The 115,343-nt window shown below is 72.6% G+C and carries 75 protein-coding genes, 1 tRNA gene and 2 pseudogenes (2 of these 78 only partly in view); 31 read left to right on the top strand and 47 right to left on the bottom strand.

The genetic code is table 11. The annotated features are described in order from the left end of the window. Window positions 1–138: the 5' end (the start) of a papain-like cysteine protease family protein gene (locus ACFV57_RS16325; RefSeq protein ID WP_385231559.1), read on the bottom strand. Its footprint begins 516 nt before the window's first position; 138 of the gene's 654 nt are visible here — the first part of the coding sequence; it begins with the start codon at window positions 136–138; the stop codon falls past the left edge of the window. A gap of 361 nt (window positions 139–499) precedes the next feature. Between ACFV57_RS16325 and ACFV57_RS16320 the strand changes: the two genes are divergently transcribed. Further along, window positions 500–1,420, top strand: coding sequence for a hypothetical protein (locus ACFV57_RS16320; protein WP_385231556.1), 921 nt, complete (start codon window positions 500–502; stop codon window positions 1,418–1,420). A gap of 20 nt (window positions 1,421–1,440) precedes the next feature. Here the strand turns inward: ACFV57_RS16320 and ACFV57_RS16315 are convergent, their stop codons facing one another. The 6 genes from ACFV57_RS16315 to ACFV57_RS16290 all read right to left on the bottom strand — a co-directional run bounded on the left by ACFV57_RS16315 (window position 1,441) and on the right by ACFV57_RS16290 (window position 6,725). Further along, window positions 1,441–1,827: an MTH1187 family thiamine-binding protein gene (locus ACFV57_RS16315; protein WP_385231608.1), complete on the bottom strand. Its 387-nt coding sequence runs from the start codon at window positions 1,825–1,827 to the stop codon at window positions 1,441–1,443. 62 nt (window positions 1,828–1,889) lie between these two features. Continuing rightward, window positions 1,890–3,047, bottom strand: a complete 1,158-nt coding sequence (locus ACFV57_RS16310; protein ID WP_385231553.1) for an MAB_1171c family putative transporter — start codon at window positions 3,045–3,047, stop codon at window positions 1,890–1,892. Then, complete coding sequence (locus ACFV57_RS16305) at window positions 3,032–3,565, bottom strand: hypothetical protein (RefSeq protein ID WP_385231550.1); 534 nt, start codon at window positions 3,563–3,565, stop codon at window positions 3,032–3,034. The genes ACFV57_RS16310 and ACFV57_RS16305 overlap by 16 nt, the downstream gene beginning before the upstream one ends. A 242-nt stretch (window positions 3,566–3,807) precedes the next feature. After that, window positions 3,808–4,218 carry a Rieske 2Fe-2S domain-containing protein gene (locus ACFV57_RS16300; protein WP_385231547.1) on the bottom strand — a complete coding sequence of 137 codons (411 nt, stop codon included), beginning with the start codon at window positions 4,216–4,218 and terminating at the stop codon, window positions 3,808–3,810. A 35-nt stretch (window positions 4,219–4,253) separates the two neighbouring features. Further along, complete coding sequence (locus tag ACFV57_RS16295) at window positions 4,254–5,702, bottom strand: sugar porter family MFS transporter (RefSeq protein ID WP_385231544.1); 1,449 nt, start codon at window positions 5,700–5,702, stop codon at window positions 4,254–4,256. Window positions 5,703–5,708: 6 nt separating this feature from the next. Then, a complete protein-coding gene (locus ACFV57_RS16290; RefSeq protein ID WP_385231541.1) occupies window positions 5,709–6,725 on the bottom strand; it encodes a zinc-dependent alcohol dehydrogenase family protein in 1,017 nt (338 codons plus the stop codon). Window positions 6,726–6,903: 178 nt separating this feature from the next. Between ACFV57_RS16290 and ACFV57_RS16285 the strand changes: the two genes are divergently transcribed. Continuing rightward, complete coding sequence (locus ACFV57_RS16285; RefSeq protein WP_385231538.1) at window positions 6,904–7,911, top strand: LacI family DNA-binding transcriptional regulator; 1,008 nt, start codon at window positions 6,904–6,906, stop codon at window positions 7,909–7,911. A gap of 39 nt (window positions 7,912–7,950) precedes the next feature. Further along, window positions 7,951–8,898 (top strand): carbohydrate kinase, encoded by a 948-nt coding sequence (locus ACFV57_RS16280; RefSeq protein ID WP_385231535.1) that lies wholly within the window; start codon window positions 7,951–7,953, stop codon window positions 8,896–8,898. 258 nt (window positions 8,899–9,156) lie between these two features. On the opposite strand, the gene uvrA is transcribed toward ACFV57_RS16280, so the two are convergent. Both uvrA and ACFV57_RS16270 read right to left on the bottom strand, forming a co-directional pair. After that, window positions 9,157–12,237: an excinuclease ABC subunit UvrA gene (gene uvrA / locus ACFV57_RS16275; RefSeq protein WP_385231532.1), complete on the bottom strand. Its 3,081-nt coding sequence runs from the start codon at window positions 12,235–12,237 to the stop codon at window positions 9,157–9,159. A gap of 520 nt (window positions 12,238–12,757) precedes the next feature. Further along, complete coding sequence (locus tag ACFV57_RS16270; RefSeq protein WP_385231529.1) at window positions 12,758–13,459, bottom strand: TetR/AcrR family transcriptional regulator; 702 nt, start codon at window positions 13,457–13,459, stop codon at window positions 12,758–12,760. Between the two features lie 48 nt (window positions 13,460–13,507). Between ACFV57_RS16270 and ACFV57_RS16265 the strand changes: the two genes are divergently transcribed. The 3 genes from ACFV57_RS16265 (at window position 13,508) to ACFV57_RS16255 (ending at window position 17,018) form a co-directional block, all read left to right on the top strand. Continuing rightward, on the top strand, window positions 13,508–15,391 hold the full coding sequence (locus ACFV57_RS16265) for an FAD-dependent oxidoreductase (protein WP_385231526.1): 1,884 nt from the start codon (window positions 13,508–13,510) through the stop codon (window positions 15,389–15,391). Window positions 15,392–15,581: 190 nt separating this feature from the next. Next, window positions 15,582–16,352 carry a maleylpyruvate isomerase family mycothiol-dependent enzyme gene (locus tag ACFV57_RS16260; protein WP_385231523.1) on the top strand — a complete coding sequence of 257 codons (771 nt, stop codon included), beginning with the start codon at window positions 15,582–15,584 and terminating at the stop codon, window positions 16,350–16,352. Between the two features lie 9 nt (window positions 16,353–16,361). After that, window positions 16,362–17,018 (top strand): MBL fold metallo-hydrolase, encoded by a 657-nt coding sequence (locus tag ACFV57_RS16255; RefSeq protein WP_385231520.1) that lies wholly within the window; start codon window positions 16,362–16,364, stop codon window positions 17,016–17,018. Window positions 17,019–17,109: 91 nt separating this feature from the next. Here the strand turns inward: ACFV57_RS16255 and ACFV57_RS16250 are convergent, their stop codons facing one another. The 5 genes from ACFV57_RS16250 to uvrB form a co-directional block, all read right to left on the bottom strand. After that, a complete protein-coding gene (locus ACFV57_RS16250) occupies window positions 17,110–17,568 on the bottom strand; it encodes a lamin tail domain-containing protein (RefSeq protein ID WP_385231517.1) in 459 nt (152 codons plus the stop codon). A 367-nt stretch (window positions 17,569–17,935) separates the two neighbouring features. Beyond that, entirely contained in the window at window positions 17,936–18,943 is a 1,008-nt protein-coding gene (locus ACFV57_RS16245; RefSeq protein WP_385231514.1) for a TerC family protein, read from the bottom strand. Between the two features lie 247 nt (window positions 18,944–19,190). Further along, window positions 19,191–21,392, bottom strand: coding sequence for a TerD family protein (locus ACFV57_RS16240; RefSeq protein WP_385231511.1), 2,202 nt, complete (start codon window positions 21,390–21,392; stop codon window positions 19,191–19,193). A 56-nt stretch (window positions 21,393–21,448) separates the two neighbouring features. Then, complete coding sequence (locus ACFV57_RS16235) at window positions 21,449–22,027, bottom strand: TerD family protein (RefSeq protein WP_385231508.1); 579 nt, start codon at window positions 22,025–22,027, stop codon at window positions 21,449–21,451. Window positions 22,028–22,693: 666 nt separating this feature from the next. Further along, window positions 22,694–24,823: an excinuclease ABC subunit UvrB gene (uvrB, locus tag ACFV57_RS16230; protein ID WP_385231505.1), complete on the bottom strand. Its 2,130-nt coding sequence runs from the start codon at window positions 24,821–24,823 to the stop codon at window positions 22,694–22,696. Between the two features lie 610 nt (window positions 24,824–25,433). Between uvrB and ACFV57_RS16225 the strand changes: the two genes are divergently transcribed. The 3 genes from ACFV57_RS16225 (at window position 25,434) to ACFV57_RS16215 (ending at window position 27,637) form a co-directional block, all read left to right on the top strand. Beyond that, complete coding sequence (locus tag ACFV57_RS16225) at window positions 25,434–26,330, top strand: glycerophosphodiester phosphodiesterase (protein WP_385231502.1); 897 nt, start codon at window positions 25,434–25,436, stop codon at window positions 26,328–26,330. A gap of 88 nt (window positions 26,331–26,418) precedes the next feature. Continuing rightward, complete coding sequence (locus ACFV57_RS16220; RefSeq protein WP_385231499.1) at window positions 26,419–27,051, top strand: methylated-DNA--[protein]-cysteine S-methyltransferase; 633 nt, start codon at window positions 26,419–26,421, stop codon at window positions 27,049–27,051. A gap of 43 nt (window positions 27,052–27,094) precedes the next feature. After that, window positions 27,095–27,637 (top strand): DUF1697 domain-containing protein, encoded by a 543-nt coding sequence (locus tag ACFV57_RS16215; RefSeq protein WP_385231496.1) that lies wholly within the window; start codon window positions 27,095–27,097, stop codon window positions 27,635–27,637. A gap of 34 nt (window positions 27,638–27,671) precedes the next feature. On the opposite strand, the gene ACFV57_RS16210 is transcribed toward ACFV57_RS16215, so the two are convergent. Both ACFV57_RS16210 and ACFV57_RS16205 read right to left on the bottom strand, forming a co-directional pair. Beyond that, the gene (locus tag ACFV57_RS16210; RefSeq protein WP_385231606.1) at window positions 27,672–28,271 is read right to left on the bottom strand and encodes a DUF1349 domain-containing protein; all 600 of its coding nucleotides are present in this window, start codon (window positions 28,269–28,271) and stop codon (window positions 27,672–27,674) included. Window positions 28,272–28,458: 187 nt separating this feature from the next. Next, window positions 28,459–29,097 (bottom strand): uridine kinase, encoded by a 639-nt coding sequence (locus tag ACFV57_RS16205; protein WP_385231494.1) that lies wholly within the window; start codon window positions 29,095–29,097, stop codon window positions 28,459–28,461. Window positions 29,098–29,626: 529 nt separating this feature from the next. Between ACFV57_RS16205 and ACFV57_RS16200 the strand changes: the two genes are divergently transcribed. After that, on the top strand, window positions 29,627–31,075 hold the full coding sequence (locus tag ACFV57_RS16200) for a hypothetical protein (protein WP_385231491.1): 1,449 nt from the start codon (window positions 29,627–29,629) through the stop codon (window positions 31,073–31,075). On the opposite strand, the gene ACFV57_RS16195 is transcribed toward ACFV57_RS16200, so the two are convergent. From ACFV57_RS16195 to ACFV57_RS16170, 6 genes are all read right to left on the bottom strand, one after another. Then, window positions 31,059–32,675 (bottom strand): tetratricopeptide repeat protein, encoded by a 1,617-nt coding sequence (locus tag ACFV57_RS16195; protein ID WP_385231488.1) that lies wholly within the window; start codon window positions 32,673–32,675, stop codon window positions 31,059–31,061. The genes ACFV57_RS16200 and ACFV57_RS16195 overlap by 17 nt on opposite strands. Then, the gene (locus ACFV57_RS16190) at window positions 32,594–33,454 is read right to left on the bottom strand and encodes a hypothetical protein (RefSeq protein WP_385231485.1); all 861 of its coding nucleotides are present in this window, start codon (window positions 33,452–33,454) and stop codon (window positions 32,594–32,596) included. The genes ACFV57_RS16195 and ACFV57_RS16190 overlap by 82 nt, the downstream gene beginning before the upstream one ends. 61 nt (window positions 33,455–33,515) lie before the next feature. After that, window positions 33,516–33,974 carry a hypothetical protein gene (locus ACFV57_RS16185; RefSeq protein WP_385231483.1) on the bottom strand — a complete coding sequence of 153 codons (459 nt, stop codon included), beginning with the start codon at window positions 33,972–33,974 and terminating at the stop codon, window positions 33,516–33,518. Between the two features lie 166 nt (window positions 33,975–34,140). Next, complete coding sequence (locus ACFV57_RS16180; RefSeq protein ID WP_385231480.1) at window positions 34,141–36,033, bottom strand: helicase-associated domain-containing protein; 1,893 nt, start codon at window positions 36,031–36,033, stop codon at window positions 34,141–34,143. A 14-nt stretch (window positions 36,034–36,047) separates the two neighbouring features. Then, on the bottom strand, window positions 36,048–37,751 hold the full coding sequence (locus ACFV57_RS16175; RefSeq protein ID WP_385231478.1) for an SWIM zinc finger family protein: 1,704 nt from the start codon (window positions 37,749–37,751) through the stop codon (window positions 36,048–36,050). After that, entirely contained in the window at window positions 37,748–40,465 is a 2,718-nt protein-coding gene (locus ACFV57_RS16170; RefSeq protein WP_385231475.1) for a DEAD/DEAH box helicase, read from the bottom strand. The genes ACFV57_RS16175 and ACFV57_RS16170 overlap by 4 nt, the downstream gene beginning before the upstream one ends. Before the next feature lie 774 nt (window positions 40,466–41,239). Between ACFV57_RS16170 and ACFV57_RS16165 the strand changes: the two genes are divergently transcribed. Beyond that, window positions 41,240–42,757, top strand: a complete 1,518-nt coding sequence (locus ACFV57_RS16165; RefSeq protein ID WP_385231472.1) for a UvrD-helicase domain-containing protein — start codon at window positions 41,240–41,242, stop codon at window positions 42,755–42,757. A 293-nt stretch (window positions 42,758–43,050) separates the two neighbouring features. Continuing rightward, window positions 43,051–43,521 carry a DUF6343 family protein gene (locus ACFV57_RS16160; RefSeq protein WP_385231469.1) on the top strand — a complete coding sequence of 157 codons (471 nt, stop codon included), beginning with the start codon at window positions 43,051–43,053 and terminating at the stop codon, window positions 43,519–43,521. Between the two features lie 855 nt (window positions 43,522–44,376). Here the strand turns inward: ACFV57_RS16160 and ACFV57_RS16155 are convergent. The 4 genes from ACFV57_RS16155 to ACFV57_RS16140 form a co-directional block, all read right to left on the bottom strand. Beyond that, window positions 44,377–44,763, bottom strand: a complete 387-nt coding sequence (locus tag ACFV57_RS16155) for a tetratricopeptide repeat protein (RefSeq protein WP_385231466.1) — start codon at window positions 44,761–44,763, stop codon at window positions 44,377–44,379. A 662-nt stretch (window positions 44,764–45,425) separates the two neighbouring features. Continuing rightward, window positions 45,426–46,022: a dephospho-CoA kinase gene (gene coaE / locus ACFV57_RS16150; protein WP_385231463.1), complete on the bottom strand. Its 597-nt coding sequence runs from the start codon at window positions 46,020–46,022 to the stop codon at window positions 45,426–45,428. A 177-nt stretch (window positions 46,023–46,199) separates the two neighbouring features. Then, window positions 46,200–47,147: a proteasome assembly chaperone family protein gene (locus ACFV57_RS16145; RefSeq protein WP_385231460.1), complete on the bottom strand. Its 948-nt coding sequence runs from the start codon at window positions 47,145–47,147 to the stop codon at window positions 46,200–46,202. Window positions 47,148–47,368: 221 nt separating this feature from the next. Further along, window positions 47,369–48,976 (bottom strand): flavin monoamine oxidase family protein, encoded by a 1,608-nt coding sequence (locus ACFV57_RS16140; RefSeq protein WP_385231457.1) that lies wholly within the window; start codon window positions 48,974–48,976, stop codon window positions 47,369–47,371. Window positions 48,977–49,223: 247 nt separating this feature from the next. Between ACFV57_RS16140 and ACFV57_RS16135 the strand changes: the two genes are divergently transcribed. Then, window positions 49,224–50,291, top strand: a complete 1,068-nt coding sequence (locus tag ACFV57_RS16135) for a right-handed parallel beta-helix repeat-containing protein (RefSeq protein ID WP_385231454.1) — start codon at window positions 49,224–49,226, stop codon at window positions 50,289–50,291. A gap of 109 nt (window positions 50,292–50,400) precedes the next feature. On the opposite strand, the gene rpsA is transcribed toward ACFV57_RS16135, so the two are convergent. Then, window positions 50,401–51,918, bottom strand: a complete 1,518-nt coding sequence (gene rpsA / locus ACFV57_RS16130; RefSeq protein ID WP_030672464.1) for a 30S ribosomal protein S1 — start codon at window positions 51,916–51,918, stop codon at window positions 50,401–50,403. A gap of 373 nt (window positions 51,919–52,291) precedes the next feature. On the opposite strand from rpsA, the gene ACFV57_RS16125 reads away from it, so the two are divergent. Beyond that, a complete protein-coding gene (locus ACFV57_RS16125) occupies window positions 52,292–53,140 on the top strand; it encodes a class I SAM-dependent methyltransferase (protein WP_385231451.1) in 849 nt (282 codons plus the stop codon). Between the two features lie 133 nt (window positions 53,141–53,273). After that, on the top strand, window positions 53,274–56,081 hold the full coding sequence (locus tag ACFV57_RS16120) for an ATP-dependent RNA helicase (protein WP_385231448.1): 2,808 nt from the start codon (window positions 53,274–53,276) through the stop codon (window positions 56,079–56,081). Here the strand turns inward: ACFV57_RS16120 and ACFV57_RS16115 are convergent. The 3 genes from ACFV57_RS16115 to ACFV57_RS16105 all read right to left on the bottom strand — a co-directional run bounded on the left by ACFV57_RS16115 (window position 56,068) and on the right by ACFV57_RS16105 (window position 59,333). After that, a complete protein-coding gene (locus ACFV57_RS16115; protein WP_385231445.1) occupies window positions 56,068–57,060 on the bottom strand; it encodes a DUF3068 domain-containing protein in 993 nt (330 codons plus the stop codon). The genes ACFV57_RS16120 and ACFV57_RS16115 overlap by 14 nt on opposite strands. Window positions 57,061–57,079: 19 nt before the next feature. Next, entirely contained in the window at window positions 57,080–57,214 is a 135-nt protein-coding gene (locus tag ACFV57_RS16110) for an SPW_0924 family protein (protein WP_385231442.1), read from the bottom strand. 259 nt (window positions 57,215–57,473) lie between these two features. After that, window positions 57,474–59,333: a lytic transglycosylase gene (locus tag ACFV57_RS16105; protein WP_385231439.1), complete on the bottom strand. Its 1,860-nt coding sequence runs from the start codon at window positions 59,331–59,333 to the stop codon at window positions 57,474–57,476. Window positions 59,334–59,488: 155 nt separating this feature from the next. Between ACFV57_RS16105 and ACFV57_RS16100 the strand changes: the two genes are divergently transcribed. Beyond that, the gene (locus ACFV57_RS16100; RefSeq protein WP_385231436.1) at window positions 59,489–60,355 is read left to right on the top strand and encodes a DUF4184 family protein; all 867 of its coding nucleotides are present in this window, start codon (window positions 59,489–59,491) and stop codon (window positions 60,353–60,355) included. 218 nt (window positions 60,356–60,573) lie between these two features. On the opposite strand, the gene polA is transcribed toward ACFV57_RS16100, so the two are convergent. Next, a complete protein-coding gene (gene polA / locus ACFV57_RS16095) occupies window positions 60,574–63,234 on the bottom strand; it encodes a DNA polymerase I (protein ID WP_385231603.1) in 2,661 nt (886 codons plus the stop codon). A 246-nt stretch (window positions 63,235–63,480) separates the two neighbouring features. Between polA and ACFV57_RS16090 the strand changes: the two genes are divergently transcribed. The 7 genes and pseudogenes from ACFV57_RS16090 to ACFV57_RS16060 all read left to right on the top strand — a co-directional run bounded on the left by ACFV57_RS16090 (window position 63,481) and on the right by ACFV57_RS16060 (window position 73,014). After that, window positions 63,481–65,769: an FdhF/YdeP family oxidoreductase gene (locus tag ACFV57_RS16090; RefSeq protein WP_385231433.1), complete on the top strand. Its 2,289-nt coding sequence runs from the start codon at window positions 63,481–63,483 to the stop codon at window positions 65,767–65,769. Between the two features lie 163 nt (window positions 65,770–65,932). After that, entirely contained in the window at window positions 65,933–66,406 is a 474-nt protein-coding gene (locus tag ACFV57_RS16085) for a PaaI family thioesterase (RefSeq protein WP_385231430.1), read from the top strand. 579 nt (window positions 66,407–66,985) lie between these two features. Next, window positions 66,986–68,218, top strand: coding sequence for a branched-chain amino acid ABC transporter substrate-binding protein (locus ACFV57_RS16080; RefSeq protein ID WP_385231600.1), 1,233 nt, complete (start codon window positions 66,986–66,988; stop codon window positions 68,216–68,218). A gap of 230 nt (window positions 68,219–68,448) precedes the next feature. Further along, window positions 68,449–69,378, top strand: coding sequence for a branched-chain amino acid ABC transporter permease (locus ACFV57_RS16075; protein ID WP_385231427.1), 930 nt, complete (start codon window positions 68,449–68,451; stop codon window positions 69,376–69,378). Between the two features lie 5 nt (window positions 69,379–69,383). Continuing rightward, window positions 69,384–71,240, top strand: coding sequence for a branched-chain amino acid ABC transporter permease (locus ACFV57_RS16070; RefSeq protein ID WP_385231424.1), 1,857 nt, complete (start codon window positions 69,384–69,386; stop codon window positions 71,238–71,240). A 7-nt stretch (window positions 71,241–71,247) separates the two neighbouring features. Beyond that, window positions 71,248–72,144 (top strand): annotated as a pseudogene (locus ACFV57_RS16065) (ABC transporter ATP-binding protein); the annotation flags it as partial. Between the two features lie 141 nt (window positions 72,145–72,285). Continuing rightward, entirely contained in the window at window positions 72,286–73,014 is a 729-nt protein-coding gene (locus ACFV57_RS16060; RefSeq protein WP_385231597.1) for an ABC transporter ATP-binding protein, read from the top strand. Between the two features lie 73 nt (window positions 73,015–73,087). On the opposite strand, the gene ACFV57_RS16055 is transcribed toward ACFV57_RS16060, so the two are convergent. After that, window positions 73,088–73,747, bottom strand: coding sequence for an ANTAR domain-containing response regulator (locus tag ACFV57_RS16055; RefSeq protein ID WP_385231421.1), 660 nt, complete (start codon window positions 73,745–73,747; stop codon window positions 73,088–73,090). A gap of 89 nt (window positions 73,748–73,836) precedes the next feature. On the opposite strand from ACFV57_RS16055, the gene ACFV57_RS16050 reads away from it, so the two are divergent. From ACFV57_RS16050 to ACFV57_RS16040, 3 genes and pseudogenes are all read left to right on the top strand, one after another. Then, window positions 73,837–73,919 (top strand) — tRNA-Leu (locus ACFV57_RS16050). Between the two features lie 85 nt (window positions 73,920–74,004). Continuing rightward, window positions 74,005–74,789 (top strand): annotated as a pseudogene (locus tag ACFV57_RS16045) (hypothetical protein); the annotation flags it as partial. Between the two features lie 55 nt (window positions 74,790–74,844). Continuing rightward, the gene (locus ACFV57_RS16040) at window positions 74,845–75,618 is read left to right on the top strand and encodes a transcriptional regulator (RefSeq protein WP_385231419.1); all 774 of its coding nucleotides are present in this window, start codon (window positions 74,845–74,847) and stop codon (window positions 75,616–75,618) included. Window positions 75,619–75,651: 33 nt separating this feature from the next. Here the strand turns inward: ACFV57_RS16040 and pyk are convergent, their stop codons facing one another. After that, complete coding sequence (gene pyk / locus ACFV57_RS16035) at window positions 75,652–77,088, bottom strand: pyruvate kinase (RefSeq protein WP_385231416.1); 1,437 nt, start codon at window positions 77,086–77,088, stop codon at window positions 75,652–75,654. A gap of 172 nt (window positions 77,089–77,260) precedes the next feature. Next, window positions 77,261–77,965 (bottom strand): SIMPL domain-containing protein, encoded by a 705-nt coding sequence (locus ACFV57_RS16030; RefSeq protein WP_385231413.1) that lies wholly within the window; start codon window positions 77,963–77,965, stop codon window positions 77,261–77,263. A 194-nt stretch (window positions 77,966–78,159) separates the two neighbouring features. Between ACFV57_RS16030 and ACFV57_RS16025 the strand changes: the two genes are divergently transcribed. Beyond that, on the top strand, window positions 78,160–79,965 hold the full coding sequence (locus tag ACFV57_RS16025; protein ID WP_385231410.1) for a bifunctional metallophosphatase/5'-nucleotidase: 1,806 nt from the start codon (window positions 78,160–78,162) through the stop codon (window positions 79,963–79,965). Window positions 79,966–80,025: 60 nt separating this feature from the next. On the opposite strand, the gene ACFV57_RS16020 is transcribed toward ACFV57_RS16025, so the two are convergent. From ACFV57_RS16020 to ACFV57_RS16005, 4 genes are all read right to left on the bottom strand, one after another. Beyond that, the gene (locus ACFV57_RS16020) at window positions 80,026–81,549 is read right to left on the bottom strand and encodes a lysine N(6)-hydroxylase/L-ornithine N(5)-oxygenase family protein (RefSeq protein WP_385231407.1); all 1,524 of its coding nucleotides are present in this window, start codon (window positions 81,547–81,549) and stop codon (window positions 80,026–80,028) included. Further along, entirely contained in the window at window positions 81,546–83,162 is a 1,617-nt protein-coding gene (locus tag ACFV57_RS16015; protein WP_385231404.1) for a pyridoxal-dependent decarboxylase, read from the bottom strand. Before ACFV57_RS16015 ends, ACFV57_RS16020 begins: the two co-directional genes overlap by 4 nt. Window positions 83,163–83,532: 370 nt before the next feature. Then, window positions 83,533–86,076 (bottom strand): aminopeptidase N, encoded by a 2,544-nt coding sequence (gene pepN / locus ACFV57_RS16010; protein WP_385231401.1) that lies wholly within the window; start codon window positions 86,074–86,076, stop codon window positions 83,533–83,535. A gap of 148 nt (window positions 86,077–86,224) precedes the next feature. Next, a complete protein-coding gene (locus ACFV57_RS16005) occupies window positions 86,225–87,100 on the bottom strand; it encodes a helix-turn-helix domain-containing protein (RefSeq protein ID WP_385231398.1) in 876 nt (291 codons plus the stop codon). A 139-nt stretch (window positions 87,101–87,239) separates the two neighbouring features. Between ACFV57_RS16005 and ACFV57_RS16000 the strand changes: the two genes are divergently transcribed. Beyond that, the gene (locus tag ACFV57_RS16000; protein ID WP_385231395.1) at window positions 87,240–89,021 is read left to right on the top strand and encodes a beta-galactosidase family protein; all 1,782 of its coding nucleotides are present in this window, start codon (window positions 87,240–87,242) and stop codon (window positions 89,019–89,021) included. 51 nt (window positions 89,022–89,072) lie between these two features. On the opposite strand, the gene ACFV57_RS15995 is transcribed toward ACFV57_RS16000, so the two are convergent. The 5 genes from ACFV57_RS15995 to ACFV57_RS15975 all read right to left on the bottom strand — a co-directional run bounded on the left by ACFV57_RS15995 (window position 89,073) and on the right by ACFV57_RS15975 (window position 95,932). Then, window positions 89,073–92,234, bottom strand: coding sequence for an endo-alpha-N-acetylgalactosaminidase family protein (locus tag ACFV57_RS15995; protein ID WP_385231392.1), 3,162 nt, complete (start codon window positions 92,232–92,234; stop codon window positions 89,073–89,075). Window positions 92,235–92,555: 321 nt separating this feature from the next. Then, window positions 92,556–93,719: a sensor histidine kinase gene (locus ACFV57_RS15990; protein WP_385231594.1), complete on the bottom strand. Its 1,164-nt coding sequence runs from the start codon at window positions 93,717–93,719 to the stop codon at window positions 92,556–92,558. 5 nt (window positions 93,720–93,724) lie between these two features. Then, window positions 93,725–94,423, bottom strand: a complete 699-nt coding sequence (locus ACFV57_RS15985; protein ID WP_385231389.1) for a response regulator — start codon at window positions 94,421–94,423, stop codon at window positions 93,725–93,727. A 115-nt stretch (window positions 94,424–94,538) separates the two neighbouring features. Beyond that, complete coding sequence (locus ACFV57_RS15980) at window positions 94,539–94,937, bottom strand: hypothetical protein (protein WP_385231386.1); 399 nt, start codon at window positions 94,935–94,937, stop codon at window positions 94,539–94,541. Between the two features lie 185 nt (window positions 94,938–95,122). After that, window positions 95,123–95,932: a S1 family peptidase gene (locus ACFV57_RS15975; protein WP_385231383.1), complete on the bottom strand. Its 810-nt coding sequence runs from the start codon at window positions 95,930–95,932 to the stop codon at window positions 95,123–95,125. A 266-nt stretch (window positions 95,933–96,198) separates the two neighbouring features. Between ACFV57_RS15975 and ACFV57_RS15970 the strand changes: the two genes are divergently transcribed. Continuing rightward, window positions 96,199–97,122 (top strand): hypothetical protein, encoded by a 924-nt coding sequence (locus tag ACFV57_RS15970; protein ID WP_385231380.1) that lies wholly within the window; start codon window positions 96,199–96,201, stop codon window positions 97,120–97,122. A gap of 57 nt (window positions 97,123–97,179) precedes the next feature. Here ACFV57_RS15970 and ACFV57_RS15965 read toward each other — a convergent pair whose 3' ends face one another. From ACFV57_RS15965 to ACFV57_RS15955, 3 genes are read right to left on the bottom strand one after another with little or no spacing between them, the layout of a single operon-like run. Then, window positions 97,180–98,160 (bottom strand): hypothetical protein, encoded by a 981-nt coding sequence (locus ACFV57_RS15965; RefSeq protein ID WP_385231377.1) that lies wholly within the window; start codon window positions 98,158–98,160, stop codon window positions 97,180–97,182. 58 nt (window positions 98,161–98,218) lie between these two features. Continuing rightward, a complete protein-coding gene (locus ACFV57_RS15960; protein WP_385231374.1) occupies window positions 98,219–101,020 on the bottom strand; it encodes a right-handed parallel beta-helix repeat-containing protein in 2,802 nt (933 codons plus the stop codon). Further along, a complete protein-coding gene (locus tag ACFV57_RS15955) occupies window positions 101,017–110,076 on the bottom strand; it encodes a putative T7SS-secreted protein (protein ID WP_385231371.1) in 9,060 nt (3,019 codons plus the stop codon). Before ACFV57_RS15955 ends, ACFV57_RS15960 begins: the two co-directional genes overlap by 4 nt. 234 nt (window positions 110,077–110,310) lie before the next feature. Here ACFV57_RS15955 and ACFV57_RS15950 point away from each other — a divergent pair, with 234 nt between their 5' ends. Further along, window positions 110,311–111,318, top strand: a complete 1,008-nt coding sequence (locus ACFV57_RS15950; protein WP_385231368.1) for a hypothetical protein — start codon at window positions 110,311–110,313, stop codon at window positions 111,316–111,318. Between the two features lie 78 nt (window positions 111,319–111,396). Next, window positions 111,397–111,705 (top strand): hypothetical protein, encoded by a 309-nt coding sequence (locus ACFV57_RS15945; protein WP_360134435.1) that lies wholly within the window; start codon window positions 111,397–111,399, stop codon window positions 111,703–111,705. Between the two features lie 84 nt (window positions 111,706–111,789). On the opposite strand, the gene ACFV57_RS15940 is transcribed toward ACFV57_RS15945, so the two are convergent. Next, on the bottom strand, window positions 111,790–115,343 hold the 3' portion of the coding sequence (locus tag ACFV57_RS15940; protein WP_385231365.1) for an FtsK/SpoIIIE domain-containing protein. Its footprint extends 1,201 nt past the window's final position; only the last 3,554 of its 4,755 coding nucleotides appear in the window; the start codon falls outside the window, past its right edge; it ends in the stop codon at window positions 111,790–111,792.

Genomic DNA, 115,343 nt, shown 5'->3' with positions numbered 1-115,343 from the left:
TGCCCGGGCCGTCGTGCCGGTGGGGGCGGGCGCGGCGGTGGCGGAGGTTGCGGGTACGGCGGTCAGTGCGGCGGCCGACAGTGCCGCGGCGGACAGCCATCTGCGGCGCGAGCCGCGGGTGCGTGGTGCGCGGGTCATGGCGTTCCTCTCCCGAGTGAGGGGGGTGGGGACGGAGGAGCGCATCCGGATGCTGGTCAGGAGCATCGGGTGTTGTCCGGAGCAGGTCAACACGCTTCAATGCGGGGTGACATGGGGGTGTGGACGTCCGGAAGCGGGTGTGAACGGCCCGCGCCCGGCGTACTGCAGCGGACAGGCAGGGGCAGCGCACGGTGTGAAGTCCAGTTGTGAACGTTCACCGCGCGCGCCGAAGGGTTGGACGATGACACAGCACACGGCGCATCAGGCATTTCATACACCTCATGAACACCGGGAAGCACACGAGCAAACTCCGCACCAAGCGCCTCGGGCGCATCCGGGAAACGCCCCGGTTTCCCCGCAATTGGCCGAACTCACGCAGATCCTGCGGACCGGCCCGTTCCACCTGGCCCTGCGGGCCGCCCTGGCCGCGCGCGGCCTCGCCCTGCACCGCGTCCAGCACAAGCTCGCGCAGCGCGGCATCAAGGTCGGAGTGACGAGCCTGAGTTACTGGCAGCAGGGGGCCCGGCGCCCCCAGCGCCCCGAGTCGCTGCGCGCCGTACGGGCCCTGGAGGAGGTCCTCGACCTGCCCGCGCGCTCCCTGCACCGGCTGCTGGTCCCCGAGGGCGGCTCCCGGCCCGAGACGACGGAGCGCCCCGCCGCCCGCTCGTACCGCTCGCTCTTCGACCCCGCCGACGCCCTGCACTCGCTCTTGGCCGAGCTGGAGGCGCCCGCGGACGGAGGGCTGCACACGGTCGGCCACCACGAATGGGTACACATCGGGGCGGGCCGCGAGCTGAGCGAACGCCGCTCCCTCCAGGTGGTGCGCGCCCACCGGGACGGCGTGGACCGCTACATCGCCATACACCAGGGCGACGCGGGCTGCGACCCGTCACGGGTGACCGTCAGGGCCGGGGAGAACTGCCGCCTGGGCCGGGTGCGCTGGAACGCGGCCACCGCGATGGTGGTCGCCGAGCTGCTCTTCGACGTCCGGCTGCGCACCGGCGACACCCACGTCTTCGGCCACAGCTTCGAGGACGGCAGCGGCGGCCAGAGCGCCGAGTACGTACGCGGCTTCCGCTTCGCCGGCGGCCAGTACGTCCTCCAGGTCTGCTTCGACGAGGCGGCACTGCCGGTGCGCTGCCGCCGCTTCACCCAGACCAAGGCGGGCGCGCCGCGCGCGGAGCAGCAGGAGCTGACGCTGAGCGGACAGCACCGGACCGTACACCTGGTGGAGCAGGGCGTACGGCCCGGGATCGTGGGCATCGGGTGGGACTGGGGGTGATGCGGGCGGCGGGGCGCCCGTCAGGACGTGGGCCCCGCCCCGGTCGCCGGGACGCCCGACGCGTCGGCGCCGGTGGCCGCCGTGCTGCCGTCCAGGGCGCCCGCGGCCGCCGCGTTGTCCGCGACGCGGCGCTCCAGCATCGAGATCTTCCCGTCGAGCGGCCGGTCCATGCCCGGCCACACGTCGGCCCGGATGCTGACCTGGACGCGCGGCACCCGGTCGGCGACGGCCTCGGTCGCGCGCTTGACGACGTCCATGACCTCGTCCCAGTCCCCCTCGATCATCGTGTACATGGAGTCCGAGCGGTTCGGCAGCCCGGACTCCCGGATGATCTTGATCGCGTCGGCGACGTACGCCGCGCCGTTCTCCTCCACGCCCATGGGCGTCAGGGCGAAGGCAATGAGCACGGTCTTCCTCTCGTCGTACGGATACGGCGGCCCGTCGGCGGCGGGCCGCGGCGGCGGCACCGTCACCCGCTCCCGACGTGTGCCGCCCGGTAGGCGCGTACCACGGGAGAGCGGTAGGCATCCGCGATCCGCAGCAGGTGGCGGACCTCCTCGCCGAGATCGCCCGCGCCGGGGCCCGCCAGATTGGCCGTCTGCGCCTGCGGCGCCTCCCCGGTACGGCGGGCGTGCAGGGCGGCGGCCAGCCAGCAGGCGGTGACGTGGGCGTCGGCCAGGTGCTCGGGGACGGCCTGCTCGCCCACGTGCCGGCGGACCCCGTCGAGCGTGGCCGGGGTGACGTAGTCGCGGAGCACGATCATCGCGTCGCGGATCTCGATGACCCGCCGGTACAGGCGCAGCTGGAGCGGCAGCACGGCGTTGCGCAGCCGGCTGCCCGGACCGAGGACCACGTCGGGGGTGACCGCCGTCAGCTCGCGCCACAGGACGGCCAGCCCTCGGTAGGAGGTGCGGTCCTGCCACAGCTGCCGGGCCCCGGCCAGTACGGGCAGCGCCACGCCCGCCGCGATGAACAGCGCCTCGACGCCGGTGACCGGGGAGAAGAGCGGACCGAAGACCGGTGAGCGGGTCTGGAGGTAGGCCAGTTTGAGCACCCACAGCAGGGACGCCAGCAGGATGCCGGTGCCGAACAGCCGCAGCCCGTACCGCAGCAGCCGCGGCGCGCCGGTGCGGCCCTGTGCCCAGCAGACGAACCCGCAGGTGGTGTCGGCCGTCAGGTGGAAGGCGAAGAAGACGTACCAGTAGGCGTCCGGCACGCTCGGGGTGTCCGGTGAGGGCGCGATCTGGTTGCGCGCGTGCGGCGGCCCGGCCAGGTCCAGGGCGACGAGCGCCAGCATGACGGCGAGGGCGGCGCCGAACACCAGGACGGTACGGCGCTGCCGCCCGGCGGCCTGGAAGATGAACCACAGCACCGCGGCGGCGTCGACGATGCTGAACAGGTGGGTGCTCAGATCGACCCAGTGCGCGCCCGGCACGAGGTGGGCCAGGACGGCGGTGACCGGTTCCAGGTGCATCGACATGGCCAGCGCGATCATCACGATCGCGAACCACAGGGGCCGCTGCGCCGGGTCCTTCAGGCCCCGTGGAGCCCGGGCGATCACCACCGCCCACAGCGCGACGATGCCGGCGTTCTCCAGCCAGACGAGATCCGCTAGCCAGGTGAGCACGGCGCTCCCGGGTGACGGGCGTCCCGCAGGCCCATGCCGGACTCCAGGCCGCCGAGCATCCCGGACAGCAGGGTCGGCGCGGGCACCCGGCCGGCGCCCTCCAGGATCAGGCTGGCGATCATCTCCGCCTCCTGCTCCTGCCGGTCGGAGTAGCGGGTGCGGCCCAGCGCCTGCCGGATGGACCGGGGGTCCTCGATGTCGATGTGCCGGAAGAGCCGCTGGTCCTCGACGGCCATCCGGTGGTCGCACACCAGGTGACCGATCTCGTGGAGGATGATGTGCTCCTGGTGCAGCGGGCTGGTCTGGGCGTCGTAGAAGACGTAGTCGCCCTCCTCGGTCGCCAGCCACATGCCCGTCGGCATGCCCAGTCCGGTCGGGGTGGGCAGGGTCATCAGCCGCAGCGGACGGTCCCGGTCGGTGGCGAGCCGGGCGCACAGCTCCTGCGCGGAGAACGGCTCGGGCAGCGGTATCGCGTCGATCACGCGCCGGCAGCGGCGGCGCAGTCGCCTCCAGTGCATCGCGGGTGATACTCCATGGCTTGTGGGGACGGGAGGGCAGACGACCCGGTAGCTACGCCCGGTCATGCTGCCGCCGCCAGGATGTGACACGAGGAATCCGGCACGACGACACCCCCTCGCGCGTCATCCGTGCGACGCGTCGTGCGATCGTAGATCTTCACCCCGCCCCCTGTCAGTCCCCCGTCTCCGAGCAGACCGTTTCCGGCCAACTGCGGTGTGTCACAGGTCCAGGCGCCCACGCGTCAGCCCGCGACCAGCTTGCCGCCCTCGGCCTTGACCGGGACCTCCGGCAGTGGTTTGGAGGCCGGTCCCTGGATGACCTTGCCGGTCGTGACGTCGAACCGGCTGCCGTGGCAGGGGCAGTTGCCCTGGTTGCGCTCGATCTTGTCCAGCACGCACCCCGCGTGGGTGCACTTGGCGCTGAAGCACTTGTACCGGCCCTTTTCGGGCTGCGAGACGAGAAGGCGGCTCTCACGGTAGAGCTTGGCGCCGCCGACCGGTACCTCGGCGGCGGCGCCCAGGGCGACGGGTTCGGCGGGCGTCGCGGACGCCTCGCCCGAATCGCCGCCGGAGCAGGCGGCGACGCCGAAGCCCGCCGCGCCGACGAGCGCGGCCCCTCGCAGCACGGTCCGGCGGGCGGGGGGCTGGCTCATGTCGTACTCCCAGGCACTCGGTTACGGGCGCGGCGTCACGGTGCGGCGTCGGCCCCCGACGATACCGGTACCGATCCGTCCGCTTCGGGGTGCCCCGGCCGGCCCCCGGCGCGGTCCTCCGGATGGCCCGACCGGCCCTTGAGCAGGTCCCGTTCGATCTCCTCCAGGCTGCGGCCCTTGGTCTCCGGCAGCAGCTTCCGTACGAAGACGAAGGCGGCGAACGTGGTCACGGCGAAGAACAGGAAGTTGACGCCCGCTCCCCAGGCGCGCAGCAGCGTCGGGAAGACCAGCGAGACGACCATGTTGAACAGCCAGTTGAACATGACGCACAGGCTCACCGCGGCGGCCCGGATGCGCATCGGGAACAGCTCCGGCAGCATCACCCACTGCACCGGCCCCCAGGACATGGCGAAGGACGCGATGTACAGGGCGATGCCGAAGAGGGTCAGGACGGACAGCGCCGCGCCGTATCCGAGGCCGGACAGGTTGGTGGCGGCCAGGACGAGCATGGCCGTGCACATGCCGAGCGCGCCGTACAAGAGCAGCGGTTTGCGTCCCCTGCGGTCGATGAGCCGCATGGCGGGCAGCGTCATCAGCATGTTCAGCAGCCCTATGCCGACGTTGGCGAGGATCGCGCCGTCGGAGCCGAAGCCGATGTCGGTGAGCAGCGTCGGCGCGTAGTAGATGATCGTGTTGATGCCGACGAAGTTCTGGAAGAAGACCAGCAGCATCCCGACGAGGAGGACCGGCCGCAGCCGGGGCGCCGTGAGGTCCTTGAGGGTCAGCGAACGGCTCTCGGCCCGTTCGATGCGCTCGGTCTCCTCGATCTCGGCGAGTTCGGCGTCGGCCGCGCCGCCCGTACCGCGCAGCCGCGTCAGCACGTGCCGCGCCTCGTCGTTACGGCCCTTGCCGACCAGCCAGCGGGGGCTCTCCGGCTGGGTGATGATGCCGAGCGCCAGGACCGCGGCGGGCACCACGCCCAGGCCGATCATCCAGCGCCACGCCTCGGCGCCGGCGAGCAGGTAGTCGGTGACGTACGCGAGGAAGATCCCGACCGTGACCAGCAGCTGCATCAGCGAGGTCAGGCCGCCGCGCAGGTGCTTGGGGGCCAGTTCGGTCAGGTACAGCGGTACGACGACGGAGGCGATGCCCACGCCGGTGCCGATCACGAAGCGGAAGGCGATCAGCGTCCAGGGGGTGGTGGCCAGGGCGGCGCCGAGGGTGCCGAGGATGAAGACGGCGGAGGCGGCGAGGATCAGCCGGCGCCGGCCCCAGGAGTCGGACAGCCGGCCGGACAGGCCCGCGCCGAGCATCGCGCCGACCAGCAGGCCGGAGACGACCATGCCCTCCAGGAGCGGGGTGAGCGCGATGTCGTTCTTGATGAAGAGCATGGCGCCGGAGATGACGCCGGTGTCATAGCCCCACAGGATGCCGCCGAGGGCGCCGAAGACCCAGATCAGGGCGTTCTTGATGCGTGCGGGCACGGCCCGTCACCCCTTTCGCGCGGACTGCGGGCCCTGGGGCGCGAGGTGGATCTTGCGGCCGGTGCCGGCCCGGAAGCGGGCCACCGCCTCGTCGAAGTCCTCCAGTCCGTACACGTCGCTGACCAGCGGATCGAGGTCGAGCCCGGCTTCCAGTACGTCGATGGCGGGCTGGAAGCTGTTGTGCACGGCCATCGAGCCGATGATGTCGATCTCGTGGTGGTAGACGAGGTACGGAGAGAACTTCGCGGAGCGGGCCGGGTCGGTGACACCGAACTGCAGGAACGTACCGCCCTTGCGGACCCGGCCGAGACCGTCCTCGATGGCCGGAACGGCACCGGTGGCGTCGACGACCACCTCGAAGCCGGGCGCGCGGCCGAGCCGGCCGGCGTCGGTGACGGCGGCGTCCAGGCCGAAGCTCTCGGCGAAGGCGAGCCGCTCCTTGTTGAGGTCCACGACGGACACGGAGGCGGCGCCCGCGGTGCGGACCAGCGCGGCCATCATCAGGCCCATCGTGCCGGCGCCGTAGATGAGGTAGTGCTCGCCGGGGCGGCGAGGCAGCCGGTTCAGGCCGTGCACCGCGCAGGACAGCGGCTCGATCAGGCCCGCGGCGGCCTCGGAGAAGGACTCCGGGACGAGGTGGCAGCAGCGTGCGGGGACGGCGACCAGCTCGGCGAAGCCGCCGGCCTGGGTGACGCCGACGGCACGGTAGTCCTCGCAGAGGTTGGCGCGGCCGATGCGGCAGTAGTGGCAGGCGCCGCACGGCAGGTTCGGGTTCACCGCGACGCGGTCGCCGACGGCCGGGACGGTGACGCCCTCGCCCACGGCCACGACCTCGCCGGTCAGCTCGTGCCCGGGGACCAGCGGGTAGCGCACGGCGGGCAGTTCACCGCCGAGGATGTGCATGTCGGTCCCGCACAGTCCGCAGGAGGAGACGCGGACGACGACCTCCGCGGGTGCCGGCCGGGGATCGGGGACTTCCGTCAGGGCGGTTCGGCCCGGCTCGGTGACCACGACAGCGCGCATCGGCGCCTCCTCACGTCTTCGTGCGGTGTTGCGGGTGTTACGGATGGGGCGGCGTGAACGTAACCCGGGGGTAAACGTTTGCGCAAGCGTTTACGTCTAGGCTGTGATGGACTACGTTCCGGCAGCCGGACCTCCTTGCCGGCGAAGACAGGGCGACGGACTCGGGGAGACGGACCGGATGACGACGATGGTCGATGTGGCGCGGCAGGCCGGGGTTTCCGTGGCCACCGTCTCGCACGTGCTCAACGAGACCCGGCCGGTACGCCCCGACACGCGCGCCGCCGTCCTGAAAGCCATCGACGAGCTGGGCTACACCCACAACACGCTGGCCCGCTCCCTGGTCACCTCGCGCACCCGCTCCATAGGCCTCGCGGTGTCCGCGATCAGCAACCCGTACTTCACCGAGATCCTCCAGGGCGTCGAGGCCGGCGCCCTGGAGGCCGGCTACAGCCTGCTGCTCGCCGACCCGCACGACGACCCGCAGCACGAGCAGAAGGTCGTCCGGCTGCTGCACGAGCGCCGGGTGGACGGCATGATCCTCGCGCCGTCGGCCGAACCCGCCGGCATGGTCGACTACCTCACCCGGCGCCAGGTCCCGGCCGTCTTCCTCGACCGGCTCGTCGGCGACACGTACGACCAGGTCTGCGCCGAGAACACCACCCCCGTACGCCAACTCGTCGAGCACCTCGCCGACCTGGGCCACACCCGCATCGGGCTGGTCGCCGGACTGCCCGGACTGAGCACCACCACCGAGCGCGTCCAGGGCTACCGCGAGGGCCTGCGCGCCCGCGGCCTGCCGTTCGCCCCCGAACTGCTGGCGGGCGGCAACTCCGAGGCGGAGGGCGCCCAGGACGCCACCCGGCACCTGCTCGCCGCCCCCGAACCGCCCACCGCGATCATCACCGCCAACAACGCGATGACCATCGGCACCCTGCGCGCCCTGCGCGACCTGGGCCTGGACGTCCCCCGCGACATCGCCCTGGCCTGCTTCGACGACTTCTCCTGGGCCGACCTCTTCGCCCCGCGCCTGACGGCGATCTCCCAGCCCAGCAAGGAGATCGGGGCCACCGCGGTCCGGCTGCTCCTGGAGCGGCTGGAGGACCCGGACCGCCCGCCGCGCACCCTCCGGCTGCCCTGCACCTATGTGCACCGCGACTCCTGCGGCTGCACCGGCGCCGGACGCTGACCCGCCCGCCTCCCCTCCCCCAGAAAGGCCAGGACTCACGTGATCGTCGTCGCCGGCGAGGCCCTGATCGACCTCGTGCCCAGCTCGCAATCGCCGTCCGGGGACGGTCCGTTGCCCGCGCTGCTGCCGCGCCGGGGCGGCGGCCCGTACAACACCGCCCTCGCCCTGGGGCGGCTGGGCTCGCCGGCCGCGTTCTGCTCGCGCGTGTCCACCGACACGTTCGGGGAGGAACTGCTGCGCGGCCTGCGGGCGGACGGCGTGGACGTCTCGCTCGTCCAGCGCGGCACGGAGCCCACCACCCTGGCCGTCGCGGACATCAGCCCGGACGGCTCGGCCGGGTACGGCTTCTACGCCGACGGCACCGCCGACCGGCTGTTCACCCTGCCGGCCGAACTGCCCGCCGGGGCTCGGGCGGTGTCGTTCGGCACCTGCTCGCTGGTCCTGGAGCCGGGTGCGAGCGCGTACGAGGCCCTGATGCGCCGCTGCGCGCAGCGCGGGATCTTCACGGCGCTCGACCCCAACATCCGCGCCGGGCTGATCGCGGACGCGGACGCCTACCGCGCCCGCTTCCGCTCCTGGCTGCCGCACGTCACGCTGCTGAAGCTCTCCGAGGAGGACGCCGACTGGCTGGCCGGCACCCAGGGCACCGCGGCCGCGGTGAAGGACTGGCTGACGGCCGGACCGGCGGCGGTCGTGCTGACGCGCGGCGGCGACGGGCTGTCCGTGCTGACGCCGGGCGGGGACGAGATCGCGGTGCCCGGCGAGCGGGTCGAGGTCGCCGACACGATCGGCGCGGGCGACACGGTCAACGCGGCGCTGCTGCACCGCCTCGACGCGCACGGCGCCCTGTCGCCCGACGCGCTCGCCGCCCTCTCCCCCGGGGCCTGGCACGACATCCTCGCCTTCGCGGCCCGCGCGGCCGCGCTGACCTGCTCGCGGCCCGGCGCGGAGCCGCCGTACGCGACGGAGCTGGTGGGGCCGGAGTGACGGCGCGCTGAGGGGGCGGGGCGGGGCGCGCTGGCGCGAACGGGGGCGGGCCGCACGCGGACGGGGGGCGGGCCGCGCGCGAATAGGGGCGGACCCGCGCAGCACGCCGAACGGGGAGCGGGCCGTGCGGCACGCGAACGAGGGCCCGGCCCGCGGCACGCGAACGGGCCGTCACCCACTCCTGCGAGTGGATGACGGCCCGTTCTGCGGCGGAGACGGCCGTCGGGCCCGGCGCGGCGGGGCCGACGGCCGTGCCCCTCAGCCCTGGCGGGCCCGGGTCGCCTTCTTGGCAGCCGTCTTCTTGACGGCCGTCTTCGCCGTCTTCTTGGCGGCCGCGGGCTTGGCGGCCGTCTTCTTGGCCGTCGCCTTCGTCGCGGACGCCTTCGTGGCCGTCTTCGCGGAGACGGTCTTCTTGGCCGGGGCCTTCGCCGCGGCGACGGTCTTCCTCGCCGCGCGCTTCTTCGCCCCGCCGGCCGTGGCCGGCCCCGCGTCGCTGACCCGGTCGCCCAGGATGTCGCGCAGGAACTTGCCGGTGTGGCTGGCGGGGACCGCCGCGACCTCCTCCGGCGTGCCCTCGGCGACGACGAGCCCGCCGCCGTTGCCGCCCTCGGGGCCCATGTCCACGATCCAGTCCGCGGTCTTGATCACGTCGAGGTTGTGCTCGATGACGATGACCGAGTTGCCCTTGTCGACCAGGCCGGACAGCACCTTGATCAGCTTGCTGATGTCGTCGAAGTGCAGACCGGTGGTCGGCTCGTCGAGGACGTAGACCGTCCGGCCGGTGGAGCGCTTCTGCAGCTCGGAGGCGAGCTTGACGCGCTGCGCCTCGCCGCCGGACAGCGTCGGCGCGGACTGCCCGAGCCGGACGTAGCCCAGGCCCACCTCGTGGAGGGTCTTCAGGTGCCGGGCGATGGCCGGTACGGCCTCGAAGAAGTTCAGCGCCTCCTCGATCGGCATGTCCAGCACCTCGGCGATGGACTTGCCCTTGTAGTGGACCTCCAGGGTCTCCCGGTTGTAGCGCGCGCCGTGGCAGACCTCGCAGGGCACGTACACGTCCGGCAGGAAGTTCATCTCGATCTTGATCGTGCCGTCGCCCGCGCAGTTCTCGCAGCGGCCGCCCTTGACGTTGAAGGAGAAGCGCCCGGGGAGGTAACCGCGGACCTTGGCCTCCATCGTCTCCGCGAACAGCTTGCGGATGTTGTCGAAGACGCCGGTGTACGTCGCGGGGTTGGAGCGCGGCGTACGGCCGATGGGCGACTGGTCGACGTGCACGACCTTGTCCACCAGGTCGTCGCCGGCGACCCGCACATGGCGGCCCGGTACCGACTTGGCGCCGTTCAGCTCGCGCGCCAGGTGGGTGTAGAGGATGTCGTTGACGAGCGTGGACTTGCCGGAGCCGGAGACGCCGGTGACCGCGGTGAGCACGCCGAGCGGGAAGGAGACGGTGATGTCGCGGAGGTTGTTCTCCTTCGCGCCGTGCACCGTCAGCTGCCGCTTCGGGTCGGTGGGCCGCCGCACCTCGGGGGTGACGATGGCCTTGCGGCCGGACAGGTACTGCCCGGTGACCGACTCCTTGTTCGCCAGCAGCTCCTTCATCGGGCCGCTGTGCACGACCTTGCCGCCGTGCTCGCCGGCGCCCGGGCCGATGTCCACGACCCAGTCGGCGACCTTGATCGTGTCCTCGTCGTGCTCGACGACGATGAGCGTGTTGCCCATGTCGCGCAGGCGCACCAGGGTCTCGATGAGGCGGTGGTTGTCGCGCTGGTGCAGGCCGATGGACGGCTCGTCGAGCACGTACAGCACGCCCACCAGGCCGGAGCCGATCTGGGTGGCGAGCCGGATGCGCTGCGCCTCGCCGCCGGAGAGGGTGCCCGCGGCGCGGTTGAGCGAGAGGTAGTCCAGGCCGACGTCGACGAGGAACTTCAGCCGCTCGTTGACCTCCTTGAGGACCCGCTCGGCGATCTTCTTCTCGCGGGCGTCGAGCTTCATCTCGCGCAGGAAGTCGGCGCAGTCGCTGATCGACATGGCCGAGACCTCGGCGATCGAGCGGCCCTTGACCGTGACCGCGAGGACGATCGGCTTGAGCCGGGTGCCCTCACAGGTCGGGCAGGGCACCTCGCGCATGTAGCCCTCGAAGCGCTCGCGGCTGCTGTCGCTCTCCGCCTCCTGGTGGCGCCGCTTGACGAACGGCACGGCGCCCTCGAACGCGGTGGTGTACGAGCGCTCGCGGCCGTAGCGGTTGCGGTAGCGCACGTCGATCTGGGTGCGGTGGCCGTTCAGGACGGCCTTCTTGGCGCGCTGCGGCAGCCCGGCCCAGGGGATGTCCGTACGGAATCCGAGGGCGTCGGCGAGCGCGCCGACCAGCCGGCCGAAGTACTCCTTGGTGTGGCCGTGCGACCAGGGGTGGACGGCGCCCTCGTCGAGGGACTTCTCCTCGTCCGGGATGATCAGGTCCGGGTCGACCTCCATGCGCGTACCGATGCCGGTGCAGTCGGGGCAGGCGCCGAAGGGCGAGTTGAAGGAGAAGGAGCGCGGCTCCAGCTCCTCGAACGACAGGTCGTCGCGCGGGCAGTACAGGTGCTCGGAATACATCCGCTCGCGCTGCGGGTCGTCCTCGTCGAGATCGACGAAGTCGAGGATGACCATGCCGCCGGACAGGCCGAGCGCGGTCTCGACGGAGTCGGTCAGCCGCCGCTTGGCACTGTCCTTGACGGTCAGGCGGTCGACGACCACCTCGATCGTGTGCTTCTCCTGCTTCTTGAGCTTCGGCGGGTCGGAGAGCTGGATCGTCTCCCCGTCGACGCGGGCGCGGCTGTAGCCCTTGGTCTGCAGGTCGGAGAAGAGGTCGACGAACTCGCCCTTGCGCTCGCGCGCGAGCGGGGCCAGCACCTGGAAGCGGCTGCCCTCGGGCAGCTCCAGGACCTTGTCGACGATGGCCTGCGGCGACTGCCGGGCGATCGGGTCGCCGCACTCGGGACAGTGCGGCTTGCCGATACGGGCGAACAGCAGACGGAGGTAGTCGTAGACCTCGGTGATCGTGCCGACCGTGGAGCGCGGGTTGCGCGAGGTCGACTTCTGATCGATCGAGACCGCGGGGGACAGGCCCTCGATGAAGTCCACATCGGGCTTGTCCATCTGCCCGAGGAACTGCCGGGCATAGGAGGAGAGCGACTCGACATAGCGGCGCTGCCCCTCGGCGAAGATCGTGTCGAAGGCGAGCGAGGACTTGCCCGACCCGGAGAGCCCCGTGAAGACGATGAGGGAGTCCCGGGGGAGGTCGAGCGAGACGTTGCGCAGGTTGTGCTCGCGAGCGCCACGGACGATGAGACGGTCGGCCACGCCGGTCGGCACCTTTCTGGAGAGGGGCGGGAGGCCGCGGCTCAGCCGGCGGCCCGTTCGACGAAAGCGGCGGGGCGGCCCGGTCGTCCGGGCGCCGAGCCGGTGGGCACGGAGGCTGAGCGGAGCCCCCGCCCCAGGGTATGGGGGCCGCCGCGGCGATGTCTTATTGATGCCACACACGAGCCTATAGCACGCGCATTCGAATTACGGGGTCTGCCGGAGCGCTTCACCCGAACGTGTAGCCGTTCGGTGTCAACGCGCGGCGGCCCGCCTCTCTTCCTCGCGATCATCGACAGGCCGTATCCCCCTTCACCCACGCCCGTCCGGCGGTCCCGGTTCCCTCCGGCACCGGGGCCGCCGCGGCGGAAATCCGGCATCGGGGCGAAGGTGTCCGAAGTCACGGCCGGGGCGGGCGCTGTTCGAATTTCTGGGGGGTGCCCGGGGGGAGCGGGGAGCGGGGGATGCCGCCGTGGGGCCGGGGGGCGTGCGGTGGCGCGAGGCCGGGGTGGCCGTACGGTGTTCAGGCCCCGGGCGCCGGCGGTCCCGTCCGCACCACCCGTGACAGCACCTCGAACGTGTGCCGCAGCAGCTCCCCCTCTTCCGCGGCGATCTCCTCGACCGGGACGCCCGCGAGCTGCCGCCGGACGACCGTCGCGTACACGGAGCGGTACCCGGCCACGGTCAGCGCCGCGGCCAGCCTCGGCCCGTACGCGTCCGGCCCGGCACCCTCGGCCTCCGCGAACAGTCCGGCGAGCGTGCCCTCGAACTCCTCCAGCGCCTCACGCCCGCGCGCCATCAACGCCGGCGACTCCACCAGCACCCGCCACCAGTAGCCGACCCACTCCCCCACCCCGGCGAGCGGGTGCCGCCGCTCCAGCAGGTCGAGTGCGAGGCCCTGCAGCGCCTCCAGCGGCGAGCACCCCTCGCCCCGCTCCCGTACGGCGCGCGTCACCAGCTCCACGATCTCGGGGACGCGGTCGAGGAAGAGGTCCTCCTTGCGGGGGAAGTAGTTGAAGACCGTCATCGTCGAGACCTCGGCGGCTCGGGCGACCTCGGCGACCGTGACATGGTCGAAACCGCGCTCGACGAACAGCCGGGTCGCTTCGCCGGAGATCCGTTCGCGGGTCCGGATCTTCTTGAGCTCGCGCAGCGAGAGCCCGCCGCCGTCTGCCGCCGTCCGCGGTCCGCCTCGCCGCCCGCTCTTCTCCGCACCGTCAGCCATGACCAAAATTTTAGCCGAGACAAATTTTTAGTTACTACACTTTGCCGCATGGGTACGAAGACGACCGACAGCACGAACCACACGGCCCCCCGCCCGGACGTGGTGATCGCGGGCGCCGGGCCCGTAGGACTGATGCTCGCCTGCGAACTCGCCCTGCGCGGGGTGCGCGTCGTCGTCCTGGAGCGGCTGACCGCACCGGACGAGACGATCAAGGCGGGGGCCATCAACACGCCCAGCGCGGAGGCCTTCTACCGCCGCGGGCTGCTGCCCGCGCTCGCCGAGGTCCAGAAGGAGGCGCTCGGCCGCTTCAGCTCCTTCATGCGGCAGCGGCAGGCGGCCGGGGCCACGTCCTTACGAGCGGCGCCGAAGTTCGCCGGGCACTTCGGGGGCATCATGCTGCCCGCCGAGCTACTGGACACGTCCGACGCCGGCTTCCACGACGCCGGACCGGCCGGTGACGTCGGGCTGGTTCCGCAGCTGGCACTGGAACGGCTGCTCGCCGAGCGCGCCGCCGAACTCGGCGTCCTGGTGCGCCGCGGAGTGGAACTGACCGGCTTCGATGCGGCGGACGACGGCGTGACGGTGCACCTGCGCCCGGTCGCGGGGGCCGACGACGCGGGCACACGCCAAGACGGCCACACGGATGGAGAGGCGGGCGGGGAGACCGGCGGAGAGACACTCCGGGCCGACTGGCTGGTCGGCTGCGACGGCGGTCGCAGTACGGCCCGTCGGCTCGCGGGGTTCCCTTTCCCCGGCACCGCCCCGGAGATCACCGGCCACCAGGCGATGGTGGAGCTGACCGGGTCCGAGAAGCTCGGCGTGGGCTGGAACGAGACCGCGACCGGGATCTACGCCCACGGCCCGGTGCCCGGCCGCATCCTCACCGTCGAGTTCGACGGCCCGCCCGCGGACCGCGACGCCCCCATCACCCTGGAGGAGTTGCAGACCAGCCTGCGCAGGACCTCGGGGACCGACGTCACGATCACCAAGGTGCTCACCGCCACCCGCTTCACCGACAACGCCCGCCAGGTCCCCGACTACCGCTCCGGGCGCGTCCTGCTGGCCGGCGACGCGGCGCACGTGCACTCGCCGTTCGGCGGCCAGGGACTGAACCTGGGCGTCGGGGACGCGATGAACCTGGGCTGGAAGCTGGCCGCGACGATCCACGGCCACGCCCCGGAAGGGCTGCTGGACACCTACACCGCCGAGCGGCACCCGATCGGCGCGTGGGTGCTGGAGTGGACCCGCGCCCAGATCGCGATGATGCGGCCGGAGCCGCACGCCCGCGCGCTGCGCGAGGTGGTCCGCGACCTGATCGGCACCGTCACCGGCACCACCTACTTCGTCAAGAAGATCTCCGGCGTGTGGCAGGGCTACGACCTGCCCGGCGACCACCCGCTGACCGGCCGCAGCGCCCCCGACCTGGAACTGGCCGACGGCGACAGGCTCGCCGCCCGCCTGGAGGACGGGCGGGGGCTGCTGCTCGTCCTCACCGAAGAACCGGAACTGGCCGCGCGGGCCGCGGAGTACGCCACCGGGTACGAGGGGCGGCTGCGCGTGGTGACGGCCCGCTGCCCGGACCGGCCGGAGCTGGCCGGGCTGCTGGTACGGCCGGACGGGATCACGGCCTGGGCCGCCGACGCGGAGGCCGGCCGAGGTGGGGAGGCGGCGGCTTCCGGTGCCGGGGCGACAGAGGATGCGGCTTCCGGTGCCGGAGGCACAGAGGGCGCGGCTTCCGGTGCCGGAGGCACAGAGGGCGCGGCTTCCGGCGCCGGGGGTGGGGTGGCCGGTACTGCCGGCGGGATGGCCGGGACGATGACCGCGTCCCGTACGGCCGGGGCGGACACCGCCACCCGTACGGAAGACGGACTCGGCGCCCTGGACGACGCGCTGCGGCGGTGGTTCGGGGCGCCTGACGAGATGGCGGGGTGAGCGGAGGGGTGGTGAGGTGAGCGGAGGGACGGCGGGGAGGTCCCCCGGGGGCGGTGGGGGCCTGCTGTCGCTCCCCCGCTCCGTGCCGGGCAGGCCGGACACGCCTGGCACGCCTGGCACGCCGCCCGCGTACGCCCGGATCTGTGCAGGCCGACTCCCACGAAAGGCACCGCGGCGCTAGCTTCGGACCATGACCGACAACGTGCCCGACCCCGCGCCGGGTTTCGCGCAAGACGCCGTCTTTGTCCGCGAAGCAACCGATCGACTGCTTGTCTCCGTGAGCAAGTTGGACGACGAGGCGGTAGGAGAACCGTCTCTGCTGCCCGACTGGACCCGCGGCCATCTGCTGGCCCACGTGGCACGCAACGCCGATGCCCTGGTCAACCTGCTGACCTGGGCGCGTACCGGCGTCCGCACCCCCATGTACGCGAGTGCCGAGGCCCGCGCGGCCGACATCGCCGACGGCGCCGACCGGCCGCTCGCGGTGCACCTGGACGACCTGCGCTCCAGCGCCGACCGCTTCGACGCGGCAGCGGCGGCGCTGCCGCCCGACCGCCACCAGTACGAGCTGGAGATGCGCAACGGCGTGACGGAACGCGCCGCCCGGCTGCTGTTCCGCCGGCTGACCGAGGTCGAGCTGCACCGTGTCGACCTGGGCGTCGGCTACGGCATCGAGCAGTTGCCGACCTCTTTCGTCGACGCCGAACTGGACTTCCTGACGGGCAAGAAGTTCGCGGGGCACGTCGACGTACCGGCCATCGAACTGCGCACCCCCGACGGGCGGCGGTGGCGCACCGGCCGTACGGAGCACACGGGCGCGGTCACGGAGGACGTCGGGGACGCCCCGCACCTGGTGGTGTCCGGGGCACCGACCGAACTGGTCGGCTGGCTCACCGGCCGGGGCAAAGGCACCCGACTCGACACCCGGGGCGGCCCTCTTCCGGCCGTCCCCCCGCTTTAGGGTGGTCCCATGAGCTACACGGGAGCAGTGAAGGTCGGCGGACCGGCCGACGTGCACGAGTTGGCCGACCTGATGATCTCCAAGGTCGCGGTCGGCCCGATGGACAACAACGCCTACCTGCTGCGCTGCCGCGCGACCGGCGAACAGCTGCTGATCGACGCCGCCGCCGAGCCGCACACCCTCCTCAACCTGATCGGCGACAGCGGCATCGCCTCCGTGGTGACCACCCATCAGCACGGGGACCACTGGGGCGCGCTGCGCGAGATCACCGACGCGACGGGCGCCCGTACGTACGCGGGCCGGTACGACACCGAGGGCATCCCCGTACCGACCGACGTGCCCGTCGAGGACGGCGACACCATCACCGTCGGCCGGGTCGAGCTGACCGCCCGCCACCTGGCGGGCCACACGCCGGGCAGCATCGCCCTGGTCTACGACGACCCGCACGGGCACCCGCACGTCTTCACCGGCGACTGCCTCTTCCCGGGCGGCATCGGGAACACGTGGGACGATCCGGAGCGGTTCACCAGCCTCCTGGACGACGTGTCGGCCAAGCTCTTCGACCGGCTGCCCGACGAGACCTGGGTCTACCCGGGGCACGGCTCGGACACCACGCTCGGCGCGGAGCGCCCGCACCTCGCCGAGTGGCGCGAACGCGGCTGGTGACGACGAGGACGGGCGGTCCGATCGGAGCGGAGGGCCCCGGCCGGGTGAGCGCCCCGGCCGGAGTGGGCGGTCCGGCCGGGGCGGGCGGCCGTCAGCAGTTCACGTAGGACCGGCGCGCGTTGTTGTAGCTGCAGCTGTCGACGCGCGCGCCGGATGGCTTCTTGAGGGTCGCGGTGTCCTTGGTGTTGTTCCACACGTAGGCACGGCGGTTCTGGTAGCGGTGGGCCGCGGTGTCGCGCCCCCGGCCGGTGTGCACGGTCACGGTCTTCCCCGCGCCCAGGCTGTACGTACCGAAGGTGTACGTGTGGCGGGAGGTGTCGGTGAGCTTCCAGCCCTTGAGGCTGACGCTGCGCGAGGTGGAGTTCTTGATCTGCACCCACTCGGCGTTCAGGCTGGCGTTGGAGCGGTTGTCGCTGCCGGGGCTGTTGTAGTAGATCTTCGTCAGGTGTACGGACCCGGCCGCGGACGCGGGTGCCGCCATGACGAGCCCCCCGGCCGCCGTGGCTATCGCGAGTGCCGCGGCGGCGGCCGCCTTGCTGTGATGACGCATGGTCCCCCCTCGGGACGGTGCGCGCCGGGACGGACACGGACGTGCCCGGTGGGTCGGACTTGGACCCGTGGGACATGGCCCCGTGGGACGTGGGTCGTCGGCCTCGGTCCGGTCCGGAGGATGTCGATCTCTGACCGGTTCGTAGGACATCGGTCTCGGTCCGGTTCGGTTCAGTCTGGTTCGGTCCGGTTCGGTCCGGGCGCGCGGGAATTGTTGCGTGCACTGTAAGGGCACGGCGAAGCTCGCGGAACACAAGTGACGAACGCATATGCCCTACGCCGACGGGAGAGGCCCCGCGGTGTGCCCGCGGGGCCTCTCCTCACACGCCGTGGCGCGTCCGCCGCCCGTCCGTACGGTCTTCGGGCGTCTACCGCGTCTTCATGGCGTCTTTGGCATCTTCCCCGGCCCCGGCAGCCGCCTCCTCCGCTCGGGCCTGCTTCTTCGAGGCCCGCAGGCTCGTGATCGTCGTGACGACGAGGACGGCGCAGATGACGCCGAGCGAGACCGGGATGCTGATCTCCGGGACGCTCACGCCCGACTCGTGCAGGGCGTGCAGCACCAGCTTCACGCCGATGAACCCGAGGATGACCGACAGGCCGTACGAGAGGTGCACCAGCTTCTTCAGCAGGCCGCCGATGAGGAAGTACAGCTGCCGCAGACCCATCAGGGCGAAGGCGTTGGCGGTGAAGACGATGTACGGGTCCTGGGTGAGGCCGAAGATCGCGGGGATCGAGTCCAGCGCGAACAGCACGTCGGTGGTGCCGATCGCCAGCATCACGACCAGCATCGGCGTCATCAGGCGCCGGCCGTTCTCGACGATGAACAGCTTGGTGCCGTGGTACCGGTCGGTCGACGGGAACCGCCGCTCGACCAGCTTCAGGAACCGGTTCTCCTCGAACTCCTCGTCCTGCTCCCCGGAGCGCGCCTCCTGGATGAGCTTCCAGGCCGTCCAGATGAGGAACGCGCCGAAGATGTAGAAGATCCACGAGAAGTTGGCGATGATCGCGGCGCCCGCGCCGATGAACCCGGCGCGGAGCACGAGCGCTATCAGCACACCCACCATCAGCACCCGCTGCTGGTAGACGGCCGGCACCGCGAACTTCGCCATGATCAGGACGAATACGAAGAGGTTGTCGACGCTCAGCGACTTCTCGGTGATGAAGCCCGCGAAGAACTCGCCGGCCGGCTGCCCGCCGCCGAAGAGCAGCAGGCCGAGCCCGAAGAGCGCGGCGAGGGCGATCCAGACGGCGGTCCAGACGCCGGCCTCCTTGACGGAGACCTCGTGCGGTTTGCGACCGCCGATGAAGAAATCGGCGGCGATCAGGGCGCACAGACCGACGATGGTCAGCACCCACAGGGTCAGGGAAACGTCCACTGCTCCTCCGGCAGAGTCGTACGGCACTAACAGCGTCGTCGCTGCCGGAGGTCTCTTCCACCCGAGAGCGCCGATGCCGCGCTCCCCGAGATGGGCCGACGCCCCGGGATCTCGTCAGTGGTGCGATCCGTGATGACGGGTACGTCGCGCAGGAATACTCCCCTCCGCACCATGAGAGTAAAGGAAAGGCAATGAATAGTAAAGAGTTAGATAAGTGTGCTGGTCAGAGGCTTGATCTGGAGGATGCTCAACGCTCTTGGATACGGGTTGACCCAAGCGACCGGCGGGCCTCGGCCACGTCGCCCAGGACCTGGCGCAGCACCTGGCTGCCGTCCGGCACACGCGCCGGCTCGTACGTCCAGGCGTGCCCGACCCAGGGGTCGGCGAGGTGGGCGTCCGGCACCGGCGTGATGCGCAGCAGCGAACGCCACAGCGGGTCCAGCACCGGGCCGTACTCCCGCGCCTCCGCCCGGTCCGCGACCATCAGCAGGTGCACACCGACCGACGGGCCCTCGTCCGCCAGGTAGCGGAGCTGGTTGACGGCGCGGTCGTCGAAGCCGTGCGGGAAGTCGTGGACGATCAGCAGCTGCTCGGCGGTGTCCAGGTCGGGCGGCAGTGCCTCCGCCGCCCGGTTGCGGACGGCCATCTGTACGAGGTCCACGCGCCGGGTCAGTTCGCCGAGGACCGCGGTCACGCCCTGCGCTCCGGCGGCCGGGGGCTCGCGCAGGGCGCCCGTCTCCAGCAGCGGTGCCAGCGCGGGCGCCGCCGAGCCGGCCGGGTCGATGACCTGGACGGTCAGTTCGCCGACCGGGTGGGCGGCGAGCAGGCGGGCGGCCAGCGTGACGGCGGTGTCCAGCGCCCGGCGCCGTATCCCGGCCTCGTCGAGCGGCTCGCCGCCGCCCGGTCCGCCGGCCAGGTCCGCCGGCCCGAAGTCGCTCGCGAACGCGTCGTCCGGGGCTCCGGCGCCGCCGAACGCCTCGGGCCGTCCGCTGTCGATCCACAGGCCACGGTCCATCGGCAGCCGCACGAGCATGGGAATGCGCAGGTCAGGGCACTCCGGCAGGCGCAGGTCACCCAGTCGTACCGCTGTCGGGTACTCCTCCGGCGCCCGGTAGCCCTGCCAGACGGGGCTGCTCCAGGAGGCGAGGGCCGGGGGCAGGGCGGGCTCGACGACCTCGGCCTCGGCGGTGAGCTGGGCGAGGTCCCGGTCGAGCACCTCGCGGGCCTGGGCGGCGAGGCGGGCGTGCTTGTCGTGGGCGGCGGCACGCGCGGCGTCCGCGGCGGCCCCGAGTCGGTTACGGGGGTCGGCGTTGACGGCGTCCAGTTCCTTCGCCAGACGGGACTGGGCGAAGTCCATGGCGCTGCGGTAGGCGGCGACCGTCCGCGCCAGGTCCTCGAACATGCTCCAGACCTGGTTGTAGAGCCGCTCCTCCATGGTCCGGCCCGCGGCGTCACCGGCCACCGGGCCGGCCTGCGCGGGGGTGGGCGCGGGGGCGGGGGCGGGCGTCGGCGTCTCTGAAGACTCGGACGGCGCGGGGGCGGCGTCCCGGTGGGGCTGCGGGGTGGAGGTGCGGCGTTTCGGGTGCCGGTAGTCGATGGGGCCGCCGTCGGCGGGGGTGCCGTTGGTGGGGATGCCGTTCGCGGGGACCCCGTTGGTGGGGACCCCGTTGGTGGGGGTGCCGTTGGTGGGGGTGCCGTCGGTGGGGGTGTGCGGCTTCGGCTGGGCGTCGTCCGGTGTCGGGGCCCGCTCGGCTGACGGGGTGGGGCCGGTACCCGCGACATGGCTGCTCGCGGCATGACTGCTTGCCGCGTGACTGTCCGCCGCGTGACGGTCCGCCGCGTGGCTGTTCCCGGCCCCTCGGGCGCTCGTCGCGGTGGGGGCCGGTACGGAGCGCGCGTGGCCGCTGCGTACCGCCTCCTGTATCTCCGCGGCCAGCTCGGCGGCCTGCGGCAGTCCCTGGTCCTGGAGCAGCGCCGCGAGCCCGCCCGCGTACCCCTGCCCCACGGCCCGCACCTTCCAGGCGCCCTGCCTGCGGTACAACTCCACCGCTACGACGGCGGTTTCGGTATCGAGGCCGGTGAGCGTGAAACTGGCGATCTCCGTACCGTCGAGGCCGGTGACGGCGACGAACGGCGCCGCCGCGGCTCCGAAGGCCGCCGGGCCGCCGATGCCGACGGGCAGCGCGAGCAGCACGCCGGCCCGGTGCACGGTGGCGGGCAGGGCGTCCAGATCCACCGCGATCCGGTGCTCGGCGGCTGCCTGCCGGGGCACCTCGACGCCGCCACGGCGCGGCGCGCCCGGGTGGGCGACCGCCTCGACGCCCGTGAGGCTGCCCTGTTCGTCGGCGAGCGTCACCCCCGTGACGACGGGCCCGCCCGCCGCGATCCTGATCTCCAAACGGGTCCGGTCCAGTGGGTGGTTCTGCCCGCGGACAAGCTCGGCCGTCATCGTCGTTCCCCCGAAGTGTCGTGCGCCCCGTGCTCACCGACGGGGCCGGTGCGTGCTTACAGGTACGGCAGTATCGCCGGGACCACGTCCTTGAACGTACGGCCGTTGGACGGTTCGCCGATCGCGGTCATCTGCCAGCCGTTGCCGGAACGGTGCACCTTGCTCATGATCTGCGCGGTGTAGTCGCCGCCACCGGTGAGGGTGTAGCGGGCCAGCTCCTGGCCGGTGGTCTCGTCGACCAGGCGGCAGAACGCGTCCTGCACCTCGGCGAAGGTCTGGCCGGTGAAGGAGTTCACGGTGAAGACGATCTGGTCGATGTGCACCGGCACCCGCGACAGGTCGACGAGGATCGCCTCGTCGTCGCCGCCCTGGCCCGCGCCGCCGACCACGTTGTCGCCGGTGTGCCGCACCGAGCCGTCGTCGCTGACCAGGTGCTGGAAGAAGACGACGTCCATCGGCTGCTTGTCGGCGAACAGCACCGCCGAGGCGTCGAGATCGATCTCCCGGGTGCGGGACCCGAACAGGCCGCGGCGCGGCGCCGAGCGCCAGCCCAGCCCCATCCGCACCGCCGTCAGCGTCCCACCGTCGGACTTCGCCAGGCTGATGCCCTGCCCCTTGGACAAGTTGACCGACACGTGCCGTCCCCTCTCGCTCTGTTCTCCCCGTTGCCGCCTCCCCGACGGCCTGTCACCGACCCTATGCACGCCCTGCCCCCGCCACGTACCCGCCCCGCGCTTTGTGGCGTTCCTGCAACACAGCCACGCCGTGCGCGGTACGGGTCCGTACGGAGTACGGGAAGGCCCCACCTGGCGCGGAACGGCGACGTGCCCCACCACCGCCCACCGACGCATCCCACCCCCACGTATCCGGCCCAACCCCAGCCCGGCCCCGGCCGCCGAGCCCAACCCGCGCAACACCGCCGAGCCCATCACCGCCCCGACACTGCCAAGCCCGTCTCCACCCTGACACCCCCAAGTCCATGCCCGCCAAGCCCAGGACAGCCCATCTCCCCGGCGGTCCATCGCCGCCCCAGCCGGGGCGGCGACACCCGCGTCGGGCCGCCGACTGCCGACGCCTGGCTCCGACGCCCGGCTGCCGACCGCCGACCGTCCACCACCGCTCCGGGCCAGGTCAGCTCACCCCACGCCCGGCCGCCGGCCGCCGGCACCCGGCCGCCAACGCCCCGGCGCCGGCCACCGACCATCCGCCGCCCCAGGCCTGGGCAGCTCGCCCCACGGCCCCGCCACCGGCCGCCGACGCCCCCTTGCACCCCTCCCGGGCGCGCGCCTCGCGGGCGCACCTCAGCGCAGTCCGGCCTCCTTCATCTGCCGCAGTTCCTTCTTCAGCTCTCCCACCTCGTCGCGCAGCCGGGCGGCCACCTCGAACTGCAGCTCCGCGGCCGCGGCCCGCATCCGGTCGGTCATCTCCTCGATGAGTTCGGCCAGTTCCGCGGCGGGCCGGTCGGTGGGCGTGGCGCCCTTCGTGCCCTTGCCCTTGGCGGCCTTCCCGCCCAGCGCGGGCACCGGCGCCTTGCCCTTGGCGTCCTTGCCGTCGGCCGCCTTGCGATAGCCCGTGCCCAGCAGCTCCTGGGTGTCGATCTCCTCGCGCGCGAGCGTCGCGACGATGTCGCCGATCTTCTTGCGGAGGGGCTGCGGGTCGATGCCCTTCTCCTTGTTGTACGCGAGCTGCTTCTCCCGGCGGCGGTTGGTCTCGTCGATGGCCCGGCGCATCGCCGGAGTGATCTTGTCCGCGTACATGTGGACCTGGCCCGAGACGTTACGGGCGGCCCGGCCGATGGTCTGGATCAGGGAGGTGCCCGACCGGAGGAAGCCCTCCTTGTCGGCGTCCAGGATCGCCACCAGCGACACCTCGGGCAGGTCGAGGCCCTCCCGCAGCAGGTTGATGCCGACCAGGACGTCGTACTCGCCGGCCCGCAGCTCCCGCAGCAGCTCCACGCGGCGCAGGGTGTCCACGTCGCTGTGCAGGTAGCGGACCTGGATGCCGAGCTCCACGAAGTAGTCCGTGAGGTCCTCGGCCATCTTCTTGGTGAGGGTGGTGACCAGGACGCGTTCGTCCTTCTCCGTACGCGTACGGATCTCGTGCACCAGGTCGTCGATCTGGCCCTCGGTGGACTTGACGATCACCTCGGGGTCGACCAGGCCCGTCGGACGGATGATCTGCTCCACGTAGCCGTCGGAGCGCGAGAGCTCGTACGAGCCGGGCGTCGCGGACAGGTAGACCGTCTGGCCGACGCGCTCCAGGAACTCCTCCCACTTCAGCGGCCGGTTGTCCAGGGCGGACGGCAGCCGGAAGCCGTGCTCGACCAGGGTGCGCTTGCGGGAGGCGTCGCCCTCGTACATCGCGCCGATCTGCGGGACGGTGACGTGCGACTCGTCGATGACCAGGAGGAAGTCGTCCGGGAAGTAGTCCAGGAGGGTGTTGGGCGCGGTGCCGGGGGCGCGGTCGTCCATGTGCATCGAGTAGTTCTCGATGCCGGAGCAGGAGCCGACCTGGCGCATCATCTCGATGTCGTAGGTCGTGCGCATCCGCAGCCGCTGGGCCTCCAGGTGCTTGCCCTGCTTCTCCATCGTCGCGAGGCTCTCGGCGAGCTCCGCCTCGATGCCGGCGATGGCCTTCTCCATGCGCTCGGGGCCCGCGACGTAGTGGCTGGCCGGGAAGACGTAGAGGTGCTCGTCCTCGCTGATGACCTCGCCGGTCAGCGGGTGGAGCGTGGACAGCGCCTCGATCTCGTCGCCGAACATCTCGATGCGGACGGCCAGCTCCTCGTAGACCGGGAAGATCTCGATGGTGTCGCCGCGGACGCGGAAGGTGCCGCGGGTGAAGGCCATGTCGTTACGGGTGTACTGGATGTCGACGAAGCGGCGCAGCAGCTGGTCGCGGTCGATCTCGTCGCCGACCTTGAGCTGCACCATGCGGTCCACGTACTCCTGGGGCGTGCCCAGGCCGTAGATGCAGGAGACCGAGGCGACGACGATCACGTCACGCCGCGTGAGCAGGGAGTTCGTCGCGGAGTGGCGCAGGCGCTCGACCTCCTCGTTGATCGAGGAGTCCTTTTCGATGTAGGTGTCCGACTGCGGGACGTACGCCTCGGGCTGGTAGTAGTCGTAGTACGAGACGAAGTACTCGACGGCGTTGTTGGGCAGGAGCTCGCGGAATTCGTTGGCGAGCTGCGCCGCGAGGGTCTTGTTGGGCGCCATGACGAGGGTGGGGCGCTGCAGCTTCTCGATCATCCACGCGGTGGTCGCGGACTTGCCGGTACCGGTGGCGCCGAGCAGGACGACGTCTTTCTCGCCACCGCTGACGCGCTGCGCCAGCTCGGCGATGGCCGTCGGCTGGTCGCCGTTGGGCTGGTAGGGGCTGACGACCTCGAAGGGCGCCACCGTGCGTTCGATCTTGGAAACGGGCCGCATGGAAACAACGGTACGGCTCCCCACTGACAATCGGCTCGAAAACGCTCCGACCTGCGGTTCTGTAGGCGGTGACGGCGGGGTGCGGCGCCGGGCGGCAGGCCCGGGCGGCGTCGGGGAGGGGCCGGGACGCGGCAGGGAGAGTCCAGGGCACGACGGGGAGGGGCCGGGACGCGGCTGAGCACGGCCAGGAGGCGGCTGGGAGGGGCCGGGACGCGGCGGGCGCAAGCCCGGAACCGGCCAGCCGGGCCGAGCGCGACGATTTCCCGGTCTGCGGGCGTGGAGGCCGGGACTCCGCGCCTCCTGCCGGGTCCGGCACGTGCGTATGTTGCGTGCTTTTTGAGGAGATCACGGGACCGAGGCGTTCAAACACGGGGCACAGGACACTTCTCGTTCAATTTCTGTCCATCCGACGCCTGTCTTCCGGTACACCCCAACTGCGACCCTCTGCGCGTCCCACCCCGAATCCACCTCGTTCCCCGCAGGGGTCCCGGCTCCGCTCCCGGCCGCTCCGAGGCCGGGCCGCGGCCCGTGTACCCGGCGTCCCGGGGCCGGCCCGTTCCGGCCCCGGTCCCCGCACGCGCCCGCCTTCACGTCGTCACTAGGAGTCCGTATGCGTATCCGTCCTGTCGCCACTGTCGCCGGTGTGCTCATGGGCCTGGCCGCGTCCACGCTCCCCGCGGCCGGCGCCCAGGCCGCCGACGCCCGGGCCGCCGACGGTCACCGCAGAGTGGTGACCGTCGCCCACCGGGGCGCCTCCGCCTACGCGCCCGAGAACACCCTCGCCGCCGTCGACGCGGCGGCCGACCTCGGCTTCACGTGGGTGGAGAACGACGTCCAGCGCACCAAGGACGGCGAGCTGGTCATCCTGCACGACACGTCGCTCGCCCGGACGACCGACGTCGAACAGGTCTTCCCCGGCCGCGCCCCCTGGAACGTCTCCGACTTCACCCTCAAGGAGATCGAGCAGCTGGACGCCGGCAGCTGGTTCGGCCCGAAGTTCGCCGGTGAGCGCGTCCCCACGCTGGAGGACTACATGGACGCGGTCGAGGACAACGGCCAGAAGCTCCTGATGGAGCTGAAGTCGCCCGAGCTCTACCCCGGCATCGAGCGACAGACCCTCAAGGAGCTGCGCGCGGAGGGCTGGCTGGACCGGGACCACGTCAAGAACCGGCTGATCGTCCAGAGCTTCAACGCCGACTCGGTGAAGAAGGTCCACAGTCTGCGCTCCGACATCAAGACGGGCTTCCTCGGGACGCCGGCCGTCGCCGAACTCCCCAAGTACGCGGTCTTCGCCGATCAGATCAACCCCCAGTACAAGTCGATCGACGCCGGATACGTGGCGTCGGTGCACAAGGTCAAGGGACCGCACGGCCGGCCGCTGGAGGTCTTCACCTGGACCATCGACGACGCCGCCAACGCGGTCAAGGCCGCCGGGCAGGGCGTGAACGGGATCATCAGCAACAAGCCGGACGTCGTCCGTGACGCTCTGGAGAAGTCCGGCCGCTGACGCGGAGCGCGTCGCCGAAAACGCCGCGGACAACGCCTCCGGCCCTGGTTCCGGGGGCGTTGTCAGTGGTGGGCCATAGGCTGATGACGTGATGAACGCAGAGCGTGATCAGCGGGGCGGCCGGTCGGGGCAGCAGGAGCGGCCCGGCGCCGGAGAGCCGCCCGTGCAGGGGGAGCCGCTCCGGCGGGACGAGCCGCGCGACTGGGCCTGGCGTGTGCTGGACACCCCCATCGGCCCGCTGCTGCTCGCGGCGACCCGCGACGGCCTGGCCCTGGTCGGCTTCCACGCCGACGAGCGCACCACCCGCCGCACGCTGAGCCGCCTCCGGCAGGCGTTCGGGCAGGACCCGCTCCCGGAGATACCCCACCTGGCCACGGCGGCCGACGAGCTGAACCGGTATTTCGCCGGTGGCCTGCGGGCCTTCACCGTCCCCCTGGACTGGTCCCTGTCCGCGGGCTTCAACGAGCGGGTACTGCGCGAGCTGGCCGCCCACGTCTCGTACGGCACGGTGGTCGGCTATCAGGATCTGGCCGACCGGGTCGGGGAGCCGGGGGCCGCCCGCGCGGTGGGCGCGGCCATGGGTTCCAACCCGCTCCCGGTCGTCGTCCCCTGCCACCGCGTGGTGGCCAGCGACGGGGGCATCGGCGGCTTCGGTGGCGGTCTGGAGACCAAACGCCAGTTGCTGGCTCTGGAGGGCGTCCTCCCGCAGCCCCTCTTCTGACGGCTCCGACCCCTTCCTGCCGAACGAAAGGCACGCACCCGCCATGTCCCGCCAGGTCGCCCTGCTCCGCGGCATCAACGTCGGAGGCAACAGGAAGTTCCCTATGGCCCGGCAGCGCGAGCTGTTCGCGGCCCTGGGCCACGAGGACGTGACGGTCCTCCTGCAGACCGGCAACGTCGTCTTCGCCGATCCGGGCATCCCGCCCCAGGAGACCGCGCGCCGCATCGAGGCCCGGATCGCCGAGGATCTGGGCTTCTTTGTCCCCGTGCTGGTCAGGACGCGTGACGAGTTGGCCGCCGCCGTCGCGGCCAACCCCTTCCCGCAGGCCGTGGCGGAGCCGAAGACCCTCCACGTGACGTTCCTGTCCGAGGTCCCGGCCGACGTGTCCCCGCTGGAGGCGCTCGACTCCGACGCGTACGCCCCGGACCGCCTCCGGCTCGTCGGCCGCGAACTGTACCTGTGGTGCCCGGGCGGGATCGGCCGCTCCAAACTGGCCGAAGCGGTCTCCCGCGCCCGGCTCGGCGTGACGGCCACGGCCCGCAACTGGAACACGGTGACCAAGCTGCTGGCCCTGGCCGACGCCTGACCCGGCCCGCGACCGCCGCGGGAGCACCCGTGGGTCAGTGCAACGACGTGTCGGCCGGGCCCGTCGCGAAGCGGGTGAACCGTACCCGCAGGCCGGCCCGCCGCGGCGAGCAGCAGAAGGGGCCGGCGAGCGCTGTCGCGTCCGGGTCGAGCGGCGCCAGCCGCACCATGCGCCACGGCTCCTGTTCGCGCCGCGCCCGGACGGTCAGCGCGTCACCGCTGCGGCTCACACGCACCGTGACCTCGCGCCCCGCCCACGTCGGTACGGGCGCCAGCGACCAGTCCGACCACTCGCGGGTGACCACCGCGCCCAACTGCGGCACGCCGTCGCTCATTTCCACCCCGGCCTTGACCCAGGTGCGCTCGTCGACCCGCACCATCGCCCCGGCCTGGTCGTACAGTTCGCCGAAGGCGGCGACGAAGGACACCTCGACGGCCGAGTCCGCCGGGAAGGCCGTCAGCAGCGCGTGGCCGGTGTCCCGGACCCAGCCGTAACCGGTCCGCCGCCAGAAGTCGCTGCCCGCGGCGGCCGTGACGACCAGCGGTCCGCTGCCCGGTCCCCCGCCCTCGCGCACCGCTGCCGGCGGCGGGTTCAGCCACCGCGCGTCCTCGGTGTCCCAGCCGATCTCCTCCATGCGCAGCGCCCTCCCGGCTTCCGGCACGTCATGGCCGTCGGCCCACGCTAACCGGCAGCGGCCTCGGCCGTGACTGATTGTCAGTGGCGGGCCGTACGGTTTTCAGCAGGGGGCGGCCACGGTGGCTGTCCGGGGAGGGGGCCGTCACGACGGCGAGCAGAACATGTCCGTACGGCGACGGCGGCGGTCAGCGGTGTCCGCTCCAGGCCGGGCGGTTCGGATCGTCCGCCTTCACGACGACATCGGCGGCCTCCTCGGGCCGCACCTCGTCCTCGTACCGCGCGAAGGCGGGCAGCGTCCACCGCTCGTCCTCCGATGTGCGGCGGGCCAGCGCGGCGGGCGACAGCTTCAGGTGGACCGACAAGTCGAAGGGGAACCAGTGCCCGAACAGCAGCGGACCGTGCAGCAGCAGTACGCCGCCCGGCGGCAGCTCGGTATACGGGCTGCGCGTGGCCCGGTCCGTCCTGGGGTCCCACAGGTCCGGCAGCACCCGCCCCGTACCGCCCGGATCGAGCGGTGTGAACACCTCCCGCCACAGCGCCTGCCGGTCGAACCACTCGTCGTAGTACGCGTCCGGGTCCTCCTTCCCGTACTCCAGGCGGAGCGACGCCGGGCGCAGAAAGCCGTCGGCCGCGACGGCGTGCACGGGCCTGCCGCGCAGTCGCAGAGCCTCGGCGAGCCGCCCGGAGACGTCTGCCGGGCGGGCGGCCGGCGCTCCGTCGATCGCGACGCGCAGCCAGGGGCCGCCGTCCGCCGCCGTCGTCGCGCCGACGCGCTCGGCGAGCGCGTCGGTCAGCCGGTCCCAGGTGATCGCTTCGAGCCGCACGCCTTCATTCTGCCGGGCGTGCCGGGCACACCGGTTAGGGTGGCCGGTCGGGCCAGGGGTGAAGGGTGGGACGCGTGGGGGAAACGGTCGCGGACGGGCAGAGCTGGCTGCGGGTCCCCGTCGGTCCGGAAGGACCGCAGTGGTCCACCCGGGCCGGGACCGCACGCGTCCTGTTCGTGGTGCACAACGTCACCTCCGCCACCCGGCTCCTGGACGTGCTCCCGCTGTTCGACGCCGACCCGCGCGTCCAGTGCCTCGCGACCTGTACGGGTTCCTCGCCTTACCTGCACGGCGTGCCGGAGCTCCTGGCGGACGCCGGGCTGCCCGTCCTGCCCTGGGAGCAGGCCGTGCAGACCCCGGTGGACCTGGCGGTCAGTGCCAGTTACGGAGGCGAACTGCACCTGCTGCGAGGCAAGTTGGCCGTCCTGTCGCACGGCATTGGCTACAATAAGAGGCTTCCGACACCGGACACCGGACACCGGACACCGGACACCGGACACCGGACACCGGACACCGGGCGCAGAGGGCCGTGGGGGCCTTCGGGGCCGGGCGGGATGACGCGCAAGCGCCGGTCTTCGGGCTCTCTCCGGAGTGGCTGCTGCGGGACGGCGAGCCCGTCGCGACGGCGACCGTGCTGTCCCATCCCGAGCAGCTCATCCGCCTCCGCCGCGCCTGCCCGCCCGCTGCCCGTACCGCCGTGCTGGCCGGTGACCCCTGCTTCGACCGCCTGCTGGCCGCGCTCCCCCGCCGCGACAGCTTCCGCCGCGCGCTCGGGGTGTCCGCAGGTCAGCGCCTTGTCGTCGTCAACTCGACATGGGGGCCGCGCTCCCTGTTCGGCGACGACAACGACGTCCTCCCCTGGCTCCTGGACAGCCTCACCCGCGAACTGCCCGTCGACTCCTACCGCCGCTGCGCCGTCCTGCACCCGAACATCTGGCACGGGCACGGCCCCGGTCAGGTGCGTGCCTGGCTGCGGCACGCCGAGCACGCCGGGCTGACCGTCGTCCCTCCGCTGGGCCCCTGGCGGCAGGTCCTGGCCGCCGCCGACGCCGTCATAGGCGACCACGGCAGCGTGACGTACTACGCGGCCGCCATCGGCACGCCCGTACTGCTCGGCGCGTTCCCGGCACAGGACCTCGACCCGGCGTCGCCCGTCGCCGAACTGGGCCGCACGGCGCGACGACTGCGCCCGTACGAACCGCTGCTCCCCCAGCTCGACGAGCTGTGCGCCCACCATCGACCCGGCCGGTACGACCAGCTCACCGCCCTGGCCAGCTCCTCCCCGGGCGCCTCGGCCGCACTGCTCCGTCGCGCCTTCTACGGCCTCATGGACCTGCCCGAGCCCGACCTGCCCGCCTTTCTGCCGCAGCTGCCCGACCCTGCCTACGGGGATCAGTCCCCCGCCGCACCGCCCGCCGCACCGCTCCTGGCCCCTCTACGGGTCCAGACCCGTCTGCGCGACCGGCGACCCTCCGCGGTCCCCGAGATAACCGTCATCCGCCACGCGGACGGCCCCGGCTCGGCCGCGTACCCGACCCCGCCCCCGGATACGCCCGCGTCGGCATCCGCGTCCGCCGGCCACGTCGCGTCCCACTCCGGCGCGCACACCACCGTCCACGAGGACGTGCCCGACGCGACCCGGCTGCCCCTCGCCGACCTGGTGCTCCACCATTGCCGGTCCGAGCCCGGGGCGTGGGCGCATGACGTCATGCAGCGCCACCGGCACTGCGCCATGGCCGCGTGCGTCACCGCACCGGACACCTGTCTCGTACGGATACCGGACGGTCGTCTCGTCACCCTTGCCGCGGCGCCCCACGCGAACGGCCACCGCGACCTGTGCGATCCGGCCGCCTACGCCTCGGCTCTCTACGCCTGGTACGAGCGCGGATTGCCCGTCGAAGCGCTCCTCGACGGCCTGGTCGTGGTGACGGGCGGCACCAGCCACCATCTCCAGGTGACCATCACCCCTCCTCGTTGACCCTGCCCGGCGCCTGCGCCTCCTCCCCCTCTTCCGCATCGACGGCCCTCTGCCGGACGGCTTCCGCCCGGTCGAGACGCGCCCGTACGGCACCGGTTCTGGGCGCTCCCGTCCGCTCGTGGAAGCCGAGCGCGGCCCGGAGATACCGGATCTCACCCGCCGTGTCACCGGCCCGGCTCGCACGGTCGGCGCGCAGCTCCGCCAGGTCCGCCTGCTGGACGACCGAGCCTTCCGCCGCCATGACCGACGCGGCCCGGCCGAGCGGTTCGTCGGCTTCCTCGGGGCGCCCGGCGTCCACCAGGGTCCGTCCGATGCTCATCAGTACCCGGGCCTCGTTGTAGGGATCGGGCAGCGCCCGTATCAGCCCCAGCGCGTGCCGCAGTTGTGTGACCGCCTCCTCGTGTCGGCCCATGCCCTGGAGCGACCGTCCGAGGTGGTGTTCGAGCAGGGCCAGCGCACGCGGGTCGCCGACCTGCTGCGCCAGGGTCCTGGCCGACCGGAAGCACTCGGCGGCATGGCCCCACCGCTCCTGCTTCAGATGCAGCAGCCCCAGGGACTCCACCGCCGTTGCCTCGCCGCGTATGTGCCCGGCGCGCCGGTCGGCGGCTGCCGCCGCCTCGAACTGCGCCTGCGCCTGCCCGTATTCCGCCAGACCCAGGTAGCCGAAGCCGAGTTGGGCGTGCATCCGCCCTTCGGCCTCGGGGCTCTCCTCAGCGCAACGGGCAGCGGCCTCGACGCCGAGCCGGTGGGTGGACACCCACTGCTGGTGGAAGCCGAGCCGTAGGTGCAGCCCCCACATGGTTTCGCACAACTGCCATGTCAGGTCGTCGAGTCCGTGGTCCGCGGCGGCCCGCACCGCCTCGGCCAGATTCTCGCGCTCGCCCCGCAGCCAGGCCAGGGCGCTGAGGCCGTTCTCGTAGGCGGCGGGCCGGCCTGCCAGCCGCGTGTAGGCGGGCCCCAGATGCCAGCGGCCAGGCAGTACGCAGGCGTCGGCCGCGGCCGCGGCGCGCACATACCAGAGCAGTGTCCGGCGGACGGCTGCCGCCGCGCCGGCGATGCCGTCGTGCGTCAGCGCGCGCTGCTCCGCGTACTGCCGCCACACGTCGTGAAACCGGTAACGCACCTGGCAGGAGCCGCCGCCCCGGTCGCCGGGCGCCTCCAGCAGCCGTGCGTCGGCCAGTTCGGCCAGCAGGGCGCTCGCCGCGTCCTCGGGCACTCCTGCGGCAGCTGCTGCGGCGCCCGGCGTCACATGCCACCACGGCCGCAGGCTCGCCAGCCGGAACAAGCGGGCCGCGCCCTCCGAGAGGCTTCCGTACGAGGCGTCCATCGCTCCTCGCATCGGCCCACCCGTCGCGGCCGTCGGCACCTCCGCGTCCCGCGGTTCACGCCCCGCCTCCGGCTCATGCCCCGTCTCAGGCTCATGCTCCGCCTCAGACGAGACCCGTCCGGCGCCCGCGGCTACGCCGCTCTCACCGGCCTCGTCGTACCCGTATCCACTCTCGCTCCGGCGGCTCGCGTTCATCTCGCGCTCCAGCAGCTCCCAGTCCGGCTGTTGCGTCCCGGCGGCGCGCGCCCCGATCGCGCACAGCGCGAGCGGCATTCCGCCGCACCGCCGCACCGCCGCGCCACCGCCTCGACTCCCGGGCCGCTGCCGCCCAGGCGGGCGAGCAGCCCCACCGCGTCAGGCGTGCGCAGCGGTCCGAGCCGTATGGCGTGCGCGCCGTATTCGATCACCAGGCGGCCCAGGTCCGTACGGCTGGTCACGATGGTCAGGGACGCCGGGGACGCGGCCAGCAACGGTCTCACCTGGGCGGCCGAATGCGCGTCGTCGAGGATCGTGAGGATGCGCCGCCCCGCCGTCACGCTGCGGAACGCACTCTCCTGCGCGTCGGGCTCCGCCGGTATCCAGTCCCGGTGGACGCCGAGGTCGCGCAGGAAGCGCAGCAGCACCTCGGACGGCCCGGCCGCTGTCGCGGCGGTGGCGCCGCGCAGGTCCGCGTACAGCTCGCCCTGGCCGAAGCGCCCCCGCAGCGCGGCGGCCAGGCGCAGGGCGGTGGCCGACTTGCCCACACCACCCGGCCCCCACAGGACGACCACGAGCGGCGCCCCGCCGTCCCCCGCGCCTTCGGCGCCGCTGCCCGGCAGCGCCTCGTCCAGTAACCGCGTCACCTCGGCCAGTACGGAGTCCCGGTCGACGAAATGGCGGGTGCCCGGCGGGAGCGTACGGGGCACCGGCGCTCCCGGCACGATCGCCGGCGCGGGCTCCTGGATGGTCAACGTACCGATGCTCTGGGCCTGTACGGCGGCCCCGTATACCGTGCCGCTGATGTCGTTGCGCACACCGGCGGCCACTCCGACGCCCACGGACTGTCCGGGCACGGCCTGTTGGGATGCGGCCGGGCCGGCTGCGGAGGACGGGCCGTGCCCGCCGGCCCCCGTGTCAGTCACGAGCGGGCCCCGTCCCGGCTCCGCCGCCGCCCAGGTTGAGCCCGGAGACCACTCCGGCCTGGATGACCGTCCCGTGCTGCACCCCGCCGCTGATGGTGTTGTGCACCTCGCCCACTTCGGTTCCGGTGCCCTCGTCGGGCCGCAGCTCGGCCAGCAGCTGCCGTAGTTCCCCGGCCGCGGCCGGGTTGTCGCGCAGCGCCCGCCGCAGCCTGACCCGCCATTCGGCGGCCACGTCGGCCGCGCCATCCTCGTCACCGCTGCGCTGCGCGGCGACCAGCTCCGTACGCGACATCTCCAGCTCCCCTTCGAGAGCTTCCTCTTCTTCGCCGCCCCGGCGCCGCGAGAAGAACGCCGCCACCTGCTGCCGTGCCTGTGCCCATCCTTCGGTCACCATCTGCTGCACCAGCGCCGTCGCTCCCGCTGTCGCGAGCGCTGTCAGTTCCGCGTCCATCGGCCCCCCTTGTTCCCGCCGTTCGCCGTACGAGGTGTACGGACGTGTGTGGCTGCCACGGTAGGGAGAACTTCCTCCTCACGCTCCCCTTCCGCTCCCCTTCTCGACTTTCTGTTACTCAACGCTACTCGCCCCCACTGACAGTACGCGTCTCCCGCTCGGCGGGTCACGCCGCCAGGAGCCTCCGGGCCAGGTCAAGGCGGGTGGTGGCGGTCCCGGACGAACTGGTGCGGGTGCGGTGGCGGGGAAGGCGTTCGACAGAGGCGGTGCCGGTTTCGGATTCGAGTGCCGGGGCGTAGCCGGCGGCGCGGAGCGCTTCGAGTGTCGTCGCGGGCGGTTGGGCGCTGGCGAGGACGGTGGGGGCGATGGCGCGCAGGCCGAGGGCCTGGAGGGAGCGGTGGGCGGCGAGTTCACGGATCAGCGCCTCGTCGTCGGACCGGACGCAGCAGGCGGTGGGCACGACGCGCATGCGGCCGTGGGCGCGCGCGGCCTCCTGGACGAGGTAGGTCAGGGGCTGCGGCAGAGATCCGGCCGCCGACGCCTCGGTGAGGCCGCTGAGCAGGGCCGTGGCTTCGTGGCCGGCGTCGAGGGCACGGCGTACGGAAGCAGGAGTGAACCGCCAGGTCACGGCATGGCCTTCGGATTCACGGTCGGCGGCCGACGACAGCAGTCCTGCGAGGGTGACGGACGGTGGCCCCGGCACGACGGCCGTCAGGTCGGCCTGGAAGTGGGCCTGTTGGACGGGCGGTGGGAGAAGGTCGCGGAGGGCGGCGCCGAGGGCTTCGGGGTTCGCCGGGGATGCCGCGAGGAGGGCGTGGCCCAGGGGTGTCAGGGCACCGTGCGCGGTGAGCGCGAGGAAGGCCGCCTCGTCGAGGATGTGGGTGGCGCGGGCTTCGGCCAATGGTTCGCCGACGACGGCCAGTGGGCGGTGCCAGGCCGCGGCGTCGAGGAGAGCGACCAGGTCGGGCCGGTGGTCCGGCACGTCGGACGAACGGGACGATACGGACGCGCCTGCCAGGTCCCGGGAGGGCAGGACGCCGGGTGGGGCGTCGGCCAGCGCTGCGAGGAGGGCGTGGCGCAGGGCCGGCGCGTGCCGGTCCTCGCCGCGCACCAGGACGGTGGGGGTTTCGCCGAACGGGGTGTGCGTGGGGATGGCCCAGAGCGTGGTCCAGGCGGTGAGGACCGGCGCGAGCCGTTCACCGGGGGCCAGATCCAGCCACGCGTCGTACGCCTCGGTGGGTACGGCCGTGATGCCCGCGGGGGTCCGGGTCAGTGCGACGAGGTCGGCGGCGAGAACGAGGTCGAGCAGGAGGCGGGTGCGGGCCTCGGTCGTGCCCGCGGCCTTGGCCAAGCGCTTGATCTCGCGGAGGGCCAGGCCGCCGGTCTTGCGGAGCGCCGCGGGCTGGGCGGCTAGCGAGGCGAGCAGGCGGTCCAGGGTGGCGGCGAGGGTGGATGCCGCGGCCTGGGACTCGCCCTCCAGGGAGGCCGTGGCGAAGGCGCCGGAGCCGGGCGTGGCGGTGTCCGGTGCGGGCGGCTGTGGGGCGAAGGCGCCCAGGTCGTGGGCGGCCAGGAGCTGCGGCGTGCGGGGCGGGACGATGATGGCGCCGTCCTCGGTGGGAGCGGCGAGCCCGTCCTCGTAGAGGAGGTTCAGGGCTGTGGTGACGGCATCGCGGGCGGGGCCGGGGGCGGCGGCGCCGAGGGCCCGGTAGGCGTCGTCCGCCGGGACCGGTTCGGTGGCCAGCTCCGGGAACGACAGCCGGTGTGCCATCAGCGACTGGTAGTCGGCCCCGGCGGCGGGGGCGGCCGGCACGGGGGCGGCGCCGCGGGCCAGGTCCTGGCTGATGCGGGCGGTGGCGGCGAGCAGGTGCAGGCGGGGGTGGTCGAGGTGGAGGACGGTGTGGTGGAGGGTTTCGTACGACCACAGGGCGCCGGCCAGTTCGCGGAGCCGGGTGGGCGCGGGCCTGCGGGACAGCGGTTCCGCGTGGCGGGTGAGCAAAGCGGCCAGCTCTTCGGGCGTGCGCTGGGCGAGGGAGCGGGTGAGTGTGTCGAGACCTTCCACGGCCCCGAGGTTAGTCACTGGCCGAGCAGCGCGGTGAGGGCCCCTACGGGGTCGGCGTCGGCGCGGCCGGTGGGCCACCAGTCCTCGGCGCCGGGATCGGATTCGTAGGGATACCAGCGGTGGTCGTGTCCGAAGCGGAGCTGGATGCCGCGGGCGGGGTCGGTGAGGTGGTTGTACCGGGGCCTGAGGGCGGGCAGGTCGGCGGCGAGCAGGGCGCTGCGGGCGCGGTCGAAGTCGCCGGCCGGCGGATTCCAGGTGGTGTCGAGGAGGGTCAGTCCTTCGATGCCGCCCTGGCGCCAGGCGGCGACGGCGCGCGCCACGTCCGTCACAGTGCGGCCGGTGGCCGCGGCGAGGTCGCGGTAGAGGGCGCGGGTGGTGGCGGTCAGTCCGGCGGTGGGGTGGGCGGTGGCGGCGAGCCGGATGCCGTCCTGCCAGGGCGTGAGGGCGGGGAACGGCGACAGGCCGGAAGCCTGCCCGGGATCGGGCCGCGGCGAGGGCGGCATGGAGGAGGGCTGAGCCACGGCCGACGGCTCCGGGGTGGTGGCCTGTATGGCGGTCAGGTAGGCGTGCGCACGGGCGGTGGCGTCGGTGGCCAGGAATTCGAGTGAGTCCGCGTCCAGCGGGAGGCCGTCCGCGTCCGGAAGGGCGTGGGCGAGCCCGGGGTGGGGCGGAAGCGGCAGAGGTGGCGGGAGGGGTGGCAGCAGCCGGTCGGCCAGGGCGGCACGGGCGAGTACGCCGCGCGGCGACCGGGGGTCCCGGACCGGAGCCGACGACGCGGAGAGCGGCGCGTGTTCCTCGGGAACCGGCTCATACCCCTCCGGAACCGGCGCGTACTCCTCCGGCTCCTCCTTCGCCTCGGCCTCTGCGGCCTCGGGTTTCCCCGGCGTGCCGGCGGTCCTCGCCGCCGTCCTGGCCGCGGCGGCTGCCGCTCGTGCGTCGGCACGCGGTCCGGTGCGGGCGCCGGACAACGGCCCGGCGGCCGTCCCGGGCGGGGCGAGCTGGGCGCTGCGGGATTCGCGGGCGGTGAGTGTCGCGTTCCGGCGGGACAGTTCGTCGAGGAGTTCGCGTTCGCCCCGGCCGCGCATGAGGAGCAGCACGAACGGGTCGCCGTCCAGCAACCGTGCCACTTGGAAGCAGACGGCGGCGGCGTGCTTGCAGGGGTTGCCGTGATCGGGGCAGGAGCAGCGCGGTACGAGGTCGCCCGGGCCGGGCAGCAGCCGTATGCCCGCGTCGGCGACGGCCCGCGGGAGGTTCTTGGCCAGGAGGGCGGTGAGCTGGGCGGGCTCGGCGGCGATCGAGTCCAGGAGGGTGGTCCACTCGTCGTCGGCGAGCTGCTGGAGGCGGATCACCACGTTGTACGGGCGTGGTCTGCTGCCTCTTACGGAGGCAGCGATGCGACCGGGGGTGATGTTGATCGTGTCGACGTTGCCGTCGCGTGCGTACGTACGGCCGCGGGCGAGACGGGCGCTGTCGAGAGCCGTGGTCTCCAGTGCGTCCAGCCAGGCGCTCCCCCACCATGTCTCGGCGAACAGCCCCCGGGCGCCCTCACGTTGCGGCCGCGTTGGGAACGTACGCGAACGGTCCGAGCGGTCCATACGCCCCGGGCGGTCCTGCGGGGCGGTGCGGCCCGGCCGGCCGGCGGCCGGGGGCGTGTCCGCATCGCGTGCCGGGAAGCGGCCGGCGCCGTCTCCGGGAAGGGGGCGGGGGCGGCGGCTCATGCGGCCCTCCTCAGGGAGACGAGGTCGGCGAGCTGGGCGTCGGTCAGTTCGGTGAGCGCGGTCTCGCCGCCGGAGAGGACCGCGTCCGCGAGGGCCCGCTTGGCGGTGAGGAGCTCGGCGATGTTGTCCTCGACGGTGCCTTCGGCGATGAGCCGGTGGACCTGGACGGGCTGGGTCTGGCCGATGCGGTAGGCCCGGTCGGTGGCCTGCTCCTCGACTGCCGGGTTCCACCAGCGGTCGTAGTGGATCACGTGGCCGGCCCGGGTGAGGTTGAGTCCGGTGCCGGCGGCCTTGAGGGAGAGCAGGAAGACCGGCGCGAGGCCGGACTGGAAGCGGTCGACCATTTCCTCGCGCTGGTTCACGGGCGTGCCGCCGTGCAGGAGTTGGCTGCGGATGCCGCGCGCGGTCAGGTGCTTCTCCAGGAGCCGCGCCATTTCCACGTACTGCGTGAAGATCAGCGTCGCGCCGCCTTCCGCGAGGATCGTGTCGAGCAGTTCGTCCAGCAGCTCCAGCTTCCCCGAGCGGGCCGCCAGGCCGGGCGCGGCTTCCTTCAGATACTGCGCGGGGTGGTTGCAGATCTGTTTGAGGGCCGTCAGCAGCTTCATCACGAGGCCGCGGCGGGCGATGCCCTCGGCCGCTTCGATACGGGCCATGGTCTCGCGGACGACCGCCTCGTAGAGCGCGGCCTGCTCGCGGCCCAGCGCCACCGGGTGGTCGGTCTCGGTCTTGGGCGGCAGCTCGGGGGCGATGCCGGGGTCGGACTTCTTGCGGCGCAGGATGAACGGGCGGACCAGCCGGGCCAGGCGCTCGGCCGCTTCCGGGTCCTCGCCTCCTTCGACCTCGCGCGCATACAGGGCGCGGAAGGTCTTCAGGGAACCGAGGAGGCCGGGGGTGGTCCAGTCGAGGAGGGTCCACAGCTCGGACAGGTTGTTCTCGACGGGCGTGCCGGTGAGGGCGATGCGGGCGGGTGCCTTGATGCCGCGCAGGGCCTTGCCCGTGGAGGAGCGTGGGTTTTTCACGTGCTGCGCCTCGTCCGCGACGACCCATGCCCAGGGGCGGGCGGCCAGTGCGGCGGCGCTCGAACGCATCGTGCCGTATGTGGTCAGCACGAATCCGCCGGCCAGGTCGTCGAGGCTGCGGCCGGTGCCGTGGAAGCGCCGCACGGGGACGCCGGGAGCGAAGCGCTCGATCTCGCGCTGCCAGTTGCCGAGGAGGGAGGCCGGGCAGACCACGAGGACGGGAGCGGCCGGCCGTTGGTGGCGGTGGAGGGCGATGACGGTGATCGTCTTGCCGAGGCCCATGTCGTCGGCGAGGCAGCCGCCGAGCCCGAGGGACGTCATCCGGTCCAGCCAGGCCAGGCCGCGGAGCTGGTAGTCGCGCAGGGTCGCGTTCAGCCCGGAGGGCTGTGGCGGGACCGGCGCCTCCTGGGTGAGCCGGGAGCGCAGCGCGGCGAGGGCGCCCAGGGGCACGACCTCGACCTCTTCCCCGTCGACTTCGGTGGTGCCGTTCAGCGTCGCGGCGAGGGCGTCGACCGGGTCCAGGTACCCCAGTTCGCGCTTACGGGCCTTGCGGACGAGCGCCGGGTCGACCAGCACCCACTGGTCGCGCAGCCGCACCACGGGCCGGTGCGCCTCGGCGAGGGTGTCCATCTCCGCCTCGGAGAGCGGCAGGCCGTCCATGGCCACCTGCCAGCGGAACTGCAGCAGCTTCTCGGTGTCGAAGAAGCCGAACCCGTCGGCGGCGGAGCCGGGGGCCGGGCGGATGACGGCGGCCGCGGTCAGCCCGCGGGCCAGCTCCTTCGGCCAGTGCACGGCGACTCCGGCGGCGGCCAGGCGGGGCGCCGCGTCGCCCAGCAGCTCGTACAACTCCTCTTCGGCCAGTGGGAGGACGTCGGGAACCGGCCGCTCCAGGAAGCGGGACAGCGGGGACCAGACCCGCGCCGCGCGGCGCAGGGCGAGCAGGGTGTCGACACGGGCGCGCGGCCCGAAGTGGTCGGGGCCTTCGCCTTCCCACAGCTGTACGGCGTCGGCGACGAGGGTGGGGTCGGTGAGGCTGTGCACCTGGAGGACGGCCGCCGCGGCACTGCGCTCTTCCGTGACGGCACGGTCCGATGCAGACGCGTCGAAAGCGTCGCTCCCCTCGTCATCGGGCTCCTCCCGCATATCGAAGAGCCCCCGGGCAGCCAGGTCGAGCCGCAGCGACAGCCGGACCCCGGCGTCCACCCCGGCTGCCACTTCGGCGGCCCAGTCCCGCGCGGCGGGCAGGTGCTGGGGGGCCGTCGCCGCGAAGGGGGCGCCGGTCATGTGGGCCGCCGCGGGCGTGCGGGGCAGCGCGTCCGCCACCGCGTCCACACAGGCTCTGACCAGCAGCGCCGGATCGGGCACCTGCAAGGGACTGCAGTCGGGCAGCGGAACGGCGTACGCCTCAAACGGCATCGCGGCGGCCACGGCCCGGAGGTGCGCGATGTCCTCGGGGTCCAGTGGACCGGCGCGCCAGGCATCGGTGTCCTGTGCGGTCAGTCCGGGCAGCAGCCGACCACGCGCGGTCAGGTTGAGAGCGTGCAGGACGGCCGCGCCCCAGCAGGCCGCGGCGGGGTGGGCGGCCGGATCGTGCCGGGCGCGGACCAGCAGCGGCACCGCCTCGGCGATGGGAAGCAGCACCGCGGGGACCGTACGCCTACGGGCACCGTTGCCGTGCCGTCGCACGACCGTCATCTCGGCGGCTTCTCCGGCGTGCACCGCGAACTGCGGAGAGGCGGCTTGCGAAGGCGTGACCTGTGGAGACGCGGTCGCTGACCGCTCTCCCCCAGCTATCGGAGCACTCGGAAGAGGGCCCCCGTCCGGCCGCCAGAACGCGAAACGGCTCGCCCGGGGCGGCTCGGCAGGCACGAACACCGCGGCGCAGCGGGCAAACGCGGCACCGTCCGCGCTCTCCTGCTCCACCCGCTCCACCTGCTTCTCTCGCGCCGCTCGACCGGCTCGCCCCGTGGCGTTCGCGGCCTTGACGGCGTTTGCGGCAGGCGGCAGACCGGTCGCGGGCACCCGCCGCCCCGCCGTCTCCTCGCTCTCCGCCATACCGCCGCCTTTCCCGCGCGATTCCCGTGTTCTTCGCGATTCCCGCGTGCCTCGCGCCTTCTGCGCCTCTCTCGTCCCCGCCGCTGCTGCCCGACACTCATGCCTCGCCGGCCCCGCACCCCGACCTGCGAGTTTACGGTCGTCCACCGCACCCCTCCCTTCCGCTGATACGCCGCCGCCGGTGACGTACCGGAGTCGGCACCGCGCCAGCAGCACCACATCCGAGCCCCGACACCGCTCGAACCGCGTGAGATCGATGGAAGCAGACGGCACTGACAACGCCCCTGCCGACGAGCGCCCGGTCCGAAGTTATCCACAGGCTTCGAGAGAAATCCCACGGCGGGCTCGCGATCGGCTACCGTCGCATCAGTCGTCACGCACAGTGACGAAAGCGCCACGACGCGAGGAGCAGTCATGCACCGTCCGACGGCCGAGCAGACCGCCGCCACCGACGCCTTCCGCGCGGGAGATCATCTGGTGATCCAGGCCGGAGCAGGCACCGGTAAGACCACGACGCTCGCCATGCTCGCCCACTGCCCACCCCCGCGCGGCCGCCCGCCGTGCGGGCAGGGCCGGTACATCGCCTTCAACAAGGCAATCGCGCGGGACGCCGCCCGCCGCTTCCCCGGCCACGTCACTTGCAGTACCGCACACGCCCTCGCGTACGCGGCCGTCGGCAGGAACTATCAGGCCCGGTTGAACGCCCCGCGGCAGGCAGGCTGGCGGATCGGCGCCGCCCTGGGCATCGACGCGGGGATGAGCGTACGCATCGGCGCACGCCACATCGGCAACAAGGCCCTGTCGTACTCGGCCTTGCGCACCGTGACGCAGTTCTGCCAGTCCGCCGACCCCGACCTCACGGCCCAGCATGTGCCACGGCTGCGCGGAGTCGAGGCGGACGAGCTGCACGGGCAGCTGTCGGAGATCGTCCTGCCCTTCGCCCGCAAGGCGTGGGCGGATCTCCAGCATCCCGAGCGGGGCACCGTGCGTTTCGAGCACGACCACTACCTGAAGATGTGGGCCCTGACCGGCCCGAAGATCACGGCGGACTTCCTTCTCCTGGACGAGGCCCAGGACACCAACCCCGTGGTCGAGCAGGTCTTCACGTCCCAGCGCGCACATGCCCAACTGGTCCTCGTCGGAGATTCCGCACAGGCCATCTACGGCTGGCGCGGGGCACGCGACGTGATAAGCGCCTTCGACGGCAGACAGCTGTCCCTGTCCCGGTCCTTCCGCTTCGGCCCGGCGCTGGCCGCGGAGGCCAACCGCTGGCTGGTCATCATCGGCGCCCCGATCCGCCTCGACGGCGCACCGTGGCTGGCCACGGAGTTGGGAAAGGTCCCGAAACCGGACGCGGTCCTGTGCCGGACCAACGTCGGCGCGATGGTGGAGGTGATACGACAGCTCGAACAGGGGCACCGGGTTGCCCTGGCGGGCGGCGGCGGGGCGCTGGCCGCTCTGGCGCAGTCCGCACACGACCTCAGATCCGGTCGCCGCCCGTCCCATCCCGAGCTGATGCTCTTCGAGTCGTGGGGCGAGCTGCGGGAGTACGCGGAGTACGACCCCTCCGGGCGGGATCTTCTGCCGTTGGTCGAGCTGATCCACGAGCACGGTACGGAGGGCGTGCTGCGAGCGCTGAACAGGCTCTCGGAGGAGGAGGCAGCGGAGGTCACGGTCTCCACGGCGCACCGGGCCAAGGGACGGGAGTGGCCGACGGTCCGCATCGCGGACGATTTCACCGGCCCCGACGACCTCGACGAGCGGGACACGGACGGAGAGCCGCTCCCCGGCCCCATCGACCTCGCGGAAGCGCGCCTGGCCTACGTGGCCGTGACACGGGCCGGGGCCCGGCTCGACATCGGCGGCCTTGCGTGGATCAACAGCCACCCGGCCGGCGACCCCTGCCCTGATCTGCCCCGGGGATCACCGTAAGCACGGCGCGTCGACGGCGCATCGGTGGCGGGCCACATGACGAGCCCACGGATCGGGAGGACCCTGGGAAGGAGACGAGAAGGAGGCTGGAAGGAGGGCCGAAAGGGGGGCGGAAGGAGGGACGCATTGCGGACACATGACGTGAGCGAGCTTTGCGCCCGGCGCCGGAGGTACAGCACGGCGCGGCGCCCGGGAGGGGAGACAGCGGGAGAGAGCGCGTCGGGTACGTCTGAGGGTCTGCGAGTGCGTGCGGTGAGCGATGTGTGGTGGGTGGTGAGTAGTGGTGAACGGTGATGCGTACCGGTAATGAACCTCTCCAGGCTCGAAGCCTGCTGAAGATGCGCCGTGGGCTGGCGTTGTGGGGGTTGTTCTGGGCTGCGGCAGGCACGGTCGCCTTCGTGCTGGCCGGCAGGCCGGGATGGGCGGCGGCGTGTGCCGTGGTGACGCTGCTCGCCGCGACGGACCTGGCGGTGGTGATACGGCACATCCGCCAGGGCGCGCACTACCAGCCGGGTAAGGACGTCCCACCGTACGAACCCGACCGCGGCTCGGCGGCCAGACCCTCGCGCCACAGCACCGCCGATCTTGGCTGGGGCAGCGGATGGCCCGCCGGCCGCGGCGGGGGCAGCCACGACCGTGACCGAGGCCACCGCGGGGACGGGAGTGGAGGCGGCAGCGGCAGCGGCAGCGGCAGCGGCAGCGGCAGCGGCAGCGGCAGCGGCAGCGGCAGCGGCAGCGGCAGCGGCAGCGGCAGCGAGGGATAGTACGCGGACGAGCGGCGCGGCGAGAGACGGAGTCGCGACGGGCGGAGCCGAGACGGCCGGAGCGACGGTGGGCGGAGCCGTGGCGGGCGAGGCCGTGGCGGGCGGAGCCGTGACGGGCGGAGCGATGACGGGCGAGGCCGTGGCGGGCAAGGCCGTGATGGGGGGGCCGTGGCGGGCAAGGCCGTGATGGGGGGCCGTGGCGGGCGAGGCCGTGATGGGCGGAGTGGTGACGAGTCGAGCCATGACGAGTTGAGCGACGACGGCCCATAGGGGGAGGGGGTGGGGGCGGGGCGGGGGGCGACCCCCGGAGAGAGAGGGCCCGGGGCGGCGGGCAGGGAGCCGCCAGCGGCGGTAGGCCTGCGCGAGAAGCGTTCTGAAGTGGGCTGGTGGTGCCTGGCTGTAGCGGGCTGGTCCCGAGCTGGCCGGAAGCTGGCAGGTGCAGTTGGCCGGAAGCCGACGGCTACAGCTGGTAGCCGGAGGTCGAGGTCTACAGCTGATGACCGGAAGCCGGCGTTCACAACTGGTGACCGGAAGGTAGCGAGTACAACTGGCCGGGACCTGGCATGAACGGCAGGCCGGGAGCCGAGCCGGTACGGCTGGGCAGGAGCCGAGCCGGTACGGCTGGGCAGGAGCCGAGCCGGTACGGCTGGGCGGGAGCTGAGACGGTGGTGCAGCAGGCCAGTGGCCGAGCCGGTGCAGCAGACCGGTGGCCGAGCCGGTGCAGCAGGCCGGTGGCCCGAGTCGGTACGGCAGGCCGGGAGCTGAGCGGTCCAGCAGGGCGGGAGTTGGTGTGTGCTGCTGGTCTGGGGTCGGCTCGGGGCGGGTGGCTTGCGACGGTTGGGCGTTTTGGGGCTACTACGCCTCTTCCGGGGTTGGCGGGGGCGGCGGGAAGCGGGCGGCTTCGATGAAGTCGGGGCGGGGGTCGAGGGCTGCGGCCAGGCGGAAGTGGCGCAGGGCCTGGTCAGGGCGGTTGGCGCGTTGGAGGGTGCGGGCCAGGGCGAAGTGGGCGAAGGCGTTGTCCGGTTCGCGTTCCAGGACGATCTGGAATTCCAGCTCGGCGGGGCGGAGTTGCGCGGCGAGGAAGAAGGCGCGGGCGCGCAGCAGGCGGGCCGCGGTGTTCTCCGGGTGGGCGGCGATGACCGGGTCCAAGAGTTGCACAGCGCCGCGTGGGTCGCGGGCCGCCAGCAACTGCTCGGCGGCCCGAAAGTCGATGACGTTCGTTTCGGGGCTGCGTTCGGCCACGGCCGTCTCCTCTCCCGTACCACTGGCCATCATCCGCACGTGGCTCGCTGTTTCGATGCGGGCAAGCACATGCGTCGCCCGCTCTGCGGGCGTTACGTGCGGCACAACAAGCGCGTCGCCCGACACATTCCCCACTCGGGTCGGCCCGCGCGCACCGCTCCTCAACCCGGCCCGTGATCTTGGCTCTCCGAGATCTCGCCCGGCGCGGACAGAGGTGGGGGTGGGGTGGGGTGGGGTCGATTCCGCCCGCGCCGTCAGCTGGTACGTGGCACAGAGGCGTGCCCCCGTACCCAGGGCGGGCGGCGATCGCAGGCTGGCGTGGAGCACCCTGCACGACGGCCCGTGCACGGTCCAGTGCGTACGGTTGTCTTCGCGCAGCATGCAGGTCCCGCCCGGACCCACCTCCGGCGTCTGACCGGCCTCGGTCTCAAATCATTGCGCGGCCCCTGCTGAAGGCCCCGGACAGTTGATCGGTCTCGGCCCCGGCCCCGCTCTCCGTGACCACACCTGGCGTGATCTGCTGGATTCCCGCATGCAGCACTCACACCGCAAGTAGTAGGCGAGCCCGGACACCAGGATTCAGCCGACCGCGACGCGCCTCGCCCGCGGACGAGCAGCACCCCCGCGGCACAGCTCAACCCCGGCTCAACCCCGGCCCGCCCTCACCTCGCCCGCCCCCGAAAGCGCTCCCACGCCTCGCGTACCTGGGGCTCCAGTGCTTCCAGCGGGCCGTCGTTGTCGATGACCAGGTCCGCGATCGCGAGGCGTTGCTCGCGTGTCGCCTGGGCCTCCATACGGGCCTTCGCCTCGCCCTCGGCCATCCCGCGCAGCCGTACCAGGCGGTCGAGCTGGGTGTCCGGCGTGGCGTCGACCACGATGACCAGGTCGTACAGGGGCGCGAGGCCGTTCTCGGTGAGCAGCGGCACGTCGTGCACCACCACCGCGTCCGGGCCGGCCGCGGCCTCCAGTTCGGCTGATCGCGCGCCCACCAGTGGGTGCACGATCGCGTTCAGCGCCTGGAGTTTCTCCGGGTCGTTGAAGACGATCGCGCCCAGTTTGGGCCGGTCGAGGGTGCCGTCGGCCGACAGCACGTCCGTACCGAACTCCTCGGTCACGGCGGCGAGTCCGGGCGTGCCCGGCTCGACCACCTCGCGTGCGATCTTGTCGGCGTCCACGATCACCGCGCCGTACGAAGCGAGCAGTCGCGACACCTCGCTCTTGCCCGCGCCGATACCGCCCGTAAGCCCCACCTTCACCATGGGGCCCACGCTATACGTACCGATCCGCTCCGGCCACGCCCGCCGAGGGCGGGAGGAAACACGGCAGACAACGGCTGACAACGATCCCCTCAGGACGACACCCAGGCCGACACACAGGCGGGCCCCAACCCGCCCCCCAGCCCGGCCCTCATCCCCCGGCCCTCATCCCGCCGACTCTCAGGCCCCGCCGCCCTCTCCTTCGCGCTCCGCCAGGAAGCGTTCCAGTTCCCTGCCGATCTCGTCCGCGGACGGCAGTTCCATCGGCTCGGCGACCAGGCTGCCCCGGCTCTCCGCGCCCGCCACGGCGTCGTACTGGTGCTCAAGGCCGCTGACCAGCGCGACCAGTTCCTCGTCCCCCTCGGAGATCTGCCGTTCGATCTCCTCCTGGGTGCGCAGCGCCTCCGTGCGCAGCGAGTGCGCCGCCGTCGGCAGCACCAGGCCGGTGGCGGCCGTGACCGCCTCCAGCGCCGTCAGCGCGGCGTCCGGGTACGGGGACCGGGCCACGTAGTGCGGTACATGTGCGGCCACGCCCAGGACGTCGTGTCCGGCCTCCGCGAGCCGGAACTCGATCAGCGACTCGGCGCTGCCGGGCACCTGGGCCTCGTCGAAGAAGCTGCTGTGGCCGGGCATCAGGTCGGTCCGGTTGCCGTGGGGCGTGATGCCCACGGGGCGGGTGTGGGGGACGCCCATGGGGATGCCGTGGAAGTTGACGGCCAGCCGTACGCCGAGCCGCTCGACCATCTGCCGGACCGCGGCGGCGAAGCGCTCCCACTCGACGTCCGGCTCCGGGCCGGACAGCAGCAGGAACGGTGCGCCGGTGGCGTCCTCGACGAGCCGCAGTTCGATGCTCGGGGTCTCGTACGCGGTCCAGCGGTGGCGCTGGAAGGTGAGCAGCGGCCTGCGGGCGCGGTAGTCGACGAGCCGGTCGTGGTCGAAGCGGGCGACGACCCGGTGGGAGAGGCTGCCCAGCAGCCGCTCCACGATCTGGTCACCGGTCTCACCGGCGTCGATGTAGCCGTCGAAGTGGTACAGCAGCACCAACCCCGCGGAGTCCCGCGCGGTGATCGCTTCTACCGCCGCGAGCCCGCTCGGCTCCCATTCGTACAAACCCTGGGGATCCAACACAGTGTCCGCTCCTCCTCGATGTCCGTCCCCCAGAACGTCGTACGTGCTTCCGGCATTCCCGCCGCCGGTCACCACCCACCACGCCCCGCCCCCGTCCGCCCCACCTCACCCCATGCGAGCCCCACCCCACCCCACCCCACACACAAGCCCGAACCCACCCCAAACCAACCGCCACCCCCACCCCACACACAAGCCCAGCCCCACCCCAAACCAACCGCCCCCTAACCCACCACCCTCCGATGCACCTCCCCCACCACCTTCCGCGCCGACGAGAACGCCCCGTGCTGCCAGGCGACCGTGTGGCTCAGATAGTCGCCCGCGAAGTAGACCCGGCCGGCGGGTTTGGTGAGCGCGGCGAACCGGGCGGCGTCCGGGCCGCCCTCCAGGCTGTGCCAGGCGGCTTCCACGTGCGGCATCTGGCGCCAGTGCTGGGAGAAGGAGGAGCGGAGTTCGGTGCGGTACTTCGTCCCGTGGATCTTGACGCCCTGGGCGACGGCGCGCCGTTCGCGCTCCTTCGGGGACGGCTTTCCGTACGCGTCGGCGTCCCGGCCGAAGTTGTAGTAGCCGATGACGACGCCGCGTTCCGCGTGGAAGGCGTGTGACGGGTACCAGATGACGCCGAGGTCCAGTTCGGTGTTGGTGATGCCGCCGTAGATCCGGTGGTCGTTCTCCCACCACCGGCTGCGGTATTCGAGGCCCAGTTTGGCCACGGAGTCGGGTGTGCACGCCTCCAGGGCGCTCTGTACCGCGCCGCCCAGGTTGTGCGGGGTGCGGGCGAGGATGTTGGGCGGCAGTGCGGCGATGCAGTAGTCCGCGTCGAGGGTGCGGGTGCTGCCCTGGTGTGTGTACGTGACGGTGACGCCGTGCGCCGTGTCCGTAATGCGGGTGACCACCGCGCCCGTACGGATCTTCCGTTCGCCCACCGCGCGGGTGAGTGCCTGCGGGATACGGTCCATGCCGCCGACCGGCTGGTACATCAGCATCGCCTGGTCGTAGCCGAACTCGAAGGAGAAGGCGCGGCCGACGCCGCTGGTGAGGACGTCGGACACGGAGGGTACGGGGCCGAGGACCGTGCCCGGGGTGCCGGCGGCGCCGGGGTCCGTGCGGTAGCCGCGCCGGGTGCTGCCGGTGTAGCGCCAGCTCCTGGCCGGGTCGTCGGGGACCCGGCCGCCGATGTCGCCGAAGTCGCGCAGGAATTCCAGCAGGCGTTCGCGGTCGGCGGCGGTCAGTTCCTTGTCCAGGGCGCCCTGGTCGGTGGCCTTGGCCAGGAGTTCGGCGACATAGCCGTAGACGTCGGCCTTTGCGGTACGGAAACGGACCGGGTCCGGTGCCGTGCGCGACGTGTGGATGTACGCGCTGGCGTTCACGTTGGTGAACACTTCCAGGGGGACGCCGAGTTCGCGGCAGTAGTCCATCGTGATCATCCACTGCGGAATCCGGGCGGGTCCCGTGTTCATGTAGTGGCCGTCGGAGAACTGTGCGGTCTGCTTGCCGCCGTGCGTGTCGATGACGGTGTCGCCGCCGCGTACGGTCAGGTTGCGGCCGCCGGCCCGTTCCCCGGCCTCCAGTACGGTGCAGTCGTACCCGGCCTTGCCCAGTTCGTACGCCGCGGTGAGCCCCGCGATGCCGCCGCCGACGATCACGACCTCGGCGGCGGCTCTGCCGGTCAGCGTGAAGTCGCTCGCCCGCGGTGCGGTGAAGGCCGGTTCGGCGTCGGCGGCCCGTGCGGTCGGCGCCAGGCCCAGCGCGCCCATCGCGGCGAACATCGTGCCCGCGCCGCCGGTGACGCCGACGGCTCGTAGGAAGTCCCTGCGCTTGAAGTCCGACATGGTTGCACCCCCGTGCATATGAACCCTGTCCCGCCTATATGAACCTTGTCGCCCCTATGGGGCTCGGCATCCGATAAGACGCGAATCTCCAACGTCGGGATGCCCGCGCCGGCACCTCACTCCGCCCCCGCGATCCCCCAACACCTCGCGTTCCCCGGGCGGTTGACCGGGCATCGATAAGTGCTACCTTCACCACGGTCCCTGTTCATGTTGACGACCTTCGTTCACGTACAGGAAGGCGCCCTCGATGCGCACAAGATCCCCCCTCCCCCGCCCCGCCGTCACGCTCCCCGCTGCCCGGCTTCCCGCCACCACGCTCCTCACCGTCGGCGCCCTGCTCGCAGCCTCCGCGACAGCACACGCGACCCACAGCAGCAGCCCGCTCCCCACCCCCATCACCACCACACCCATTACGCCCACCCCCATCACCGCCCCCACCCGCACCATCGACGTCTCCACGGCCTCCCAGCTGAAGAGCGCGCTCTCGGGCGCCGAGTCGGGCGACACCATCCGGCTCGCGGACGGCACGTACCAGGGGAACTTCAAGGCGACCGCCGCGGCCGGCGCCTCCTCGCGGATCACCCTCACCGGCTCCGCCAAGGCCGTCCTGAAAGCGAGCGGCGGCTACGGGCTCCACCTGGACGGCGCCGCGTACTGGACGGTGCGGGGCCTCACCGTCACCGGCGGCCAGAAGGGCATCGTGGCGGACGCCGCGAACGGCGTGGTCCTCGACTCCGTCACCGTCCACGGCCTGGCCATGGAGGGTGTGCACTTCCGCAAGTCCAGCAAGGACGGTGTCCTTGAGAACTCGAAGATCTACGACACCGGCCGGGACGGCAGCGGCATGGGCGAGGGGGTGTACGTGGGCAGTGCGGGCGGCACCGGGGACAGGAGCGACAACGTACAGATCCTGCGCAACACCATCGGGCCCGGCGTCGGCGGCGAGAACATCGACATCAAGGAGGGCACGACCGGCGCGAAGATCATCGGCAACACGTTCGACGGCAGCGGGCTGACCGGCGCGCACTACGACGACTCGTGGGCCGACATCAAGGGCAACAAGGTGCTGGTGGAGGGCAACACCGGCAAGCACACCCGTAACAACGGGTACGAGACGCACAGCCAGCAGCCCGGCTGGGGCTGCGGCACGGTCTTCCGCGGCAACCGCTCCGACCTCGGCGGAGCGACCGGACCGAACCGCTACGGCTTCCACATCACCAACTACGGCGCGTCCCGGTGCCCGGTGACGATCACCGGCGACAACAAGGTCACCGGCGGTCGCGGGATCGCCACCCCGGGCGTCCCGGTGGGCTGATCACGCCCTCGCACCACGACGAAGGCCCGCCCCCCGTCAAGGGGAGCGGGCCTTCCTTGTCCTACCGGCCGATAGCGGACTACCGGCTAGCGCCTACCGGCTGACGCGTTCAGCTCTGGCCGCCGGCCAGCTTCTCGCGCAGCGCGGCCAGGGCCTCGTCCGACGCCAGGGCGCCGGAGTTGTCGCTCGACTCGGAGGAGTACGAGCCACCGGAGACGTTGCCGCCGCCGGCGTTGCCGGAGCCGCCCGCGGCCGGAGCCGCCGCACCCTCGGCCGCCGCCTGCTCGTCCGCCTCGCGGGACTTGATGACCTGGGCCTGGTGCTGCTCGAAGCGCTGCTGCGCCTCGGCGTACTGGGTCTCCCAGGCCTCGCGCTGGGTCTCGTAGCCCTCGAGCCAGTCGTTGGTCTCGGGGTCGAAGCCCTCGGGGTAGATGTAGTTGCCCTGGTCGTCGTAGGACGCGGCCATGCCGTACAGGGTCGGGTCGAACTCGACCGCCGTCGGGTCGGCGCCGAAGGACTCGTTGGCCTGCTTCAGCGACAGCGAGATCCGGCGACGCTCCAGGTCGATGTCGATGACCTTGACGAAGATCTCGTCGTTGACCTGGACGACCTGCTCCGGGATCTCCACGTGGCGCTCGGCCAGCTCGGAGATGTGGACCAGGCCCTCGATGCCCTCGTCGACGCGCACGAACGCACCGAACGGAACGAGCTTGGTGACCTTACCCGGGACGACCTGACCGATCTGGTGGGTCCGGGCGAACTGCTGCCACGGGTCTTCCTGGGTCGCCTTGAGCGACAGGGACACGCGCTCGCGGTCCATGTCGACGTCCAGGACCTCGACCGTGACCTCCTGGCCGACCTCGACGACCTCGGAGGGGTGGTCGATGTGCTTCCAGGACAGCTCGGAGACGTGCACCAGGCCGTCGACGCCACCCAGGTCCACGAAGGCACCGAAGTTGACGATCGAGGAGACGACGCCGGAGCGCACCTGGCCCTTCTGGAGGGTGGTGAGGAAGGTCTGACGGACCTCGCTCTGGGTCTGCTCCAGCCAGGCACGGCGGGACAGGACCACGTTGTTGCGGTTCTTGTCCAGCTCGATGATCTTGGCTTCGAGCTCCTTGCCCACGTAGGGCTGCAGGTCGCGCACGCGGCGCATCTCGACCAGGGAGGCCGGCAGGAAGCCACGGAGGCCGATGTCGAGGATGAGACCACCCTTGACGACCTCGATGACGGTACCGGTGACGATCCCGTCCTCTTCCTTGATCTTCTCGATGGTGCCCCAGGCACGCTCGTACTGGGCGCGCTTCTTCGAGAGGATCAGGCGGCCTTCCTTGTCCTCCTTCTGGAGAACCAGGGCCTCGATCTCGTCACCGACGGCGACGACCTCGTTGGGGTCGACGTCGTGCTTGATGGAGAGCTCGCGGCTGGGGATGACGCCTTCGGTCTTGTAACCGATGTCGAGCAGGACCTCGTCCCGGTCGACCTTCACGATGACGCCGTCGACGATGTCGCCGTCGTTGAAGTACTTGATCGTCTCGTCGATCGCGGCGAGGAAGGCTTCCTCGTTACCGATGTCGTTGACCGCAACCTGCGGGGTGGTGGCGGTGGTCTCGGTGCTGCTCGTCATGTGGGAAAGGGCTCCGGTACGGACATTGAAGTCGTAGGTACTGCTACGCCGGGAGCCTTTATCGCTTCTGCATAAGACCGGACAGCGTCAGAGACGCGTGAACACGGAACTTCGAACCAACCGAAGCACCGGCAGCGTCCCGAAAACCGAGGGGACATACATACAGATGCGAGCGCGACCTGCTCCGTCTGAGGTGCGCAGGCCCGCAGCGCAACTTGTAGCATACGGGGGCAGCCGGACACGGTCAATGCGCGAAGGCGCACACCCGGGGCGGAACGCCCCATAACCGGCACACGCCGTGTTCCGCGAGGCCAACGGGGCCTCGTGGTGACCGGCAGCCACAAGCTCAGCGAAGAGTATGACGACGGGCGCGATGATCCAAGAGTACGAGCCGGAGGCGACGCGACGTGCCGCCTCGGACACGGAGAGCAGCCGGGCCAGCCGAAGCTGGTGGGACCGCAACGCGGACGAGTACCAGAACGAGCACGGCGCCTTCCTGGGCGACGACCGTTTCGTCTGGGGCCCCGAAGGGCTGGACGAGGCCGAGGCCGGTCTGCTGGGGCCGGCGGCGGAGCTGAAGGACAAGCGGGTCCTGGAGATCGGGGCGGGTGCGGCCCAGTGTTCGCGCTGGCTGGCGGCGCAGGGCGCCCGCCCGGTGGCGCTCGACCTCTCGCACCGGCAGCTCCAGCACGCCCTGCGGATCGGTACGGGGGCGGAGCCCACCGGCCCCGGCCCGGCCCCGGGCGTGTCGGCGCAGGTCGGGCTGGTCGAGGCGGACGCCGGCGCGCTGCCCTTTCGCGACGCCTCCTTCGACCTGGCCTGTTCCGCGTACGGCGCGATCCCCTTCGTCGCCGACCCGGTGCGGGTGCTGCGCGAGGTACGGCGGGTGCTGCGGCCGGGCGGGCGCTGGGTGTTCTCGGTGACCCACCCCATCCGCTGGGCCTTCCCCGACGAGCCGGGCCCGGAGGGCCTGAGCGTCGGCGCTTCGTACTTCGACCGCACGCCCTACGTGGAGCAGGACGAGGCGGGCCGGGCGGTGTACGTGGAGCACCACCGGACGCTCGGCGACCGGGTGCGCGACGTGGCCGCGGCGGGCTTCCGCCTGGTGGACCTGGTCGAGCCGGAGTGGCCGGAGTGGAACTCCCAGGAGTGGGGTGGCTGGTCGCCGCTGCGCGGCAACCTCATTCCCGGTACGGCGGTCTTCGTCTGCGTCGCCGACTGAAGCAGCGGCCTGAAGGAACGGTCCGGCACCGCTGCGTACAGCCCTGTAGGAACGCGTACGGCTCCGTAGGGGCGGCTACTGCTGCGTACAGCCCTGTACGACCCCCTACTGAGCGGTCCGGGAAACTGGTGGCGTGATCCGCCACGACGCCCTCGCCCAGTTGCCCGTACGGACCGCCCTGCCCGCGCTGGAGCAAGCGCTGGCCGGGCACGGCGCGGCGGTGCTCTGCGCGCCCCCGGGCACCGGCAAGACGACCTTGGTGCCGCTGGCGCTGGCCGGTCTCACCGCCTCGGAGGGCGCTGCGGGTGGCCTTCGTCGTGTGCTCGTCGCCGAGCCGCGGCGGATTGCGGCCCGTGCCGCCGCCCGGCGGATGGCCTGGCTGCTGGGCGAGCAGGTGGGCGACCGGGTCGGGTTCACCGTGCGCGGCGAGCGCCGGGCCGGCCCCCGTACGGTCGTCGAGGTCGTCACGACCGGTGTGCTGCTGCAGCGGTTGCAGCGCGACCCCGAACTGGCGGGTGTCGACGCCGTCATGCTGGACGAGTGCCACGAACGGCATCTGGACGCCGACACCGCCGCCGCCTTCCTCCTCGACGTACGGGCGACGCTGCGCCCGGAGCTGCGGTTGATCGCGGCCTCGGCGACGACGGACGCGGAAGGCTGGGCCCGGCTGCTGGGCGGCACGGACGGAGCCGGCAGCACAGACGGGACCGACAGCACGGCGGACGCAGCGGATAGGAGTGGGGATGGCAGCGGAGCCGGAAGCACGTACGGGAACGGGGCCGGAAGCGCGAACGTAGGCCCCGGCCCCGGCGCCGCTCCCGTGGTGGAGGCCGCCGGGGTGTCGCATCCGGTGGAGGTCGTCTGGGCGCCGCCGGAGCGGCCGGTGCGGCCCGCGCACGGCATGCGGGTCGATCCGGCGCTCCTCGGGCACGTGGCGGCGACGGTGCGGCGGGCGCTGCGCGAGCGGGCGGGGGACGTGCTCTGTTTCCTGCCCGGCGTCGGGGAGATCGCGCGGGTGGCGGGGCAGTTGGGCGATCTCGCGGACGGCGGTACCGAGGTTCTGCAGGTCCATGGGCGGGCGCCGGCCGCCGTTCAGGACGCGGTGCTGGCGGGGAGCGCGGGCGGGCGGCGGGTGGTGCTGGCGACGTCGGTGGCCGAGTCGAGCCTGACGGTGCCGGGTGTGCGGGTGGTCGTGGACTGCGGGCTGGCGCGGGAGCCTCGTACCGATCATGCGCGTGGGCTGAGTGCGCTGACGACCGTACGGGCTTCCCAGGCGTCCGCCCGGCAGCGCGCGGGGCGGGCCGGGCGCGAGGCGCCGGGGACGGTCTACCGCTGCTGGTCCGAGGGGGAGGACGTACGGCTGCCGCGCTTCCCGGCGCCGGAGATCAAGGTCGCGGACCTGACCGCGTTCGCGTTGCAGGCCGCGTGCTGGGGCGATCCGGACGCGGCGGGCCTGGCGTTGCTCGACGCACCGCCCGCGGGCGCGCTGGCCGCGGCGCGCGAGGTCCTGACGGCGGTCGGCGCGGTGGACGCGGGCGGGCGGGTCACGGACCGCGGCGTACGGATGTCGCGGCTCGGCCTGCATCCGCGGCTGGCGCGCGCCCTGCTGGACGGCGCGCGGCAGGTCGGTGAGCGCCGTGCCGCCGAGGTGGTGGCGCTCCTGAGCGAGGAGCCGCCGCGGGAGTACGGGGACGATCTGGCCGCCGCGTGGCGTACGGCCCGGCGCGGGCAGGACGCGTACGGCGCGCGCTGGCGCCAGGAGGCCCGCCGGCTGGATTCGGCGGTGTCGGGGGCGGGCGCCGGGGAGCGGCCCGGCGGGGCGGCGGGCGGGAGCCCTGGCCGTACGGAGGCGGGAGCCCCGGCCGAACACAAATACGGGCCTGAATCCGGGCCGAAAGCCGAACGGGAAGCCGAACGGAAATCCCGGCGGGAAGCCGGCCCCGACTCCCCCGGGACCTCCGACGACGCGGCTGCCGGTCTGGTGGCCGCCCTGGCGTTCCCCGAGCGGGTGGCGCGGGCCCGTGGCGCGGGTGCGTTCCTGATGGCGTCCGGGACCGGCGCCGAGCTGGGGGACGGTTCGCGGCTGCGCAGCGCGCCGTGGCTGGCGGTGGCGGTGGCGGACCGGCCCGTGGCGGCGGCGTCCGCGCGGGTGCGGCTGGCGGCCGTGATCGACGAGGCCACCGCGCGCGCCGCGGCGGGGGCGCTGTACTCGGCGGGCGAGGAGGTCCACTGGGCCGACGGGGACGTGGTGGCCCGTTCCGTCGAACGGCTCGGCGCCGTCGAACTCGTCGCCCGCCCGCTGCGTTCCCCCGAACCGGCCCTCGTACGGGAGGCGCTGGCGGACGGGCTGCGCGGGGACGGGCTCGGGCTGCTGCGGTGGACCGACGGTGCGCGGGCGCTGCGGCAGCGGATGGCCTTTGTGCACCGGGTGCTGGGCGACGACTGGCCCGACGTGTCGGACGCGGCGCTGCTCTCGCAGTTGGACACCTGGCTGGGGGTGGAGCTGGACCGGGCGCGGCGGCGCGCCGACCTGGAGCGGATCGACGCGGGGCAGGCGCTGTCCCGGCTGCTGCCGTGGGCGAGCGGGGCGGCGGTCCGGTTCGACGAGCTGGCGCCGGAGCGCATCGAGGTGCCGAGCGGGTCGCGGGTCCGCGTCGACTACGGGGGTGAGCAGCCCGTGCTGGCCGTCAAGCTCCAGGAGTTGTTCGGCTGGCAGGAGTCGCCCCGGGTGGCGGGCGGCCGGGTGCCCGTCCTCGTACACCTGCTGTCTCCCGCCGGGCGTCCGGCTGCGGTGACGGCCGATCTGGCGTCCTTCTGGAAGGACGGTTACCGGTCCGTACGGGCGGAGTTGCGCGGGCGGTACCCGAAACACCCGTGGCCCGAGGACCCGTCCGGCGCGCAGCCGACCCGGCACACCACGGCGCGTCTCAGGCGGAGCTGACCCGTTCCGGACGGTCCGGCTCCGCGGGGTTTCGCGCGGGGCGGCGGCCGCGGGCCTCCAGGAGCAGGCTCAGGGTGAGCAGCACGGCGCCGAGGACGAGGAAGCCCCACGGGAGGTGGCTGGTGAGGAGCAGGACGAGCCGGCGCTGGGAGGTCACGAGGTCGACGGTGGCGGCCACGTAGTCCGGCCGCATCTTGACGTGGCCGGCGAAGGCGGTGACCTTGCCGCCGCCGGGGACGAGGCTGCCGCCGCGCAGTTCCTCCCGGTGGGTCTCCTCGCCGTTGACGGGCGCGCCGGTGACCGGTTCGACCCAGAACATCCGCTTGGTGCTGTACCAGCGGGTGGTGCCGGCCTTCTCCACGGACTGCGGGGTGATGCCCTGGACCGGCATCTTCTTCGGGAGCGGGACCTTGGTCCAGGGGATGGTCTGCTCGAAGTAGTAGACGTCCAGGCCGTGGAAGGTGCGGGTGCCCTTGTAGTGGATGGGGGCGGAGGTGCGGGACTGGGCGTCGAAGTAGTCGTAGTCGCGGCGCTCGGTGAGGAAGGGCCACTTGAACTCGATGCCGGTGCGCCGTACGGGGTCGCCGTCGACCATCTCGCCGGTGGCGTGCACGGGTTCCTGGGTGTGGGCGTCGAAGATGTAGCGCTCGGGGATCTGGGAGACCATCTTGCCGTCGGGTCCGGCGATGTGGGAGAGCGCGTCCCAGACCACCACGTCGCGGCCGGCGGTCTTCTCGATGCGTTCGGACTCCTCGACGTTGCCCTTGAGCGTCTGCACGATCGAGACCTCGGGGACCTGGCGGGCCTTCATCGTGCCGTAGTCGAGGAGGGTGGCGGGCCTGGCCTCCAGGACCATGTCCTGGTACTGGTTCGGCGGGATCTTGGCGAGCCGCGGGAAGGCGTACCAGCGCAGCAGCGGGGACAGCGCGGCGAAGAAGACGGCGAAGGCGAGCAGGACCAGGCTGGCTTTGCGTCGCATGGCGGCGGCGCCCTCCCTCTCAGGGGTGTGCGGGGACCGTGGTGCGCAGCGGTTCGGGGGAGGTCTCGCCGCTGGGCGCGCCGGCCGCGGTGACGGCGAGGACGAGGGCGAGGGCCGCGGCCAGTCCGATCGCGGCGGCGGTCAGTGCGCGCATGGTCGGCCTCCCTTGAGCTGTCGGGGCGTCAGGGCGTCGGGGCTGGGGCACCGTAGCAACGGGCGGCGCAGATGAGAACACGTTTCACCACGGCCCACCACGGCCGCATCACGGCCGCGCCTCGCGGCCGTGCCCGCAGGCTCGACCGCGCCCGCCGCCGCCACCGCGTCCACGACGACCACCGCCGTCCGGCTCGGCGGGAGCGGGACGGCGGTGGCAGTGGCGATGGCGGTGGCGTGGTTGTGCCGGCGCGCGCCGGTTACGGGGTGACGGTCAGCTTCACGGTCAGGACCGCGCCGTCGGCGGTGGTCAGGCGCAGCAGGAAGGTGCCCGTCTGCTTGTCGGCGCGGATCTCCGGCAGCTTCAGCAGGCCGTCGGCGCCGGTCTTCAGCGTCAGGCTGCGGAGCGGCTTGGCCTTGTCGTCGGCCTTTTCGTCGGCCTTGCCCTTGTCCTTGTCCTCGGCCTTGTCCGCGTCCGTGCCCTTGCCCGCGGCGGTACCGGCGAAGTACGGCCCCTTGTCGTTCTCCACGGGCTGCTTCGGGTCGTCGGTGATCATCGTCGCGGTCACCGCGACGCCCGCCGCGATCTTCCCCTGGTACGTGGCCTTGACCTCGATCGCGCCCTCGGCGAAGGCCGCGCCGGCCTTCGCCGTCAGCTCGGCGTCGGTGGTGCGGGCCAGTGCGTCGGCCTTGGGCGCGGGCGCCGGCTTGGCCTTGACGGTGGCGGTGACGTCGGCCGCGGGGATCTGGCGGCCCACCGCGGTCGCCCGGACGGTGAAGCTGCCCGCCCGGTCGCCGGCGCCGAGCTTCGGCGCGGTGGCGATGCCGTCGGCGCCGGTCCGGACCGTGACGTGGTCGGCCTTGTCCGGGAAGCGGGCGCCGGTCTCGCCGACGATGCGGAACTCGACGGGTACGCCCGCGGCCGGCTTGCCCTCGGCGTTCTTCGCCCGTACGCGCACGGGTTCGGCGAAGTCCTCGCCCGCGGTGGCGGTGATGTCCTCGGCGCCGATCCGCTCCAGGGCGGTGACGGGCGCGGGCTTCGTCGGAGGCTTCGTGGGCGGTGTGGTGGGCGGCGTGGTCGGCGGGTCGGTGGGCTTGGGGGTACCGGGGCCGGTGGGCGGGGTGGTCGGCTTCGACGGCGTCGTCGGCTTGCCGCCGGGGCCGCCCGGCTTGGTGGCCCCGCCGCCCTGGCCGGTGCCGGGCCGGTGGGTGCCGGGGCCGGCCGTACGGCCCGGGGTGGGCCCGGTGCCCGTGGAGACACCGTTGCCGCTGCCGGTACCACCGCGGTGCACGGGCAGGAGGCCCTTGCCGTCGGGGACCTCGTGGGTGCCCTTGCGGTAGAAGGCGAGCCAGGACAGGACCGTGTTCAGGTACTCCTGCGACGGGTTGTAGCCGAGTATCGCCTTGTCCAGGTCGTGCTGGACGGACAGGTCGCGGTGGTTGGCGCAGAGGTAGCGGCCGGCGCCGAGGGCGGCGTCGTAGATGTTGTTGGGGTCCTTCTGTCCGTCGCCGTTGCCGTCGGCGCCCCAGCCCTTGCCGTCGGGGCCGCCCTTGGACCAGGTCGAGGGGATGAACTGCATCGGGCCCACCGCGCGGTCGTGCGTGGTGTCGCCGTCGAAGGCACCGCCGTCGGTGTCGGTGATCCGCGCGAAGCCGTTGCCGTTGAGCTGCGGGCCGGTGATCCGCTGAAGGGTGGTGCCCTCGGCGTCGACGGCTCCGCCGCGGGCGTGGCCGGATTCCACCTTGCCGATGGCGGCGAGCAGTTGCCAGGGCAGCCGGCAGCCGGGGTCGGACTGGGCGACCCGGGCCTCGGCCTTCTTGTACGCGTCCAGGACGGTGGCGGGGATGCCCGCCTCGGCCGGCCCGGTGGCGGCGGGCCCGCCGGTGCCGGGCGAACCGCCGGGCTTGACCGGACTGTTGAGGGGCGGCAGGTCGGTGTAGTAGGGCGAACCGCCGTCGATGGGGGTGTCGCCCGCCTGGGCGGGGTCCTCGGTGCTGTTCCCGGACCTGCTCTCGGCCGCTCCCGGGGCCTGGGACGCGGTGAGGGCGGCCAGCGCGAGCGCCGCCACCGCCGTCGATGCCGCTCCCTTACGGAGCCGCCGCCCGAATGTGGCTGCCATCTGTGCCCGTCCCCTCCGCGTTGATCCACCGCGCGCACGGCGCCGTGTCGCGCTCCCCGGCGCACCCAACTCACGTGACACTACGACAACTTCCGGCGGGCATCTACTGCCTCCAACGCCAGACATACTGATCCTAAACGATCAGGGAGAGAGTCATGCCGTTCACACTCAGCCATGCGGCTGCCGTCCTTCCGGCCTTGCGCCGGACCGGCACGGCACGCGGCCCGCTGGTCGCCTCGGCTCTCGTCGCCGGGTCGTTCGCGCCGGACCTGACCTATTACGCGGACACCGTGCTGCCCGGCGCCATGCTCTTCGGCGACTTCACCCACGGCCTGCCGGGCGTGCTCACCGTGGACGCGCTGATCACCGCCCTCCTGGTCGGCGGCTGGCTGCTGCTGCGCGAACCGCTGGTCGCCCTGCTGCCCGCGGCCCGTCGCGGCAAGGTCCACGCGCTGGTGCGCGGCCGCCCCTGGCCGGCGGGCGGGCGGCCACTGGCGGCGCTCAGCGTCTGGTTCTACGTCTCTGCGGTACTGGGCGCCCTGACCCACACGGTCTGGGACGCGTTCACGCATCCGGGCCGCTGGGGCACCCGGCTGATCCCCGTGCTCAACGAAGTCGTCGGGGGCTTCCCGCTCTGCATGTACGTGCAGTACGGCACGTCGGCGCTGGCCCTGGCGGCGATGGGCTGGTTCCTGTGGACGGCGCTGCGCCGGGCGCCGGACGCGCCCGCTCCGGCCGGGCTGCCGGTGCTGAGCGGCGGGCGGCGGCTGCTCGGCGTGGCGCTGCTCGTGCTGTGCCTGCTCGGCGGCGCCGTGCACCGTACGCTGCGGGCCCGCGGCGCGTTCGGGGACCTGACGGTGACCTGGTTCGACTACGTACCGACGGTGCTCTTCGGGGCAGGCGCCGGCCTCGCCCTGGGGCTGCCGCTGTACGCGGTGGCGGTACGGCTGCTGCACCGCCGCGACCGCGCGCTCCGGACCCGCCCCACGGCCGCGTACGAGCAGCCGAGCACGCGGTCATAGCCCGGCACCCGGCCGTAGCCCGTCGGGCGCCGGACCGCGAGGGCGCGCGGCACCGCGTACGCATCGCCCGGCGCCGCGTACGCATCCGTACGCGGCAGCACAGTGCGCAGCCGCACGCCCCAGCCCGGTGGTCACCCGAGGCGGAAGCCCCCGGGGCAGCGGGCACCCCGGACCGTACGGCCCAGGGCGACAGGCACCCCGGGCCGTACGCCCCCGGATCAGTGCGCCGCCGACTCCCAGTCGTTGCCCGAGCCGACCGAGACATCCAGCGGGGCGCGCAGTTCGACGGCGTCCGCCATCTCGCGCCGCACCAGCTCCTCGACCTGCTTGCGCTCGCCGGGCGCCACCTCCACCACGATTTCGTCGTGCACCTGGAGCAGCATGCGGGAGGTGAGGCCGGCCGCCCGCAGCGCCTCGTCGACCCGCAGCATGGCCACCTTGACGATGTCGGCGGCGGTGCCCTGGATCGGCGCGTTCAGCGCCATGCGCTCGGCCATCTCGCGGCGCTGGCGGTTGTCGCTGTTCAGATCGGGGAGGTAGCGGCGGCGGCCCATGATGGTCTCCGTGTAGCCGGTGGCGCGGGCCTTGTCGACGACGTCCTGGAGGTAGTCGCGGACGCCGCCGAACCGCTCGAAGAAGTTGTCCATCAGGCGGCGGGCCTCGTCGGGCTGGATGCCGAGCTGCTGGGAGAGGCCGAACGCGGACAGCCCGTACGCCAGGCCGTAGGACATCGCCTTGATCTTGCGGCGCATCTCCGGGTCGACGTCGGACTTGGCGACCGAGAAGACCTGGGAGGCGACGGTGGTGTGCAGGTCCTCGCCGGAGGTGAACGCCTCGATCAGGCCCGCGTCCTCGGAGAGGTGCGCCATCACGCGCAGCTCGATCTGGCTGTAGTCCGCGGTCAGCAGGGACTCGTACCCCTCGCCGACGACGAAGCCGCGGCGGATCGCGCGGCCCTCGTCCGTGCGGACGGGGATGTTCTGCAGGTTCGGCTCGGTGGAGGAGAGACGGCCGGTGGCGGCCACCGTCTGGTTGAAGGTGGTGTGGATACGGCCGTCCGCGGCGATCGTCTTGATCAGGCCTTCGACCGTGGTGCGCAGCTTGGACTGCTCCCGGTGGCGCAGCATGATCACCGGGAGTTCGTTCTCCGTCTGCGCCGCCAGCCAGGCCAGGGCGTCGGCGTCGGTGGTGTAACCGGTCTTGGTCTTCTTGGTCTTGGGCAGGCCCAGCTCGCCGAAGAGGACTTCCTGGAGCTGCTTGGGCGAGCCGAGGTTGAACTCGTGTCCGGCCGCGGCGTGCGCCTCCTGCACGGCCTGCTGGACGGCGGCGGCGAACTGCTGCTCGATGCGCTCCAGCCAGCCGCGGTCGGCGGCGATGCCGGCCCGCTCCATCCGGGCCAGCAGCACGCTGGTGGGCAGCTCCAGGTCGCGCAGCAGGCCGGCCGCGCCGACCTCGTCCAGCTTGGTGGTCATGGCGGCGCCGAGGTCCAGGACCGTACGCGCCTGGTTCATCAGGGCGTCGGCCTGGGCCCGGTCGTCGGCGCCGAAGGCCAGCTGCCCGTCGCCCTCGGCGGCCGGGGCCAGGTCACGGCCCAGGTACTCGACGGACAGGGCGTCCAGCGCGAAGGAGCGGCGGCCGGGCTTGACCAGGTAGGCGGCGAGGGCGGTGTCCATCGTGACGCCGTCGATGCGCCAGCCGTGCTCGCCGAAGACCCGCATCAGGCCCTTGACGTTGTGCATGACCTTGTGGCTGGCCGGGTCGGCGCTCCAGGCGGCGAAGGCGCGCTCGTCGGCCTCGTCCAGCTCGGTGGGGTCGAACCAGACGGCGGGGCCCTCGGCGGTGGCGAGGGCGACCTCGGCGACGCTGCCGCTGCCCACCGTCCAGGTGTCGACCGTGCAGACGCCGAGCAGCTTCGTGCCGTGCTCGGCGAGCCAGGGGGCCAGCTCGCCTGCGCCCGCGACGGTGCCGTCGATCTCGACCTCGGCGGGCGCGGGCGCGGCATCCCCGGCCTCCTCCGCGCCGGGGTCGGCGGCCAGCAGGCGCTCCCGCAGGCCCTGGTTGCGGATCTCCAGCGCCTCCAGGAAGACGGTCAGCGCCTGGCGGTCGTAGGCGCCCCGCTCCAGCTCGGCGGGGCCGCAGGGCAGCTCCACGTCGCGCACCATCTCGGTCAGGACGCGGTTGAGCTTGACCGCGTCCAGGTGGTCGCGGAAATTCTGCCCGGCCTTGCCCTTGACCTCCTCGGCGCGCTCGACCAGCTCCGCGAACGAACCGAACTGGTTGATCCACTTCGCGGCGGTCTTCTCGCCGACGCCGGGGATGCCGGGCAGGTTGTCGGACGGGTCGCCGCGCAGCGCGGCGAAGTCCGGGTACTGGGCGGGGGTCAGGCCGTACTTCTCCTGGACCTTCTCCGGGGTGAAGCGGGTGAGCTCGGAGACGCCCTTGGTCGGATACAGCACCGTCACGTCGTCGGTGATCAGCTGGAAGGAGTCGCGGTCGCCGGTGACGATGGAGACCTCGAAGCCCTGGGCGGTGGCCTGGGTGGCGAGCGTGGCGATGACGTCGTCGGCCTCGAAGCCCTCCACGGCGAAGCGCTTGACGTGCATCGCGTCCAGCATCTCGCCGATCAGCTCGACCTGGCCGCGGAACTCGTCGGGGGTCTTGGAGCGGTTCGCCTTGTAGTCGGGGAACTCCTCGGAGCGCCAGGTCTTGCGCGAGACGTCGAAGGCCACCGCGAAGTGCGTGGGCGCCTCATCACGCAGGGTGTTCGCGAGCATCGACGCGAAGCCGTAGATCGCATTGGTCGGTTGCCCGGTGGCGGTGGTGAAATTCTCCACGGGCAGGGCGAAGAACGCCCGGTACGCCATGGAATGCCCGTCCATCAGGAGCAGCCGGGGACGGCCGCCCTCCACCGCTTCGGTGCCGGTCGCTTCGCTCTTCTTCGCTGCCTTTGCTGCCACATCCCCGATCCTGCCACGCCCCACTGACAATCCCCGCCGCGACGACCGCGGCGGCGCCGCCGTCAGCCGTCCGTGACAGGATTCTGTATACGGCACCGATCGCCGCCCCGCGGTGTCGGCGGCGCCGGTACCCCTCACCGCACACCACTCGGCTCAAGGGAGAGCGCCATGGCAGGCAAGCCGCCCGCGTCGGACCCGATCCAGGACTCGCCCGAGGTCACGCCGCCCGAGCATTACGCCGTCGGTCTGCCGGCCATCGGCCATGCGCTGCGCGTGTCCCAGCAGCAGATGGGGGTGCGCCGCACGGCCCTGACACTGCTGCGGGTCAACCAGAAGGACGGCTTCGACTGCCCCGGCTGCGCCTGGCCCGAGCCCGAGCACCGCCACGCGGCCGAGTTCTGCGAGAACGGCGCCAAGGCCGTGGCCGAGGAGGCCACGCTGCGCCGCGTCACCCCGGAGTTCTTCGCCGCCCACCCGGTCGCCGACCTCGCCGGGCGCAGCGGCTACTGGCTCGGCCAGCAGGGCCGCCTGACCGAGCCGATGTACCTCGCCGAGGGCGCCGACCGGTACGAGCCCGTGTCCTGGGAGCGGGCCTTCGACATCATCGGCGAGGAGCTGGCCGCGCTCGCCTCCCCCGACGAGGCCGTCTTCTACACCTCCGGCCGTACGAGCAACGAGGCCGCCTTCCTCTACCAGCTCTTCGCCCGCGAGTTCGGCACGAACAACCTGCCCGACTGCTCGAACATGTGCCACGAGTCGTCCGGCTCCGCGCTGACGGAGACCATCGGCATCGGCAAGGGCAGCGTCCTGCTGGAGGACCTGTACAAGGCCGATCTGATCATCGTCGCCGGACAGAATCCGGGCACCAACCATCCCCGGATGCTGTCCGCGCTGGAGCGGGCCAAGAGCGGCGGCGCGAAGATCATCTCGATCAATCCGCTGCCCGAGGCGGGCCTGGAGCGCTTCAAGAACCCGCAGTCCCCGCGCGGCCTCGCCGGCCGCGGCACGGCGCTGACGGACCTCTTCCTCCAGGTGCGCATCGGCGGCGACCAGGCCCTGTTCCGTACGCTCAACCGGCTCATCCTGGAGACCGAGGGCGCCGTCGACACCGAGTTCGTCGCCGAGCACACCCACGGCTTCGAGGAGTTCGCGGCGGCGGCCCGCGCGGACGCGGACTGGGAGGCCACGCTCGCCGCCACGGGCCTGACCCGCGAGGAGATCGAGCGCGCGCTGGAGATGGTCCTGGCCTCGCGCCGCACGATCGTCTGCTGGGCGATGGGCCTGACCCAGCACAAGCACTCCGTCCCCACCATCCAGGAAGTCGTCAACTTCCTGCTGCTGCGTGGCAACATCGGCCGCCCCGGCGCGGGCGTGTGCCCGGTGCGCGGCCACAGCAACGTGCAGGGCGACCGCACCATGGGCATCTTCGAGCGCCCCGCGCCCGCCTTCCTCGACGCCCTGGAGAAGGAGTTCGGCTTCGCGCCGCCCCGTGAGCACGGCCTGGACGTCGTACGGGCCATCCGCGCCCTGCGCGACGGCGACGCCAAGGTCTTCTTCGCGATGGGCGGCAACTTCGTCTCCGCCACCCCCGACACCGACGTCACCGAGGCCGCCGTGCGCCGCGCCCGGCTGACCGTCCACGTCTCCACCAAGCTCAACCGCTCGCATGTGGTCACCGGCGCCCGCGCCCTGATCCTGCCCACCCTGGGCCGCACGGAGCGCGACGTGCAGGCGGGCGGCGAGCAGTTCGTGACCGTCGAGGACTCCATGGGCATGGTGCACGCCTCGCGCGGCCGGCTGGCGCCCGCGAGCCCGCGCCTGCTCTCCGAGCCCGCCATCGTCGCCCGCCTCGCGCGCCGCGTCCTCGGCCCGGACAGCCCCACGCCCTGGGAGGACTTCGAGAAGGACTACGGCACGGTCCGCGACCGGATCGCCCGCGTCATCCCCGGCTTCGAGGACTTCAACGCCAAGGTGGCCCGCCCCGGCGGCTTCGCCCTCCCGCACGCCCCGCGCGACCAGCGGCGCTTCCCCACGGCCACCGGCAAGGCCAACTTCACGGCCGCGCCCGTCGAGTATCCGGAGCTGCCCGAGGGCCGGCTGCTCCTGCAGACACTGCGCTCGCACGACCAGTACAACACCACCATCTACGGTCTCGACGACCGCTACCGCGGCATCAAGAACGGCCGCCGCGTCGTCCTGGTCAACCCCGAGGACGCCCGCGCGCTCGGCCTGGCCGACGGCTCGTACACGGACCTCGTGAGCGAGTGGACCGACGGCACGGAGCGGCGCGCGCCCGGCTTCCGCGTCGTCCACTACCCCACCGCGCGCGGCTGCGCGGCGGCGTACTACCCGGAGACCAACGTCCTCGTACCGCTCGACCACACCGCCGACACCAGCAACACCCCCGCCTCGAAGTCCCTGGTCGTCCGCCTGGAACCGGTGGCTCCGCAGGCGTAGCCGCGCGGCTCGCGCCGTCCGTCCGGCCCGGGGTCTCGGCCCCGGGCCGGACCGCCGCTGCGTAGCCTGATAAGAACATGCACGACTCAACGACCGGCGTCGGACCGGCACCGCACGGACCCGCCGCACCGACGCCACCGGCACACGAACGGAGCCGCAGGACATGGGCGAGCAGCGCGCGACCACGTTTCCGCAGGAGATCATCGACCAGTGGGCCGGGCTCGGCCTGGACCTCACCGCGCTGTTCTCCGCCGGCAACCTCGGTACGCGCATGAGCGTGCAGGTCCTGGAGGCCGCGCCGGAGCGCATCGTCGGCACCATGCCCGTCGAGGGCAACACCCAGCCGTACGGACTGCTGCACGGCGGCGCCTCCGCGGTGCTCGCCGAGACCCTCGGCTCGGTCGGCGCGATGCTGCACGGCGGCCCCACGAAGCTCGCCGTCGGCGTGGACCTGAACTGCACCCATCACCGCGGCGCCCGCTCCGGCCTGGTCACCGGCGTCGCCACGCCCGTCCACCGCGGCCGCTCCTCCGCCACGTACGAGATCGCGATCACCGACGAGGACGGCAAGCGGGTCTGCAGCGCCCGGCTGACCTGCATGCTGCGCGACGCGGACGCGTCGGTGTACCGCGGCTGAGCCCGCCGCCGCGCCGGGCACGGTGCGGCGGCGTCCACACCGTCACGACGGCCCCGTTCCCGGTCCAGGGAGCGGGGCCGTCGCCGTACTCCCCGGGACACTCCCGCCCCCGGGTCTGCGCCGGGCGCGCACCTGCGCTCCTCCGCTCCGTCCCGTACGCCCCCGCGCCCCATAACGCTCCGTAGCCCGCCCGGCCGGCACCTGCGCCGCCGGGCTCCCTTCCGTGCACCCGCCGCGCATCCGTCCCGCACGTCACATCCGATATGCGGACATCGAGACCATGATCGGCCTCAAATCCCCTGCGGGAAGTGCGAGTTCACGCTCCGCCCGGCGTCCGCGCCGGATGTAAGGGGCATGAGGGCAAAACGCTCATCGACGGTCATAACAAGAGCGTCACATCCTGGTCAGCGCCGCTGTCAGGTCACACGGCACCGCTCTAGAGTCACCGCCAGTCACCGCGCCGCCGGGCGCGCGCCACGAGCACGGACCCTGTACCACCCGTACAGCCCGGCGCGCGAAACGGTCGTGCGACGCGCACCGACCGCGCCAGGGAAAGGACTGATCGTGCGTCACCGTTCCTTGCTCATACTCACCACCGCGGTCACCGCCGGCGCCCTCACCGTCTCCGCATGCGGTTCCCGCGGCGACGACAAGAAGGGCGGCGAGGGCTCGAAGACGTCCGTGACCATCGGCCTCGACGCCCCGATCACCGGCGAGCTCTCCGCCCTGGGCCTGGGCATCCGCAACTCCGCCCAGCTCGCCGTCGACAACGCCAACAAGGCCGGCGAGGTCAAGGGCGTCGACTTCAAGCTGGAACCGCTCGACGACAAGGCGCAGGCCAACGTCGGCCAGCAGAACGCCACCAAGTTCGCCGGCGACAAGGACGTCCTGGGCATCGTCGGCCCGCTGAACTCCAGCGTCGCCCAGTCCATGCAACAGGTCGCCCAGCAGAGCGGCGTGGCCCTGATATCCCCGGCCAACACCACCCCCGACCTCACCCAGGGCAAGGACTGGAAGCAGAACAAACGCGTCCGCCAGTTCTCCACCTACTTCCGCACCGCCACCACCGACGAGGTCCAGGGCGCCTTCGACGGCCAGTTCGCCTGGGAGAAGGCCAAGTTCAAGAACGCCTACGTCATCGACGACCAGAAGACCTACGGCGCGGGCCTCGCCGCCTCCTTCAAGACCCAGTTCACCAAGCTGGGCGGCAAGATCGTCGGCTCCGAGCACGTCAACCCGGAGGACCGCGACTTCAAGGCCGTCGTCGCCAAGGTCAAGGCGGCCAAGCCCGACGTCGTCTTCTACGGCGGCGAGTACCCCGCGTCCGGCCCGCTGAGCCAGCAGCTCAAGGACGGCGGCGTCACCGTCCCCCTGATGGGCGGCGACGGCATGTACAGCGCCGACTACATCAAGCTCAACAAGAAGGCGCAGGGCGACTACGCCTCCTCCGTGGGCAAGCCCGTCGAACAGCTCGACTCCGCCAAGAAGTTCATCAGCGACTACCAGGCCGCCGGCTACAAGGACCGCTACGAGGCGTACGGCGGCTCCTCCTACGACGCCACCTGGGCCCTGATCCAGGCCGTCAAGAAGGTCGTCGGGGACAACGGCGGCAAGCTGCCCGGCGACGCGCGCAAGAAGGTCGTCGACGCCCTGAACCAGGTCTCCTTCGACGGCGTCACCGGCCACGTCGCCTTCGACAAGTACGGCGACACCACCAACACCATGATCACCGCCTACCAGGTCGACCAGGGCAAGTGGACGGCCCGCTTCAGCGCGGAGTTCAAGAAGTTCGACAAGGCCGGCAAGAGCTGAGACCCGGCCCGGGGAGTGCCTTTCGGATCAGCCCGACCCGGAAGATCCGCAAGACGCGCCCCGGCCGGCCCCGTACCGCCGAGGCCGGCGGGCCCGGACCGTCCGCGGTCCCCGGGCCCGCCGCACCACACCGGCCAGTGCCCCGCCCGCGCCAGGACGCCACGAACGCCCCCGGCACCCGGGCCGCCGCCACCGCCCGTACCGTCTTCCCACCCCACGGAGGCCCTGCGGTGAACGAACTGCCGCAACAGCTGGCCAACGGACTCATCCTCGGCGCGATGTACGGACTCATCGCGATCGGCTACACGATGGTCTACGGCATCGTCCAGCTCATCAACTTCGCGCACGGCGAGATCTTCATGGTCGGCGGCTTCGGCGCGCTCACCGTCTTCCTCGCCCTGCCGTCCGGTACGTCCCTCCTCCTCGCGCTGCCCCTGATGCTCCTCGGGGCCGTCGTCGTCTCGGTCCTCGTCGGCGTGGCAGCGGAACGTTTCGCCTACCGGCCGCTGCGCGGCGCGCCCCGCCTCGCGCCCCTGATCACCGCCATCGGCCTGTCCATCGCCCTCCAGCAGGCCGTCTGGAAGTGGTACCCCGAAGGCAACAAGGCCCGCGTCTTCCCCCAGTTCAAGGGCGACGCCTTCGAGATCCTCGGCGCCACCGTCCAGCGCGGCGACATCTTCGTCATCGTCGCCGCCCCCGTCTGCATGATCGCCCTCGGCTTCTTCGTCGCCCGCACCCGCAGCGGACGCGCCATGCAGGCCACCGCCCAGGACCCGGACACCGCCAAACTCATGGGCGTCAACACCGACCGGATCATCGTGCTGGCCTTCGCCATCGGCGCCGCCTTCGCGGGCGTCGCCGCCGTCGCCTACGGACTGCGCACCGGCGAAGTGCAGTTCCGCATGGGCTTCATCCTCGGCCTCAAGGCCTTCACCGCGGCCGTCCTCGGCGGCATCGGCAACATCTACGGCGCCATGCTCGGCGGTCTCGTCCTCGGCGTCGCCGAAGCGCTCGCCACCGCCTACGTCGAGGAGATCCCCGGTATGCAGCAGTTCGGCGGCGGAGCCTGGAAGGACGTCTGGGCCTTCGTCCTCCTCATCCTCGTACTCCTCCTGAGGCCACAGGGCCTGCTGGGCGAACGCGTCGCGGATCGGGCGTGATAGCGATGACCACCACACCCGCCAACGGCGGCAACGGCAACCCCGCGAAGACCGCCGGCGCCCCACCGCAGCACCCGCCCGGCGTCCTCCCCCTCGCCGAACACGGCGCCCGCCTCACCACCGCGGCCGCCGCCCTCGCCACCGCCGCCTCCACCGCCCTCGCCTGGACCTGGAGCAGCGACTTCCCCGGCGACCTCACCTACTACGGCTCACCCGCCGGCCTCCAGCTGATCACCCTCGCCGGCGGCGTCCTCACCCTCCTGTTCACCCTCTCCGGCCTCGGCGTACGCGGCCTCGGCTGGCTCACCCCCGCCGGCCGCAACGCCCCCGTCCTGTTCGCCGCCACCGCCACCCTCGCCGCCACCTGGTTCACCCTCGGCGCCATCGCCGTCCACCTCGGCGGCCTCGTCAACCTCGAACCCGGCGGCTTCGTCGCGGGCGCCGCGGCCCTCGCCACCCTCCTCGGCGCCCTGGGCCTGCCCGCCGACCGCACCGCCCCCGCGGGCCGCGAGACCGGCCCGCCACCCGGCGCCTGGCACCGCTTCACCGGCGCCCTGGCCCCCGTCCCCCTGCGCAAACCCACCCTCACACTGCCCTCCTGGGGCGAGATCCTGGTCATCGCCGCCGCCTTCGGCGCCGCGCTCTTCGTCTTCACCTACGGCGTCGACGCGGAGGACGGCCCGCCCTTCGTCGGCTACCTGATCTTCGTCGCGCTCGCCGTACCCGCCCTGCACCGCGCCGGGCTCATCGGCCGCCTCACCGCCATCACCGCCCGGCACCGCGGCGTCGCGCTGGCCGCCGCCTTCGTCGCCGCCGCCGGCTTCCCCTTCACCCAGGAAACCGACCAGTACACGATCATCGGCGCCAACATCCTGATCTTCGCCACCGTCGCCCTCGGCCTGAACGTCGTCGTCGGCCTCGCCGGGCTCCTCGACCTCGGATACGTGGCCTTCCTCGGCGTCGGCGCCTACGCCGCCGCCCTGGTCTCCGGCAGCCCCGAATCCGCCCTCGGCGTGCACTTCCCGTTCTGGGCCGCCCTGCTGACCGGCGCCGCCGCCTCCCTCGTCTTCGGCGTCCTGATCGGCGCCCCCACCCTGCGCCTGCGCGGCGACTACCTCGCCATCGTCACCCTCGGCTTCGGCGAGATCTTCCGCATCGCCATGCTCAACCTCAACGGCACCACCGGCCCCGACGTCACCAACGGCGCCATGGGCATCCCCAACATTCCCAACCTGGAGATCCTCGGCTTCAACTTCGGCGAGTCCCACGAAATCCTCGGCGTCACCATCGCCACCTACGGCAACTACTACCTCCTGATGATCCTCGTCACCGCCTTCGTCGTCCTGGTCTTCCGCCGCGCCGCCGCCTCCCGCATCGGCCGCGCCTGGATCGCCATCCGCGAGGACGAGACCGCCGCCGTCGCCATGGGCATCAACAGCTTCCGCCTGCGCCTGCTCGCCTTCGCCCTCGGCGCCGCCCTCGCCGGACTCGCCGGCACCGTGCACGCCCACGTCGTCACCACCGTCACGCCCGAACAGTTCCAGTTCGCCGGCCCCACCCCGCCCAACTCCGCCTTCCTCCTCGCCGCCGTCATCCTCGGCGGCATGGGCACCCTCAGCGGCCCCCTCGTCGGCGCCGCCCTGCTCTACCTCATCCCCGCCAAACTCGACTTCCTCCAGGACTACCAGCTGCTCCTGTTCGGCCTCGCCCTCGTCCTGCTCATGCGCTTCCGCCCCGAGGGCCTGATCCCCGACCGCAGGAAGCAGCTCGAATTCCACGAGACCGGCCAGCTCGACGTACCGCCCGACACCGGCCTGCCCGAACGGGACCAGGCCATCGGCGGCACCCAGGCGAAGGCGTGACGCGACCATGACCACACCAGCCAGCACCGCCGGTATCGCCGGTACCGTCCTCGAAGCCGCCGGCGTCACCATGCGCTTCGGCGGCCTGACCGCCGTACGCGGCGTCGACCTCAGCGTCCGGGCCGGCGAGATCGTCGGCCTCATCGGCCCCAACGGCGCCGGGAAAACCACCTTCTTCAACTGCCTCACCGGCCTCTACGTCCCCACCGAAGGCACCGTCAGCTACAAAGGCAGCCGCCTCTCCCGCAAACCCCACCTCGTCACCCAGACCGGCATCGCCCGCACCTTCCAGAACATCCGACTCTTCGCCAACATGACCGTCCTGGAAAACACCCTCGTCGGCCGCCACACCCGCACCAAAGAAGGCCTCTGGTCCGCCCTCCTGCGCGGCCCCGGCTTCCGCAAGGCCGAACGCTCCTCCGAAGAACGCGCCATGCAACTCCTGGAGTTCACCGGCCTCGCCGCCAAACGCGACCACCTCGCCCGCAACCTGCCCTACGGCGAACAGCGCAAGCTGGAGATCGCCCGCGCCCTCGCCAGCGAACCCGGCCTGCTCCTCCTCGACGAACCCACCGCCGGCATGAACCCCCAGGAGACCCGCGCCACCCAGGCCCTCGTCCTCGCCATCCGCGACCAGGGCACCGCCGTCCTCGTCATCGAGCACGACATGCGCTTCATCTTCAACCTCTGCGACCGCGTCGCCGTCCTCGTCCAGGGCGAGAAACTCCTCGAAGGCACCTCCGAGGTCGTCCAGGCCGACGAACGCGTCATCGCCGCCTACCTCGGCACGCCCTTCGAGGACGCACCCGGCGCCGAGGAGGCCGCCGAAGTACGGGCCGCCGAGGAACAGGCCCGCGCCGCCGACCGGAGCCAGGCCGCCCAGGAGGACGCGGCACGCACGGACCCGGCACGTACAGCCTCGACACGTACGAACTCGGCACGCACGGACGCCGCGGGCACGGACACCACGGGGACGGACACCGCACGTACGGACTCCACCCGAGGACTCCCCACCCGGGAACGCCACCCCGGAAGGAGACCCCCGATGACCACGGCCGCCCCACCCCTCCTCCAGGTCGAGGACCTGCGCGTCGCCTACGGCAAGATCGAAGCGGTCAAAGGCATCTCGTTCACCGTCGAGGCCGGCCAGGTCGTCACCCTCATCGGCACCAACGGCGCCGGCAAGACCACCACCCTGCGCACCCTCTCCGGCCTCCTCAAACCCCTCGCCGGAAAGATCACCTTCGACGGCGCACCCCTCACCGGCACCCCCGCCCACAAGATCGTCGAGCGCGGCCTCGCCCACTCCCCCGAAGGCCGCCGCCTCTTCCCCCGCCTGACCATCGCGGAAAACCTCAAGCTCGGCGCGTTCCTGCGCAAGGACCCGGCCGGCATCGAGGCCGACATCCGGCGCGTCTACGAACTCTTCCCCATCCTCGGCGAACGCAGCCGCCAGGCGTCCGGCACCCTCTCCGGCGGCGAGCAGCAGATGCTCGCCATGGGCCGCGCCCTGATGTCCCGCCCCAAACTGCTGATGCTGGACGAACCCTCCATGGGCCTGTCCCCCATCATGATGCAGAAGATCATGGACACCATCCGCGAACTGCGCGCCCAGGGCACCACCATCCTCCTCGTCGAACAGAACGCCCAGGCCGCCCTCTCCCTGGCCGACCGTGGCCACGTCATGGAAACCGGCACCGTCGTCCTGTCCGGCACCGGCCAGGAACTCCTGCACGACGAATCCGTACGGAAGGCATATCTGGGCGAGGACTGAACAGAACACGCGGAAGGGGGCGTGCCGGTCACCGGCACGCCCCCTTCCGTCCCTCCCCGAAGTCCTGCCCCTCCTACCCTTCCTTCTCCTTCTTCAGCTTCTTCTCCTCGGCGTCCTCGATGACCGCCTCGGCGACCTGCTGCATGGACAGCCGACGGTCCATCGACGTCTTCTGGATCCAGCGGAAGGCGGCGGGCTCGGTCAGCCCGTACTGGGTCTGCAGGACACTCTTCGCCCGGTCCACCAGCTTGCGGGTCTCCAGCCGCTGGGTGAGGTCGGCGACCTCCTTCTCCAGCGTCTTCAGCTCCGTGAAGCGGCTCACGGCCATCTCGATGGCCGGCACCACGTCACTCTTGCTGAACGGCTTGACCAGGTACGCCATGGCCCCGGCGTCCCGCGCCCGCTCCACCAGTTCGCGCTGCGAGAACGCGGTGAGCATCAGGACCGGGGCGATGCTCTCCTCGGCGATCCGCTCGGCGGCGGAGATGCCGTCGAGGACCGGCATCTTCACGTCCAGGATCACCAGGTCCGGCCGGTGCTCCCGGGCCAGCTCCACGGCTTGCGCACCGTCCCCGGCCTCGCCGACGACGGTGTACCCCTCTTCCTCCAGCATCTCCTTGAGATCGAGACGGATGAGAGCCTCGTCCTCGGCGATGACCACACGGGTCGTCTGCGGCGGGACATGCGACTGGCCGTCGTCGGCGACGGGCTGCTCGGGCTCGGCGGCGCTCACGGGTCTCCTCGTTCCAGGCAGGTGGTGCTCTTGCAGCCTACCTAGCGGCAGCTGCTCAGCGGCACACGGTATGGTGTCCTAAGCGACCGGCCCGGTTGGTGGAACTGGTGAGACACGCGGCTCTCAAACAGCCGTGCCTTAGGGCATGTGGGTTCGAATCCCACACCGGGCACCCTCAGCGTAAAGCGGACGACCACATTCTCGTGAAATTAGGGCGTCACGCCACACGTCACGCAGCCATCACGCAGGGTTATCGTGTGACAACACACAGCTCCGAAGTGCGGCTCAAAGCCCTGTCCGTGCTCCGCTCGGGCTCCAGAAACGCGGACGTCGCCAGGGCACTGAACGTGCCGCTCGGGACGGTCAGCTACTGGCTGCACGTGGACCGCTCAAAGCGCGGAACGTGTCCGGGCTCCCACAACCCCCAATGCCCCGGTGCGACGGACGCCCTCGCGACGAAGCCGCCTACTCCTACCTTCTGGCCCTCTACTTGGGCGACGGCCACATCATCCAGCACTCCCAGCACCGCGTACCAAGCCTCATGATCGCTTGCGGGGACGTGTGGCCCGGCCTCATGGACGAGTGCGAAGCCGCGATGCGCGCGGTCTTCCCGGACAACTCCGTATGCCGTGTCCGCAGAACCGGCTGTCACAACGTGAAGGTGTACTCCAAGCGTCTCTGGTGCCTGTTCCCACAGCACGGCGCCGGCCAGAAGCACGACCGGCCGATCACACTGGAGCCCTGGCAGCAGCACATCGTCGACGCCCGCCCCTGGGAGCTCATCCGCGGTCTCTTCCATTCCGACGGATGCCGCATCACGAACTGGACCACACGGATGGTCAGCGGCCAAACGAAGCGCTACGAATACCCGCGCTACCTGTTCGCCAACAAATCAGACGACATTCGCACGTTGTACTCGGACGCCCTCACCAAGGTGGGCGTCGAGTGGTCGACACTCGCACGCGGCAGCGACCCCTTCAACATCTCCGTGGCCAAACGAGCCTCCGTAGCCCTCATGGACGCCCACATCGGCCCGAAATACTGGCCGCCGCGGGCCCTCCTCCCCCTCCGCACACCCGGAAGGCGGTGCATCTGCCGTGTACGACCTCGTCGCCCGCAAGCGCGCCCTCGCTCTGCTGGCTCAGGGGCGGAGTCTCCATTCCGTGAGCAAGGAGACCGGGATATCGCGATCCGCGATCCGCGAGTGGCGGGTCAGGCTGGAACCGCTCGCACGCAGTTCGACGGAGTGTTCGCGGTGTGCGGGCGAGCCGCGGCCGCCCGCCGACCCCGCCGCGTACGCCTACCTGCTCGGGCTCTACCTGGGCGACGGTTGCGTCAGCCCGGATCCGCACGGAGGCTTCGTGCTGCGTATCGCGTGCGCGGACGCGTGGCCGGGGCTCATCGCCGCCTGCCGTACGGCTGTTGCGGGGGCGGGGGTCGGGAACAGCGTCTGCCTGGTGCGCAAGCAGGGCTGCGTCATGGTGTCGAGTTACAGCCGGCACTGGCCCTGTCTGTTCCCGCAGCACGGGCCCGGGAAGAAGCACGACCGTCGCATCGTTCTCGAAGCCTGGCAGCAGGAGATCGTCGACGCGCACCCGTGGGAGTTCCTCCGCGGGCTGTTCCATTCCGACGGCTGCCGGATCACGAACTGGGCCACCCGCCTCGTGGGCGGTGTGCGCAAGCGGTACGAGTATCCGCGGTACTTCTTCACCAACACGTCCGCCGACATCGTCCGGCTGTGTACGGACACGCTGGACGCCGTGGGTGTGGCGTGGAAGCGGGCCCGCCACGGCCCCCGCGCGCAGAACGTGTCCGTGGCCCGCCGCGCCTCCGTAGCCCTCATGGATCTGTACGTCGGGCCCAAGTACTGAATGCGTGTACCGAAGCGGTGGCCCGGGGTGGGGTTACTTCGGGGTGTCGTCCTCGCCGATGTGGTGGACGCGGACGAGGTTGGTGGAGCCGGGGACGCCGGGTGGGGAGCCGGCGGTGATGATGACGACGTCGCCGCGTTCGCAGCGGCCGATGCGCAGGAGTTCCTCGTCGACCTGGGCGACCATCTCGTCGGTGGAGTCGACCTTGGGGCCGAGGAAGGTCTCCACGCCCCAGGTGAGGTTGAGCTGGGAGCGGGTGGCCGGTTCGGGGGTGAAGGCGAGGAGGGGGATGGGTGAGCGGTAGCGGGACAGGCGGCGGACGGTGTCGCCGGACTGGGTGAAGGCGACGAGGAACTTGGCGCCGAGGAAGTCGCCCATTTCGGCGGCGGCGCGGGCGACGGCGCCGCCCTGGGTGCGGGGCTTGTTGCGGTCGGTCAGCGGGGGCAGGCCCTTGGTGAGGAGGTCCTCCTCGGCCGCCGTGACGATGCGGGCCATGGTGCGTACGGTTTCGGTGGCGTACTTGCCGACGCTGGTCTCGCCGGAGAGCATCACCGCGTCGGTGCCGTCGATGACGGCGTTGGCGACGTCGGAGGCCTCGGCGCGGGTGGGCCGGGAGTTCTCGATCATGGAGTCGAGCATCTGGGTGGCGACGATGACCGGCTTCGCATTGCGCTTGGCGAGTTTGATGGCGCGCTTTTGCACGATCGGGACCGTTTCCAGCGGCATTTCGACGCCGAGGTCGCCGCGGGCGACCATGATGCCGTCGAAGGCGGCGACGATGTCGTCGATCGCGTCGACGGCCTGCGGCTTCTCGACCTTGGCGATGACCGGCCGGAAGCAGTTCTCCTCGCGCATGATGCGGTGGACGTCTTCGATGTCGGCGCCGCTGCGGACGAAGGAGAGGGCGATGACGTCGGCGCCGATCCGCAGGGCCCAGCGCAGGTCCTCGCAGTCCTTCTCGGAGAGGGCGGGGACGGAGACGGCGACACCGGGGAGGTTGAGGCCCTTGTGGTCGGAAACCATGCCGCCTTCGACGACCTTGGTGTGGACCTCGGTGCCGCGGACGCCGGTGACCTGGAGGGTGACCTTGCCGTCGTCGACGAGGATGCGTTCGCCGGGGGTGACGTCGCCGGCGAGCCCTTCGTAGGTGGTGCCGCAGCAGTGGCGGTCGCCTTGTACGCCGGGGCGGACGGTGATGGTGAAGGCGTCGTCGCGTTCGAGAAGTACCGGGCCTTCGTGGAAACGGCCGAGTCGGATCTTCGGACCTTGAAGATCGGCGAGGACGCCGACACTGCGGCCGGTCTCCTCGGATGCTTTGCGTACCCGCTCGTACCGCGCCTCGTGGTCGGCGTAGGTGCCGTGGCTGAGGTTGAAGCGGGCCACGTCCATTCCGGCCTCGACGAGTGCTTTGATCTGCTCGTACGAGTCGGTGGCGGGTCCCAGTGTGCAGACGATCTTTGCTCGGCGCATGGTCCGACCCTACGACCTACTCATAGGTAGGGAACTGTGGGGAAGTGACTGGCCAACGGCCTTTGCGTGAAAGGCTCTTGACAAGTAGTTGAATGGGCGCGGACATGCTCCGATGAGCGGATGAACGGGGGCGGGAGGGTGTCGCCCACGGCCCCGCGCGGGGCGGGTGCGGTCACAGGGTGGGGCGCGTCATCGTGAAGCGGGCGTTGATCTGTGCGTACACCTCTTGTCGTGCCGGTTCGAGGTCGAGGGCGGGGGCGCTTTCGGCCTCGCCGCCGTAGGCGACGGAGCGGAACGCGCCGCCGGGTACGGGCATCGGCGTGGTGTCCTCGGTTCCGGTATCGGCGAGTTCGAGGACGGCGTCGAGGCGCGCGCCGAGGGCTTCGGCGTATTCGCGGGCGCGCTGGACGGCTTCGCGCACGGCCTGCCGGCGGGCCTCGCGGTGGGCGGGCGAGTCGGGGCGCAGGGCCCACCAGGGGCCGTCGACGCGGGTGAGGTCGAGGTCGGCGAGGCGGGTGGTGAGTTCGCCGAGGGCGGTGAAGTCGGCGAGGGTGGCGGTGACGCGGACGCGTCCGTGGTAGGCGCGTACGCGTTCGTGGCGGCCCTTGGCGGTGATCTCGGGGGTGACGGAGAAGGCGCCGGTGTCGAGCTTCTCGACGGCGTCGCCGTAGCTCTTGACGAGGGTGAGGACCTGGTCGTTGCGGCGCGTGAGGTCCTTGAGGGTGGCGGTGCGGTCGGTGCCGCGGGCCTGGACGGTGATGTCGATGCGGGCGATCTCGGGGTCGGCCTCGATGCGGGCTTCGCCGCGGACGGCGAGGCGGGGTGCGTCGGGGGTGCCGTACGGGAGGGCGGCGGGCCGGGTGTCGGGGTCGGTCATGGGGGCAGCCTGGCACGGGGCGGGGTGTTTGTCAGGGAGTGGTCCGGCGGGACGGTCATCTGATCGCAACCTGTGAAGGCTGTTGCGCGCGGGGTTGCTGAGCCAGAATCTACGCGCGTTGTCCTTGGCTGCCGCGGCCTTCCCTCGCGGTCGTCGCCGCAGCCCACCGCCGTGTTTCGTCAAAGGAGATGTTCATGCCGCTCGGCCGTAGGAAGTTCCTGGAGAGTTCGGTCGCCACGGGCGCGGGGGCCGCGCTCATCGGTACGGGGACGCCGTCGGCGGCGGCCGCGCCGGTGTCCGGCGGCGGGGCGCGGCCGGCCCGGCGCTATGCCTTCACGGTCATGGGGACGACGGATCTGCACGGCAATGTCTTCAACTGGGACTACGCCACGGATGCGGAATTCGACGACAAGGACCACAACGATGTGGGTCTGGCGAAGATTTCCACGCTGGTGCGACGGGTCCGGGCCGAGAAGGGGGCGCGCAACACGCTGCTGATCGACGCGGGTGACACGATCCAGGGTACGCAGCTGGCGTATTACTACGCGAAGGTCGATCCGATCACCGGTCCGAACGGGCCGGTCCATCCGATGGCGAAGGCGATGAACGCCATCGGCTATGACGCGGCGGCGCTCGGTAATCATGAGTTCAATTACGGGCTGGCGGTGCTGCGGAAGTTCGAGGAGAGCTGTGATTTTCCGCTGCTGGGGGCGAACGCGGTGGACGCGAAGTCGCTGCGGCCGGCTTTTGCACCGTACTGGATGACGCGGTTGCGCACGCCGTGCGGCCGGGATGTGAAGGTGGCGGTGCTGGGGCTGACGAATCCCGGTATCGCGATCTGGGACAAGGCGCACGTACAGGGGAAGCTGGCGTTTCCGGGGCTGGAGGAGCAGGCCGCGAAGTGGGTGCCGAAGCTGCGGTCGATGGGTGCGGACGTGGTGATCGTGTCGGCGCATTCGGGGACGAGCGGCACGTCGTCGTACGGGGACCAGCTGCCGTATGTGGAGAACGCGGCGGCGCTGGTGGCGGAGCGGGTGCCGGGGATCGACGCGGTCCTGGTGGGGCACGCGCACGTGGAGGTGCCGGAGCGGCGGGTGGTGAACCGGCGGACGGGGCGTGAGGTGGTGCTGTCGGAGCCGTTGAAGTGGGGGCAGCGGCTGACGCTCTTCGATTTCGAACTGGTGCGGGCGCGGGGGCGCTGGTCGGTGGAGTCGGTGTCGGCGAAGGTGCTGAATTCGAATACGGTGCCGGAGGATGCGCGGATCACGCGGCTGTTGCGTACGGAGCAGCGGAAGGTGGTCGCGTATGTGAATCAGGTCATCGGCCGGTCGACGGCGGAGCTGACGGCTGCGGAGGCGCCGTACAAGGACACGCCGGTGCTGGATTTCATCGCGTATGTGCAGGCGGAGGCGGTGCGCAAGGCGCTGGCGGGTGGTGCGTACGCGAAGTTGCCGGTGTTGTCGCAGGCGTCGTGTTTCTCGCGGACGGCGTCGGTGCCGGCGGGTGAGGTGACGATCCGGTCGATGGCGGCGCTGTATCCGTTCGACAACACGCTGGAGGCGCGGATTCTGACCGGGAAGCAGTTGCGGGAGTATCTGGAGTTCTCCGCGCGGTATTACGTGCGGACGCCTGCGGGCGCTCCGGTCGATCCGTCGAAGCTGACGAACGCGGACGGCATTCCGGATTACAACTACGACGCGGTGAGCGGTGTCGCATACGAGATCGATATCGCGCGGGAGCCGGGGCGGCGGATCGGGAAGCTGACGTTCGAGGGCGAGCCGGTGGCGGACGACGCGCGGTTCGTGCTGGCGGTGAACAACTACCGGGCGAGCGGTGGCGGCAATTTCCCGCAGGTGGCGAGGGCGCCGCAGGTGTGGTCGACGTCGGAGGAGATCCGGAACGTGATCATCGGCTGGGTGAAGGAGACCGGGGTGATCGACGGTGCGAAGTTCGCGTCGGTGGACTGGCGGCTGACCCGGGACGGGGTGCCGGTGTTCTGACGCGCGGCGCGGTGTGCGGTGGCCCAGGTGTCCGTAGGGGTGGAGCCTGGGCCGGGCGGGTCAGGGGTTCTCGATGAGGGTGGAGTGGGGGCGGGGGATGTCGGTGCGGGTGCGGGGCGGGGAGGGGCGCAGGCCGAAGGTGGTGAAGGCGGTGCGGGTGGGGAGGGGGTAGGCGGGGCTGTCGGTGAGGGTGTTGAGGATGGTGGCGCTGCGCCAGGCGGCGAGGCCGAGGTCGGGGGTGCCGACGCCGTGGGTGTGGTGTTCGGCGTTCTGTACGTAGACGGAGCCGGTGACGCAGGGGTCGAGGACGAGGCGCTGTTCGATGTCGATACGGGGGCGTCCGGCGGCGTCGCGGCGCATGTAGGGGTCGAGGGCGGCGAGCAGGGTGTCGGTGCGGCTTTCCCGGTATCCGGTGGCGAGGACGACGGCGTCGGTGGTCAGGCGGCTGCGGGCGCCCTGGTGGGGGTGTTCGAGGTGGAGTTCGATCTTGGTGGTGCCGACGCGGCCCGCGGTGCGGACGGTGACGCCGGGGGTGAGGGTGGCGTCGGGCCAGCCGCCGTGGAGGGTGCGCCGGTAGAGCTCGTCGTGGATGGTGGCGAGGGTGGCGTGGTCGATGCCCTTGTGGAGCTGCCACTGTCCGGGGACGAGTTGGTCGCGTACGGGTTCGGGGAGGGCGTGGAAGTAGCGGGTGTAGTCGGGGGTGAAGTGTTCGAGGCCGAGTTTGCTGTATTCCATGGGGGCGAAGGCGGCGGTGCGGGCGAGCCAGTGGAGGCCTTCGCGGCCGGTGGGGCGGGCGCGCAGCAGGTCGAGGAAGACCTCGGCGCCGGACTGGCCGGCACCGATGACGGTGATGTGTTCGGCGGCCAGCAGGCGTTCCCGGTGCGCGAGGTAGTCGGCGGCGTGCAGGACGGGTACGGCGGGGGCGTCGACGAGGGGTTTGAGGGCGTCGGGTACGTGGGGGGTGGTGCCGACGCCGAGGGCGAGGTTGCGGGCGTGGGCCCGGCCGAGGGCCACGGCTTCGCCGTCGTCGCCGAGTTGGGTGTAGTCGACTTCGAAGGCGGCGCGGTCGCTGTTCCAGCGGACGGCGTCGACTTGATGGCGGAAGTGCAGGGCGGGGAGGTTTTCGCTGACCCAGCGGCAGTAGGCGTCGTATTCGGCGCGGTGGATGTGGAAGCGTTCGGCGAAGTAGAAGGGGAAGAGGCGTTCCCGGTGCTTGAGGTAGTTCAGGAAGCTCCAGGGGCTGGTGGGGTCGGCGAGGGTGACGAGGTCGGCGAGGAAGGGGACTTGGAGGGTGGCGTCCTCGATGAGGAGGCCGGGGTGCCAGCGGAAGGCGGGGCGCTGGTCGAAGAAGGCGGTGCGCAGGTGGGCGAGGGGGTGGGCGAGGGCGGCGAGGGACAGGTTGAAGGGGCCGATGCCGAGGCCGGCGAGGTCCAGTGGTTCGTCGGGGACGGTGGAGGACCGGGCGGGGGCGGGCTCGGGGGCGGGGGGTTCGGTGCCGGTGGTGCGGGGGCGGACGAGGGTGGCGGGGCCGGGGTCGGGAGAGGGCAGTTGGAGGGTGACGGCGTCGGTGTGGGGGGTGCTCATCGGGGGGTGTGCCCTTCCACGAGTTTCAGGAGCGAGGTGAGGTCGTCGGTGGTGGTGTGGGGGTTGAGGAGGGTGGCCTTGAGCCAGAGGCCGGTGGGGGTGGTGGCGCGGCCGAGAACGGCGCGGCCGTGGTGCAGGAGGCGGCGGCGGATGGTGGCGACGGTGGTGTCATCGGCGCCGATGGGGCGGAAGAGGACGGTGCTGAGGGTGGGCTGAGAGTGGAGTTCGTAGGCGGGGTGGCGGTCGACGAGGTCGGCGAGGGTGCGGGCGGCGGCGAGGGTGCGGTCGACGAGGTCGGCGAGGCCGGTGCGGCCGAGGGCCTTGAGGGTGACGGCCATCTTGAGGATGTCGGGGCGGCGGGTCGTGCGCAGGGAGCGGCCGAGGAGGTCGGGGAGGCCGGCTTCGGTGTCGTCGTCGGCGTTGAGGTAGGCGGCGCGGTGGGCGAGCGGGGCGAGGTCGGCCGCGTGGGGGACGGCGAGGAGGCCGGCGGCGACCGGCTGCCAGCCGAGTTTGTGCAGGTCGAGGGTGACGGTGTGGGCGCGGTGGAGGCCGTCGAGGAGGGTGCGGTGGGTGGCGCTGAGGAGGACGGGGCCGCCGTACGCGGCGTCGACGTGGAGGCGGGCGCCGTGGGTGCGGGCCAGGTCGGCGAGGGCGGGCAGCGGGTCGATGGCGCCGGTGTCGGTGGTGCCGGCGGTGGCGCAGACGAGGACGGGGGCGCCGGGGGTGCCGGGGTGGCAGAGGTCGGTGAGGGCGGTGTGGAGGGTGTGGGGGTCGAGGATGCCGTCGGGGGTGGGGAGGGTGAGGGGTTCGGGGAGGCCGAGGAGCCAGGCGGCGCGGTGGATGCTGTGGTGGGCGTTGGCGCCGCAGACGACGCGCAGGGGCGCGGTGTGGTGGGTGCGGGCGTGTTCGCGGGCGAGGAGGAGGCCGAGTTGGTTGGATTCGGTGCCGCCGGTGGTGACCAGGGCGTCGGGCCGGTCGTCGTCCGGAGTGCGGAGGGGGCCGGTGGGTGCCCCGGGAACGTACGGGCGCGTGGGGTCGTGCGGGCGCGTGGGGCCGTACGTGCGGGTGGGGTCCGCGAGCGCGCCGGTCGCGAGGGGGCGGGCGAGGCCGGTGGGGGTGACGGGGCCGGTGGAGGTGACGAGGGCGGTGGGTGCGTCGGGGTCGTACGGGCCGGTGGTGCCGCCGGGCGTGTGCGGGTAGACGAGGGCGGCGAGTTCGCGGGCGGTGCGGGCTTCGAGGGCGGACGCGGCGGGGGCCTGGTCCCAGGAGTCCATGGACGGGTTGAGGGCCGCGGCGGCCAGGTCGGCCGCGGCGGCGAGGGCCAGCGGAGGGCAGTGCAGATGGGCGGCGCAGTGCGGGTCGGCGGGGTCGGCGGCGCCTTCGGCCAGGGCGCGGACCAGGGTGTGCAGTGCTTCGTGCGGCCCGGTGCCGGTGTCGGGGAGGACGGGCCCGGCGGCTGCCCGCAGCCGCGCGGCGACGCGGCCGGGACCACCGGGGGGCAGCGGACCGCCGCGGGCTTCGGCACCGTCGCGCAGCGCGTCGAGGACGGTGCCGAGGAGTGGGCGCAGGGCCTCGGGGCCTGCGGCTCCGCCGGCGAGGGGCGGGGTGTTCATGGGGCGGTCCTTCGGGTGCACGACAGCGGGCACGTCACAGCCTGGCCGGGGCCGGGTGGCGTGCCTGCCGAGGTGAACGAGCTCAACCCGAAAGGGGTACCGGTGCGGAGCGCGGGCCGGTTGTGATCGGATTGCCTGCTATGCAGTCCGTGCGGCCCGCGCCGCGGGGCCCGCCGCGGTCCGGGACCGGACGGGCGCGTTGCCAAATCCTTTCCTTGCGGGGGCCGTCACCCTGTGGTCAGGTCTCCGCGCCCTCCCCCGCGCGAGCCCGCGGACCGCTACGCCGCCGTTCCGCCGACCACTACGCCGCCGTCCCGTGAGCCGCCGAGCCCCCGTCCGGCGGACCGCTGTGCAGTTGTCCCGCGGACCGTCAGGCGCCCCGCACCCGCAGTGCCCTCCTGAGGTCGTCGAGCTGGTCGACGAGTCTGCGGCGCAGGGCCGGGGCGGGGTCGGCGGTGCGCAGGCATTCCTCGCCCAGTTGGAGGGTGGTGGGGTCGACGAGGGGCGTGGGGAAGGCGTAGCGGCCGGCGGAGTCGGCGAGGGCGGGGCCGCGGCGGGCGGCGAGGGCCACGGCCGCGGGGAAGTAGCGGCCCGCGTACGGGCGGACCAGATCGAGCTGTTCGGGGGCCCAGAAGCCGGCGGCGGTGGCGTTGAAGAGGTAGTTGGACAGGTCGGTGCGCTCGTCGGTGGTGAACAGGGCGTCCCAGGCGGCCTGTTTGGCGGCCGGGTCGGGCAGGGCGGCGTGGCAGGTGGCGGCGCCCTGGCGGCCGGTCGCGCTGGGGTCGCGGGCCAGTTCGTCCTCGATGGCGGCGGGGGTGGTGGCGCCGAGGACCGCGAGCCGGCCGAGGATGCGCCAGCGCAGTTCCGGGTCGAGGTCGGGGCCGCCGGGGACGCTGCCGCCGGAGAGCCAGTCCTGTATGCCGTCGGGGGTGGTGGCGCTGTCGATGAAGGTGCGTACGGCGGCGAGGCGCAGGCCTTGGCCGTCGCCGTTCTCGGAGCCTTCGGTGCGGCGCAGGATGTCGCGGGCGATGGTGCTGAGGGTGCTCAGGGCCGCGGGCCGGTCGGCGGCGGGGAGGTAGCGGTCGGCGATCTGGGTGCGGGCGAAGGCGAGGGTGCCGGAGACGATGGCGATGTCGGTCTCGTACGGGAGGTGGGCGCGGGCGGCGTCCAGGTAGGCGGTGGGGGGCAGTTCGCCGTCGCGGACCATGTCGCGGGCGGCGTTCCACACCACGGCGCGGGTGAGGGGGTCGGGCAGGCCGGAGAGCGCTTCGCGGGCGGTGTCCCAGGAGGTGGGGTCGAGGCGGACCTTGGCGTAGGTGAGGTCGCCGTCGTTGAGGAGGACGAGGGCGGGGCGAGGGCCCGGTGCGGTGTGCAGACGGTCCGGGGCGGCGCCCTCCGCGCGGGTGCCGGCCGCGGGGATGTCCCAGGCGAGGCGGTCGCGGGCGACGAGGCGGGCGGGGTCGGTGGGGTCGCGGTCGTACAGCCCGGCGAGGAGGTGGTGGGGGCGGCTGCCGTCCCGGTCGACGCGCAGGGTCCAGCCGCCGTCGGGGGCCGTGCCGAGGGCGGGGGTGAGGGTGTCGGCGCCGGTGGTGCGCAGCCAGTCGGCGGCCCAGGCGTGCACGTCCCGGTGGGTGGCGCGGGCGAGGGAGTCGACGAAGTCGGCGAGGGTGGCGTTGCCGAAGCGGTGGCGGGTGATGTGGTCGTTGATGCCGGTGAGGAAGTCCTTCTCGCCCATCCAGGCGACGAGCTGGCGCAGCGCGGAGGCGCCCTTGGCGTAGGAGATGCCGTCGAAGTTGAGGAGGGCGGAGTCGGTGTCGGGCACGTCCTCGGGGGCGGGGGCGACGGGGTGGGTGGAGGGGCGCTGGTCGGCGTCGGAGCCCCAGCCCTTGCGGGCGATGCCGAAGTCGGTCCAGGTGTCGGTGAAGCGGGTGGCTTCGGAGAGGACCTGGTAGCCCATGTACTCGGCGAAGGACTCGTTGAGCCAGATGTCGTCCCACCATCGGAGGGTGACCAGGTCGCCGAACCACATGTGGGCCATTTCGTGGGCGATGACCACGCCGCGGGTCTGGCGCTCGGTGTCGGTGACGGCGGAGCGGAAGACGAACTCCTCGCGGAAGGTGACCAGGCCGGGGTTCTCCATGGCGCCGGCGTTGAACTCGGGGACGAAGGCCTGGTCGTAGGAGTCGAAGGGGTAGGGCTCGTCGAAGAGGGTGTGGAAGCGGTCGTAGCAGCGGCGGGTGATGGCGAGGATCTCGTCGGCGTCCGCGGTCAGGTGGGGGGCCAGGGAGCGGCGGCAGTGGATGCCGAAGGGCAGGCCGGCGTGCTCGGTGCGCACGGTGTGCCAGGGGCCGGCGGCGACGGCGACGAGGTAGGTGCTGATGGGCGGGGTGGGGGCGAGGGTCCAGTGGTCGGCGCCGTCGGCCCGGGTGGCGGTGCCGTTGCCGAGGACGCTCCAGCCGGGGGGCGCGGTGACGGTCAGCTCGAAGACGGCCTTCAGGTCGGGCTGGTCGAAGGCGGCGAAGACGCGCTGGGCGTCGTCCAGGAACAGCTGGGTGTAGACGTAGGTCTCGCCGTCGGCGGGGTCGGTGAAGCGGTGCATGCCCTCGCCGGTGCGGGAGTAGGGCATGGCGGCTTCGAGGCGCAGTTCGTGCTCGCCCTCGGTGAGGCCGGGCAGGGGCAGGCGGTTGCCGTCGAGGGCGGCCGGGTCGAGGGGGTGGCCGTCGAGGGTCGCGGAGCGCAGCTCGGCCGGTTTGACGTCGATGAAGGTGTCGCCCGGGGTGCGCGCACTGAAGCGGACGGCCGTGCGGGACACGAAGTGGTCGGGGCCGTGGGTGAGGTCGAGGTCGATCGCGTAGCGGTGGACGTCGAGGAGTCGGGCTCGGGTCTGCGCCTCGTCGCGCGTCAGTGCGGGCATGTGCTCATGCTGCCGTACGGCACTGACACCGCGCATTGGACCCGTGGATTTCCTGGTCGGGCCGCCGCTTCGGGCGGGCCCGGGCCGGTCGTGGCCGGGCTCCGGTCTTCCCGCGGCCGGGTGCCGGCCGGTCGGTGGCCGGGCTGTTTCAGCTGATGCGTGGCGGGTTGTCGGGGTCGGGGACGCGGGTGGACCAGCCGCCGGGGACGCTGTGTCCCTGACGTGCGCGGAAGCGGACGGGTGCGGTGCCGACGCGGCGGGTGAACAGGCGGCTGAAGTAGGCCGGGTCGGTGTAGCCGACGCGGCGGGCGACGGCGGCGACGGGGAGTTCGGTGGCGGCGAGCAGTTCTTTGGCGTGGCCGAGGCGGATGGCGAGGAGGTAGTCCTTGGGGCTGCAGCCGGCGCCGCGGCGTACGGCGGTGCGCAGGGCGGCGGGGGTCATGCCGTGGCGGGCGGCGTGTTCGGCGACGGACAGGGGCAGGAACGCGTCGCGGGCGAGGGCCTGGAGCACGGGGTCGCCGTCCGCGTCGGTGTCGGCGCGGGCGCGGCGCAGGGCGACGAGGAGTTCGTGGACGGCGGCGGCGGTCTCGACCTCCAGGAGGGGGTTGCCGCGGCGGGCGGCGCGGGTGATGCGGCCGATGGCGGTGCGGGGAGCGGCGGTGTCGGCGAGCGGGACGACGGGGCGGTCCGGTTCGATGTAGCCGAGTTCGGTGTAGGTGGTGGTGGCGGGGCCGGTGAAGTCGACGAAGCTCTCGTCCCAGCCGGTGTGGGGGTCGGCGCCGTAGTGGTGGGTGACGCCGGGGACGAGCCAGAGGAGGGCGGGGGCGGTGACCGGCCGGCGGGTGCCGTCGGGGCCGGTGAACCAGCCGTGCCCGGCGCCGACGACGACGGCGACGTGGTGGTCGAGGACGCGTGGGCCGACGGGTGGCAGGGTGCCGTGCTGGAGGCCGACGCCCAGGCACACCAGGCCGAGCCGGTGGTGGACCGGGCTCGGTGTGAAGTACCGCATCCAGGTGTGGAACATGCGGGTGTCCTCCCGTACTGCCGTGCCGCTCCGGTCCTTCGGTTCCTGTTCCGTCCAATCACCGCCGATCTTTGTCCATGGATTCCCGTGCCGCCAGAGGTGATGGTGGGCGAAAGGCCGGACGGACGGGACGGGTGGCGTGGGCGGCTTCGTGGTGGGCGGGCGGGACTTCGAGCGGGACGGGCGGCCGGTGCGGCTGCTGTCGGGGGCCCTGCACTACTTCCGGGTGCACGAGGGGCAGTGGGGCCACCGGCTGGCGATGCTGCGCGCCATGGGCCTGAACTGTGTGGAGACGTACGTGCCCTGGAATCTGCACGAGCCGCGGCCCGGTGTCTTCCGCGATCCGGGGGCGCTGGGCCGTTTCCTGGACGCGGCGCACGCGGCGGGGCTGTTCGCGCTGGTGCGGCCCGGCCCGTACATCTGCGCGGAGTGGGAGAACGGCGGGCTGCCGCATTGGCTGACCGGCCCGCTGGGGCGGCGTGTGCGGACCCGTGATCCGGAGTTTCTGCGGGCGGTGGAGGCGTGGTTCGGGCGGCTGCTGCCGCAGGTGGTGGCGCGGCAGTACGACCGCGGCGGGCCGGTGGTGATGGTGCAGGCGGAGAACGAGTACGGGTCGTACGGCAGCGACCGGGAGTATCTGACGCACCTGGTGGACCTGCTGCGCGGTCTGGGGGTGAGCGTGCCGCTGTTCACTTCGGACGGCCCCGAGGACCATATGCTCACGGGCGGGTCGGTGCCGGGTGTCCTGGCGACCGCCAATTTCGGTTCCGGGGCGCGGGAGGCGTTCGCGGCGCTGCGCCGTCATCGGGCGGACGGGCCGCTGATGTGTATGGAGTTCTGGTGCGGCTGGTTCTCCCACTGGGGTGAGGCGCCGGTGGCGCGCCCCGCGCGGGACGCGGCGGGCGCGCTGCGCGAGATCCTGGAGTGCGGTGCGTCGGTCAACGTCTACATGGCGCACGGCGGGACGAACTTCGGGGGCTGGGCGGGGGCGAATCGATCCGGCGAGCTGCACGACGGGGCTCTGGAGCCCGCCGTCACGTCGTACGACTACGACGCGCCGGTCGACGAACGCGGGCGCCCTACGGAGAAGTTCCACCGTTTCCGCGAGGTGCTGGCCGCGTACGCGACGGGTCCGCTGCCCGAGGTGCCCGGTCCGCTGCCGGTCCTCGCCGCGCCCGTACGGGCCGAGCCGGGTGGGTGGGCGCCGCTCGGGGAGGTGCTGGAGGTGCTCGGCGGCCCGGAGGTGACGTCGGGTGTCCCGCCGACGTTCGAGGAGCTGGATGTGGACCGGGGCGTGGTGCGTTACCGCTTCGGGGTGCCCGGCCCGCGTGGTCCGTTGCCGCTGCGGGTGACGGGTTTGCGGGATCTGGCGGTGACGTACGTGGACGGGGTGCGCGGGCCGACGCTGGCCGGGGAGGACGCGGAGATCGGGGCGGCGGTGACCGGGCCCGCGGCCGTGGAGCTGTGGGTGGAGTCGCTGGGCCGCGTCAACTACGGTCCCCGTCTCGGGGAGCCGAAGGGCATCACGGGCGGGCTGCTGCACGAGCGGCAGTATCTGCACGGCGTACGGGCGCGCGGGCTGCGGCTGGACGCGCTGGAGGATGCGGCGGCGGTGGGGCGGGTGCCGTTCAGGGGCGTCACCGGGCGCCTGGCCGGCAGCGGGCAGCGGGGCCTTTACCGGGCCGCGCTGTCCGTCCCCTCCCCCGGTGACGCCGTCCTCGAACTGCCCGGCTGGAGCCGCGGTTTCGCCTGGATCAACGGCTTCTGTCTGGGCCGCTACTGGGCGGCAGGCCCGCAGCGCACCCTCTTCGTGCCGGGTCCGGTGCTGCGGGAGGGCGCCAACGAGCTGCTGGTGCTGGAGCTGGAGGGCGCCCCCGCCTTCGAGGGGGAGCGGGCAGGGGCGCCCCGTCTGGTGCCCTGACGGGTGGGGCTCCCGGGTCCGTATGCGTCAGGCTGCGTGTACCTCGGTCCGTCAGGCCTCCCGTACCTCGAACGTGTCGAGGACGAACTCCGCCTTCCCGTCCCCGCCCGTCTTCCGCAGTCCCACCCATGCCTCGCCGTTCTCCGGGGCGGTGAACTCGTAGGTGTGCGTGGTCGGCCGGGTGGCGGCGGGCAGCGGGGTGCGGTCCAGTTCGCGGGCTGCCGGTTCGTCGGTGGCCGTGATCCAGGCGTACTGGCCGGCCTTCTCGTTCTCGTAACGGAAGCTGACCCGGTAGCGGCGTCCGGGGGCGAAGCGCACGGTGTGCGGAACCGTGCGGTACACCAGGCCGGTGTTCTCGCCGCGGGACTTCAGGGACTGGCCGCCGTCGATGACGTCGTCGACGGCCTTGCCGTGCCAGCCGCGTCGGGTGAAGGGCGCGTGCCGCTGCGCGATGTGTGTGCGCGGGTCGGTGACCTGGCCCGCGTCGCCCTTGACGAAGGGGCCCCAGCCCTGCGGTACGTGCTCGAAGTCCTCGTAGGCGACGGCGCCCGGCCGGTGGGCGGGAACCGCGGGGACCACCCGCACGCTGTCGAAGCGAACACGGGGCGTGCCCGCCGCGACACCGAGGGTGAGGGTGATGGGGCCGCCGCCCTCGGGGACGGTGAAGGGGGTGAACATCCGTTGGAAGCGGGTGCCGTGCTTGCGGTCGGCGGCGACGAAGTTCCCGGCGGTGGAGGTGTCGGTCCAGTTGGCGGCCGTGACGCCGTCGCCGGTGCGTACCTCCAGGGTGGCCCGGCGCCGCTCCCCCGGCCGCGCGCCCACCTCCACCTGCACGGAGGCCGCGTAAGTGCCGGGCGCGAGGCGGGTGAGCCGCTGGGTGACGGCCGCCGCGCCGCCCGCGCCGACGACCAGCTCGTAGTCGCCGAGGGCGCTCTGTTCGACGGTCGCGGGCCCGGTGGCGTGCCAGGCGTCGAGGGTTCCGGAGTGGAAGCCGGGGTCGGCGAGCGGTGTGCCCTCGCCCCAGCCGGGCCCGTTCCTGCCGTGGCCGCCGCTCCCCCGGCCCCAGCCCCGGCCGCCCTGGGCGGGCGCCGGTCGGCGGTAGAGGACGTAGGGCTCTCCCGCCGCCGCGGTGACGGTGACCTTCCCGCCGCGTACGGCCGAGCGCCGCGCCCGGCTCCTGCCCTGGTCGGTGAGCCGGTATATGTACACGCTCCGGGCGTCCGACCAGCCGCGCGGCAGCGTCCAGGTGGTCGTGCCGCCCTCGGGGTTGTAGTGGTAGAGCTTCTCGGGGTCGGTGGCGCGGCGGGGTTCCCAGGGCAGCAGGTAGGTGCCGCCGTCGTACACGAGGCGTTTGTCGGTGGTGATCCGGCGGGTGCCGCCGGTGTCGGTGACGGTGGTGGCGGTCGGCCCCTCGAAGGTGATCTCGTGGTCGCGCCAGGTGCGGATCGGGTACGCCTGGAGGTACTTGGCGGGCAGCGCGTCGGCCCAGACGATCCGGTAGAAGGCGGGCCAGTCGGTCTTGCCGACCCAGCCTTCGAAGTTGCCCATCCGGGCGCCGCCCAGCAGCGTGGGCCACTTGTTCGCGAACACGTCCTTCTGGTGGTTGCGTACGAAGCGGATCAGGCGGGAGTTGATGCCGCGGGAGGTGTCGCCGCCGTAGTCGGTCTCGTTGGCCCAGTGCGCCCACAGGGCGGAGCGTTCCAGGCCGTGGCCCCATTCGGTGGTCACCTGCCAGCCCTGTGCGCGCAGGTGGCGCTGGAGGCGGTCGGAGTTCCAGCCGGATTCGCGGAAGACGTCGATGTAGAGGGTGTTCAGGGCGGGGTCGGTCTCCTCGCGCAGTTGCCGGAAGCGGCGGGCGATGTCGCCGGAGACCAGGTCGCGGCGGGCGTCGATGCGGTAGGACTGGTCGAGCCAGTCCCACTGCTCGTCGTTCTTGTCGACGAGGGTCTCGGAGAAGGCGTGGGCGACGGGGTAGGACTCGGTGGCGTTGACGTGGACGGCGAAGTCGCTGTGCCAGTTCTTTCCGGCGCGCAGCAGGGTGTTGAGGTCGGCGAGGCCGCCTGCGCGCCGGTTGTAGTTGCCGCCGTAGTCGGGGTGCGCGGAGTCGTGCCCCTCGGACTGGTAGCCCTTCAGGAGCGTGAACTGCCGCAGTCCGTCGGTGGCGAGGGCGATCCGCTTGACGTTGTCGAGGGTGGCGAGGAAGGGGTTGGTGGCCTGGCTGGCGAAGTTGAAGGGGATGTGGGCGACGACGCGCAGATGCTGTTCGTCGGCGCCGAGCGGGCTGACCATGATGTCGCGCAGGGCGATGGCGGCGTCCTGCCAGTCCGCCGTGCCGTCGCCGTTGCGGTCGCGGGTGAGGATGACGGTGGCGTACGGCAGGGGTTCGGTGTCGTCCAGGGGCGCGGTGGCCGCCCGGTGGGTCCACTGGCCGCAGCCGAGGCGCGCGTAGCGGTGGCCGCCGCTGGTGGTGGTCTGCCGCCACAGGCGCCCGTTCTCCCAGGTGGTGGCCCCGGTGGGCTGGTCGTACACGGTGTTGGTCTCGATGGCGGCGGCCAGCCGGCCGGTGGCGGCGACCGCGTACGCGCAGCCGACGGGCGCGGCGTCCACGGGCGTGGTGGGCGCGATCTGTACGAGTGTGTCGCCGCTTCTGCCCTTGTCCAGGTCGATGCGGGCGGCGAGCAGGGCGGCGCCGGGCTGGTCGCTGCGGACACCGAGCAGGGCGAGCCCGGGGATCTGGAGGGTGCCCACGCGGAGGGCCGGGGTGTCGGCGATTTTGGTGACGCGCCAGTCGGCGCGCCAGCCGCTGACGGTGATCTCGGCGTCGATCTCGGTGCCGCCGTCGAAGGCGAGGGTGTAGGCGATGCGGTCGGCGGCCGGGCGGGAGGTGACCCGCGGGGTGCGGGCGGTGCCGTCGACGAGGACTTGGGTGACGGGGTCGGGCTGGCCGTGGAGGACGGCGCCGGTGCCCCGGTCGGTGTAGGACAGGATGCGGGGGAAGGCGGTGTCGACGCGGACCTCCAGGGCGCCGGACCGCAGCACCGCCTCGCCGTGCCGGGGCCGCGGGTGGGGGCCGGTGCCGTCGGCGTGCGCGCTGCCGCCGCCGAGCGGGAGGGCGCCCACGATTCCGGCGAGCGCGGCGCCGACGACGATCTTCCTGCGGCCGGGCCCGTGCTCCGCGCCCGCGGCCTGCGCCACACCTGCCGGTTCCGCCACACCCGCCGGTTCCCCTGCGGCTGCCGGTTCCGCAGAGCCGGTCGGGCCCTCCGCGCCGGTCGGTTCCTGCGCGCCTGTCGGTCCGTTCACGTGCGCTCTCCGTCCTTCGCGCCGGCACTGTCCGTCGCGGGACAGGGTGCTCGGTGCGCGGCGGGCAGGCCCATGGACAAAGGAGCGGGAGGTGTTGGACTAACGGACGGGCACGGACCGGTACGGGCAGACGGTCCGGCTCGGGCATACGGACCGGTACTGGAAGACGGACCGGCACCGGCATACGGACCGGTCCGGGCAAGCGCGCGGAAGCCCGTACAGCCAGCGGGGTCAGCCCGGTCCGTACGGCGCCTCGTCCCCCGCCCCCACCGGCAGCACCGCCCGGACCTCCCAGCCGCCCTCCGGCGCGGGCCCCGCGGTCAGCCGGCCGCCCATCGCCTCCGCCCGCTCGGTCAGCCCGGCCAGGCCGAAGCCGCCGCCGCGGGCCTGTTCGGACAGGCGGGCGGGGTGCCGTCCGTCGTCGGTGACGCGCAGTTCGAGGCCGGACGGTACGGTCCGCAGCCCGATGCGTACGGCGGTGGCGTCGGCGGCGTGCTTGCGGACGTTGGTGAGGGCTTCGCGGACGATGCGGTGGACGGCCGCCGCGACCTCGGCGGGCACCGTCTCGTCGAGGCCCTGGTCGATGTGCAGGGCGACGGGCGGGCCGGTGCGGGCGTAGGTCTCGGTGAGGGCGCGTACGTCGGCGAGTCCGGCCGGCGGCCGGTTGCGGGCGGCGCCCTCCCGCAGGACCCGTACCAGGCGGCGCATCGCGCTCAGCGCCTCGCCGCCGGAGGTCTCGATCCGTTCGAAGGCGGCGTCGGCCCGCGGCCCGCTGAGCGAGGTGAAGCGGGCGGCGCGGGCCTGGACGACGATGCCGGTGACGTGGTGGGCGACCAGATCGTGCAGTTCGCGGGCGAGTTCCAGGCGTTCGGCGGACCGTACGGCGGCCAGGTCGCGCATCCGCTGGGCCTCCTGCCAGCGAAGGATCATCGAATAGGCGCTGACGACGACGGTGAGGACGCCGTAGACGACGGTGTACGGGCCCAGCCGGATGTCGCGCATCGGGGCGAGGACGCAGGCCAGGCCCAGCATGGGGCCGAGGACCGCGGCGGTGCCGCCGGGGGCGCGGTGCAGCACGCCGGTGAGCAGGACCAGCAGGGCGATGCCCTCGCCCAGGCCCCACACCTGAAGGGCGTGCTGTCCGGCGATCAGGACGACCGATCCGGCGAGGGAGACGGACGCGGCGGTCCAGGCGCGGATCTTCAGCGGGACGCGCGCGCTGGGCACGGCGCACAGGCAGACGACGACGGCGGTGGCGACGACGGTCGCATGCGGGCGGGTGGGCTGGCGGGCGAGCGCGACGGTCTCGAAGCCGACGAGGAAGAGGAGGACCGCGGCGAGGGCGGCTTTCGCGGCGGCGGCCTTGCGCGGATGGGCGCGGGCCCACCCGGACATCGGGCTCACGGCGCGTCCGGGGCGCCGCGGGGGCCGCCCGTGGCGAGCCCGCTCTCCCAGGCCCAGGCGGCGATCTCGACGCGGTTGCGGGCGTCCAGTTTGGCCTGGACGTTGGCGAGGTGGGTTTTGACGGTGGACAGCGAGACGTAGAGCTCGGCGGCGATCTCGGCGTTGGTCCGGCCGCGCGCGAGGGCCCGTACGACGTCCTGTTCGCGGTCGGTCAGCGGCTCGGCGAGGGTGCGGGCGGTGCCGCCGGCCGCCGCGGGGGCCAGTTCGCGCAGCAGCCGTACGGTGATGGCGGGTGAGACCAGCGCGTCGCCGACGGCGGCGGCGCGCACGGCCTCCACGAGCATGGCGGGGCTGGCGTCCTTGAGGAGGAAGCCGGAGGCACCGCCGTGCAGCGCCGCGTGCACGTACTCGTCGAGGTCGAAGGTGGTGACGATGACGACGCGCGGCCGGTGCCCGTCTTCGGGGTGGGCGGCGGAGCGCTCGGCGAGCCGGCGGGTGACCTCCAGGCCGTCGGTCTTGGGCATCCGGATGTCGAGCAGCAGGACGTCGGGGCGCAGCCGTTCCACCGCGGACAGGGCGGCCGCGCCGTCCACGACGTCGGCGAGGACCTTGATGTCCGGCTGGCTCTCCAGGATCATCCGGAAGCCCATCCGGACCATCTCCTGGTCGTCCGCGATGACCACGCTGATCGCCATGTGTCCCTCGCCCTGTCCGTGCGCCGTGTCCGGCAGTGGGCCGGGCCGCTCCCGTCGCATTCCATCTGACCTGCGGTGATCGCGCCCCGCAACCGCTGGGGCGGCTCCGTTCGCGTCAGTGGTGGGCCGCCCTGACGGCGAGGGGGTGGCCGGCGCGGTAGGGGGTCCGGCAGCCGGCGGGCGGGTGTGGGGCGGGGCGTCCGGTGTCCGGGCAGCCGCGGGTCCGGGGTTCCTTCGCGGCGCAGTCGCCGCCGGTGCGGGCGGCGGTGGTCCGGTCGTGGAGGGCGGTGCGGGTGTGGTCGCCGCCGGTGCCGGCGGGCCGGGCGGCGGTGGGAGGCGCCGCCGGGACGGTCCGGAGGCCGTGGCCGCGGCTGCCGAGGAGCAGCCAGGTGAGGGCCGCGGCGGAGGCGGCGAGCAGCAGGACGGCGACCGCGGTCGTCCGGTGGCCGCCGGGGAGTGCGACGACGTGGCCCGGGGGGTGCGGCGCGCGGCGGGGGCGGGGCTGGGTGGTCACGCGCCCCACGCTAGGGAGCGGCCGTGCGGGCCGGTATCGGCTGTCCGGCCGGTCCGCGGCGCCCGCGCACCGGCCGAAAGGACGAGGCGGGTCCCGGTGGTACGGGACGAAGGTCCCGGCGGCGCACGGCCGCGCCCCGGTGCCGTACGGCGTCGGGGCGCGGCGGGTGCGCTGTGGGGTGGCCGTCAGCCGGCCAGGCCGTCGGCCGCCTTCTTGATGTCCGCGGCGAAGGTGCTCACCTCGGTGTAGACGCCGGGCTTGCCGGGCCGGGCGCAGCCCTCGCCCCAGCTGACGATGCCGACCTGGAGCCACTGGCCGGCCTCGTCCTTGCGGAACATCGGGCCGCCGGAGTCGCCCTGGCAGGTGTCGGTGCCCCCGGTGTCCAGCTTGCCGGCGCAGATCTCCTCGCCGGGGGTGAGCTGGTCGCCGTAGGCCTTCTTGCAGGTGGCGTCGTCGACGAAGGGCACCTTGGCCTTGAGGAGGTAGCGCTGCTGCTGGCCGCCTTCCTTGTCGGCGCCCCAGCCGGCTATGTCGAAGTCGCCGTTGGTGAGCTTGTCGTCCGTGGCGATCTTCAGGGTCGGCAGGTCGATGGGCTTGGCGAGCTTGATCAGCGCCCAGTCCTTGCCCTTGCCGTTGTAGCCGGGGGCCTGGAGGACCTTGGCGGACTTGACGCTGACGGCCTTGGAGTCCTGGAGGTCGACCACGCCGGCGGTGGCGGTGATGGAGGTGTCGTCGCCGCTGCCGTCCACGCAGTGGGCGGCGGTCAGCACGATGTCCTTGGCGTACAGGGCGCCGCCGCAGCCCATCGACAGCCGGACCATGAACGGGAATTCGCCCTGGTCGGCCTTGGTTCCGCCGACGATCTTGGTGTGGATGGGGCCCGGCTCGGGTGTGGGGGCGGCCGCGGTGGCGGCGGCGGGCTGGAGGCTGGCGGCCGCGAGGGCGACGGCGCCGACGGCGGCAGCTCTCTTGAGGTGCTTCAGGTAGCTCTGCAACGGGCTTCCTTTCGTGGGGGGTTGCACATTGATGTCAGGCCCATGCCAACCCGAAAACCGGAAAGGACCGCCGAAAGCCCGTGGACGGAAGTCGGCAGCGCACCGTACGGCGTCCGGACCCAGTGGGGGATGAGCCCGCAAAGCGCCCTTGGATTATGTGGAGTCGGCGATCACAGTGGCAAGGGTGTACATCCGGCCAACTCCTGTTCTACCCACGACGCGTACACCCCATACCGGACGTTCCCGACGAGACGTACAGTGGTCGGGTGGCGGCGACGGGGAGTCCGGGCGGTTCCGGCAGCGACATCGAGCACGGCTATCCGCATCTGGAAACGGTGCGCGCGGCCCTCACCGCGCTCTACAAACGCCTGTCGTACGACACGGTGCAGACCTTCGCGACGAGCGTGCCGCCCGCCGAAGTCGCCTTCGGGGACGCGGAGGAGCTGTACGCGGGCGCGCAGCGGGTGGCCCACGCCATGGTGCAGCACCTGCGCCTCCCCGACGCGCGGGTGATCGTCGCCTTCCGCGACATGCACCTGGCGGCGAACGTCGAACTGACAGCGGGGCCCGAGTACTTCATCGAGCTGAACACCCGCTTCAAGAGCCACCGCCGGGACATCGGCGCCGCCCTCGCCCACGAGGTGATGCACGTCTACCTGCACCGCCTCGACCTGTCCTTCCCCGGCACCCGCGCCAACGAGATCCTCACCGACACCGCCACCGCCTATCTGGGCGCGGGCTGGCTGCTGCTGGACGCGTACCGCGAGCACGGCCCCTTCTCGCAGAAGCTGGGCTATCTGACGCCGGAGGAGTTCGGGTACGTCCTCGCCAAGCGCGCGCTGCTCTTCGGCGAGGACCCGGCGCCGTGGTTCACCAGCCCGCAGGCGTACGACGCCTACAAGGCGGGGCTGGGGCTGGCCCGCCGGGACGCGCAGCAGCCCCCGCTGGCGGCGGCCGGCTGGTCCGGCCGCCGCCGCTACACCAAGGACCGGCGCGCGGCCCAGGACCCGCGGCGCGCCGGCCGGCCCGGTGGCCCGGCGCCGGCCGACGGCTACGCCTTCGAGGGGGGCGCGCCGCTGCGGGTGTCGTTCCCCTGCCCGACCTGCCACCAGCGCATCCGCGTCCCCGTACGCGGCCGGCTGCGGGCCCGATGCGCGCTGTGCCGCACAGAGCTGGAGTGCGACACATAGCGACCCGCGGCGGTGTCCGGCGGCGCATGGCGACCCGCGGCGGGCCCGCGCCCCGGCTCAGCCGTGGCAGGTGACCTTGATCGCCCCGGCCGCGTGGTGGGCGCGGTCCCGGCCCGGCGAGTGGTTGTCGCCGCGGTCCATCAGCTTCACGCCGATCTTGTTGTCGCGGACCTGGAAGGTACCGGCCGGCTGCCAGCTCCCCCGGTGCGCGACCTGGTCGACGGCGAAGTTCCCGACCTTGGAACCCGGGTTGAAGGGGTCGGACAGCACCTGGTAGTGGGTCGGGCTGCCCTGGACGTCACGGTCGCTGGGGCCGTGCGGAACGTACACCGACACCTGGCAGCTGCGGGACTGCGGCCCCGGCTCCCACCACCACATGACGTTGTTGTCGGTGTCCTTCTTCGGGTCGCCGGACATCGGTACGGACGTGAACTGGCCGCTGCAGCCGCCCTCGCGGGTGCTGCCGCCGGAGAGGCCGTACCAACCGACGCCGACCTCGCCGTGGACGCCCGCCTGGTGGTAGCCGCCGCGCTCGGGGGTCGGGCAGCCGGGGCCCGCGATGCCCGTGTAGGTCACCTTGGCGCTCGCGCCCTTCGGCGGGCCGGGCTTCTTGCCCTCGGGCTTCGGGGGCTTCTTGTCCGGCGCGGTGGGAGTGGGAGTGGGGGTCTTCGCCCCCTCCGGCGTGGCGTCCGCGCCGGGCTTCTTGCCGCCCGGCGCCTCACCGGGGGCCTTGCCGGGCTTGGCCGACGGCAGGGGCGAGCCCGTCTTGGTCTGCTGCGGCTGCTTGGCGGCGACGGCCTGTTCCTGGCCGTCGCCGAAGCGCACCTGGGAGGCGCCGAGGGTGGCGAGCGCCACCGCGCCGACGCCGACGCCGGCCAGCACGGGCAGGCCCAGCGCCGTCTTCCAGACCCGGCGGCCGGGCGCCAGGCCGCGCTTCGGTGTCCGCGCGCCCTTGGAGAAGGTCTCCGCGAAACCGGACCGGGACGGGTCGGATGCGCCGGAGCGGTCCGGTCCGGCGCTCTCGTTCGGCTGTGACAACGGGGGTTCCTCCTGGAAGTGGTCGGGGGTGGCGGGGCGGTCCCGGCGGGGCGGCCGGTCAGGCCGGCAGGGCGGGCCCGCCGGGACCGGACGGAAGTGGTTGCGGTGCGGCGGTGCCGGGCGGGTCGGCGGCGGGGATGTCCAGTTCCGGTACGTCCAGTTGGGACAGCGTCCGCAGGTCCGTCTCGGACGGCGCGTCGTTCTCCGCGACGCGGTAGGCCTGCCGCTCGGTCATCGCCTGGAACGTCTGCCGGGCCGAGCGCCCGTTGCCGAACCGGCCGTCGCGGGGGACGTGGTCGAAGTAGCCGGCGAGGGTGTCGCGCGCCGCGTCGGTCAGCTCGTACTGGTGGGCCGCCGCGTGCTGCTCGACGATCTGCACGAGGTCCTCGGTGTCGTAGTCCTCGAACAGCAGCGTGCGGTTGAAGCGGGAGGCGAGGCCGGGGTTGGAGTCGATGAAGTGCTCCATCTCCACCGGGTATCCGGCGACGATGACCACGACCGCGTCGCGGTGGTCCTCCATCAGCTTCACGAGGGTGGCGATGGCCTCCTGCGCGAAGTCGTTGCCGCCCGTGGCGTGGGCGGGCGCCAGCGAGTACGCCTCGTCGATGAACAGCACGCCGCCCATCGCCTCCATGAAGACCCGCTGGGTCTTCGGCCCGGTGTGGCCGACGTACTCGCCGACGAGCGCGGAGCGGTCCGCCTCGACGAGGTGGCCGCGCTCCAGGAGGCCGACGGCGGCCAGGATGCGGCCGTAGAGCCGGGCCACCGTGGTCTTGCCGGTGCCGGGGTTGCCCGCGAAGACCAGGTGGCGGCTGAGCGGCGGCGCGGCCAGCCCGGCCGCCTCCCGGCGCTGCACCATCCGCATCAGCTTGACGAGCGAGGCGACGTCCTGCTTGACGCGGTCCAGGCCGATCAGCTCGTGCAGTTCGCCGAGGAGTTCGTCGAGGTCGGCCTCGGTGGGCGGGATCGTCGTCGCGGTGCTGCCGTCCCCGGCCGCCGCGCCCGCGGTCTGCGGGGCGGCCGCGGTGGCGGCGGCCGGGGCGGGCGCGAAGGGCGCGGGCCAGTGCGCCTCCTTGACCTGCCAGGAGACGCAGTCGCGCACCTGGGGTTCGGCGCCGTCCTCGGTGCTCAGGTCGGCGTCGGCGTCCTGGACGCGTATCCGGCGCAGGACGGGCGCGGCGGCCTCGCCCAGGTGGACGGCGGGGAAGCCGGGCCCGGTGATCTCGCAGTCCTCGAAGGTGCCGGCGCCCTTGGCGTCGACGATCAGGCCGTTCTTGCCGGGGCGGGTGATCCGTACGGCGCGCACGTCGGGCGCGGCGCCCGCCGCGACCACCATGCCGGACCCGGCCGCCTCGGTGACCTCCACGTCCGCGGCCCGTACGGTGGCGCCGCCCTGGAAGACCAGCCCGGCGGTGCCGGCGCGCAGGACCCGGCCGCCGGTCAGTTCGGCGTCGCCGCCGCCGAAGGTGAACCCGGCGCGTTCGGCGTCGGTGACGGCGCACCCGGTCAGGCGCACCGTGCCGCCGGAACCGGCGACGACACCGTTGCGGCAGCGTACGACGGACAGTTCTGCGGCCTCGGCGTTCGCCGCGCCGGACAGGTCGAGGCCGGACATGCCGCAGTCGGTGAGGTGCACCTCGGCCAGGGTCAGGCGGCTGTCGGCGACGGCGTGCAGGCCGTGTTCGGGGGTGTTCCCGGCGCGCAGCCGGGTCAGCGCCACCTCGGCTTCGCCGCCCGCGTGCACGGCGCTGAACCGGCAGTCCGTGACCTCGCCGTCGGTCAGCCGGACGGTGGCGGAGCCGGTGGCCAGCATGCCGTTGGCCGCCGAGCCGCGTACGGTCGTGCCGCGCGCCTCCAGCCGGGCGGTGCCGTGTGCGGTCAGGGCCGCGGCGGCGGTCCGCACGATCCGGGTGTCGGCCAGCCGTACGCGGGCCCGCTCCCCCGCGGTGGCACCGGCGCCGGCGCCGTCGCGCAGGACACAGCCGTCGAGCACGGCGTCGCCGGAACCGGCGACGTGCAGGGCGTCCGCGCCCGCGCCGGACAGTTCGCAGCCGTACAGCAGCAGTCCGCCCCGGGACCGCTCCGGCACCTTGCCGTCCGCGGCCTCGTACGGGTCGCCGTCCTGCGGCACCGGCGAGGAGTCCAGCACGCGTACGGCCTCGCCGCCGCAGTCCCGTATCCGGCAGTCCACGAGCAGTGCCGCCGACCGGTCCTCGAACAGCAGCCCGCTGCGGCCCGCGCCGTCGATGAGGCAGTCGCGCAGCACCACGTGCGCGTCCTCGCGGACCCGCACCCCGGAGCCGGTGGCGCCCTTGATGCGGGTGCCGGTCAGCTCCAGGCGGGAGCCGCCGCCCACCACCACGCCGGTGCCCTGGGCGCCTTCGAGGACGCAGTCCGTGAGGCGGACCGCGCCGATGGTACGGATCAGCGCCCCGGCCAGTGCGGCGCCGGTCAGGCGCGCGCCGGTCATGGTGAGCGCGGCCTCGCGCAGCACCTCCAGGCGTCCGCGGTCGGTGCCGCCGCCGTGCCAGTGGGTGACGCCGCCGGACAGCAGGACGGCGGGCCGGTCGGCGGCGCCGCCGCGTACGGTCAGCCCGTCCAGCGTCAGCCGGGCGCCGGGCAGGACTTCCAGCGCGGGCGCGCCGCCGCCGGGCGCGGCCAGGGTGACCGGGCCGCCGTCCGCGCGCAGGATGACGTCGCGGTCGATGCGCAGTGCTTCCTCGTAGGCGCCGGGCGCGATGCGGATCTCGTCGCCGGGCGCGGCCGAGCGCAGCGCGGCGCTCACGGTGGTGTGCGCGGCCGGCTGTCCGGCGCCAACCTGGTGGACCGTCCCGGTGCCCGGGTGTTCTGCGGTGGTCATACGTCGCCCATGGTCGTGTCCTCGTCGTCCGGCCGGGGAGGCCGGTCGGCGCGTCCCTTGCCCTTGCGGGGACGCTTGACCGGCTGGTCGGCCGGCTCCTCCATGCCGTCAGACTCCCGTACGGTCCAGTGCCAGGTGCCGTCGGGGTCCGGTTCCCAGCGGAAGTCGAGTCCGGGGCGGGGGCGGGTCCGCGCGCCCGTCGTGCCCGGTGCGGCCTCGTGCACCAGCATGCCGTCGCCGTCGATGATGCGGACGCGGGCGCCCAGTGCCTGGGCGTAGAGCTGCACCGAGAGCTGCCCCGGCGTGCCGGCGGCGAACGAGCCGCGCGGGTCGAGCCGTCCGCTCGCCAGCGCGGCGAACAGGTCGCGGGCGCCCGTTCCGGCCTGGTCCGCCTGGGCCAGCACCAGCTTGATGACGGGGTCCTTGCTGCCCTTCGGCTTGCTCCTGAGGTACTGCTCCACGGTGTCGAGCAGACCGCCGGGGGTGTGGAACGGCCCGGCGGCGCTGTCGGCGGCGTTCTCCAGGGCGTGGAACAGGGACCGGGGAGGCGAGTGCACCGGCGGGTACCCGGCGACGACGAGGTGCAGGTTGCGCAGGAACCCGGCCGCCTCGGAGTGGGTCGCCGCGGCCAGGCTCGCGAACGGCTTGTCGTACGCCGACACGCCCACCCGCAGCGAGAGGCCCGCGTCGCCGGGTACGGTCCCGGAGACGTTGAGCCCGAGGGTGTTGCGCGGTCCGGTGCCCAGGCCGTCGAGTCCGTCCACCACGTCCCGGGGCGAGTGGGCCGGGTCGCGTGCGGGGTCGACGGGTGCCAGCGGGTCCCGGGAGAGCCCGGTGGCGGAGTTCGTCAGCAGGTGGTCGTCCCTGCGGTCGGCCCAGTGCAGACCGCTCTTGACGGCCTTGGCGGTCTGCGGGTTGAAGTCGTCGAACGCGTCGCGGCCGAACAGCCGGCCCATCGCCTGCCGGACGTCGTTGTGGTCCTGCGGCAGGCGCTTGCTCCCGAACATTCCCTCCATCATCCGGGACAGGTCGGTGGGGGTGGCCGCGCCCTCGAAGTCGGTCACGAAGGGCACGCCGCGGTCCGGCAGCGTGTAGGTGTGCGCGGCGATCAGCCGCTCCGCCTGCCGGGTCGCGATGGCGTCCAGTTCGCCCGGGGTGAGCAGCCGGCTGACCGCCTCGATCTCGGACGTGGTCAGCGGTGCGCCGCCGCCGCTGCCGCCCGGTCCGCGGGTGGCCAGCCGCTCCCGTACGGCGTCGATCTGCCCGGCCGTCGGCGTGTCCGCGGTGGTGCCGTACGTCCGGTCGTACGGGCGCTGGGCGACGGCCTCGATCTCCCGGTCGGTGAGCCGGTGGACGAGGGAGCCGCCGGGGAAGTCCGAGCGGTCCAGGACCGGCAGGGTGCGGTTGAGCTCCCAGGCGTTGAAGGAGTTCAGGGACTCGGCCAGGCCGTTGAACTCGCTGGTGCCGGGGCTGAACCTGATGGGGTGCCAGCCGGGGCCCGCCCGGTCGAGCAGGGTGGCGGCGGCGTCGGTGAAGAGGTTGGGTTCGGGCGAGTAGGGCAGCTGCGGGTGGATACCGGCCAGGCGGGTGCGGGCCCGCATGTCCGCGCGGACGGCGGTGTCGAAGGCGGGCAGGTCGGTGGCGGAGACGGTCTGCAGCGGGCCGGCCTCCTTGGCCTTGCCCTTGCCCCCCGTCTTCGCGGCGGCCGCCACGGCCTTGGCGTGGTCGTCGGCCAGGCGGGCGTTGGTGTCCTCGATGAGCTGGGCGGTGTCGGCGCCCGGCACGTGGCCCTCGGGCAGGCGGTAGCCGCCGGACATGGACAGCGGGCGCAGCGGCGCGACACCGCCGCCGAGTTCGAATTCCCGGGCGAAGTGCTGGAAGACGTGCTCGCCGCCGGGCACGAGCCGCTGGTAGTTGTCGAAGTCCATGAAGGAGAAGTACGGGTGCGCCGGCTGGTGCGGGTCGTACATCATCGAGCGCACCAGGTACCGGCTCGGCGGGCTGGTCATGGTGAGGTTGCGGATGGTGCCGAAGGGGAACTCCTTGCCGGTCCAGCCGATGCCGACCGCGGCGACCGGGTAGGGCACGTCCAGTCCTTCGAGCGCGCCGCGGACCGCGGCGTTGACGTCCGCCATCCGGCCCGCCGGGCCGTTGACCCCGATCACCACGGCGAACTTGCCCCGGTAGTCGCCACGCGGGTCGGTGGTGATCGCCGTGAGGAAGTCCCGCAGCCGCTGCCGTCCCGCGTCCCCGGCGATCTCGCTGTGGCGGACGACGGTGTTGACCACGTACGCCATCGGGTTCTGCCGGTCGACGCTGGCGCGCACCCAGTTCATGTACTGGTCCGGCGTCAGCGGGCCCTGGCCGTGTCCGGGCAGCCCGTGGAAGGCGCCGTTGGCCGTGATGTCGCCGCGGGTGACCTTGTGGCCGAGGCCCTCCAGTTCCTGCCACTCCAGGTCGCGCGGCAGGGGTCCGTTGGTCGGCGGGCCGCCGTGGCCCAGGTCGCCGTACGGTCCCGTCCCGGCCGTCCGCGCGTCGTGCGGCGCCGCGTGGTCCCCAGCTCCGGTGGGCGCGTCCGTCATCTCCATGTCGTCGAGGTGGTGCGGGGCCGGGCCGCCGGTCACGTCCAGGTCGTCGAACGCCTGGGTCAGGTTGGTGTGCCGGGACGGCGCGCCGCCGAGCGGGCCGACGTACTCGCCACGCTTCGCGCGGTCGACGGCGATCGCGTGGTTGGCGTCGTCGATCTGCCGCCGGATGGCGTTCGGGTCCATGCCCAGTTCGTCGAGGCGGGTCTCGGCCTTGGTGAACTCGGCGCGCTTGACGCCCAGGTCGTCGAGCGCGTCGACGGCCGCGGCGGACGGCCTGGACGGGCCGGGCTGCCCTGCCCTGGGCACCAGTCCGTCCGCCTTCTCCTGAGCGCCGGCCAGGTCGGACGACGCGCGCTCGTACCGCTCCCAGGCGTGGAGCCGCAGATCGGCCTCCGTCCCGCCCGCGCCGCCGGTGATGATGTCGTGCCGGACCGCGGACCGTGCACCGATCCCGGAGCCGGGCCCGGAGCCGAGCCGCGTGGGCGGCGGGGGCGGCGCCGTGTCGCCCACGTCCCAGTGCCCGGAGTGCGGGCCGCCGTGGTCCGGGACCCAGGTCAGGTGGAGCGGCGGGCCCGGCTTGCGGGCTTCGATGTCGACCCGGTGGGCCGAGCCGTCCAGACCGCGGATCTCCAGCGGGCGGTTGAACGCCTTGGCATAGCGGTCCAGCACGATCCGCTCGATCGGGCCGAGGTCCGACACGTCCGGGCCCAGGCGCCCGGTGACCAGGCCGTTGGTCAGGGCGCGGCCGTCGAGGCCCCGCGTGTAGGTGTCGTTGACCAGGTCCTCGAAGCCGTTCTTGCCCATCTGCCGCTGTACCTGCGTCAGCAGCGTCGGGGCGTCCGGGATCGCGCCGGGCGTGATCCGGCCGCCCTTCGCGCCGGCGGTGGCCGCAGGCGGCTCCGGGAGGGCGCGCAGCAGCGAGTCGTGCGGCAGACCGCCCTGGGGCAGGACCTCGGCGATCACGTAGTTCTGCAGCCGCTTGTACGCCGCCTCCTCGGTGGAGGCGACCACCGCGTGGCTGAGGAACCGCTTGTCCGCCGGCACGATGCCGACCACGAGCCCGTCCGTACGGCCCGGTACGTGGAGGGAGATGTGCAGGCCGAGGGTGTTGCCGTCGCCGCCCAGCCCGGCGCCCAGCCGGTCGAGGGTGGCCCGGGGGTGCTCGTTGAACTCGGGGAGCCGGCCGTCGATGCCGATGGGCTTCAGCGGGTCGTCCCGGAAGCCCTGCTGCGGGGACTTCCCCTTCAGCAGGTCGTCGCGCAGCTTGCCGATCTTCGTGTCGTCCTTGGCCCGCGACAGGTTCGGGTCCAGGTCGAAGTCGTCGCGGGCGAAGACGTGCTCCACCACGTTCTTCGGGGTCAGGTGCTCCTGCGGCATGTTGCCGACGCCGCCGGCCTTGCCGTGCTTGTAGTAGCCGGACATCAGGCGGGAGAGGTCGGTGGGGACGGCGCCGTTCACGAAGTCGGCGACGAACGCGGCGCCGCGGTCGGGCAGCGCGGAGTTGGCGGCGGCGATGTCCCGCGCGACCGCGTTGCCCGGGATGTCCGGCAGGGTCTGGTCCAGTTCCCAGGCGTTGAAGTAGTTGAGCCGCTCCCGCAGCCCCTTGTACTCACCGGCGCCGCCGCCGAAGCGGACCGGCCGCCAGGCGCCCTGGCCCAGCCGCACGTCGTCCACCATGGTGACGGCGGCGTCCACGAAGAGGTTCGGCTCGGGCCCGTACGGCAGCAGCCCGTGCATGTCGGCCATCTTGGCGCGGATGCGCATGTCGGAGTCGACGACGGACGCGAACTTGTCCACGTCCTGCTGGGTGAAGACCATCCCGTCGGGGGTGTCGCCGCGGGTCTTGGTCTCCTTGATCAGCTGTTCGACCGAGCGGTCCACCGCGACGCCGTCGACGATCACCATCTCGCCGGTCTTCCCCGGCACCCGGTAGCCGCCGGTCATGACCAGCGGGCGCAGCGGCTTGGGGTCGAAGGCGCCCGGCACCGCCGCGGCGTCGTCGGACACCTTCGCCGCGGCCCCCGTGTCGTCGGGCAGCTGCTTGGCCCAGTCGTGCACGGCGCCGCCCTCGCCGAGGTTGAACTCCCGGTCGAAGTGGTCGAAGACGTGCCGGCCGCTGGGGACGGTGTGCTCGTACACGTCGAAGTCCATGAAGGCCCAGTACGGGTGGCTGGGGCCGCCCGCCCCGCCGCCGTGCATCATCGAGTGCGCCATCGACCGGGCCGCCGGGCTGGTCATGGTCAGGTTGCGGATGGTGCCGTACGGGAACGAATCGCCGTAGAAGGTGGTGGCCACCATCGCCAGCGGGTGGTCGAAGTGCGCCGAGCCGAGGGCGTCGTCCATCGCGCGGTGGATGGCGGCGAGATCCTCCAGCTTGCCGTTGACGCCGATCACCACGCCGAGGCGGCCGTCGTAGCCGTCCAGGCCGCGGGTGATCGAGTTCAGGAAGTCCTGGAGCCGGCCCGGGTTCGCGATGTCGGCGTGCGAGACGATCGTGTTGACCACGTAGGACAGCGGCCGGCCCTCCCCCGTGCTGGCCCGCATCCAGCTCAGGTAGTCGCCCGCGGTGAGCGGCTGGTGGCCCGCGAACGGCAGGTCGCGGAAGGACTGGTTGACCATGGTGCGGCCCGCCCCGTGGGTGCCCGGGTCGGGCCACAGGGCGTGCGGCGCCCGCGGGTCGGGGGACCAGTCGTGCGGTCCGACCGGCAGCGGATCGCCGCCGTGCGGGGCCGGCGCGCCGCCGAGCGGGCCGACGTACTCCCCGCGCTGCGCCCGGTCGAGGGCGATCGCGGTGTTGACGTCGTCGATCTCCTGCCGGATGGCGTTCGGGTCCATGTCCAGTTCGCCGAGGCGGGTCTCGGCCTTGGCCATGTCGGCCTGCCGGACGGCCAGGTCGTCGAGCGCGTCGACGGCCGCGGCGGACGGCCTGGACGGGCCGGGCTGCCCGGCCTTGGGCACCAGCCCGTCCACCTTCTCCTGAGCCCGCGCCAGGTCGAACGACGCCTGCTCGTACCGCTCCCAGGCGCCGAGCCGCAGGTCGGCCCCCGGCCCGCTCGTACCGCCGGTGACGATCTCGTGCCGGGCGGCGGCACGCTCGCCGATGCCGGAACCGGGGGTGTGGCCGAGCCGGTCCCCGGACCCCGGGCGGATCGGGGCGGGAGTGTCCGGGATGGGCTCGGGGTCCGCGAAGTCCGCTTTGCCCTTGCCCTTGTCGACGGCCGGTACGGGCTCGGCGTCCGCGAAGTCGGCCTTGCCCTTGCCCTTGTCGACGGCCGGTACCGCCTGCGGCTCCGGCTGCGGGTGCGGCCGCGGGCCGCCGCCGAGGCCGTGTTCGCCGAACATGCCGCTGGTGAGGGCGGTGATCTGCTTGTGGGTGCGCGGCGCGTCGATGCCCAGTTCGTCGAGCTTGGCCTCGGCCTTGGCGACCTCGGCACGTTTGACGCCCAGATCGTCCAGGGCCTCGGCCATGGCGGGCGTGGGCTCGCCGGCGGCGGCGCCGGGCGGCGGCGCCAGCTCGTCCACCTGGCGCTCCGCCTTTCCGAGCTGCGACAGCGCGTGCTCGTACCCGGCCCACGCGTTGAGCTTCGCACCGGCCTCCGGGCCGACCGAGCCGCCGAGGATCAGGTCGTGGCGGGCGCGCAGGCGCTGGTTCATGGCCGCGGCGCCGGACAGGCCGCCGAAGCGGTTGCCGGGGGGCGGGGTGACGGCGCCCAGGTCCTTGGCCCCGGGCGCGGGGGTGGGCGTCCCGGCCTTCGGCGCGGGGGCGGGCGTCGGGGTGGGCGTGTGCTCGGTGGCCTTCAGGGCGGCCGGTACTCCGGCCGCGGCCTCGTCCACCGCCTTCACCGGGCCGCCCGGGTGGGCGATCAGGTCGAGGACGCTGTTGTCCGCGGGGCCGGTGGCGCCGCGGACTCCCGCGCCGTCCAGGTCCGGCAGGGCGGACACCCCGGAGGGGTTGTCCGAGGTGGCGCTGTGGCCGGCGGACGGGACCGGCTTGCGGTCGCCGGTGTCCAGCAGGCTCATCGCCATGTCGTGTTCGTTGACGGCGGGCTGGGGCGTCACCTTGTTCGTGGCGCCCGTGCCGGTGGTCGTGACCTTGCCGGTCTCCGGGGTCTTCAGCAGCAGCGGGTCCCGCGCGCCGGCCGACGACGCCGGTACGTCGGCCGGGCCCTTGGCCAGGTCGCGGGGCGGGGGGACGGCGCCTTGGACGACGAGGTTGTCGCCCTGCGTACCCACCAGGTTCTGGGTACCCGTCGGCTCCACCCGTACGGGAGTGCCGGGCGCCGTGGCCGCCAGGTGGTCGGCGGTGATCGTGCGCGGCGCCGCGTCGCCGATGCGGAAGCTGATGCCGTCCCCGTGGAAGGCGGTCACCGCGACGTCGCCGTTGGCCAGCGCGGTCAGCTCGGGGAAGGTCATGTCCTCCAGGGCCTCGCCGTGGCCGATCGCGCCGCGGGCCATGGAGTGGCCGTCGCCGATGCCGTGCACGAAGCCGCCGTCGAACGAGGTCTCCGGGACGTGGACACCGGCGTTCTCCGGCACGTGCCCGAGCACGCCCGACGATCCGTGGGCGTCCTTGAGCAGGTCGATGGCGGTGTCCGCGGACAGCAGCAGGTTGCTGTCCATCCGGACGTGTCCGGCCGCGAAGTCCGTCTGCTGGATGAGCTGGGTGGCACCGGCGCCGTGCACGTCCGGGACGCTCAGGCCGTTGTCGAGCGTGGTCGTCCCCGGCATGTGCACGTCGGGGGTGGTCAGCAGGCCGGGCTGGTCGAAGTGCGCGCCCGTGTGCGTGAGGGAGCCGCTGGGCACGGTGATGCCGTGCGGCATGTTCACACCGGTGTGCGGCACGTTGATCCCGTGCGGCATGTTCACGCCGACGTGTGTGACGTTCCCCAGCCCCTTGACCCCCAGGCCGCCCACATTGCCGGGAATGTTGAGGTTCAGACCGCCGTGGCCGAAGGAGCCGAGGCCGTTGGGGAGCAGGTTGCCGACACCGTTGAAGTGGAAGGTGCCCAGCCCGCCCGGCCGGAACGCCCCCAGTCCGTCCAGGGAGAGCCCGCCGATCCCGTTGGGCACGGCGGCGCCCGGGAACTTGGTGAGCCCGCCCGGCGACACGGAGGGGATGTGCACCCCGGGGAAGGAGGTGCCGTGGAAGCCGCCGGGGACGAAGTGCAGGGCCGAGAGGTCCACGAAGCTGCCGGGCACGAAGTGCGTGCCGTTGCCGCCGACGGGCCGGAACGGCGCCAGCGCGCCGAAGTCGCCGGTGTGGATGCCCTTGGCCAGCGCCGCGTCCGTACGTCCCGCGTTGGCCAGCAGTGTGTGCAGGTCCGGCTGGTTGATGCCGAGCACGCGTTCGCCGAAGGCGAGCCGCGCGGCGCCGCCGAAGCCCAGCACGCCCATCTCGGTGAAGTCCAGGGGCACGACGGTGGCGATGCCCGCCCGGCCGAGCCGCTCGAAGTTGACCTTCGCGTAGGCGCCGAGCTTGCCCCAGTCCCCGGTGATGCCCTTGGTGACGTCCGCCCAGTCCTTGGAAATGGTCTTGCCCAGCGCCCCCCAGCCGCCCTTGGCGAGATTGCCGAGGCCCTTCACACCGCCCACGATGTTGAAGGCGGGGGCCGCGTGGATGCCGAGCACGATCGGCGCCACCACGATCTTCGGCATGTTGTGCAGCGAGGAGAAGTGGCCGATCTCCTTGATGATGTTCTTGCCGGCGCCGGCGATGCCCTCGACGCCGCCCTTGAGGACGCTGCCCAGGCCCTTGACGATGGAGCCGACCGGCAGGGCCTTGGTGGTGGGGAAGAGCACACCGAGGAAGGCGAGCCCGAGCTCCAGGCCGCTGGCCTTGCCCTGGCTGAAGTCGACGATGGTCTTGATCAGCAGGACCGCGTTCATGCCCCAGGCGAGGACCGCGAGGACACCGCCGGTGAAGATGGCGATGACCGAGAGGATGATGGTCAGCCACTGGAAGGCTTCCCAGAACAGGTCGCAGTCGCTGACCGGCTGGACCATCAGCGACCCGGCCGAGGTCAGCGCCTTGTCCAGGGTGCTCGCCGCGGAGCTGAGGGCGCTCTGCGCGTCGTCGGCCCGGTCCTTGTGGGTCTGCAGCTGCGGGTCGTCCTTGTCCAGCCCCTGGGCTGCGGTCAGCGCCGCGTCGGCGTCGGCCTGCGCGTCGGTGACGGCGGTGGCGTACTTGCGCAGTGCCGTCTCGGCCTGGTTGAAGGAGTCCGCGACGTGGCCGACGAAGTTGTGCAGGTGGTCGTCGACCATGTCGCGCAGCTGGTCGGCGGTCTTGCCGATGAAGCGCTGGCCGTCGCCCGCGGTCTGCTGGAGCGCCTTGAGGCCGTTGTTGATGGTGCCCGCGTGCGTGGCGAGGTCGCGCATCGCGTCGGCGATGGTGGTGATGGCGGAGGCGTCGCCCGGGGTCGGGTCGCCGTCGAGGCCGAGGGCCCCCCAGTCACCGGGACGCGTAGCCAAGCCTCTCCCCTTCGCGCAGCAGACCGTTCACTCGTGTCACGACCGGCGCGCCGTACGCGTCCGGATCATGGAACACCACACCTACGTTCACGGATCTGCACGGTGATCGGTTCACTGTGTGAACGACATCACTTCCCGCAGCTTGTCTGGTTCAGGGGTGAACCGTTCCGCTTCATGTTGCGTTTGACCTTGTAAGACGTGAAGTGATCTCCAGAGCGCGCGAGGGATGTGACCGTGTCCGACATAGCCGTCGACTATGAACTGCTCAACGATGTCGCGCAGAAGTCCGGCAAGTTGAAGGACGAGGTCAAGCAGGCCCGCGAGAGCAAGCAGGAGTACTCGGTCGACGAGGTCGGCTCCCGGGTGGCCGTCGCGGCGATCCGCAAGTACTACTCGACGTGGAAGGGCTCCTTCAAGCGCTCCGAGGAGAAGCTGGAGAAGCTCAAGAACCTCTACGAGGGCGTGGCGAAGAAGTGGGCCGACTGGGACTTCGACCTGGCCAACAAGGCGGCCAAGCAGAGCGCCCAGATCTCCTCCGACCTGTGGAACGCCCGAAACGAGGAGTGGAACGCCTGGCACGACGCGGTCGAGAAGGCCAAGAAGGAGCACCCGGACCTCGACCCGTCCCAGCTGCCGAAGGAGCCCGAGAAGCCCGGTGAGCGCCCCCACGAGTGGACCACCGACGACGGGCACGGCAACAAGACCACCACGACGTACGAGTACGGGCCGGACGGCAAGCCGACGAAGGTCACCACGAGCATGGAGACCAAGACCGGCCTGAAGGCCAGCGACACGACGAACTACCACTCCGACGGCACGTACGACTCCAAGTCGACGGACGTCTTCGGCACCGTCACGAACACCACCGGCACGTCGACGATGACCGAGACGAAGGAGCACAAGACCACCACGGACGACTTCACCAGCAAGACGAAGGACACCGAGGGCCAGGAGAGCACCACCACCGGCACCACCACCTCGGTCACCGACCAGAAGTCCGGACACCGTGACACCAAGACCACCTACACCACCGTCGGTCCCGACGAGGACGGCAACGAGCAGACGGTGAAAGGTACGACCCACTCCTCCGTCGACCTCAACGGCCACGAGGTGACCACCACCATCGAGGTCAACGAGGACGGCAGCGGCACCAAGACCGTGGTGACCGACGGCAAGACGGAGGAGTGGACGAGCGACGACGCCAAGGGGGACAAGGGCTGGAAGGTCAAGAAGGACGACTGACCGGCCTCCCCCGGCCCGGCGCGCCCGGACCTTCGTCCGGGCCCCACCCATCCCACACCGATCCAGGGAGACAGCACCATGCCCGCAGGCAACATCAACCTCGACTACAACGAGATCCAGCGCGTCTCCGGCGTGATGAACCAGGCCGTCAACGACATCAACCCGCTGCTGCTGAGCACCAAGTCCTCCGTCGAGGGCCTGCTGGACAACGGCATGTTCATGCAGCAGAGCAGCCCGGCGCTGAAGGAGTCGTACACCAACCTCACCGCGTCGTTGCAGAAGGCCGTGGAGAGCATCAACTCCTTCGCCAACCAGTTCAACCAGATCAAGAACAACGTCGAGAAGATGGACGCGGACATCGCGGCCGGCACCAAGAAGGCCGGCTGACGGACCGCACGACACGACGGTGCCCCGCCACCGGACCTCGGGTCCGGGCGGCGGGGCACCGTCGTGTGTGCCTGTTTCGGCCGGTCAGCCGGCGTCGCCCTCGCGCAGCACCGTCTCCGGCACCAGCACCGACACCAGCGCGCCCGTGACCGGGTCGACGGTCAGGCCGCGGCCGGGCGTCGGACGGCCGCGCAGCAGGTCGTACGGCACCCGTACGCCGAGGATGTCGCCCTCGCCCGGTGACTGCGGCGAGAGCAGCACGCCCTTGCGGACCCGCCGTACGAGGCCGAGCCAGCCGATGCCCACCGAGGTCAGCGTCTCGGCGGTGGCGGCGGCGACCAGGCCGATGCCGCGGTCCCGGCCGGTGGTGGCGACCTCGCGCAGCGCCGCGTCGGCCGCGGGCAGCTGGGAGAGCAGGTCGGCGTCGTCCACCAGGACCACGGCGGGCCCCGGTTCGGCGTTCAGCGCGGCGCTGACCTCGTCGGCCAGCGGGTCGGGGTCCTGGAGGACCACGGCCCGCGGGTGCCGGGCCAGGCCGCGCAGCGGCGACTCGCGCGGGGTGAGCGCCACCACCCGGGTGCCGCCGGCCAGCAGGGACACCGCCAGCGTGGTGAGCGCGGTGGACCGGCCGCTGCCGGGCGGGCCGCTGATGAGGAAGGACGGCGCGTCGGCCGCGAAGTCCACACCGATGGGTCCCAGTTCGTCGCCGCCGACGCCGAGCAGGCCCCACAGGGGTCGCCGGTCGGCCGCCGGGACCTTCTCGTACGCGTCGGTGAAGGACACCTGGCGGGGCAGGCTCAGCACGCGTGCGGGACGGCGGGCGGCGGGCACGTTCCGGTCCCGCTGCTCGGCCCGCTCACCGATCCGCTTGAGCGCCTCGGCCTGATCGCGGCCGGTGACCGGCCCCTCGGCCCGCTCGCCGAGCAGCGCGACCTGCACCTCGGTGGCGCTGCCGCCGCGCCAGCCGCGGCCCTGCGGGACGACGGCCGGCACCTGCTTGGGCGGCACGCCCGCCAGGCTGTACTCGTTGCGGTCGGTCAGCCGCAGCAGCAGCCGCTCGTCGTTGAGCGAGGCGACCTTGCCCGTCATCAGGGCACGTTCGGACGTGGCGATGACGTGCAGGCCCATCGGCGCGCCCTCGCGGATCAGCGCGGTCAGCTCCTGGACCGGACGGCCGCCGTCGTGATCGCCGAGCAGGGCGGCCAGCGAGTCCCAGCCGTCGATGAGGACGACGATGTGGGCGGGGCGTTCGGCGGGCTGCAGCAGGGCGCGCAGTTCGGTGAGGTTGGCCGCGCCGTGCGAGGTGAGCAGTTCCTGGCGGGCGCTCATCTCGGCGGTCAGCCGGGACAGCAGCCGGCCGAGGCGTTCCAGGTCGGCGCGCGGTACGACGGCGCCGCAGTGCGGCAGCGCGGCCAGGGGCGCCAGCGCGCCGCCGGCCGCGTCGATGCCGTACAGGTGGACGTCGGCGCTGGAGTGCCGGCGGGCCAGGGCGCCGCCGATGGTGCGCAGCACCTGGGAGCGGCCGGAGCGCGGGGTGCCCAGGACGTACAGGTGCCCGAAGCGGGTCAGGTCCAGCTCCATGGGCTCCTGGCGCTGGGCCCCGGGCAGGTCGGCCAGGCCCCAGGGGACGGGCGCGAGGCGTCCGTCGGCGGGGTCGGGCCGCTCGGGCAGTTCGGACAGGCTGACGGCGTGCGGCAGCGCGGGCAGCCAGGGGCTGGGCTGCCGTTCGATGTCCAGGTCGGCGGCGGCCTCCTGGACCGCGTCGACCAGGGCCGTCAGGTCGGTGGGCGCGTCGCGGTCCTCCATCGCCTCCTGGATGGCGTCGAAGAGGTCGGAGGTCTCCTCGACGGGTTCGGCCGCCGTACGGCCCAGCAGGGACCAGGTGAGTTCGCTGGTCCACACGTCGGCGTCGGCCTTCGGTCCCGGCTGTCCGACCTGGCCCGGGTCCCCGGCGTCCGGGGACGTGGCCTGCGCGCCGTCGCGTACCGCGCCGACGAAGGCGGTCTGGAACGGGAGCACCGAGCGGTGCCCGATGCGCGCCAGGGCGCGGCCCGGGGTCTCGCTGGAGATGCTCACCGCGTCGTTGACCTCCAGGACGTCCTGGCTGTCGAGGGCATCGGTGACGCGCAGCGAGATCCGCAGGTTGGTGTTGGCGCGGATGTCGGCGGTGACCACGCCGGCCGGTCGCTGGGTGGCGAGCAGCAGGTGCAGGCCGAGGGAGCGGCCGCGCTGGGCGATGCCGACCAGGCCCGGCACGAACTCGGGCACGTCGCGGGCGAGGGTGGCGAACTCGTCGATGATGAGCAGCAGCCTCGGCAGCGGCGCCATCGCGGGGTCGCGGCGGCGCATCGCCCGGTATTCGGTGTGGTCCTTGGCGCCCGCGTCGGCCAGCAGGCGTTCGCGGCGGGTCAGTTCCGCGGTCAGGGAGGTCAGGGCCCGTTCGACCAGGTGGCTGTCCAGGTCGGTGACCATGCCCAGCACGTGCGGCAGCCGCTCGCAGCCGGCGAAGGCGCTGCCGCCCTTGTAGTCGACGAGCACGAACGTCATCTCGTCCGGCCGGTTGACCGCCGCCAGGGACGCCACCAGCGTCTGCAGGAGTTCGGACTTGCCGGCGCCGGTGGTGCCCGCGATCAGGCCGTGCGGGCCGTCCTTGACCAGGTCGAAGGTGACCGGTCCGGTGTAGCCGGCGCCCAGCAGGACGCCGGTGGAGGCCGGGCGCTTGGTCCAGCGGGCGGCCAGTTCGCCGGCTTGCGGCGGCTCCAGGCCGAGCAGGTCCAGCAGCTTGACGCGGTCCGGCAGGCCGTCCGAGCCGTCGGGGGTGACGTCGCGTACGGGGGCCAGGGACCGGGCGATCCGCTCGCACCAGCCGGTGTCGACCAGGTCGGCGCGGATGCCGGTGAGGTCGGCGCTGCCGGTACGGCGCAGCGTCACCTCGCGGGCGCCGACCGAGCAGACGGTGACGCACTCCTCGGGGAGCATCCGCTCCTCCTGGTCGAGGCAGATCAGGAAGACCCGTACGGACGGGCCCTCCTTGAGGACCTGCACCACACCGGGCACGTCGCGCAGCCGCCGGGCGCCGTCCAGCACCACGACGAGGTCGGGCTCGGCCAGCAGCGCGCCGCCCATCGCGGACTCGCGCGAGCGGGCCCGGGAGCGGATCGCGGAGACCAGTTCGGAGACCCGGTTGGCGACCGTCTCCGGGTCGTTGCCGACGGTCACGGTGGGCCCGCCGGTGGGCGGCGCGGTGACGCCGCCCTCGCCGGGGCGGGCGTGCGGCAGCCAGCGCACCCACTCCCAGGCGGGCGCGCCCGCCGCGTCGGTGAGCACGGTGATGCGTACGTCGCGGGGGCTGTGCAGGATCGCGGCCTGCGCCACGGTCCAGCGGGCCAGCGCCCGCGCCGCGTCCGTCTCGCCCGAGATGCCGACGACGCCGTCGCCGCACAGGTCCACGCCGATCGGCATGTCCGGGATCTGCCAGTTGACCGAGCGGTGGTTGTCCTCGCGGGAGCTGTCCTCGATGGTCAGCAGCGACGCCTGGCGGACGGTGCCGACGCGCAGCAGCAGGTGGTCGGGGTGACCGCGGCGGCGCTCCCACAGCCGGGCGCCGGGGCCGACGGCCCACATGCCGGCGGCCGCCG

This window comes from Streptomyces sp. NPDC059788 (assembly GCF_042732265.1).
GTDB lineage: Bacteria > Actinomycetota > Actinomycetes > Streptomycetales > Streptomycetaceae > Streptomyces.
Note: the sequence above shows the minus strand (reverse complement) of the source record. Positions and strands in the feature narration are given on the sequence as shown.

Coding starts and splice junctions, on each gene's coding strand:
- ACFV57_RS16305 (WP_385231550.1), bottom strand. CDS start 3,565: ATGCACTGGAGGCGACTGCGCCGCCGCTGCCGGCGCGTGATCGACGCG.
- ACFV57_RS16300 (WP_385231547.1), bottom strand. CDS start 4,218: ATGAGCCAGCCCCCCGCCCGCCGGACCGTGCTGCGAGGGGCCGCGCTC.
- ACFV57_RS16290 (WP_385231541.1), bottom strand. CDS start 6,725: ATGCGCGCTGTCGTGGTCACCGAGCCGGGCCGAACCGCCCTGACGGAA.
- ACFV57_RS16285 (WP_385231538.1), top strand. CDS start 6,904: ATGACGACGATGGTCGATGTGGCGCGGCAGGCCGGGGTTTCCGTGGCC.
- ACFV57_RS16270 (WP_385231529.1), bottom strand. CDS start 13,459: ATGGCTGACGGTGCGGAGAAGAGCGGGCGGCGAGGCGGACCGCGGACG.
- ACFV57_RS16265 (WP_385231526.1), top strand. CDS start 13,508: ATGGGTACGAAGACGACCGACAGCACGAACCACACGGCCCCCCGCCCG.
- ACFV57_RS16260 (WP_385231523.1), top strand. CDS start 15,582: ATGACCGACAACGTGCCCGACCCCGCGCCGGGTTTCGCGCAAGACGCC.
- ACFV57_RS16255 (WP_385231520.1), top strand. CDS start 16,362: ATGAGCTACACGGGAGCAGTGAAGGTCGGCGGACCGGCCGACGTGCAC.
- ACFV57_RS16250 (WP_385231517.1), bottom strand. CDS start 17,568: ATGCGTCATCACAGCAAGGCGGCCGCCGCCGCGGCACTCGCGATAGCC.
- ACFV57_RS16240 (WP_385231511.1), bottom strand. CDS start 21,392: ATGACGGCCGAGCTTGTCCGCGGGCAGAACCACCCACTGGACCGGACC.
- uvrB (WP_385231505.1), bottom strand. CDS start 24,823: ATGCGGCCCGTTTCCAAGATCGAACGCACGGTGGCGCCCTTCGAGGTC.
- ACFV57_RS16225 (WP_385231502.1), top strand. CDS start 25,434: ATGCGTATCCGTCCTGTCGCCACTGTCGCCGGTGTGCTCATGGGCCTG.
- ACFV57_RS16215 (WP_385231496.1), top strand. CDS start 27,095: ATGTCCCGCCAGGTCGCCCTGCTCCGCGGCATCAACGTCGGAGGCAAC.
- ACFV57_RS16210 (WP_385231606.1), bottom strand. CDS start 28,271: ATGGAGGAGATCGGCTGGGACACCGAGGACGCGCGGTGGCTGAACCCG.
- ACFV57_RS16195 (WP_385231488.1), bottom strand. CDS start 32,675: ATGCCGCTCGCGCTGTGCGCGATCGGGGCGCGCGCCGCCGGGACGCAA.
- ACFV57_RS16185 (WP_385231483.1), bottom strand. CDS start 33,974: ATGGACGCGGAACTGACAGCGCTCGCGACAGCGGGAGCGACGGCGCTG.
- ACFV57_RS16175 (WP_385231478.1), bottom strand. CDS start 37,751: ATGAGCCGCCGCCCCCGCCCCCTTCCCGGAGACGGCGCCGGCCGCTTC.
- ACFV57_RS16170 (WP_385231475.1), bottom strand. CDS start 40,465: ATGACGGTCGTGCGACGGCACGGCAACGGTGCCCGTAGGCGTACGGTC.
- ACFV57_RS16165 (WP_385231472.1), top strand. CDS start 41,240: ATGCACCGTCCGACGGCCGAGCAGACCGCCGCCACCGACGCCTTCCGC.
- ACFV57_RS16160 (WP_385231469.1), top strand. CDS start 43,051: ATGCGTACCGGTAATGAACCTCTCCAGGCTCGAAGCCTGCTGAAGATG.
- coaE (WP_385231463.1), bottom strand. CDS start 46,022: ATGGTGAAGGTGGGGCTTACGGGCGGTATCGGCGCGGGCAAGAGCGAG.
- ACFV57_RS16140 (WP_385231457.1), bottom strand. CDS start 48,976: ATGTCGGACTTCAAGCGCAGGGACTTCCTACGAGCCGTCGGCGTCACC.
- ACFV57_RS16135 (WP_385231454.1), top strand. CDS start 49,224: ATGCGCACAAGATCCCCCCTCCCCCGCCCCGCCGTCACGCTCCCCGCT.
- rpsA (WP_030672464.1), bottom strand. CDS start 51,918: ATGACGAGCAGCACCGAGACCACCGCCACCACCCCGCAGGTTGCGGTC.
- ACFV57_RS16125 (WP_385231451.1), top strand. CDS start 52,292: ATGATCCAAGAGTACGAGCCGGAGGCGACGCGACGTGCCGCCTCGGAC.
- ACFV57_RS16115 (WP_385231445.1), bottom strand. CDS start 57,060: ATGCGACGCAAAGCCAGCCTGGTCCTGCTCGCCTTCGCCGTCTTCTTC.
- ACFV57_RS16110 (WP_385231442.1), bottom strand. CDS start 57,214: ATGCGCGCACTGACCGCCGCCGCGATCGGACTGGCCGCGGCCCTCGCC.
- ACFV57_RS16105 (WP_385231439.1), bottom strand. CDS start 59,333: ATGGCAGCCACATTCGGGCGGCGGCTCCGTAAGGGAGCGGCATCGACG.
- ACFV57_RS16100 (WP_385231436.1), top strand. CDS start 59,489: ATGCCGTTCACACTCAGCCATGCGGCTGCCGTCCTTCCGGCCTTGCGC.
- polA (WP_385231603.1), bottom strand. CDS start 63,234: ATGGACGGGCATTCCATGGCGTACCGGGCGTTCTTCGCCCTGCCCGTG.
- ACFV57_RS16090 (WP_385231433.1), top strand. CDS start 63,481: ATGGCAGGCAAGCCGCCCGCGTCGGACCCGATCCAGGACTCGCCCGAG.
- ACFV57_RS16085 (WP_385231430.1), top strand. CDS start 65,933: ATGGGCGAGCAGCGCGCGACCACGTTTCCGCAGGAGATCATCGACCAG.
- ACFV57_RS16070 (WP_385231424.1), top strand. CDS start 69,384: ATGACCACCACACCCGCCAACGGCGGCAACGGCAACCCCGCGAAGACC.
- ACFV57_RS16060 (WP_385231597.1), top strand. CDS start 72,286: ATGACCACGGCCGCCCCACCCCTCCTCCAGGTCGAGGACCTGCGCGTC.
- pyk (WP_385231416.1), bottom strand. CDS start 77,088: ATGCGCCGAGCAAAGATCGTCTGCACACTGGGACCCGCCACCGACTCG.
- ACFV57_RS16030 (WP_385231413.1), bottom strand. CDS start 77,965: ATGACCGACCCCGACACCCGGCCCGCCGCCCTCCCGTACGGCACCCCC.
- ACFV57_RS16025 (WP_385231410.1), top strand. CDS start 78,160: ATGCCGCTCGGCCGTAGGAAGTTCCTGGAGAGTTCGGTCGCCACGGGC.
- ACFV57_RS16020 (WP_385231407.1), bottom strand. CDS start 81,549: ATGAGCACCCCCCACACCGACGCCGTCACCCTCCAACTGCCCTCTCCC.
- ACFV57_RS16015 (WP_385231404.1), bottom strand. CDS start 83,162: ATGAACACCCCGCCCCTCGCCGGCGGAGCCGCAGGCCCCGAGGCCCTG.
- pepN (WP_385231401.1), bottom strand. CDS start 86,076: ATGCCCGCACTGACGCGCGACGAGGCGCAGACCCGAGCCCGACTCCTC.
- ACFV57_RS16005 (WP_385231398.1), bottom strand. CDS start 87,100: ATGTTCCACACCTGGATGCGGTACTTCACACCGAGCCCGGTCCACCAC.
- ACFV57_RS15990 (WP_385231594.1), bottom strand. CDS start 93,719: ATGTCCGGGTGGGCCCGCGCCCATCCGCGCAAGGCCGCCGCCGCGAAA.
- ACFV57_RS15985 (WP_385231389.1), bottom strand. CDS start 94,423: ATGGCGATCAGCGTGGTCATCGCGGACGACCAGGAGATGGTCCGGATG.
- ACFV57_RS15960 (WP_385231374.1), bottom strand. CDS start 101,020: ATGACCACCGCAGAACACCCGGGCACCGGGACGGTCCACCAGGTTGGC.
- ACFV57_RS15945 (WP_360134435.1), top strand. CDS start 111,397: ATGCCCGCAGGCAACATCAACCTCGACTACAACGAGATCCAGCGCGTC.